111 protein-coding genes (2 of these 111 only partly in view) are annotated in these 111797 nt (G+C 71.2%); 52 read left to right on the top strand and 59 right to left on the bottom strand.

Annotation, left to right across the window (positions count from 1 at the left end):
* The 4 genes from Aph01nite_RS04925 to Aph01nite_RS04910 all read right to left on the bottom strand — a co-directional run.
* Nucleotides 1-1538, bottom strand: the 5' portion of a protein-coding gene (locus Aph01nite_RS04925; RefSeq protein ID WP_204039522.1) for an amidohydrolase. Its footprint begins 325 nt before the window's first position; only the first 1538 of its 1863 coding nucleotides appear in the window; its start codon is at nt 1536-1538; its stop codon lies off the left edge, out of view.
* Nucleotides 1535-1921: a YybH family protein gene (locus Aph01nite_RS04920; RefSeq protein WP_204039521.1), complete on the bottom strand. Its 387-nt coding sequence runs from the start codon at nt 1919-1921 to the stop codon at nt 1535-1537. Before Aph01nite_RS04920 ends, Aph01nite_RS04925 begins: the two co-directional genes overlap by 4 nt.
* A 54-nt stretch (nt 1922-1975) precedes the next feature.
* A complete protein-coding gene (locus Aph01nite_RS04915; protein ID WP_204039520.1) occupies nt 1976-2926 on the bottom strand; it encodes a helix-turn-helix domain-containing protein in 951 nt (316 codons plus the stop codon).
* Nucleotides 2927-3028: 102 nt separating this feature from the next.
* On the bottom strand, nt 3029-3253 hold the full coding sequence (locus Aph01nite_RS04910) for a hypothetical protein (RefSeq protein ID WP_204039519.1): 225 nt from the start codon (nt 3251-3253) through the stop codon (nt 3029-3031).
* An 8-nt stretch (nt 3254-3261) separates the two neighbouring features.
* Here Aph01nite_RS04910 and Aph01nite_RS04905 point away from each other — a divergent pair, with 8 nt between their 5' ends.
* The 4 genes from Aph01nite_RS04905 to Aph01nite_RS04890 all read left to right on the top strand — a co-directional run bounded on the left by Aph01nite_RS04905 (nt 3262) and on the right by Aph01nite_RS04890 (nt 5096).
* Nucleotides 3262-3456 carry an SDR family oxidoreductase gene (locus Aph01nite_RS04905; RefSeq protein ID WP_275418529.1) on the top strand — a complete coding sequence of 65 codons (195 nt, stop codon included), beginning with the start codon at nt 3262-3264 and terminating at the stop codon, nt 3454-3456.
* A gap of 267 nt (nt 3457-3723) precedes the next feature.
* Nucleotides 3724-4080 carry a metalloregulator ArsR/SmtB family transcription factor gene (locus tag Aph01nite_RS04900; RefSeq protein WP_204039518.1) on the top strand — a complete coding sequence of 119 codons (357 nt, stop codon included), beginning with the start codon at nt 3724-3726 and terminating at the stop codon, nt 4078-4080.
* The gene (locus tag Aph01nite_RS04895) at nt 4052-4528 is read left to right on the top strand and encodes an SRPBCC family protein (RefSeq protein WP_204039517.1); all 477 of its coding nucleotides are present in this window, start codon (nt 4052-4054) and stop codon (nt 4526-4528) included. Before Aph01nite_RS04900 ends, Aph01nite_RS04895 begins: the two co-directional genes overlap by 29 nt.
* Complete coding sequence (locus Aph01nite_RS04890) at nt 4515-5096, top strand: maleylpyruvate isomerase family mycothiol-dependent enzyme (protein ID WP_204039516.1); 582 nt, start codon at nt 4515-4517, stop codon at nt 5094-5096. The genes Aph01nite_RS04895 and Aph01nite_RS04890 overlap by 14 nt, the downstream gene beginning before the upstream one ends.
* 52 nt (nt 5097-5148) lie before the next feature.
* On the opposite strand, the gene Aph01nite_RS04885 is transcribed toward Aph01nite_RS04890, so the two are convergent.
* Nucleotides 5149-5580 (bottom strand): hypothetical protein, encoded by a 432-nt coding sequence (locus Aph01nite_RS04885; protein WP_204039515.1) that lies wholly within the window; start codon nt 5578-5580, stop codon nt 5149-5151.
* A gap of 112 nt (nt 5581-5692) precedes the next feature.
* On the opposite strand from Aph01nite_RS04885, the gene Aph01nite_RS04880 reads away from it, so the two are divergent.
* Nucleotides 5693-6130, top strand: coding sequence for a hypothetical protein (locus Aph01nite_RS04880; protein ID WP_204039514.1), 438 nt, complete (start codon nt 5693-5695; stop codon nt 6128-6130).
* A 42-nt stretch (nt 6131-6172) separates the two neighbouring features.
* Here Aph01nite_RS04880 and Aph01nite_RS04875 read toward each other — a convergent pair whose 3' ends face one another.
* Nucleotides 6173-7120, bottom strand: a complete 948-nt coding sequence (locus Aph01nite_RS04875) for an NAD(P)-dependent alcohol dehydrogenase (protein WP_204039542.1) — start codon at nt 7118-7120, stop codon at nt 6173-6175.
* 107 nt (nt 7121-7227) lie between these two features.
* Here Aph01nite_RS04875 and Aph01nite_RS04870 point away from each other — a divergent pair, with 107 nt between their 5' ends.
* Nucleotides 7228-7917: a TetR/AcrR family transcriptional regulator gene (locus tag Aph01nite_RS04870; RefSeq protein ID WP_204039513.1), complete on the top strand. Its 690-nt coding sequence runs from the start codon at nt 7228-7230 to the stop codon at nt 7915-7917.
* A gap of 56 nt (nt 7918-7973) precedes the next feature.
* Here the strand turns inward: Aph01nite_RS04870 and Aph01nite_RS04865 are convergent, their stop codons facing one another.
* Both Aph01nite_RS04865 and Aph01nite_RS04860 read right to left on the bottom strand, forming a co-directional pair.
* Nucleotides 7974-8654 carry a pyridoxine/pyridoxamine 5'-phosphate oxidase gene (locus Aph01nite_RS04865; protein ID WP_204039512.1) on the bottom strand — a complete coding sequence of 227 codons (681 nt, stop codon included), beginning with the start codon at nt 8652-8654 and terminating at the stop codon, nt 7974-7976.
* Between the two features lie 243 nt (nt 8655-8897).
* Entirely contained in the window at nt 8898-9743 is an 846-nt protein-coding gene (locus Aph01nite_RS04860) for a hypothetical protein (protein WP_204039511.1), read from the bottom strand.
* Nucleotides 9744-9978: 235 nt separating this feature from the next.
* On the opposite strand from Aph01nite_RS04860, the gene Aph01nite_RS04855 reads away from it, so the two are divergent.
* Nucleotides 9979-10278, top strand: coding sequence for a hypothetical protein (locus tag Aph01nite_RS04855; protein WP_204039510.1), 300 nt, complete (start codon nt 9979-9981; stop codon nt 10276-10278).
* Nucleotides 10279-10296: 18 nt separating this feature from the next.
* Here Aph01nite_RS04855 and Aph01nite_RS04850 read toward each other — a convergent pair whose 3' ends face one another.
* Both Aph01nite_RS04850 and Aph01nite_RS04845 read right to left on the bottom strand, forming a co-directional pair.
* The gene (locus Aph01nite_RS04850; RefSeq protein ID WP_204039509.1) at nt 10297-11019 is read right to left on the bottom strand and encodes a VOC family protein; all 723 of its coding nucleotides are present in this window, start codon (nt 11017-11019) and stop codon (nt 10297-10299) included.
* 155 nt (nt 11020-11174) lie between these two features.
* Nucleotides 11175-11822 (bottom strand): TetR/AcrR family transcriptional regulator C-terminal domain-containing protein, encoded by a 648-nt coding sequence (locus Aph01nite_RS04845; protein WP_204039508.1) that lies wholly within the window; start codon nt 11820-11822, stop codon nt 11175-11177.
* Between the two features lie 149 nt (nt 11823-11971).
* Between Aph01nite_RS04845 and Aph01nite_RS04840 the strand changes: the two genes are divergently transcribed.
* Entirely contained in the window at nt 11972-12346 is a 375-nt protein-coding gene (locus Aph01nite_RS04840) for a nitroreductase family deazaflavin-dependent oxidoreductase (protein WP_239161396.1), read from the top strand.
* A gap of 31 nt (nt 12347-12377) precedes the next feature.
* Here Aph01nite_RS04840 and Aph01nite_RS04835 read toward each other — a convergent pair whose 3' ends face one another.
* Nucleotides 12378-12800, bottom strand: a complete 423-nt coding sequence (locus tag Aph01nite_RS04835; protein ID WP_204039506.1) for a MarR family winged helix-turn-helix transcriptional regulator — start codon at nt 12798-12800, stop codon at nt 12378-12380.
* 71 nt (nt 12801-12871) lie between these two features.
* Between Aph01nite_RS04835 and Aph01nite_RS04830 the strand changes: the two genes are divergently transcribed.
* Nucleotides 12872-14839 (top strand): MMPL family transporter, encoded by a 1968-nt coding sequence (locus tag Aph01nite_RS04830; RefSeq protein WP_204039505.1) that lies wholly within the window; start codon nt 12872-12874, stop codon nt 14837-14839.
* A 13-nt stretch (nt 14840-14852) separates the two neighbouring features.
* Here the strand turns inward: Aph01nite_RS04830 and Aph01nite_RS04825 are convergent, their stop codons facing one another.
* Nucleotides 14853-15917: an NAD(P)-dependent alcohol dehydrogenase gene (locus Aph01nite_RS04825; protein ID WP_204039504.1), complete on the bottom strand. Its 1065-nt coding sequence runs from the start codon at nt 15915-15917 to the stop codon at nt 14853-14855.
* Nucleotides 15918-16067: 150 nt separating this feature from the next.
* On the opposite strand from Aph01nite_RS04825, the gene Aph01nite_RS04820 reads away from it, so the two are divergent.
* From Aph01nite_RS04820 to Aph01nite_RS04785, 8 genes are all read left to right on the top strand, one after another.
* Nucleotides 16068-16817, top strand: coding sequence for a class I SAM-dependent methyltransferase (locus tag Aph01nite_RS04820; protein WP_204039503.1), 750 nt, complete (start codon nt 16068-16070; stop codon nt 16815-16817).
* A 49-nt stretch (nt 16818-16866) separates the two neighbouring features.
* The gene (locus tag Aph01nite_RS04815) at nt 16867-17340 is read left to right on the top strand and encodes a MarR family winged helix-turn-helix transcriptional regulator (protein WP_204039502.1); all 474 of its coding nucleotides are present in this window, start codon (nt 16867-16869) and stop codon (nt 17338-17340) included.
* Nucleotides 17341-17463: 123 nt separating this feature from the next.
* Nucleotides 17464-18156 (top strand): nitroreductase, encoded by a 693-nt coding sequence (locus Aph01nite_RS04810; RefSeq protein WP_239161395.1) that lies wholly within the window; start codon nt 17464-17466, stop codon nt 18154-18156.
* Nucleotides 18157-18192: 36 nt separating this feature from the next.
* On the top strand, nt 18193-19041 hold the full coding sequence (locus Aph01nite_RS04805) for an aldo/keto reductase (RefSeq protein WP_204039501.1): 849 nt from the start codon (nt 18193-18195) through the stop codon (nt 19039-19041).
* Between the two features lie 65 nt (nt 19042-19106).
* Nucleotides 19107-20075 (top strand): patatin-like phospholipase family protein, encoded by a 969-nt coding sequence (locus tag Aph01nite_RS04800; protein WP_204039500.1) that lies wholly within the window; start codon nt 19107-19109, stop codon nt 20073-20075.
* On the top strand, nt 20072-21292 hold the full coding sequence (locus Aph01nite_RS04795; protein ID WP_204039499.1) for a macrolide family glycosyltransferase: 1221 nt from the start codon (nt 20072-20074) through the stop codon (nt 21290-21292). Before Aph01nite_RS04800 ends, Aph01nite_RS04795 begins: the two co-directional genes overlap by 4 nt.
* A 3-nt stretch (nt 21293-21295) precedes the next feature.
* On the top strand, nt 21296-21781 hold the full coding sequence (locus tag Aph01nite_RS04790; RefSeq protein WP_204039498.1) for a hypothetical protein: 486 nt from the start codon (nt 21296-21298) through the stop codon (nt 21779-21781).
* Nucleotides 21778-22677, top strand: coding sequence for a hypothetical protein (locus tag Aph01nite_RS04785; protein ID WP_204039497.1), 900 nt, complete (start codon nt 21778-21780; stop codon nt 22675-22677). The genes Aph01nite_RS04790 and Aph01nite_RS04785 overlap by 4 nt, the downstream gene beginning before the upstream one ends.
* Here Aph01nite_RS04785 and Aph01nite_RS42030 read toward each other — a convergent pair.
* Complete coding sequence (locus Aph01nite_RS42030) at nt 22664-25036, bottom strand: FtsX-like permease family protein (RefSeq protein ID WP_204039496.1); 2373 nt, start codon at nt 25034-25036, stop codon at nt 22664-22666. The genes Aph01nite_RS04785 and Aph01nite_RS42030 overlap by 14 nt on opposite strands.
* Nucleotides 25036-25776, bottom strand: coding sequence for an ABC transporter ATP-binding protein (locus Aph01nite_RS04775; RefSeq protein WP_204039495.1), 741 nt, complete (start codon nt 25774-25776; stop codon nt 25036-25038). The genes Aph01nite_RS42030 and Aph01nite_RS04775 overlap by 1 nt, the downstream gene beginning before the upstream one ends.
* 111 nt (nt 25777-25887) lie before the next feature.
* Here Aph01nite_RS04775 and Aph01nite_RS04770 point away from each other — a divergent pair, with 111 nt between their 5' ends.
* On the top strand, nt 25888-27096 hold the full coding sequence (locus Aph01nite_RS04770) for a sensor histidine kinase (protein WP_204039494.1): 1209 nt from the start codon (nt 25888-25890) through the stop codon (nt 27094-27096).
* The gene (locus tag Aph01nite_RS04765; RefSeq protein WP_204039493.1) at nt 27078-27728 is read left to right on the top strand and encodes a response regulator; all 651 of its coding nucleotides are present in this window, start codon (nt 27078-27080) and stop codon (nt 27726-27728) included. Before Aph01nite_RS04770 ends, Aph01nite_RS04765 begins: the two co-directional genes overlap by 19 nt.
* A 36-nt stretch (nt 27729-27764) precedes the next feature.
* Here Aph01nite_RS04765 and Aph01nite_RS04760 read toward each other — a convergent pair whose 3' ends face one another.
* The 12 genes from Aph01nite_RS04760 to Aph01nite_RS04705 all read right to left on the bottom strand — a co-directional run bounded on the left by Aph01nite_RS04760 (nt 27765) and on the right by Aph01nite_RS04705 (nt 42543).
* Entirely contained in the window at nt 27765-28709 is a 945-nt protein-coding gene (locus Aph01nite_RS04760) for an acyltransferase domain-containing protein (protein WP_204039492.1), read from the bottom strand.
* Between the two features lie 29 nt (nt 28710-28738).
* Entirely contained in the window at nt 28739-30373 is a 1635-nt protein-coding gene (locus Aph01nite_RS04755; protein ID WP_204039491.1) for a PucR family transcriptional regulator, read from the bottom strand.
* Nucleotides 30374-30411: 38 nt separating this feature from the next.
* Nucleotides 30412-31536: an o-succinylbenzoate synthase gene (menC, locus tag Aph01nite_RS04750; protein ID WP_204039490.1), complete on the bottom strand. Its 1125-nt coding sequence runs from the start codon at nt 31534-31536 to the stop codon at nt 30412-30414.
* A gap of 19 nt (nt 31537-31555) precedes the next feature.
* On the bottom strand, nt 31556-32341 hold the full coding sequence (locus tag Aph01nite_RS04745; protein WP_204039489.1) for a GNAT family N-acetyltransferase: 786 nt from the start codon (nt 32339-32341) through the stop codon (nt 31556-31558).
* Nucleotides 32338-33444 carry a M20 family metallopeptidase gene (locus tag Aph01nite_RS04740; protein ID WP_239161394.1) on the bottom strand — a complete coding sequence of 369 codons (1107 nt, stop codon included), beginning with the start codon at nt 33442-33444 and terminating at the stop codon, nt 32338-32340. Before Aph01nite_RS04740 ends, Aph01nite_RS04745 begins: the two co-directional genes overlap by 4 nt.
* Before the next feature lie 2 nt (nt 33445-33446).
* On the bottom strand, nt 33447-34835 hold the full coding sequence (locus tag Aph01nite_RS04735) for a serine hydrolase domain-containing protein (protein WP_239161393.1): 1389 nt from the start codon (nt 34833-34835) through the stop codon (nt 33447-33449).
* Entirely contained in the window at nt 34832-35596 is a 765-nt protein-coding gene (locus Aph01nite_RS04730) for an ABC transporter ATP-binding protein (protein ID WP_204039488.1), read from the bottom strand. Before Aph01nite_RS04730 ends, Aph01nite_RS04735 begins: the two co-directional genes overlap by 4 nt.
* Nucleotides 35593-37482 carry a dipeptide/oligopeptide/nickel ABC transporter permease/ATP-binding protein gene (locus Aph01nite_RS04725; protein WP_204039487.1) on the bottom strand — a complete coding sequence of 630 codons (1890 nt, stop codon included), beginning with the start codon at nt 37480-37482 and terminating at the stop codon, nt 35593-35595. Before Aph01nite_RS04725 ends, Aph01nite_RS04730 begins: the two co-directional genes overlap by 4 nt.
* Nucleotide 37483: 1 nt before the next feature.
* Nucleotides 37484-38479, bottom strand: coding sequence for an ABC transporter permease (locus Aph01nite_RS04720; protein ID WP_204039486.1), 996 nt, complete (start codon nt 38477-38479; stop codon nt 37484-37486).
* Nucleotides 38480-38481: 2 nt separating this feature from the next.
* A complete protein-coding gene (locus tag Aph01nite_RS04715) occupies nt 38482-40077 on the bottom strand; it encodes an ABC transporter substrate-binding protein (protein ID WP_204039485.1) in 1596 nt (531 codons plus the stop codon).
* 36 nt (nt 40078-40113) lie between these two features.
* A complete protein-coding gene (locus Aph01nite_RS04710) occupies nt 40114-41493 on the bottom strand; it encodes a serine hydrolase domain-containing protein (RefSeq protein WP_204039484.1) in 1380 nt (459 codons plus the stop codon).
* Nucleotides 41494-41580: 87 nt separating this feature from the next.
* Nucleotides 41581-42543, bottom strand: a complete 963-nt coding sequence (locus Aph01nite_RS04705) for a dipeptidase (RefSeq protein WP_204039483.1) — start codon at nt 42541-42543, stop codon at nt 41581-41583.
* 118 nt (nt 42544-42661) lie between these two features.
* On the opposite strand from Aph01nite_RS04705, the gene Aph01nite_RS04700 reads away from it, so the two are divergent.
* From Aph01nite_RS04700 to Aph01nite_RS04675, 6 genes are all read left to right on the top strand, one after another.
* Complete coding sequence (locus Aph01nite_RS04700; RefSeq protein ID WP_204039482.1) at nt 42662-43624, top strand: ABC transporter substrate-binding protein; 963 nt, start codon at nt 42662-42664, stop codon at nt 43622-43624.
* The gene (locus tag Aph01nite_RS04695) at nt 43611-44627 is read left to right on the top strand and encodes a FecCD family ABC transporter permease (RefSeq protein ID WP_204039481.1); all 1017 of its coding nucleotides are present in this window, start codon (nt 43611-43613) and stop codon (nt 44625-44627) included. The genes Aph01nite_RS04700 and Aph01nite_RS04695 overlap by 14 nt, the downstream gene beginning before the upstream one ends.
* Entirely contained in the window at nt 44624-45724 is a 1101-nt protein-coding gene (locus Aph01nite_RS04690; RefSeq protein ID WP_204039480.1) for a FecCD family ABC transporter permease, read from the top strand. Before Aph01nite_RS04695 ends, Aph01nite_RS04690 begins: the two co-directional genes overlap by 4 nt.
* On the top strand, nt 45717-46535 hold the full coding sequence (locus tag Aph01nite_RS04685) for an ABC transporter ATP-binding protein (RefSeq protein WP_204039479.1): 819 nt from the start codon (nt 45717-45719) through the stop codon (nt 46533-46535). The genes Aph01nite_RS04690 and Aph01nite_RS04685 overlap by 8 nt, the downstream gene beginning before the upstream one ends.
* Nucleotides 46536-46593: 58 nt before the next feature.
* Nucleotides 46594-47142 (top strand): YciI family protein, encoded by a 549-nt coding sequence (locus Aph01nite_RS04680; protein WP_204039478.1) that lies wholly within the window; start codon nt 46594-46596, stop codon nt 47140-47142.
* 108 nt (nt 47143-47250) lie between these two features.
* Nucleotides 47251-48474 (top strand): glycosyltransferase, encoded by a 1224-nt coding sequence (locus Aph01nite_RS04675; RefSeq protein WP_204039477.1) that lies wholly within the window; start codon nt 47251-47253, stop codon nt 48472-48474.
* A 69-nt stretch (nt 48475-48543) separates the two neighbouring features.
* On the opposite strand, the gene Aph01nite_RS04670 is transcribed toward Aph01nite_RS04675, so the two are convergent.
* Nucleotides 48544-49017, bottom strand: coding sequence for a MarR family winged helix-turn-helix transcriptional regulator (locus Aph01nite_RS04670; RefSeq protein WP_204039476.1), 474 nt, complete (start codon nt 49015-49017; stop codon nt 48544-48546).
* Nucleotides 49018-49074: 57 nt separating this feature from the next.
* Nucleotides 49075-49677: a class I SAM-dependent methyltransferase gene (locus tag Aph01nite_RS04665; protein WP_239161392.1), complete on the bottom strand. Its 603-nt coding sequence runs from the start codon at nt 49675-49677 to the stop codon at nt 49075-49077.
* 144 nt (nt 49678-49821) lie between these two features.
* On the opposite strand from Aph01nite_RS04665, the gene Aph01nite_RS04660 reads away from it, so the two are divergent.
* Both Aph01nite_RS04660 and Aph01nite_RS04655 read left to right on the top strand, forming a co-directional pair.
* Nucleotides 49822-50358, top strand: coding sequence for a TetR/AcrR family transcriptional regulator (locus Aph01nite_RS04660; protein WP_204039475.1), 537 nt, complete (start codon nt 49822-49824; stop codon nt 50356-50358).
* A gap of 40 nt (nt 50359-50398) precedes the next feature.
* Complete coding sequence (locus Aph01nite_RS04655; protein WP_204039474.1) at nt 50399-52549, top strand: MMPL family transporter; 2151 nt, start codon at nt 50399-50401, stop codon at nt 52547-52549.
* Nucleotides 52550-52553: 4 nt separating this feature from the next.
* Here the strand turns inward: Aph01nite_RS04655 and Aph01nite_RS04650 are convergent, their stop codons facing one another.
* From Aph01nite_RS04650 to Aph01nite_RS04600, 11 genes are all read right to left on the bottom strand, one after another.
* Complete coding sequence (locus tag Aph01nite_RS04650) at nt 52554-53528, bottom strand: aldo/keto reductase (RefSeq protein ID WP_204039473.1); 975 nt, start codon at nt 53526-53528, stop codon at nt 52554-52556.
* A gap of 90 nt (nt 53529-53618) precedes the next feature.
* Nucleotides 53619-54044, bottom strand: a complete 426-nt coding sequence (locus Aph01nite_RS04645) for a MerR family transcriptional regulator (protein ID WP_204039472.1) — start codon at nt 54042-54044, stop codon at nt 53619-53621.
* A 71-nt stretch (nt 54045-54115) separates the two neighbouring features.
* Nucleotides 54116-56257 carry an RNA polymerase recycling motor ATPase HelR gene (gene helR / locus Aph01nite_RS04640; RefSeq protein WP_204039471.1) on the bottom strand — a complete coding sequence of 714 codons (2142 nt, stop codon included), beginning with the start codon at nt 56255-56257 and terminating at the stop codon, nt 54116-54118.
* A gap of 300 nt (nt 56258-56557) precedes the next feature.
* Nucleotides 56558-57052 (bottom strand): gamma carbonic anhydrase family protein, encoded by a 495-nt coding sequence (locus Aph01nite_RS04635; protein WP_204039470.1) that lies wholly within the window; start codon nt 57050-57052, stop codon nt 56558-56560.
* Nucleotides 57053-58030, bottom strand: a complete 978-nt coding sequence (locus Aph01nite_RS04630; RefSeq protein ID WP_204039469.1) for a cyclase family protein — start codon at nt 58028-58030, stop codon at nt 57053-57055. It lies immediately after the preceding gene.
* Nucleotides 58017-58784 (bottom strand): IclR family transcriptional regulator, encoded by a 768-nt coding sequence (locus Aph01nite_RS04625; protein ID WP_204039468.1) that lies wholly within the window; start codon nt 58782-58784, stop codon nt 58017-58019. Before Aph01nite_RS04625 ends, Aph01nite_RS04630 begins: the two co-directional genes overlap by 14 nt.
* Before the next feature lie 27 nt (nt 58785-58811).
* The gene (locus Aph01nite_RS04620; protein WP_204039467.1) at nt 58812-59879 is read right to left on the bottom strand and encodes an extracellular solute-binding protein; all 1068 of its coding nucleotides are present in this window, start codon (nt 59877-59879) and stop codon (nt 58812-58814) included.
* A gap of 113 nt (nt 59880-59992) precedes the next feature.
* A complete protein-coding gene (locus Aph01nite_RS04615; RefSeq protein WP_204039466.1) occupies nt 59993-61162 on the bottom strand; it encodes an ABC transporter ATP-binding protein in 1170 nt (389 codons plus the stop codon).
* 11 nt (nt 61163-61173) lie between these two features.
* Nucleotides 61174-61992 (bottom strand): ABC transporter permease, encoded by an 819-nt coding sequence (locus Aph01nite_RS04610; protein ID WP_204039465.1) that lies wholly within the window; start codon nt 61990-61992, stop codon nt 61174-61176.
* Complete coding sequence (locus tag Aph01nite_RS04605; RefSeq protein WP_204039464.1) at nt 61989-62861, bottom strand: ABC transporter permease; 873 nt, start codon at nt 62859-62861, stop codon at nt 61989-61991. The genes Aph01nite_RS04610 and Aph01nite_RS04605 overlap by 4 nt, the downstream gene beginning before the upstream one ends.
* A gap of 15 nt (nt 62862-62876) precedes the next feature.
* The gene (locus Aph01nite_RS04600; RefSeq protein ID WP_204039463.1) at nt 62877-63635 is read right to left on the bottom strand and encodes an IclR family transcriptional regulator; all 759 of its coding nucleotides are present in this window, start codon (nt 63633-63635) and stop codon (nt 62877-62879) included.
* A gap of 218 nt (nt 63636-63853) precedes the next feature.
* On the opposite strand from Aph01nite_RS04600, the gene Aph01nite_RS04595 reads away from it, so the two are divergent.
* From Aph01nite_RS04595 to Aph01nite_RS04565, 7 genes are read left to right on the top strand one after another with little or no spacing between them, the layout of a single operon-like run.
* The gene (locus Aph01nite_RS04595) at nt 63854-64774 is read left to right on the top strand and encodes a DUF6282 family protein (RefSeq protein WP_204039462.1); all 921 of its coding nucleotides are present in this window, start codon (nt 63854-63856) and stop codon (nt 64772-64774) included.
* Entirely contained in the window at nt 64774-65709 is a 936-nt protein-coding gene (kce, locus tag Aph01nite_RS04590) for a 3,5-dioxohexanoate:acetyl-CoA acetone transferase (protein WP_204039461.1), read from the top strand. The genes Aph01nite_RS04595 and kce overlap by 1 nt, the downstream gene beginning before the upstream one ends.
* On the top strand, nt 65706-66617 hold the full coding sequence (locus Aph01nite_RS04585; protein WP_204039460.1) for a cupin domain-containing protein: 912 nt from the start codon (nt 65706-65708) through the stop codon (nt 66615-66617). Before kce ends, Aph01nite_RS04585 begins: the two co-directional genes overlap by 4 nt.
* The gene (locus Aph01nite_RS04580; RefSeq protein WP_275418507.1) at nt 66614-67390 is read left to right on the top strand and encodes an HpcH/HpaI aldolase family protein; all 777 of its coding nucleotides are present in this window, start codon (nt 66614-66616) and stop codon (nt 67388-67390) included. The genes Aph01nite_RS04585 and Aph01nite_RS04580 overlap by 4 nt, the downstream gene beginning before the upstream one ends.
* Nucleotides 67383-68150: an SDR family NAD(P)-dependent oxidoreductase gene (locus tag Aph01nite_RS04575; protein WP_204039458.1), complete on the top strand. Its 768-nt coding sequence runs from the start codon at nt 67383-67385 to the stop codon at nt 68148-68150. Before Aph01nite_RS04580 ends, Aph01nite_RS04575 begins: the two co-directional genes overlap by 8 nt.
* On the top strand, nt 68143-69345 hold the full coding sequence (locus tag Aph01nite_RS04570) for an iron-containing alcohol dehydrogenase (RefSeq protein WP_204039457.1): 1203 nt from the start codon (nt 68143-68145) through the stop codon (nt 69343-69345). Before Aph01nite_RS04575 ends, Aph01nite_RS04570 begins: the two co-directional genes overlap by 8 nt.
* Nucleotides 69342-70769: an NAD-dependent succinate-semialdehyde dehydrogenase gene (locus Aph01nite_RS04565; RefSeq protein ID WP_204039456.1), complete on the top strand. Its 1428-nt coding sequence runs from the start codon at nt 69342-69344 to the stop codon at nt 70767-70769. Before Aph01nite_RS04570 ends, Aph01nite_RS04565 begins: the two co-directional genes overlap by 4 nt.
* 94 nt (nt 70770-70863) lie before the next feature.
* Here Aph01nite_RS04565 and Aph01nite_RS04560 read toward each other — a convergent pair whose 3' ends face one another.
* Complete coding sequence (locus tag Aph01nite_RS04560) at nt 70864-71226, bottom strand: DUF6223 family protein (protein WP_204039455.1); 363 nt, start codon at nt 71224-71226, stop codon at nt 70864-70866.
* 194 nt (nt 71227-71420) lie between these two features.
* On the opposite strand from Aph01nite_RS04560, the gene Aph01nite_RS04555 reads away from it, so the two are divergent.
* On the top strand, nt 71421-72527 hold the full coding sequence (locus tag Aph01nite_RS04555; RefSeq protein ID WP_204039454.1) for a sensor histidine kinase: 1107 nt from the start codon (nt 71421-71423) through the stop codon (nt 72525-72527).
* On the top strand, nt 72524-73180 hold the full coding sequence (locus Aph01nite_RS04550; protein ID WP_204039453.1) for a response regulator: 657 nt from the start codon (nt 72524-72526) through the stop codon (nt 73178-73180). Before Aph01nite_RS04555 ends, Aph01nite_RS04550 begins: the two co-directional genes overlap by 4 nt.
* A gap of 6 nt (nt 73181-73186) precedes the next feature.
* Here Aph01nite_RS04550 and Aph01nite_RS04545 read toward each other — a convergent pair whose 3' ends face one another.
* Nucleotides 73187-73651, bottom strand: coding sequence for an SDR family NAD(P)-dependent oxidoreductase (locus tag Aph01nite_RS04545; protein WP_373872260.1), 465 nt, complete (start codon nt 73649-73651; stop codon nt 73187-73189).
* 70 nt (nt 73652-73721) lie between these two features.
* Between Aph01nite_RS04545 and Aph01nite_RS04540 the strand changes: the two genes are divergently transcribed.
* Together Aph01nite_RS04540 and Aph01nite_RS04535 are read left to right on the top strand one after the other, a co-directional pair.
* Complete coding sequence (locus tag Aph01nite_RS04540; protein ID WP_204039452.1) at nt 73722-74930, top strand: cysteine desulfurase-like protein; 1209 nt, start codon at nt 73722-73724, stop codon at nt 74928-74930.
* Between the two features lie 53 nt (nt 74931-74983).
* Nucleotides 74984-75628 carry an SHOCT domain-containing protein gene (locus Aph01nite_RS04535; RefSeq protein WP_204039451.1) on the top strand — a complete coding sequence of 215 codons (645 nt, stop codon included), beginning with the start codon at nt 74984-74986 and terminating at the stop codon, nt 75626-75628.
* A gap of 14 nt (nt 75629-75642) precedes the next feature.
* On the opposite strand, the gene Aph01nite_RS04530 is transcribed toward Aph01nite_RS04535, so the two are convergent.
* From Aph01nite_RS04530 to Aph01nite_RS04515, 4 genes are all read right to left on the bottom strand, one after another.
* Nucleotides 75643-75951 carry a YybH family protein gene (locus Aph01nite_RS04530; RefSeq protein ID WP_204039450.1) on the bottom strand — a complete coding sequence of 103 codons (309 nt, stop codon included), beginning with the start codon at nt 75949-75951 and terminating at the stop codon, nt 75643-75645.
* Nucleotides 75938-76633, bottom strand: a complete 696-nt coding sequence (locus Aph01nite_RS04525) for a YbfB/YjiJ family MFS transporter (protein WP_204039449.1) — start codon at nt 76631-76633, stop codon at nt 75938-75940. Before Aph01nite_RS04525 ends, Aph01nite_RS04530 begins: the two co-directional genes overlap by 14 nt.
* Before the next feature lie 4 nt (nt 76634-76637).
* Nucleotides 76638-77345, bottom strand: a complete 708-nt coding sequence (locus tag Aph01nite_RS04520) for an SDR family NAD(P)-dependent oxidoreductase (protein ID WP_204039448.1) — start codon at nt 77343-77345, stop codon at nt 76638-76640.
* Nucleotides 77346-77497: 152 nt separating this feature from the next.
* Entirely contained in the window at nt 77498-78208 is a 711-nt protein-coding gene (locus Aph01nite_RS04515; protein ID WP_204039447.1) for a sensor histidine kinase, read from the bottom strand.
* Nucleotides 78209-78359: 151 nt separating this feature from the next.
* On the opposite strand from Aph01nite_RS04515, the gene Aph01nite_RS42025 reads away from it, so the two are divergent.
* The 7 genes from Aph01nite_RS42025 to Aph01nite_RS04480 all read left to right on the top strand — a co-directional run bounded on the left by Aph01nite_RS42025 (nt 78360) and on the right by Aph01nite_RS04480 (nt 83686).
* Entirely contained in the window at nt 78360-79295 is a 936-nt protein-coding gene (locus tag Aph01nite_RS42025; protein WP_204039446.1) for a LysR family transcriptional regulator, read from the top strand.
* The gene (locus tag Aph01nite_RS04505) at nt 79292-79954 is read left to right on the top strand and encodes a class I SAM-dependent methyltransferase (protein ID WP_204039445.1); all 663 of its coding nucleotides are present in this window, start codon (nt 79292-79294) and stop codon (nt 79952-79954) included. The genes Aph01nite_RS42025 and Aph01nite_RS04505 overlap by 4 nt, the downstream gene beginning before the upstream one ends.
* A gap of 151 nt (nt 79955-80105) precedes the next feature.
* The gene (locus Aph01nite_RS04500) at nt 80106-80687 is read left to right on the top strand and encodes an NAD-dependent epimerase/dehydratase family protein (RefSeq protein ID WP_204039444.1); all 582 of its coding nucleotides are present in this window, start codon (nt 80106-80108) and stop codon (nt 80685-80687) included.
* 200 nt (nt 80688-80887) lie between these two features.
* Nucleotides 80888-81277: a MerR family transcriptional regulator gene (locus Aph01nite_RS04495; RefSeq protein ID WP_204039443.1), complete on the top strand. Its 390-nt coding sequence runs from the start codon at nt 80888-80890 to the stop codon at nt 81275-81277.
* A 119-nt stretch (nt 81278-81396) separates the two neighbouring features.
* Nucleotides 81397-82113, top strand: coding sequence for a cellulose binding domain-containing protein (locus tag Aph01nite_RS04490; RefSeq protein ID WP_204039442.1), 717 nt, complete (start codon nt 81397-81399; stop codon nt 82111-82113).
* A gap of 9 nt (nt 82114-82122) precedes the next feature.
* Nucleotides 82123-83145, top strand: a complete 1023-nt coding sequence (locus tag Aph01nite_RS04485; RefSeq protein WP_204039441.1) for an RICIN domain-containing protein — start codon at nt 82123-82125, stop codon at nt 83143-83145.
* Between the two features lie 106 nt (nt 83146-83251).
* A complete protein-coding gene (locus tag Aph01nite_RS04480) occupies nt 83252-83686 on the top strand; it encodes a VOC family protein (RefSeq protein WP_239161402.1) in 435 nt (144 codons plus the stop codon).
* 3 nt (nt 83687-83689) lie between these two features.
* On the opposite strand, the gene Aph01nite_RS04475 is transcribed toward Aph01nite_RS04480, so the two are convergent.
* Entirely contained in the window at nt 83690-84724 is a 1035-nt protein-coding gene (locus tag Aph01nite_RS04475; RefSeq protein WP_204039439.1) for a TrmB family transcriptional regulator, read from the bottom strand.
* A 71-nt stretch (nt 84725-84795) separates the two neighbouring features.
* Here Aph01nite_RS04475 and Aph01nite_RS04470 point away from each other — a divergent pair, with 71 nt between their 5' ends.
* The gene (locus Aph01nite_RS04470) at nt 84796-88104 is read left to right on the top strand and encodes a S8 family peptidase (protein WP_204039438.1); all 3309 of its coding nucleotides are present in this window, start codon (nt 84796-84798) and stop codon (nt 88102-88104) included.
* Between the two features lie 51 nt (nt 88105-88155).
* Here the strand turns inward: Aph01nite_RS04470 and Aph01nite_RS04465 are convergent, their stop codons facing one another.
* Nucleotides 88156-89334, bottom strand: a complete 1179-nt coding sequence (locus tag Aph01nite_RS04465; RefSeq protein ID WP_204039437.1) for an erythromycin esterase family protein — start codon at nt 89332-89334, stop codon at nt 88156-88158.
* Nucleotides 89335-89411: 77 nt separating this feature from the next.
* Between Aph01nite_RS04465 and Aph01nite_RS04460 the strand changes: the two genes are divergently transcribed.
* Nucleotides 89412-90086 (top strand): MerR family transcriptional regulator, encoded by a 675-nt coding sequence (locus Aph01nite_RS04460; protein ID WP_204039436.1) that lies wholly within the window; start codon nt 89412-89414, stop codon nt 90084-90086.
* Between the two features lie 6 nt (nt 90087-90092).
* Here the strand turns inward: Aph01nite_RS04460 and Aph01nite_RS04455 are convergent, their stop codons facing one another.
* The 5 genes from Aph01nite_RS04455 to Aph01nite_RS04435 form a co-directional block, all read right to left on the bottom strand.
* Nucleotides 90093-90809 carry an ABC transporter ATP-binding protein gene (locus tag Aph01nite_RS04455; RefSeq protein WP_204039435.1) on the bottom strand — a complete coding sequence of 239 codons (717 nt, stop codon included), beginning with the start codon at nt 90807-90809 and terminating at the stop codon, nt 90093-90095.
* Entirely contained in the window at nt 90802-92712 is a 1911-nt protein-coding gene (locus Aph01nite_RS04450) for a branched-chain amino acid ABC transporter ATP-binding protein/permease (RefSeq protein WP_204039434.1), read from the bottom strand. Before Aph01nite_RS04450 ends, Aph01nite_RS04455 begins: the two co-directional genes overlap by 8 nt.
* Nucleotides 92709-93578, bottom strand: coding sequence for a branched-chain amino acid ABC transporter permease (locus tag Aph01nite_RS04445; protein WP_204039433.1), 870 nt, complete (start codon nt 93576-93578; stop codon nt 92709-92711). The genes Aph01nite_RS04450 and Aph01nite_RS04445 overlap by 4 nt, the downstream gene beginning before the upstream one ends.
* 165 nt (nt 93579-93743) lie before the next feature.
* Nucleotides 93744-94997: an amino acid ABC transporter substrate-binding protein gene (locus tag Aph01nite_RS04440; protein ID WP_204039432.1), complete on the bottom strand. Its 1254-nt coding sequence runs from the start codon at nt 94995-94997 to the stop codon at nt 93744-93746.
* Between the two features lie 260 nt (nt 94998-95257).
* Nucleotides 95258-95683 carry a winged helix-turn-helix transcriptional regulator gene (locus tag Aph01nite_RS04435; RefSeq protein ID WP_204039431.1) on the bottom strand — a complete coding sequence of 142 codons (426 nt, stop codon included), beginning with the start codon at nt 95681-95683 and terminating at the stop codon, nt 95258-95260.
* A gap of 190 nt (nt 95684-95873) precedes the next feature.
* On the opposite strand from Aph01nite_RS04435, the gene Aph01nite_RS04430 reads away from it, so the two are divergent.
* Nucleotides 95874-96638 carry an SDR family NAD(P)-dependent oxidoreductase gene (locus Aph01nite_RS04430; protein WP_204039430.1) on the top strand — a complete coding sequence of 255 codons (765 nt, stop codon included), beginning with the start codon at nt 95874-95876 and terminating at the stop codon, nt 96636-96638.
* A 3-nt stretch (nt 96639-96641) separates the two neighbouring features.
* Here the strand turns inward: Aph01nite_RS04430 and Aph01nite_RS04425 are convergent, their stop codons facing one another.
* Nucleotides 96642-97079 (bottom strand): hypothetical protein, encoded by a 438-nt coding sequence (locus Aph01nite_RS04425; protein WP_204039429.1) that lies wholly within the window; start codon nt 97077-97079, stop codon nt 96642-96644.
* Between the two features lie 97 nt (nt 97080-97176).
* Between Aph01nite_RS04425 and Aph01nite_RS04420 the strand changes: the two genes are divergently transcribed.
* Nucleotides 97177-97554: a MerR family transcriptional regulator gene (locus tag Aph01nite_RS04420; protein WP_204039428.1), complete on the top strand. Its 378-nt coding sequence runs from the start codon at nt 97177-97179 to the stop codon at nt 97552-97554.
* A gap of 8 nt (nt 97555-97562) precedes the next feature.
* Here Aph01nite_RS04420 and pgfA (Aph01nite_RS04415) read toward each other — a convergent pair whose 3' ends face one another.
* The 3 genes from pgfA (Aph01nite_RS04415) to pgfA (Aph01nite_RS04405) all read right to left on the bottom strand — a co-directional run bounded on the left by pgfA (Aph01nite_RS04415) (nt 97563) and on the right by pgfA (Aph01nite_RS04405) (nt 100459).
* Nucleotides 97563-98519: a cell envelope lipid trafficking protein PgfA gene (pgfA, locus tag Aph01nite_RS04415; RefSeq protein WP_204039427.1), complete on the bottom strand. Its 957-nt coding sequence runs from the start codon at nt 98517-98519 to the stop codon at nt 97563-97565.
* Nucleotides 98520-98624: 105 nt separating this feature from the next.
* A complete protein-coding gene (locus Aph01nite_RS04410; RefSeq protein WP_204039426.1) occupies nt 98625-99338 on the bottom strand; it encodes a class I SAM-dependent methyltransferase in 714 nt (237 codons plus the stop codon).
* A gap of 5 nt (nt 99339-99343) precedes the next feature.
* The gene (gene pgfA, locus Aph01nite_RS04405; RefSeq protein WP_204039425.1) at nt 99344-100459 is read right to left on the bottom strand and encodes a cell envelope lipid trafficking protein PgfA; all 1116 of its coding nucleotides are present in this window, start codon (nt 100457-100459) and stop codon (nt 99344-99346) included.
* Between the two features lie 91 nt (nt 100460-100550).
* Between pgfA (Aph01nite_RS04405) and Aph01nite_RS04400 the strand changes: the two genes are divergently transcribed.
* Both Aph01nite_RS04400 and Aph01nite_RS04395 read left to right on the top strand, forming a co-directional pair.
* Nucleotides 100551-101756: an acyltransferase family protein gene (locus Aph01nite_RS04400; protein WP_204039424.1), complete on the top strand. Its 1206-nt coding sequence runs from the start codon at nt 100551-100553 to the stop codon at nt 101754-101756.
* Complete coding sequence (locus Aph01nite_RS04395) at nt 101753-104266, top strand: acyltransferase family protein (RefSeq protein ID WP_204039423.1); 2514 nt, start codon at nt 101753-101755, stop codon at nt 104264-104266. The genes Aph01nite_RS04400 and Aph01nite_RS04395 overlap by 4 nt, the downstream gene beginning before the upstream one ends.
* Here Aph01nite_RS04395 and Aph01nite_RS04390 read toward each other — a convergent pair.
* Together Aph01nite_RS04390 and Aph01nite_RS04385 are read right to left on the bottom strand one after the other, a co-directional pair.
* On the bottom strand, nt 104223-105977 hold the full coding sequence (locus Aph01nite_RS04390) for a hypothetical protein (RefSeq protein WP_204039422.1): 1755 nt from the start codon (nt 105975-105977) through the stop codon (nt 104223-104225). The two genes, Aph01nite_RS04395 and Aph01nite_RS04390, sit on opposite strands and share 44 nt — an antisense overlap.
* Complete coding sequence (locus tag Aph01nite_RS04385; protein ID WP_204039421.1) at nt 105974-110077, bottom strand: alpha-(1->3)-arabinofuranosyltransferase; 4104 nt, start codon at nt 110075-110077, stop codon at nt 105974-105976. Before Aph01nite_RS04385 ends, Aph01nite_RS04390 begins: the two co-directional genes overlap by 4 nt.
* Before the next feature lie 119 nt (nt 110078-110196).
* Between Aph01nite_RS04385 and Aph01nite_RS04380 the strand changes: the two genes are divergently transcribed.
* Nucleotides 110197-110934 (top strand): class I SAM-dependent methyltransferase, encoded by a 738-nt coding sequence (locus Aph01nite_RS04380; protein WP_239161390.1) that lies wholly within the window; start codon nt 110197-110199, stop codon nt 110932-110934.
* A 1-nt stretch (nt 110935) separates the two neighbouring features.
* On the opposite strand, the gene Aph01nite_RS04375 is transcribed toward Aph01nite_RS04380, so the two are convergent.
* On the bottom strand, nt 110936-111797 hold the 3' portion of the coding sequence (locus Aph01nite_RS04375; RefSeq protein WP_204039420.1) for a glycosyltransferase family 4 protein. 338 nt of this gene lie beyond the right edge of the window; the window shows 862 of its 1200 coding nt (coding positions 339-1200); the start codon falls outside the window, past its right edge; it ends in the stop codon at nt 110936-110938.

The raw sequence follows: 111797 nt of genomic DNA, 5'->3' as shown, positions 1-111797 counted from the left end.
AGCGGCGAGATCCGGTGCCCGGTGCCGATCAGGTCGGTGTAGATGGCCGTCACCAGGAAGTGGGACGGGTTCGCGACGACCATGGCCCCGAGGCGGCTCAGGGCGTGGATGTCCTCGGGTAACGCGCCGTCGCCGTGCTCGACGCGCATCCGGCGCGCCGCCCAGTCGACCTGGCCGCCGGTGCGTTCCAGGGCGCCGATGACGGTGCGGACCGTCTCGGTGCCGACCGCGTGCAGCAGGACCTGATCGTCGGCCACGACGCTCTCCCGGAGCATCTCGTCGACTTCGGCCGCGGGGAAGTTCTGGAAGCCGCTGACGTCACGTCCCGGGTAGGGGTGGCCGAAGTCGGCGGTCAGCTCCAGCGGTGTGCCGTCGATGATCCACTTCCGTCCTGACCGGGTGGCGCGCGGGCCGGCCGCGCGAGCGAGCGCGGCCCGGTCGGCGATGGACGGGATGCGGTCGCGGGAGTCGGGGTTGGCCGCGGGGAAGTCGATGACGCGGATGCGCAGGGGCACCGCCGCGGCGGCGACCATCTCCAGGTAGCGCTCGGGCGGCGTCCAGGACATGTTCTGCACCGTCGTGATCCCGTAACGCAGGCAGTCGTCGGAGAAGGCGCGGACGGCGGCCGCTCCCTCCTCGATCGTGGTCATCGCGGCGAGAGTGCGTTGCGGACGCCACTGCGCGTACTCGATCACGCGCCCGTTCAGCCGGCCGGAGTCGTCACGCTCCCAGAAACCGCCCAGCACGTCGGGTACGGACTCGTCGATGCCGAGCGCCGCCAGCGCGGCCGAATTGAAGACGTTCAGGTGGTTCGTCATCCCGAGCAGGGCGACGGGCCAGTCACCGGCGACCCGGTCGAGGTGGTCGCGGTCGAGTCGTGGTTCGGCGCTCAGGGTCAGGCCCAGCGTTCCGAGAAGCCAGGTGGGGGCGGTGGTCCCGGCCCGGGCTGCGGCGATGGCGTCGTCCAGGTCGTCGAGCGACGGATCGAGGGCCTGCGCCACCTGCGCGTCGGTGGACAGGCGTACGCCGACAGGGTCGGGGGTGTGGTGCAGGTGCGCGTCGTTCAGTCCCGGGACGACCAGCCGTCCGCCGACGTCGATCAGGTGCGCGTCCGGGAAGCGGTCACGGACCTCCGCCTCGGTTCCGACGCCGACGATCCTCTCGCCCCGGAAGGCCAGGGCCCCGGCCCAAGGGAGGGCCGGGTCGGCGGTGAACACCCGGGCGTTGGCGATGATCGTGACCCCGTCGCCGGGGGCCGGGACGTCTCGGGACGGGTTGGCGGAGCGGCGGAGATCATTGGCCACGGCGGCGGTGATCGCGGCCCGCGTCTCGTCCTCCGCCGATTCCGATCCGGACACCACGTCCAACACGACCGCATGCGTCGCCCGCGCGGAGCACGTCCACAGCAGCGGGTGGGTCAACGGGCGGGGATCGGTGGAGCCGCCGCGCGCCCGGTCGTACTCGGCCAGCATGGTGAGGAACTGTTCGGGATCGGCCGTACACGCGCAGGCGTCCGTCTGGTGGAGTGCGGCGCTCATGCGAGGAAGGACAGGAACGCCGGGTCGTCGACGACATAACGCCACGTGCCGTCGGGCTGCCGCCGGGCGACCTCGATGGTCGGCGCGACGAGGTCGGAGCCGTCGGGGTTGACCCCGCCCACGGTGGCGATGTTGGAGTAGACGGCGATGTCGCCGACCTCGTGGATCCGGGCGAGCTTCAGTTCGATCGTCGCGCCGGCCGCGCGCAGCGCCCGCAGCGCGGCGGCGATCTCGGTACGGCCACGGGCCTCCTGGCCCGGCGCCGGCGCGAAGAGCGCGTCGTCCTCGTAGAGTTCGGCCAGCGTGTCGGTGTCGCCGTCGCGGAACAGGCGCACGAAGTGCTCGCCCAACTCCTGGGCCGAGTGCGCGATCGGGATGGTCATCGGGGGTCCTCTCGGTCGGTTGAGGAGACCGTAAGCCGCCGCGTACGCGACCCTTCAGACGATGTCCGCACGCGGTTGCGACGATTCCGGAACTCGGGCCGCACGCCAGTCGCGGGGCGTCAGCCCGTACCGGCGCTTGAACGCGCGGGTGAAGGTCGCGACGTCGGAGAACCCGGAGGCGTAGGCGGTCCCGGCGATGCCGCGATCCGTAGTCGCGAGGGTCTTCAACGCGTGGCTCAGCCGGGCGTTCCGGATGTACGCCGCAGGAGAGGGCAGCCCGGCCTGCGCGAAGACGGCCGCGACATACCTGACCGATACGGCGAAACGCTCGGCCAGTGTCGCCGGGGTCAGGCCGGGGTCGGTCAGGCGGTCGTGGACGTGGGTGAGCATCGCCTGACGGAGCACGTGGGGCGGCGACGGCCGTGGGGAGAGGTCGAGGACGGCCCCGATCACCGTGTCGACGAGGTCCAGCACGAGGGATCCCATCGCCAGACGCTCCCCCCGGCCCATGTCGTCGGTCACCCAGAGCGTCTCGTTCAGGAACGCGGCGAGCATGTGCGCCGACGCGACGCGCTGGCTGATGGCGGCGGCGAGCACGGGTTCGAGCGTCCGGCCCTGATGGCGGAGCCGGTCGGCTGGGATTCGTACCGTGACACAGTCGGTGGCGGTCGCGCATTCCAGCGTGAACGGGCGGCGGGCGTCGTACAGGACCAGTTCGCCCGCGCGGGGGCTGGCGGCCCGGTCGCTCTGCGCCACGTGGAACGCGCCGCTTCGTTGCAGGGTGACGAAGAGGACCGGCTCCGCGTCGTCGCGGGCGAGGCGTTCGGTGCGGAGCATCCGGCTCGGCCGCGCCGCGATGTGTGCGGCGCTCACCCCCGACCCGAGCGGTACGGCGTCGACGGACGCCCGGAACCCCGCCGCGCTCGCCCGCACCTCGAAGGGGGCGAACGCGGTCCGCGCCATCCGCTCCCACTCCTCGGCGCTCTCCGCGATGATCACCGCCATTCCCGGAGGCTACTGCGCGTGCGTTTCGTCCCCGTTTCAGGCGAGATGCCGGTCAGGTGACGGGTGAGCCCGGGTTGAAGGCAGGACGACGATTACCAGAGGTCAGTCGCGTACCGACGCGAGAGAGAGCAGGGCGGTGTCCACAGCGGCGATGAGGCGGCGGGGGTCGGAGTCGGCTTTCACGATCACCTGGAGTCCTTCGAGGAGCATGGTGAGCATCGCCGCGGCGGCGGGGAGGTCGAGCGCGGAGGAGAGTTCGCCCTGCCGGGCCGCCGCTCGCAGGCCTTGCAGGAAGCCGTCCTCCACGAGGGACAGGACACCTCGCACGCTACGCGGTGCAGACCAGTTCGATCAACACCGACATGAACCCGGATTCGGGGCCGTTCGCCGACGTGCAGCGTTCGATGAACGCCCTGGGACGGTACGGCCGGCCCGAGGAGATGGCCGCCGCCATCGCGTTCCTCGCCGGGCCCGAGGCCAGCTTCGTGACCGGCGCCACGCTGGACGTCGACGGCGGCTTCAACGCCTGACACTCCTTCTCCGGTTCCACGGAGATGTGAGAGGACATTGCGCGGAGGAAGCCGGGAGCGTCGAAGATCTCGCCGGCGGAGGCGACACCGCGCCTCCCTGGCCAACCTGGCACTGGCCACCGCGGGCTGCCTGTCCGGCGAAGAGGCCCTGTCCCATCTCTCCTGACTCTGCGAAGGGCTCCTGAAAAGCGCTTTCAACCGAAGGGTTGACGGATGGGCCGCCCGCGGTCTACGGTTCTTTCAACCGATAAGTTGAAAGTTGAGGCGATGGCCACGGATGAACTGTCCCGAGTCTTCGCCGCTCTCGCGGATCCGACCAGGCGCGACATCGTGGCCCGGCTCTCCGAGGGCGACGCGACCGTGAGCCAGCTGGCGGAGCCGTACCAGATGACGCTGCAGGCGATCTACAAGCATCTGCGGGTGCTTGAGGAGGCCGGGCTCGTCAGCCGGCCGCCGGGGCCGCAGCCGCGGTCCGTCCGTCTGGAGGTCCAGGCCCTGGACCTGATGGACATCTGGATCGAGCGCCACCGGGACCGCGTCGAGCAGCGCAACCGCCGGCTCGACGCCGTCCTGTCCACGATGAAGGAGAACGAACATGACCAAAGAAACACGCATCGAAGCTGACCCGAAGCTTCCGATCATCCGGATGACCCGTGACTTCGCGGCGACACCCGAGCAGCTGTTCCGCGCCCACACCGACCCGGCGCTGTTCGCCCAGTGGGTGGGCCCCGACGCCACGGCCACCCGGATCGAGCACTGGGACGCCCGCACCGGCGGCAGCTGGCGCTACGTCTCCGCCCACGACGGCGCCGAGTACGGCTTCCGCGGCTGCTTCCACGAGATAGGCCCGGACCGAATCGTGCAGACCTTCACCTTCGAGGGCGATCCCGACGGAGTCGCCCTGGAGACCCTGTGGTTCGAAGACCTCGGCGACGGCCGTACGCGTCTGCGGACGCAGTCACTGGTCGACACCTTCGAAGGCCGGGACGCGTGGCTGCGCAGCGGCATGGAGATCGGCGTGAACGAGGGATACGCCAAGCTGGAAAGGATGTGCACCGATGGCACTCTCTGACCTCCCCGCCGAGCGGCACCGCCAGATCGCCGGCCTGTTCACGGACCGAGTCCGCGCCACCCGGTCCTGGGACGTGCCCTCCCCCGTCCCGGCCTGGACCGCCCGCGACGTCGTACGCCACCTGACCGAATGGCTCCCCGGCTTCCTCGCCTCCGGCGCCGACATCGACCTGCCCCGCGGACCGTCAGTGGACGAGGACCCGGTCGCCGCCTGGCAGATCCACTGCGACGCCGTCCAAGCCCTTCTGGACGATCCCGAGACAACACACCGCAAACTCGCCAACCCTCACACCGGCACCCTGCCCCTGGCGACCGCGATCGACCAGTTCTACACCGCCGACGTCTTCATGCACACCTGGGACCTCTCCCGGGCAACCGCCCAGAACGACCGACTGGACCCCGACTTCTGCGCCCACCTCCTCGCCGGAATGCAGCAGATAGAACCCCTCCTCCGCTCCTCCGGCCAGTACGGCCCCCGCGTCGAGGTCCCCGCCACCGCCGACACCCAGACCCAACTCCTGGGCTTCATCGGCCGAAACCCCTTCTGGTCCCCACCCACCCCCCGGTGACCACCGCCAACGCTCACCCACCAACCTGGGCCCCATTCCGGCGGCCACCCTCTCAGTCGATCTCGCGGTCCCGACGCCACAGGCCGAGTCGTTGCCACAATGTCCGTTCAGGCGGGCCTGTACGCGCGTCCGGGAGCGGGGGCGGTGGGGTCCACGAGTGACCGACCTGGTCGAGTTGCGCCGTGATCCAGGCACGTCCCTCCCGACCGGCGGTGTTCCAGGTCCAGCTCATCGGCCGCTCCGCCATCGCCCGTTCCCGGCTACCCAGTGGCCTGTTCCTGCGGGTGGGCGGTTGAGCGACCCCGGGCAGGTTGTGGCAGAGGTCAGCCAGGAACCAGATGCGCTCCAGATCGTCGCCCGGCGAGGCCTCCCCGTTCTCACGCCGGGCGGATCTGGAGAGGTAACGGATCTCCATCAGCGCCATCGACAGCAGCAAGGCGGCCGCCCTACGGTCGTCGATCTCAGCGACAGCGCCCCGGCTCATCTACGCGACAATAGACCGTCATCACGCACCTCATGCGCGACGGTCGGCCGGAGCGAAAGATGCTCAAGCGTCCCGTCTATCGAACCCCGACACAGTTTGAGATGGACATCGAGTGGCGTATTACCTCAGGTTCTTCTGCAGGGCGGGTGAGCAAGTTGGTCAGGCCGCGATGGAACGGCTGCTTGACGAGTTGCTCGACTCAGGAGATCCCTTGCTTGGGGAGTGGCACGGGCCGTTCGTTGACGAGGTGGCGGCCTCCGGGTTGGCCACGAAAGGGCCCGATGGTCAGGCTCGCGCCGATTGGCTGACGCTGGAAATGCACGCAGGTGTCGCCTTCATCGCCGAGTCGGTGATAGAGGTCGATCCGGATTGCGAGTACGGCATCTGGGGTTGTGACCTGCTCGCTACGATCACGCTCAGCGGGGACAACCCGGACGGGGTTCTGGTCAAGCGGATCTGGGCGGCGCTGGTCAAGCTCTGGTCGGCCGTCCCTTGCGATGATATTTCGGGCTTTGAGATTGCCAGTGATGCCCCTGAAGTCATCTCGTGAGCCCACGACCTGTCGGCGTGACGGCGGCTGCGGACGGGGCGGTCACACGAGTTGGATGACGTGTTTGCCGCGGACGCCGCCGGCCTCCAGTGCGCGGTGGGCGGCGGCGATGCCGGCGAGGGGGTGGACGGTGTCCACGACGGGGCGGATGTCGCCGTTCTCTGCGTATCGGGTTAGCTCGGCGAACAGTTCGTGGCCGGGGTTGCCGCTGAAGAAGCGCACGCGCTGGGAGCCGTGGACGGCTGAGCCGAGGATGTAGGAGAGGCTGGTGAGAAGGTTCTCGAGATCGAAGGCGATGGCGACCATGCGTCCGCCGGGGGCCAGGAGCCGCCGGTAAGCGGGGTGGTGCGTGCCGACGGTGTCCATGATGACGTCGAAGGCGCCCAGTCCGGACGGGTGGGTCGTGTGGTAGTCGAGGACTTCGTCCGCGCCCAGATCGCGTACGAAATCGAGGTTTTTCGGGCCCGCGAGCGCGGTGACGTGAGCGCCGAACAGCTTGCCGATCTGGACGGCGACGCTGCCGACGCCGCCGCTGGCGCCGCGCACCAGGAGGCGCTCGCCGGCCTTGAGATGGGCCTTGTCGCGCAGGGCGGTGATCGATGTCGTACCGCCCGCGAGTAGGGAGACGGCCTCCACCATCGTGAGGTCGGCCGGCGCGGGGGCTGTCTGCCGGGGGCGGACGGCCACGTACTCCGCCACGCTGCCGAACTTCCGGCCCAGGATTCCCCACACCCGCTCCCCCTCCCTCAGCCCGGCCACCGAGGGCCCGACCTCGGCGATCTCGCCGGTGAAGTCGATTCCGGTGCGCTGGGGGAAGCGGCGCCCGGTGACCAGCCGGAGTTTCCCGGCCCGGCCGGCCAGTTCGCCACCGTTGACGCTGGCCGCGTGGACGCGTACCAGAACCTCGTCGGGTTTGATCTGCGGCACAGGAACCTTGCCCTCGTAGAGCACATCCGGGGGTCCGTACCGGTCGTAGAGGGCTGCGCGCATCTGGTTCACAGGCTCGTCCTGTTCTTCTCGAGAGGGCGTTCTGTCCGCTCGTCCCAAGCTAACGTCGTAAACGGACGACATCGTCCACTTAGGCTAAAGTGAGAGATATGCCTGCTCAGCGCTCTCGGAACCCAGGCCAGATGCCCGCCTCCGCCAATGGGACCCCTCCGTCTGCCGCGGGCTCAGCCCTGCGCGCCGATGCCCGGCACAATCGCGACCGCATCCTCGAAGCCGCCCGCGAGGCGTTCACGACCCAGGGAATCGACGTGCCCCTCACGACGATCGCCCGCCGTGCCGGAGTCGGCGCCGCCACCCTCTACCGGCGGTTCCCCAACCGCGCCGCTCTCGTCACCGAAGCATTCGCCGAACAGCTCGCCGTCTGCGTCGCGGTCCTCGACGAGGCGCTGGAGGACCCCGACCCCTGGCACGGGTTCTGCTCCGTGATCGAGAAGCTGTGTACGATGCAGGCCACCGATCGAGGTTTCACCGACGCGTTCCTCTCACAGTTCCCCGACGCCTTCGACTACGACCGTGAACGCGTCCGCGCCGAGAACAGCCTCGCCCAGCTGGTACGGCGCGCCAAAGACGCCGGGCGGCTGCGCCCCGACTTCCACCCCAGCGACCTCGTCCTCCTGCTCCTGGCCAACAGCGGCATCGTCGGAGAGTCGAAGCAGGTCTCACTGGCCGCGTCCCGACGCCTGGTCGCCTACTTCCTCCAGTCCTTCCAGGCCGGCCACACCGAACCCCTCCCCCCGCCCGCCCCGCTGGGACTGCAGCACATCCACCAGCCGCAGTAACGGCGTCGCCTACCTGCACGCCGGGCTCGGCGTGGACTCCGGTGATCAGCCCCGGGCTAGGGCCAGAGCCGACGATGGATCCAGGAGGAATCGTCGCGTACGTACTGAAGGCGGATGTGACAGCGTTCGCGGTTGGCCTGCCAGAATTCCACCTCGTTGGCGCGGACGGCGTAGAGGGTCCAGTCTTGGGCGACGAGGTCAGGGGTGGCGGCGATCTTGTTCTGGGCTTCCTCGACTGCTGTGGCAAGCTCGCCGGGATCGGTCAGGATCTCGGACTGCCGGCCGGCCAGCGCCTCGGCGCGGGAACCCGGGGAGCGGGCCAGGAAATCGGCGGCGCTTCGTTCGGGGCCGGTCGGCTGTACCGGTCCCGACACGCGGATCTGGCGGCCCTGACGCGGCCAGTAGAAGTTCAATGCCGCATGGCCGTTGACGGCAAGCTCCCGGCCCTTGCGACTGGCGCGGTTGGCGGCGAAATACCAGCAGCCGTCCACATCGATGTCCTTGCAGATCAGCACCCGCGAAGACGGCCGCCCGGCGGCGTCGGCGGTGGAGAGGGTCATCGCGTGCGGCTCGGGCACACCAGCCTCGATCGCCGCTTTCAGCCAGTCCACGAACAGCGCGACCGGGGAAGCGGGCGCGCTATCGACGTCGAAGACGGGCAATTCGTCTGCGAACACCGGCAATCCGCGCAGCAGATCCCGGATCGAGCCGGTTTCGGATCCCCTACCTGCGACCATGTGTCACGCCCCCGCCTATCTCCATGATCGTTTCATCCACCGCTTCGGCACGCCCTGATCAGCGGCCGCCAACCGACGAAATTAACATCGATCCACATCTTGTTCGGCGCCGGGCATCCCCCGATTGCTGGACCTGGGTAATTGCTGGACCTGGGTAAAGGCCAGCCCCGGATCCCGGAGACAGTGCTTCGGGACCCGGGGCCGGGTGGTGCGGCTTGAGTGACGTGCGATTGTCGATGGCGCTCAGCCGACGACCTGGCGGGTTTCGCACTCGCTGGCGGCGGGGTCGGCCGAGTCGACGTAGAGGGCGTCGGTGCCGGCGCCGCAACTGAGGTCGGTGCTGTCGGCCTCGGGGGTCACGGTGTAGTTCGGGGGCGGGCCGGGGACGTACGCGTAGAGAATGTCGTCGCCGGGGCCGCCTCGCATCGCGTCGCGGCCCTTGCCGCCGAGGATCTGGTTGTTGTTCTCGTTGCCGCGCAGGGAGTCGGCGAAGTCGCTGCCGGTCAGCGTCTCCACGTCGCTGTGGATGTTGTCGGCGTCGCCGTTGGCGTCCCGGCCGTCGTCGGCGTCGTTGCCCGCCTGGGTGCCCAGGTCGACCAGCACCCGGCTGGTGGCGCGGGAGTAGTCGGCCGTGTCGTGGGCGCCGGGACCGCCGATGAAGGTGACGCGCGAGCTGCCGGGGTCACGGCCGCCCTGGTAGGTGTCGATGCCGTCGCCGCCGCGAACGGTGGTGGCGATGCCGAACGCCTGCGGACCGCCGACGGTGAACTTGTCGCTTCCGCCGCCGAGGTTGACCTCCAGCTCCCTGACCGGGCAGTGCACGTTCTTGTCGTTGATCTGGGTGCACCCGGTCCCGGCTGAGATCGAGAGCGCGGCGCTGGTCTCCAGCACGATGATGACAGTGCCGCCGTGCATGACTTCGATGGAGTTGGCGGCGTTGCCGGCGCCGTTGTAGACGACCTTGTTGCCCACCACCTGGACGGTTCCCCCCACAGTCGCGGCATGGCTGGGCCCGGCCAGAGCGCCGACCATGGCGGAGCAGGCCGTGGCCAGCAGCGACAGGCGGACCAGGTTCTTCTTCATACGCATGTCAATGTCCTTTATCTGTGATCTTTGGCGGAGGCCTCCCAACGGGTCACGCCGTCGAAAGGCCTCTCTCGGTTTCACCCGGGCAGTACCGCGCGGTGCGGACGCGGGTTCCGCAACCGGCCAAAGGACACACAACAGGCGCCGCCAGCGCCCAGATAACGATGATCTTCTACCCTGGAGTAGATCCGTGAGATAGCACTGGTGGGATCTGCAGTGCTTTCCGACAATGACGTCCGTGGAGATAGCCGTCTTCGTCGCCCCGGTGCTGATCTACGTGGTCGTGGCTCTCGTGTCCGCCCATCTCGTGCTTCGTCCCATACGGGCGTTGGAGCAGGATCTTCGGCTGTTCGAGCGCGCGGAACGTCTGGGCCGCGTCTCACGCGCGGAACGGCAGGCGCTGGAGCGGGTCAGGGCCGTCATTCAGGAGTCCAACGCGGAACTGATCCGCGCGGGCAGGCGGCAGGCGTGGTTCTTCTTCGCCCTCGGGCTGCTCGCGTCGGTCCCGGTCGGCATCATGGTCAATTACATCGACTGACCCTGCGAACGCGGCCCGCTATCGAGGGGTCAGAACGCAGAACTCGTTGCCGTCGGGATCGGCCAACGCCACCCGGCCTTCCCCGCACTGGCCGAAGTCGATTCGAGTCGCTCCGAGGGAGATGAGACGGTCGACCTCCGCCTGCTGATCACCGTCAGCATGGGGAGCGAGGTCGAAGTGCAGCCGGTTCTTCCCGGTCTTCAGGTTCAGCGGCGGACCACCCCAGGTGATCTTCGGACCGCCGTGCGGCGACCGGATCGCGGTCTCCTCGTTCTGATCCCAGACCAACGGCCAGCCCAGCGCTTCGCTCCAGAAGTACCCGACCTCCTGCGTACCGTCACACGAGACCGCCCCGATGAATCCGCATTCGGCGAGGAAGTTGTTGCCCGCCTCGATGACGCAGAACTCGTTGCCTTCGGGGTCCGCGAGCACGACGTGCTCCTCCTCCGGCAGCTGCCCGATGTCGATGTGCCGCCCACCGAGTTCGAGCGCCCTCGCCACCGTCTCCTGCTGTCCCTCAAGGGACGCGCTGGTCAGATCGAAGTGCATCGGGTTCGGCCCGGCCTTCTTCTCCTCCGTCGGGAGAAACCGGAGCCGGAACCCGGTGTCATCGTTCGGCAGGAGCACGACGCCGTCTTGGGGGTCGTCGGCCAGCTCCCAGCCCAGAACACCTGCCCAGAAACGAGCGATACCGAGTGGGTCGTTCGCATCGAAGCAGAGCGCGACGAGTTGAGGAGCCATCCCGAATCTCCAAATCTGCTGACTCACGAGCGCAGTCAGGACACGCCGTCCTGGCGCACGACGGAGCCACGCTAGCCCGCCCGCCAACGACGACGCCAACGAATTTAGGCCGCCGACCACGCAGGTCACGATCCCGCGAACATCCCGTGCCGGGATTACCTGCGACGGGCTTCGAGCGCGTCCAGAATCAGGTCCAGACCATAGCCGAACTCGCTCCTGTGGTCGTACCCCGGCCGCAGGGCATGGTCGACGATCATCTCCCTGAGGTACGGCAACTCGTCCGCCGGCAGGTGCTCGAGGATGTCACCGGCCACATCCTCGACATCGTCTCGTGTCGTCATCGGCAGGTTCGCCTCCTGGAGGACGAACCCGCCGACGTAGCTGTCGATGAGCGAGACCGCGTGCGCGGCCATCGCCAGCGTGAACCCCGCCTCCCGGAGGACACCGAGGACGGCGTCATGATGGCGCAGTGTCGCCGGCCCCGGGTTTCGGCGGGAGTCCATGAGGCCGAGAGCCCAACTGTGCTGCGACAGGACGGAACGCGCGGAGGAAGCGCGCGCCCGGATCGCATCCCGCCAGTCGTCGTACGCGACACCGGGTAGCTTGATCGCCGCGAACACCATGTCGACCACACCGTCCAGAATCGCGTCCTTGTTCGTCACATGGTGGTAGAGCGACATCGCCTCCACGCCCAACTCCTGCGCCACCCGCCGCATCGTGATCGCCTCCACGCCCCCACGGTCAGCGACCCGAATCGCGGCTTCCAGCACAAGACCCCTGCTGAGCGGTTGCGGTGGCGACACGACGACTCCGGACTTCGAGCGGGTTGACAACCTTACAAGCGTAAGCCAGCCTTACACACGTAAGTCGCCTTACAGATGTAAGCCAGCACGCCCCCCACCGAGGGCGAGAGAAGGGAGATCCCATGCCGATGCCGAGATGGTGGGGACACGTGAACAAGAGGCTGTTCAACCCTCGCGCGATCGCGAGCGGAACATGGCCGGTGCTGATCCACGTCGGTCGCACCTCTGGCACGACATACCGCACACCGCTCGACGCGCACCCCGTCGACGGCGGCTACCTGTTCGTCCTCGTGTACGGCTCACGCTCCGACTGGGTGCGGAACGTCCTGACAACCGGCAGCGCACGACTCCGCGTAGACGGAAGCGAGGTAGAACTCACGGCCCCACGCCTCGTCGGCGAAACCGAGGCCTTCCAAGCCCTTCCCGCCAAGGTCGCACGCCCACCGAAACTGCTCCGCATCACCGAATTCCTCCGCATGGACCAGGTCTCCGAGGACCACCGGCGACAGGATCCGCCCAACTGAGTGCAGGTGCTCCCACGCCGAGCCGGGCGCGCTATCTACCGGGGCGCATTCCGCCGAGCAACCGGATCAGTTCGGCGCGCAGGGTCGCCGCGTCGCCCACGCGGTCGGTGATGACGGCCTCCGCCGACCCCGACTCCAGCACGGCCCGGTACGCCTGAGCGCCCTCCTCGGTGCGGGTGACGATGACCCGGCGGCGGTCGGCGGGATCGCGTACGCGGGCGATGTGGCCGTGGCGTTCCAGTCGGTCGAGCACAGGGCGGATCGTCTGTTCCTCCACGTATGCCCTCGCGGCAAGCCCGCGCTGCGTGGACGGTCCGTCCTCCAGGGCGTGCAGGGCGAGGAATCCGGCGTGGGTCAGGCCGACGCCGGCCAGGACGGCGTTCCACTCCTGCTCGACCAGCCGGGCCGCGGTCAGCAGGAGCCGTCCGGTCGGCCAGTCGGTGAAATCGTCCACATCTCCGATGCAACCATGGCGGAGGACCGCACGAAGGCACACTAAGGGTACTTAGTAATCTGGAGGCGCGGATGCTCGGGCGAGTGGGCACGTGGATCACACTGGCGGTCTGGCTGGTCGTGTTAGCCGGGGCCGGCATGCTCAGCGGCAAGTTGAACGACGTCGAGAAGAACGATCCGACGTCGTTCCTGCCGGGTTCGGCCGAATCGACGCTGGTCCAGCTGGCGCAGCGCGACTTCGCCGACGGAGCGCAGGTTCCGGCGATCGTCGTCTTCGAGGGTCGTACGGTCGCGGATGTGGCGGCGTTGATCCCGCGGTTGGAGGCTGTCGCGGCGGGGCGGCCGTCGCCGCCGATCCCGTCGAAGGACGGGGCCGCGGTTCAGGTGGTCGTGCCGCTTGACGGGCGGGACTACGACGCGCTGACGCCTGCCGTCCAGCGGGTGAAGGAGATCGCCGGGGAGGGCGCGCACGTGACCGGGCCCGCCGGGCAGTCGGCGGACGCCATCGAGGTGTTCGGGTCGATCGATCTGACGCTTCTGATCGCCACGTCGGCGGTCGTGATCGTGGTGCTTCTGGTCACGTTCCGGGGGCCGTTGTTGTGGATCATCCCGTTCTGCTCGGCGGGGGCGGCGCTGGTGCTGGCGCAGGCGGGGACGTACCTGCTGGCGAAATATGCCGGGGTGACCGTCAGTGGGCAGAGTGCGGGGATCCTGCTCGTGCTGGTGTTCGGCATCGCCACCGACTACGCGTTGCTGCTGGTCGCCCGCTATCGCGAGGAGCTGGTCCGGCACCAGGACCGGCGGGCGGCCATGGCCGTGGCCCGCCGCAGGGCCGCGCCGCCGATCGTCGCCAGCGCGGCCACGGTGATCGCCGCGCTGCTGTGCCTGCTGGCCGCCGAGCAGAACTCCTCCCGGGGGCTCGGCCCGGTGTGCGCCGTCGGCGTGCTCTGCGCGCTGGCGGCGATGCTCACCCTGCTGCCCGCCCTGCTCGTCGTCCTGCCGCGCGGGGTCTTCTGGCCACGCGTCCCCGCGTACGGGAGGGAAAAGACGGAAACGGACACCGTCTGGGGGCGGATCGGCCGCTCCGTCGCCCGGCGCCCGCGCGCGACGTGGCTGGTGACCACGCTCGTCCTGGGCGGCCTGGCCTGCGGCCTGTTCGTCATCAAGATCGGGCCGCTGGCCGAGGCCGGCACCTACCGCGGCACCCCCGACTCCGTCATCGGCGCCCAGCTCCTCGAAAAGCACTTCGGCACCGCGCAGGACGGCTCCCTCGTCGTGATCGGCGATCCGCGAGCCGCCGCCGCGATCAGGGCGGACCGGGGCGTCGCCGCCTTGACGGACCCCGTCCCGCGGGGCGATCAGGCGCTGATGACCGGCGCCCTGCGCGACGCTCCCGACAGCCCGGCCGCGTACGACACGGTCAAGCGGTTGCGCGAGATCGACGGCATCCAGGTCGGCGGCACCACGGCCGTCGCGCTCGACTCCGAAGTGGCCTCGGCCCGCGACGCGAAGCTCATCATCCCGCTGATCCTGGTGGCGATCGGCCTCATCCTGGGCATCCTGCTGCGCGCCGTGACCGCGCCGCTGGTGCTGATCGCGACCGTCGTGCTCTCGTTCGCGGCCACGCTCGGCGTCAGCGGTCTGGTGTTCACCGAGATCTTCGGCTTCACCGCCGTCGAGACGGGGGTGCCGCTGCTGGCGTTCGTGTTCCTGGTGGCGGTCGGCGTCGACTACAACATCTTCCTGATCACCCGGACCCGCGAGGAGACACCGGCGCACGGCACCCGCGAGGCGGCCCTGCGCGCGCTCGCCGCGACCGGCGGCGTGATCACGTCGGCGGGCGTGGTGCTGGCGGCGACGTTCGCCGTCCTGGGCGTGCTCCCGCTGGTCGTGCTCACCGAGATCGGCTTCCTGGTCGCGTTCGGCGTCCTGCTCGACACGTTCGTCGTGCGGTCGGTGCTGCTGACCGCGCTCACGCTGGACCTCGGCGGGCGGATCTGGTGGCCCGGCGGGCTCGCCCGTTCCGACCGCCGGTCGTGACCAGGCGGTGAGGTCAGTCGAAGACGACGACCTGACGCCCGATCACCTCGCCCCGGCCCAGCGCGTCGAGCCTGTCGTTGATCTCGTCGAGCCTGAACGGTGTGACGGTGTGCTTGACCCCGCCTTGGCCGGCGAGGGCGAGGATCTCGGTGAGGTCGTTGTAGTTGCCCCAGAAGGATCCGGAGAAGATCCTCTCCCCGGAGACGAACGGGAAGATCGGGACTTCGAAGTGCTGGCCCATCAGGCCCACCGACACGAGTGCTCCTTCGGCGGCCAGGAGCGAGGCGTTGAGTTCGAGCGACTGCGGAGCACCGGAGCAGTCCAGGGCGGCGTCGATCTCGCCGCGGCCGGTCAGCTCCGCGAGTTCGGCCCGTACCTGGCCGGAGGTCTTGCCACGGGTGTTGATGGTGTGGTCGGCGCCGTTCTCCCTCGCCACCGCGAGTTTGTCGTCGCTGCGGGTGAAGGCGACCACGGTGGCTCCGTCGCCGAGCAGCCGGGCGTACTGGACGCCGTAGCTGCCGAGCCCGCCGATCCCGCTGACGACCACCGTGCGCCCCGGCCCCAGTCTTCCGGTGGCGCGGATCTTCTTCATCCCCCGGTACGGCGTCAGCCCGGCGTCCACCAGGGGCGCCAGATACTGAGGCTCCAGACCCATGTTCGGGTCGATGCGGATGAGATAGCGGCTGGGAGCCGTGACGTACTCGGCGAAGCCTCCGGGCGGCCCGAAGCCGATCCACCCCCCGCTTCCCGTGCACAGCTGCTCGTTGCCTTCGTGGCACTGCCGGCAGGTGCCGTCGCCCCAGGCGGGATGCACGACCACCAGATCCCCCTCCGACAGTCCGGCCGACGCGGGGACGTCCGCGCCCAGCCGGGCGACCCGGCCGGCCACCTCGTGGCCGGGGATGTAGGGAAACTGCAGTTCGACCGGGAAGTAGCCGTCGATGAGCTGGTAGTCGCTACGGCACATTCCCGTGGCCTGGACTTCGAGAAGAACCTCGTTCGGGCCCGGTTCGGGAACCGGTACCTCGTCGATCCGCAACGGCTGCTTGTAGCCGTGCATCCGCGCTGCGCGCATCATGACGCCTCCCTAATCCTGGGCGGATCGTAAGGACGTAAAGGTTCGCTTATAACTCAAAATAGTGGCAATCATTACAAAGCAGACGAAACGGTAGGCAATCTAGGCTTTGCTTTCCCCCGAGTCGTCGGGGTGGCCGGAAAGGCAGCGTCAATGTCCAGCGCGCAGTTGTACGACACCATCGGAGCCAACTACACCGCGACACGGCGTACGGAACCTCGTATCGCCGCCCAGATCTGGGCCGCGCTCGGCGACGCCCGGACCGTGCTGAACGTCGGGGCGGGGACCGGGTCCTACGAGCCCGCCGACCGTTACGTCCTCGCGGTGGAACCGTCGGCGCTCATGCGTTCGCAGCGCCGTCCGGACGCGGCGCCGTGCCTGGTCGGATCCGCGGAGAGCCTGCCTTTCGATGACCATTCCTTCGACGCCGCGATGGCGGTCGCCTCCATTCACCACTGGCAGGACCCGATCGCGGGACTGCGTGAGATGCGGCGGGTCGCCCGCCGCGTGGTGGTGTTCACGCACGACACCAGTGACGCCGGATGGCTGCATCGGTTCTGGCTCACCCGCGACTACCTGCCCGAGGTCGCGAACCTGCTTGCCGGCCGCCCTTCGGTGACCGAACTCGCTCGCGCGATCGGAGCCCGGCTGGAGCCGGTGCCCATCCCGTGGGACTGCGCCGACGGCTTCTTCGAGGCCCACTGGCGGCGGCCCGAGGCGTATCTGGATGAAGGAGTCCGCCGCGGGGTATCGGTCTGGGCCAAAGTCGGGCCGGACGCCGAGCAGCGCGCGGTGCACAGCCTCGGGGATGACCTCGCATCAGGTCGGTGGGCCGAACGCAACCGAGAGCTCGTCGATCTCGACACGGCCGAGCTCGGCCTCCGCCTGCTGATCACAAACTAATTTCAAATGATACCGTATCAGGTGAGAAGATCCGAGGTAATATGGCCTCATGACCGCTGACACCCCTGACGGAACCACCACCGATCGCCCCGGGGAGGCCACGCCCTTCGCTCTTGGCCTGCTGCTGCGCCAGGCGCACTGGCGGGCGGCCGCGGTGATGACGGAGGCGATCCGGCCGCTCGGCATTGAGTTGCGGCATTTCGCGGTGCTGATCGTGCTGGTCGAGCGCGGGCCCACGGTTCAGCGGGACCTGGCGGCGGCTACGGGGTCGGACAAGGCGGGAATCATGCGGGTCGTGGACGATCTCGAGCGGATGGGCCTGGCCGTACGCAAGATCGTCCCGGGAGACCGGCGGGTGCGCGAAGTGGAGATCACGCCCCAGGGCGCCGAACTTTTCGCGGCGGCCCAGGTGGCGGCGGAGCCGATGTCCGAGCGTCTGGTCGCCGAACTGAAGCCCGGCGAGGCCGAGCAGCTGATGGATCTGCTGACCCGATTCGCCTACCCCTCAGGCGGAGAGGCGTAAAAGGCCTGGTCCTGTACGTGTGACCTTCCTCACCATGCTGCGAAATAGTATTGGATGATACCGTCACGAGTGATACGGTCGTATATGTAACAACTTGAAGACGTCGCGCAGAGGGGGTTAGCGATGTTGGATGTGTACGAGGCGGTCACCAGCCGGCGGGCAGTGCGCGGATTCACCGACCAGCGTGTCCCGAGGGAGGCGCTGGAGCGCGTGCTGTCGGCGGCGGCCTGGGCGCCGTCCGGATCGAACCTCCAGCCGTGGCACGTCTACGTGCTGACCGGTGCTCCCCTGGCCGAGCTCAAGAAGCGCGCGGGCGAGCGCCTGGCCGCGGGCGACCCCTGGGACGAGCGGGAATACGAGATGTACCCGTCCGACCTGAAGTCCCCGTACCGCGAGCGGCGATCCGCCTTCGGTAAAGAGCGCTACGGCGCGCTCGGCATCCGGCGCGAGGACTGGGAGGCGCGCCAGCGGGCCGCGTCCGCGAACTGGGACTGCTACGGCGCTCCCGCGGCCCTGTTCTGCTACATCGACAAGGACCTGGGCCCGCCCCAGTGGGCCGACGTCGGCATGTACCTGCAGACGGTCATGCTGCTGCTCCGCGCCGAAGGGCTGCACAGCTGCCCGCAGATGGCGTGGGCGAAGTACCACCGGACCGTGGCGGAGATCCTGTCGCCCCCCGACGGGCTCATCCTCTACTGCGGCATGTCGATCGGCTACGAGGACGACACGGTGAGTTACGCCCGCACGTGCAGGGCGCCGCTCGACGAGACGGTCATGTTCGTCGGAGGTCAGGCACGGCGATCACATGCGGCCTGAAGGCCGCGCCGCACCCATCACCTCACGAGGAGAGACATGACCAGCCCGTTCCGCCTCGGCGGCGACCTCGCGATCGACCGGATCGGCTTCGGCGCCATGCGCCTGCCCCAGAACAATCCGGGCGAACCGGCCCGCGACGCCGAGTCCGGCCGCGCCGTCCTGCGCCGTGCCGTGGACCTCGGCGTCAACCACATCGACACCGCCGACTTCTACCGCAGCGAGGACCACTCGGTGCGGGCCAACACCCTGATCCGCGAAGCCCTGGCCCCGTATCCGTACGACCTGGTCATCGCCACCAAGGTCGGCCCGATCTTCGGTCCCGGCGGTCCCCGCCAGGCCACCCCCGCGGAACTGCGGCTCCAGGTCGAAGCGAACCTCCAGAGCCTGGGCCTGGACCGCCTCGACCTGGTCTACCTGCGCATCGGCAGGAACGAGCCCCCGCACGGCGAATCGCTCGCCGAACGCTTCGAGGCGCTCGCCGCGCTGCGCGAGGAGGGCCTGATCCGCCACCTGGGCATCAGCAACGTCGATCTCGGCCATCTGACCGAGGCTCGGACGATCGCTCCCGTCGTGGCCGTCCAGAACAACTTCCACATCACCAACCGTGACGAGACGGCCGTCCTGGACGCCTGCGCCCAGGACGGTATCGCCTTCGTCCCCTTCTTCCCCCTCGGCGGCGGCAGGGCCGACACCGACGACCCCGGCCTGGTCAAGGTCGCCGGACGGCACGGCGCCACGGTCTACCAGATCGCCCTCGCCTGGCTGCTGGCCCTGTCCCCGGTCACCCTGGCCATCCCGGGCACCGGCTCCGCGGCCCACCTGGAGGAGAACCTGGCCGCCCGGTGGATCAGCCTCACCGAGGAGGACCTAGCCGACCTCGCCTGATCGCGAAATCGGCCCCTTCCCTGCGCAGCGGCCCCCGGGCGCGCCGTGGTGAGAGAGGACGAACCATGAGGATTACCTATCGCCGGAGACCGGCCCCCTCGGCTCTCGACGGCGTCGGCGGGGCCCACTGCCCCATGACGGGCGGCGAGAGCCTGGTGGGCCTGCGCGCCCTCCCCCGTCCCGTGGCCGTGGTGGTGGGCGGCGGGGGCGTGCTCGGGGCCGCGCAGGTCGGCGTCGGGTACGCGCTTGAGCAGCGAGGATTCGTCCCCGACCTGATCATCGGAACCTCGGTGGGCGCCCTCAACGGAGCGATCGCGGCCGCCCATCCCGGCCAGGCCGCACCCTGGCTGGATCGGGTGTGGACCCACGCGCGCCGCCGCGAGGTGTTCCCGCTCGGCTACCTGTCCTCGCGGGCCAGCATCTGTGCCGATCGCGGCCTGCGCAGGCTGATCGCCCAGGCGGGGCTGCCGTCGCGGATCGAGCAGCTGGAGGTCCCCTTCACCGCGGTCGCCATGGACTTGTCCACCGGCGCCCAGGCGCTGCTCGACCACGGAGATCTCGAATCCGCGCTGCTGGCCAGCACGGCCATTCCGGGCGTCCTGCCCCCGGTGGACCGGGACGGCCGGACGCTCGTCGACGGCGGAGTGATCTCCTACGTCCCGGTGCGGGCGGCCCAGGAGGCGGGGGCGGCCAGCGTCGTGGTGCTGTCCATCGGACCGGCCGGTTGGCCGCTGCGCCCCACCGTGCCGCCACGCCGGGCGGGCGCGGTCGCCGCCAGGGCGGGGCTGCTGCTGTGGCACCACCAGATCGAGCGTGACCTGCTCGAGGTGTCCCGCCGGATTCCGACCGTCGTGCTGCCGACCGGCATCGAAACCTGGCCCGCGCCGTGGGATTTCCGGCATTCCCGGCGGCTGATCAATACCGCCTGCCTCGCCGCGGGCCGCTTCCTCGACGGGCTGCGCATCAGCGGGCCCGGTCTCTATGGGCTGGACGGTCCTCCGGCCACATCGCCCGTATCGGAGGTGGGTCGATGAGCACCATCGCGTTCCTCAACATCGCCATGCACGGGCACGTCAATCCGACGCTGCCGGTCGTGGCCGAGCTCGTTCGCCGTGGCCATTCCGTCACGTACCACACCTCGCCCATGTATTCGGAGCAGATCGCGGCCGCCGGTGCGACCGTGCGCCTCTACCCCGGGGGCGACCAGCCGCTCCCCGACCCGCCGACGCCGGTCACGATGCTGGACGGCCTCGCGCGCACCGCCGTCGGTCTCCTGCCCGCCGTGCTCTCGGATCTCCGTGACGTACGGCCCGACCTGATCGTCCACGGGGCGGCCTGCCCCTGGGGCGCGGTCGCCGCCCGCGAACTCGGGGTGCCGGCGGCGGCGTTGTTCACCACGTTCGCGTTCAACCGGTACGCGCCGAGCCCCACCCACGCCTCGTGGGATCTGCTGGCCGCGGCCGCGATCCGGCCCCGGAACGTCCAGCGCTACCTGCGGTCCCGGTGGGGGTTGCACCGCCGCTACGACACTCGTGGGCTGCCCCTGCTCGACCTGGCGAACGTGCGCCAGCCGCTCAACCTGATCTTCACCTCGCGCGCGTTCCAGCCCCACGCCGACGCCTTCGACCGGTCGTTCAGGTTCGTCGGCCCGAGCCTCGGCGCCCGTCCGCCCGTCCCGTTCCCCGCCGGCCGCCTGCGAGACCCCGTGCTGTACGCCTCGCTGGGCACGGTCTTCAACGCCGGCCCGGGGTTGCTGCGCACTTTCGCCGCCGCGCTCGCACCCCTCGGCGGCACGGTGATCGTTTCCACGGGGGCGACCGATCCGGTGGCGCTGGGCCCGCTGCCGGACAACGTGTTCGCTCACCGATTCGTCCCGCAGCCGGAGGTGCTGGCCCGTGCGGCGCTGTTCGTCACGCACGGCGGGATGAACAGCGTGAACGAGGCCATGTACGCCGGGGTCCCGATGCTGGTGGTCCCCCAGGGCGCGGACCAGCCGCTGGTCGCTCGGCGGGTTGCCGAACTCGGCGCCGGCCTGTCGATCCGTACGGAGGACGCCACCGTGGGGGCCGTGAACGCGCTTGCCCGGCGTCTGCTGCACGAGCCGTGCTTCCGGGCCGCGGCGGCCACCTTGCGGATCGCCCAGCGGGAGGCCGGCGGTTATCTGCGCGCCGCCGACGAACTCGAGAGCTACCTGCGCCGGGTCGGCCGGAGCGGGCGGCGGGCCATGGCGAATTCGCCACGGGAGCGGTGAGCGATGTCGTCCGTCGTCGGCGTGCTGCTGCTGTTCGCCGGGCTGTCCGAGGCCGCCGGGCGCATCCTGCCCCTGGTGGCGCGCCGGCCCACCGCGTCCCGATCCCACGCGATCATGCTCCTGCTGTCGGGTGCGGTGGTGGAGGGCGTGGTGTTCGCGCTGTGGCCGCTGACCGCGTGGACCCTCGCCGAGCTGGCGCTGCCGGGTCCGCAAGGAGTCGCGCTGGCCTGGACACCCGGCCGGGTGGCCCCGCTGCTTCTGGCCGCCGTCCTCGCGTTTCCGCTGCTCGGGCCACTGCTGCACCTGCTGCTCCTGATGGGGGTCGGGATCGGGCTCGTCGGCCCGCTGGCCGAGACGACGGGGTTGGGCTGGTGGGCCGCCGCAGGCTGTGTGGCCGTCGCCGGAGTCGGGCTCGGCACCGCCATCGAGATCGTCCGGCGGCTGGTCATGCAGATCAGCGGCACCAGGCCACCGGCGCTGATCGCATGATCGAGTTCCCGCTCTTCGCCCTGCTTCTCGGTCCGGTCCTGCTCGCTGAGGCGTTGCTGGCCCGGCACGAGGTGCTGGTCTACACGGTCGGCTGGCGGACGCCTACGACCGAGCTGCCCAAAGGCATGCCGTACGCGCGGGGTGCGGAGCCCGATCGTCCTCCGGCTGCCTATCTGGTCTATCTGGACGGCATCGGGAAACGTCGTTTCCGGGATACCCGGGACGGGGGGCAGCTGGTGAAGGCGCTGATCGCGGGGGCGCCGGAGTTGCGGGTGCTGGGTCAGGTGCAGCCGTACTCGCCGCTGGCGGATCCGCTCGGCAACCGGCCGGTGTGGAAGTGGATCCGCCGCCGTGTCGGGCTGCTGCTGTTCCTGCACAACGTGATGCAGATCTTCGTCGCCGCCGACCGGCGGTACCGTCCCCTGTACAACCGCGCGGTGGGCGCCCAGATCGCGAACCAGCTGCGCCTCGCCGGTTACGAGCCCGGCAGCGGCCTGCCGGTGGTGCTGCTCAGCTACAGCGGGGGCGCCCAGGTCGCCACGGGCGCGGTCGAGGAACTCCACTCCCAGCTGCGCGCCCCGGTTCTGCTGATCACCATCGGCGGGTTCCACAACGGCGCCAACGATCTCACCCACGCCCGTCACCTGCACCAGCTCACCAGCGCCACCGACTGGATCGAGCGGCTCTGCATCTGGATCTTCCCGCAGCGCTGGCGGCTGTTCCGCGGCAGTGGATGGAACCGGGCCGTACGCGCCGGAAAAGTCACCGTGCACCGGCTCGACCCGGCCACCCACATGGGCCGGCACAGCTACATCAGCCCGGAGGCGCGGCTGCCCGACGGCCGCACTTACCTCGACCACACCGCCGACACGGTGATCGCGCTCATCCGCGCCTGACCGCGGGCCGTGCGGCGAGTACGGCCGCGCAGGCGGCGAGGACGAGGCAGGCGCCGATCACTCCCAGGATGAGCGGCCACGGCACCACGAGGGGAACGTCCGCGGCCATGGCCGTGGCGAAGGCGCCTCGCATGCCCAGCAGCGCGGGCAAGGCCACCACGAGCCCCAGTCCGGTGCCGAGCAGCACCACCAGCACTGACTCGGCGGCCACGGTCCCGAGCACCTGCCGGCCCGTCGCGCCGGACAGGCGCAGCACCGCGAGGTCGCGTACGCGCCCGGCCGCCGACATCACCATCGTGTTCACGAGCGCGACGCCCGCGTACGCCGTGGACACCGCGACGAGGAGCACGGTGGCGATCCACACCAGCCGGTCCTCCTCGGCGTCGGCCTCCGCCGAGTAGGTGGGGACGTCCACCACGCGCGCCCCCGGGCCCGGCGGCGCGGGAACGCCCGCGACGTACGCCTCCGTGGCCAGGGCCGCGGCGTCGTGCCGCCTGAGCAGTTCCCGGGAGAGCAGCACGTCGGCGTCCGCCTCCCGGACCACGCCGCCCACCGTCAGCGACGCGGAGGTGCCGTCCTCGAACGACACCGGCAGGGCCGAACCCGGCCGCAGCCCGCGATCCTCGGCCAGCCACTCCGCCACGAGCACCTGATCGTCGCTCCGGAGCGCCTCCAGCGAGCCGGACACGACCTGGGCGTCGCCCGCCCGTTCCAGCAGTTCCGAAGTGGCGCCGATGGCGCTCAGTGGGTCGCCGTCCGGCTGGTACACAGCGCTGAACAGGGACGACTCCGCGCCTGCCGCCGACGCCGCCGCGTCCGTCAGTCCCGGCGTGCCGTCCGGCACGATCACCGTGTCGGCCCGGATCGTGGTGGCGCGCACCGCGGCGAACCCCGCGGCGGTCGTCTGCACCATGCCCGTGATCAGTACCGCGCAGCCCACCGTGATCAGCACCGGCGTGGCCGTGGCCGCGGTACGGCGGACCGCCGTCAGCGCGTTCTCCCGGACCAGCATCCCGGTCGCGCCCCGCCCCCGGGCGAGCGGCCACGACACCAGTCGCGCCACCGGCGGCACGACGGCGGGCGACAGCAGCGCCAGCCCCGCGATCACGCCCATCGCCGCGAGCAGGCCCGACATCACGAACGGATCCGAGCCGTCCGAGGCCGCCGCGTCGGCCGCCGCCGCCAGGCCCAGCGCGCAGCACGCCGCCCCGGCGATCCACCGCACGCGCGGCATCGGACGGTCGTCCACCTCGGCTTCCCGCAGCGCCTCCAGCGGGCGTACCCGCGCGGCCCGGCGAGACGCCGACCACACGCCCACCAGCGTGACGAGCACGCCCGTCGCGAACGAGCCCGCGAGCGGCAGCGGCGAGATCCGTACCGCGAAGCCCGGTGGCTCGAAGCCGGCCGCGATCAGCACGTCTCCCAGCACGGGACCGAGCAGCGCGCCGGCCGCCGCTCCCGCCGCCGTCGCGATGACGCCGACGATCAGCGCCTCGCCGTACACCATTCGCCGCACCTGGCGTGGTGTCGCGCCGACGGCGCGCAGCAGGCCGAACTCGCGACGCCGTTGCGCCACCCCGACCGCGAATGTCGTACCGACCACCAGGGTCGACACGAAGGCGGACAGCAGGGCCATGCCCGTGAGCACCTGGAGGCCGATCCAGCGGGTCCGCTCGTGCTCCCGCGTCTCCAGGACGCTGCGCCCGTCCCCGGTGTGCGCCCCGCCGGCCACCGCCCGCGCGGCCACCGCGACCGCGGCGATGTCCGCGCCCGGCTCGGTGACCAGGCCGATCGCGCGCACTCCCCCCGAGAGGCGGGCCGCTTCCGCGTCGCTCAGGTACACACCAGGCCCGTCAACCGTGCCGGACACCGTGTACGTCACCGGCCCGTGCACGGTCAGCACCGACACCCGCTCCCCCGGCACCAGCCCGAGCGACCGGTCCAACACCGCCTCCCCCGCCCGCGGCGCGACCCCCGCCGTCAGCGTGTACGGCGCCAACATCGCCACCGACCACGCGTACCCCCGGTCGCTCACAACCGGCCTGCCCCCGATGACCGGCTGCGCATAGAAGGTCCGATCCGGTACGACATGCGCCACCCCAGGGATCTCCCCCAGCCGTTCCGTCAGCGACGCGACCGCCTCCGGCGACCACGGACGATCCGGGGCGAAACTGCCTTCCCCTCGCTCGATCATCGGCACCGACACGAACACGGGCGTCCCCGCCAGCCGATCCGGCACCCGCGCCCCGGCCGAGGCCAGCGCCAGCACGCTCATCGACACCATCGCCATGCCGAGGAACAGCACGACGAACCCCCCGGCGAAGGAGGGCCATCGCTCCCGCAACGTCGCGAAGGTCATCACGCGGCTCCCTCCAGGACGGCCATGCGGCCGGCGACGGTCTCGGCGGTGACGGTGCCGGAGTACTCGTCGACCACGCGCCCGTCGGCGAGGAAGAGCACCCGGTCGGCGTAGGAGGCCGTCACCGGATCGTGCGTCACCATGATCATCGTCTGTCCGTGGTCGTCGACCAGGCCGCGCAGCATGCCGAGGATCTGGCGCGACGCCCTGATGTCCAGCTGGCCGGTCGGCTCGTCGGCGAACACCACGGCGGGCTTGGTGATCAGCGCCCGCGCGATGGCCACCCGCTGCTGCTCGCCGCCGGACAGGCCGCTGGGCCGATGCCCGGCGCGGTCCGCGAGGCCGACCTCCGCCAGCGCCGCCCGGACCAGGCCCGGCGGGGCCGCGCGGCCGGCCAGGCGCAGCGGCAGCGCCACGTTCTGCTCGGCGGTGAGCGCGGACACCAGGTTGAACGACTGGAAGACGAATCCCACCCGCTCGCGGCGCAGCAGGGTCAGGCCGTTCTCGCTCAGCGAGCCCAGGTCGGTGCCGTCGATGACGACCGTGCCGCCGGTCGGCCGGTCCAGGCCCGCCGCGCAGTGCAGCAGGGTGGACTTGCCGGAGCCCGAGGGCCCCATGATCGCGGTCAGGGTGCCCGCGTGGAAGCTCGCCGTCACGCTGTCGAGGGCCTTCACCGTGTGGGTGGCGGTGCCGTACAGGCGGCGGACTTCTCGCAGCCGGACGGTCTCCTTGTGATCCATGCCGTCCAGGAAAGCCGCCGGTGCCGGGGTGGCGCATTGGCGCTGGGGCGAGAGCGCGGGGTAGACCCAGCACTACCGCGCCCGTGTGGCCTGATCGGTTAACGTCGGGGGGTGCTCGCGCGTACCGCCTTGGCGGCGATAACCCGGCGGCCGGCGGCGTTCCTCCGCTCGTCGTGGCCCTGGCGTTCGCTGGCGTACCTGCTGTGCAGCGCCGTCCACGCGGTGGCCGCGTGCGTGACGATCTACGCGGCGTACGCGTACGGCGTCGGCCTTGCGACCGCGGGTGCGGTGCTCGCCGTGGCGGTGCTGACGCTGCCGGCGGCGGCGTTCGAGCGGTGGCGGCTGCGGCTGGTGGACCGCGCGCCCGCGGGCGACCCGCACGTGAAGCCGCCGCGGCCGGGTGTGCGGGCCTGGCTCGCCACCCGGCTGCGCGAGCAGGCGACCTGGCGGGAGCTGGGGTTCACGGTGGTCGCGGTGTCCGTGCTGTGGCTGATGGACCTGGGGATGGTCTCGTCGGCGCTCTGGCTGCCGCTGCTGCTGATGTCGGGGCCGTTCCAGCCGAGCATGACCCCGGTGGACGGCCTGCCGCTGTTCGCCGCCGGGCTGCTGCTGATCCCCCTCTTCGCGTACCTGGTGGCCGCGTGGGCGGGATGCCGGGCGTTGATCACGCGGGCCGTGCTCGCGCCGGGCGACGCGGAGATCATCCGCTCCCGCGCCCGGCTGGTCGACGCGTTCGAGGCCGAACGCCGGCGGATCGAGCGCGACCTGCACGACGGCGCCCAGCAGCGGCTGGTCTCCCTCAGCATGAAACTCGGCCTGGCCCGGCTCGACCTGCCGCCGGGGTCGCCCGCCGAGGCGCAGCTCGCCGAAGCCCACGAGGAGGCCAAACGCGCCCTGGCCGAACTGCGCGAGCTGATCCGGGGCGTACACCCCCAGGTGCTCACCGACCGGGGCCTCGGCGCGGCCGTCCACGACGTGGCGGGCCGCTCCCCCGTCCCCGTCGACGTGGACGTCTCGCTGCCCGGCCGGTTGCCGGCGCCGATCGAGGTGACCGCGTACTACGTCGTCTCGGAGGCGATGGCCAACATCGCCAAGCACAGCCGGGCCCGGCGCGGTTTCGTGTACGGCCGCCTCCACGACGGCGCGCTGGTGCTTGAGGTCGGCGACGACGGCGTGGGCGGCGCCGACCCGGCGGCCGGATCCGGGCTGTCCGGCCTCGCCGACCGCGTCGCCGTGACGGACGGCGTGCTGACCCTGTCCAGCCCGCCCGGCGGGCCGACGTCGCTCCGTGTGGAGATCCCGTGCCCCCGCTCCGAATAGCCCTCGCCGAGGACGGCGTACTCCTCCGCGAGGGCCTCGCCGGGCTCCTCGACCGCTTCGGCCACGAGGTCGTCGCCTCCGTCGGCGACGGCGAATCCCTGGTCGCCGCCGTCGCCGAACACACCCCCGACATCGTCGTCGCCGACGTGCGCATGCCACCCGCCTTCACCGACGAGGGCCTGCGCGCCGCGCTCACGCTGCGCGCCGCCCACCCCGGCCTCGCCGTCCTGGTCCTCAGCCAGTACGTCGAGCAGACCTACGCCGCCGAACTCCTCGACTCCGACGGCGGCGCGGGCATCGGCTACCTGCTGAAAGACCGGATCGGCGACGTACGCGAGTTCGTGGACGCGGTCGAGCGGGTCGCCGAAGGCCACACGGTCGTCGACCCCGAGGTGGTCCGGCAACTCCTCAGCCGCCGCCGCGGCCCCCTGTCCCGCCTGACCCCACGCGAACGCGAGGTCCTCGGCCTGGTCGCCGAGGGCCGCTCCAACGCCGCCATCGCCCGCCTCCTGGTGGTCACCGAGGCCGCCGTCGCCAAACACATCGCCAGCATCCTCACCAAACTCGACCTGCCCCCCGCCGGCGACGACCACCGCCGCGTCCTCGCCGTCCTCACCTTCCTCCGCGGCTGACCGTCGGCAGCCGACGCGCGGCGATCCCGACCGTGGCTAGATCGGGAAGTGGCCACGGCGCCAGTGCCAGTGGCGGCCGGCCTTCAGGTGGTCGATGATCGCGCGCTGGAGCACGGTGCCGCGCGGCAGCTGGTCGAGCGGCGTGGTCAGGCTGCGGAACACGAACCGCAGTACCTCGACATCGCAGTCCAGCCCTTCCGGCTCCTCGTACGGCTCCAGCTCGAACCTGCGCTGGAACCGGACGATGTTGGAGTCGTCGGGCAGGTACTCCCGCAGCTGCGGGTCGAGCAGCCACGAGCCGCAGGCGAACGCCGTGTAGTGCTCGTCGGGAAAGTGGCGCGGGAAGAACGCGCGGGCCTCGTCGAGCGACGCGGCGACCGCCTCCGGGGTCAACGGCCCCGAGTCGGGGATGTGCAGGTCGATGGCGGCGCCGCCGCGATGGAACTGCAGCCGGCCCAGCTCGTAGACGCTGCCGCGCGCGTGCAGCGTCAGCCAGCTCTGCATGACCGGCCAGCCCTCGCGCCGCATCCGCCGGTCGATCGCGAGGTTGCGGCCCAGGTCCGCGAGGCTCACCCACGTCACGGCCTCGGCGACGCCGTGGTCGCGGTGGTACGCCGTGACGACGTCGATCAGGGCCAGGTACGCGTACACGTAGAGGTGCCGCCAGGCGGGGCCCCGTTCGCGCGGCAGCTCCGGGCCGGGCGGCATCCAGACGTGGCCCCCGAGGTCGGCGCGGACCAGGGCGATCGAGCGGTCGAGCAGCCAGCGCAGCTCCGGGGTCCACAACGGAGAGTCCGGGTCGGGCCAGCCCTCCATGATCTCCGCGGCGTCCTCCGGCCGGACCGCGAGCCGGCCCAGGATCGCGGGCGCGTCTGCTTTGGCGGGCAGCGAAGCCGATGGCCGGTCGGCGGCGAGCCGGTGCACGCGGTCGATTTCCTCGACGGGTACCCCGAGCCGGGCGGCGGTATCGTCCAGATCCACACGAACGATCATAGATCTCGGATTCCGGTTCAGCGTGGGGCCAAAATGCGGAGTTGGAGCATCGCGGCGAAGCGCTGTTCCGGGTCGTCGAGGTCGATCTCGCCGACCTCGCTGACGCGTCTGAGCCGGTAGCGCAGGGTGTTGGCGTGGATGAAGAGGGCGTTGGCGGCCTTGGCGACGTCGCCGAGGGCGTCCAGCCAGGCTTCGAGGGATTCGACGAGGCCGGCGTTGTTGCGCTCGTCGTACTCGATCAGGCGGGCGATGGCGCCGCCCGGGCGTTCGTCGCGGGCTGCGGCGAGGTCGCGGAGTTCGAGGACGAGGGCGAGGGTCTGGACGTCGTCGAGGCGGGCCACCCGGAGGGTGGTGTGGCCTTCCCGCATGACCCGGAGCACGCGGTCGGCCTGGGCTTTGCCGTGCACGATGCCGCTGATCTCCGATCCGGCCGGGGCGACCGCGACGATCGCGTGCAGGTTGCCGCCGACGCGGTCGACGAAGTCGGAGGCCAGGCGGACGACGCGCTGTTCCGGGCTGCCCGTCGAGACGACCACGGGGAGCAGGCCGTACACCGTGCCGCCGACCGCGGCCACCGCCGAGGAGGGCACGGTCACCGAGAGGTGGACGGACAGCGCGTCCGCGAGTCGTTCGAGGTCGGCGGCCCTGCTCTGGTCGGCGCGGGCGTGGTCGTCGTCGGCCAGCAGGCCCGCGCTGACGAGGACGAGGCGGCGACCGGCCAGGCCGAGCCGTACGAGCGCGTCGCGGGCGCCGGCTCCGCCTTCGAGGACCGTGCCGATCAGGTCGGTGCGGAGTCTGCGCTGGACGTCGGCGCCGGCGCGGAGGCGCAGCAGGTGCAGGGCGACCAGTTTCGAGGCTTCGAGCATGGCGTCGATGCGTTCTCGGTCGACCTCGCCGTCCATGGCGGCCCAGATGGAGCCGAGGACCTCGTCACCGGCGCGTACGGCGATGGCGACGCGCTGGACGGTGATCCCGTCGTAGCCCAGGTCCTGCGCCTTGACGACGACCGGGCCCTGGTAGCGGTAGAGGTCGCGGAAGACGCCCAGTTCGGTGAGGCGGGTGGCGTACCGTTCGGGGACCTGGCGGCCGATGACCGTCTCGACGCGGGAGGGGTCCGCCTCGTCCTGGCGGCCGGAGAAGGCGAGCACGCGGGAGCTGCGGTCCTCGATGGTGATGGGGGCGTCGAGGAGCGCGGCCACGGCGTTGGCGACCGCGAAGAGGTCCCCGGACGGGAGTCCGCCGAGGGACTCGTGCCCGGTGACGCCGATGTCCCCTTCGGCGAGCATCGAGCGGATGAGGGCGGTGAGCTGGGCCCATGTCGCGCCTCGGCGCAGCCCGATGAGGGCCACGCCGCCGGCCTCGACGGCGTCCCGCACCTCGGGCGTCACGGCGACCGGAGCCCGGACGACGAGCGCCACCGTGTCGTGGTCGCCGAGGGAGCGGAGCAGCGGGGCCAGCGTGCCGCCGGCCGGGTCGACCCCGACCCCCAGGACGAGTGAGCGCGGCGCGAGCACGGGTTCGTCCAGCGGGTCGAAGATGACGAGTGCGCTGATCTCCTCCGGATGGTCGACGTCACCGGCGACCAGTTCGAGGAGGGTGGACCCGAGGTCATCCAGTACCCGGCCGAGGCTGGCGCGCGGTCGCTGGCTCACGCCCGGCAGTATAGGCGGGCGATCCGATCGGCCGACGGTCAGAAGTCGATCCATTCCGTCGCTGTCGTGAACCGGTCGAGCAGCTCGGGGATGGGGGTGACGCCCAGCCCCGGCCCGGTGGGGACCGCGATGTGACCGTCGTCCATGACGATCGGCTCGGTGACGTCCGTACGGTAGAACCGGCCGGAGGCCGAGACGTCGCCCGGGAGCGTGAAGCCGGGCAGGGCGGCCAGCGCGAGGTTGGCCGCGCGGCCGATGCCCGTCTCCAGCATGCCCCCGCACCAGACCGGCACCCTGGTAGCGACGGCCAGATCGTGGATCTTCCGGGCTTCCAGGTATCCGCCCACGCGACCGGGCTTGATGTTGATGATCTGGCAGGCACCGAGCGTGATCGCCGCGGCGGCGGTCTGCGCGGAGACGATGGACTCGTCGAGGCAGATCGGTGTCGCCATCTGCTTGGCCAGCTCGGCGTGCCCGAGGATGTCCTCCTCCTCCAGCGGCTGCTCGATCAGGAGCAGGTCGAACTCGTCGAGCTTGGCGAGGTGGCGGGCGTCGCGAAGCGTGTAGGCCGTGTTGGCGTCGACCTGGAGCAGCACGTCCCCGCCGAAACGTTCCCGCACGGCGGCCACCGGGACCACGTCCCAGCCCGGCTCGATCTTCAGTTTGATCCGCACGTACCCTTCGTCCAGGTATCCCCCGACGACCGACAGCAGTTCCGGGACGGAGTCGTGGATGCCGACCGACACCCCGCTGGGAACCCGGTCGGCGACCGCGCCGAGTTCGCGGGCGAAGGAGCGGCCGAGCGCGCGGAGTTCCGCGTCGAGGATGGCCATCTCCATCGCGGCCTTGGCCATGCGATGGCCCTTGAACGGGTGCAGCAGGCCGGCGACGGCGACCGCGCCGGAGCGCGCGATGGCGGCCCTCCCCTCGGGCGACGCCAGTTTCGGGAGGAGGTGGCGGCGCAGCACGTCCGCCTGGGACTCCACGTACTCGGCCGAGTAGAGCGGGTCGGCCAGCGCGACGCACTCGCCCCAGCCCTCGGCGTCGTCCGTCACGGCTTTGAGCAGGAGGATGTCGCGCTCGGTCTGCGTGCCGAACGAGGTACGGAACGGGGACACGAGCGGCATCGAGACACGGCGCAGTTCGATTCCGCGCAGTTTCATGACGTTCTCCGGATCTGTCTCAGGTCGACTCGACGAGGTAGCCGAGGTCGAAGTCGAAGTCGACGACGCGTCCGCCGGCGGCCATCAGCGGCTCCAGCTCGTCGCGCAGCCGCAGACGCCAGGCCACGGCGGCGGCCGCGTCGGCCACGCGCAGGGCCGCGATGTCGGCCGGAGCCGCGACCCTCCTGCTGGACGGGCCGCCGGCCGGGCGCTCGAACGGCGTCCCCGAGCAGGCGGCGACGACCCGCGGCGAGAGCAGGTCCCAGCGCACGAGCAGGCGGTCGGTGTCGTCGCCCCCGTTGATCGCGTCGTGCATCGCGCCGTAGAAGTTCGGGAGGTACTCCACCGGGAGCGCACCCAGCTTGACGATGTTGAAGTACGCGTTCCGGCTGACCAGCGGATCGAAGGTCCACTCGATCGTGCCGATGCCCCGGGCCAGGGCCCAGGCGCGCTGGTGGAGCTTGAGCGCCGTCCCGACGCTGCGGCCCACCAGGCCCGGCGCCACACCGGCGATGTGGCTGTGCAGGGTACGCGCCGCCGGTTCCTCGTGGAAGCCGATGCACACGCCGACGAGCCGGTCTCCGTCGTACGCCCCGGTGACGTAGTTGCCCGCCTTCGTGAGGGCGCGCAGGAACTCGACCGTCATCAGCGGGTTCTCCGGCCGGCCCCAGATCTCGATGAGCAGGTCGATCACGGCGTGGGCTTCGTGCAGGTCCCGGAGTTCCCTCGTCACCACGCCCGCCTTCGCCGCCCACCGTGCCGCGTCCTCCGCCGCCAGGTCGAGGGAAGAGGTCTCGATGCTCACGCCTCCTCCAGAAGTTCGGCGACCAGTTCGCGCAGGAGCACCGTGCGGTCGGGCACCCGGCCGGCCAGGACGTGCTCGTGGTCGGCGTGGGCTCCCGCGCCCACCGCGCCCAGGCCGTCGAGCGTCGGGGTGCCGACGCCCGCGGTGAAGTTGCCGTCCGAGGCGCCTCCGACGGCCGTCCCGGAGACCGGCGGCAGGCCGAGCCGAGCGGCGACGCCGGCGGCCCGCTCCAGGAGCGCGCGGCTCGCCGGTTCCTCCAGCGGCGGCCGGTTGACGCCGCCCCTGATCTCGATCACGGCGGCGGGGTCGACCGGTGTCAGCGCGCGCAGCGCCCGATCGACCCGCAGCTGCTCGTCGTGGCTCCAGGCGCGTACGTCGACCGCGAAGGAGCCCGACGCGGGTACCGTGTTCGTGGCCGTGCCCGCCGCGATCACGGTCGGCGTGACCGTGGTGCCGGTCGCCGGATCGCCCAGGGCACTCACCGCGAGGGCGAGCCGGGCCAGTTCGAGCGTGGCGTTGACGCCCTTCTCCGGCTCCAGCCCGGCGTGGGCCGCCCGTCCGGTGACGTGGACCTCGTACAGGGACACGCCCTTGCGGGCGGTCTTGAGCGCGCCGCCGTCGGCTGACGCCTCCAGGACGAGCGCCGCCCTGGAGCGGCGGGCCTCCTCCTCGATCAGCGCGCGCGAACTCGGCGACCCGATCTCCTCGTCCCCCGTCACCAGCAGGGTGACGCCGGTGCGGTCGGGCAGTCCGGCGACGGCGTGGATCGCCATGACCAGGCCGGCGAGCATGTCGAAACAGCCCGGTCCGCGGATCACGCCGCCGGTCAGCTCGTACGGACGGGTCGCCAGGGTGCCGAGCGGCCAGACCGTGTCGTGGTGGGCCAGGAGCAGCACCTGGCGGTCGCCGTCGCCGAAGCGCCACCGCAGGTGCGCGCACCCGTCGATAGTGATCCGCTCGGGTTCCGCGCCGAGCCGGAGCGCGCCGACGCGGGCGACGAGGTCGGCCGAGCGGGCGACCGCGGCCCGATCCCAGGACGGCGACTCGCACTCGACGAGGGCTCTCAGGTCGGTGAGGAACGCGTCGATGCTGAAAACGCGCACGGTCAGCCGAGCTTCTTCGGGGTCGCGCGAGCGCCGTAGTGCACGTACTCCTCGCCCGTGGGCAGCGAGTAGAACGTCACGGGCACCCACGACTCCATGCCTTCGGGGCGTACGGTGTACACGCCCGCCGAGACCGGGGTCATCTCGTAGATCTGGACGGGGATGTCCTCCAGCTCGGCCAGGGGGCCGGTCACCGTGACCCGCAGGGTCGGCTTGCCCTCGTCGTCGAAGACCTCCATGCGGACCGACTCCCGCTCGTACGTCCCGGCGTACGGCGCCACGTCCGTCGTCACCGGCTCGGCCGGCGGCTCGAACGGCTCGGGCGTCCGCACGCCGGTGAGCTCGGCGAAGATCTCGTCGTACAGGTCGAGGTAGAGGTCGTGGGTGTGGCCGCCGTTGGTGTTGAGCGCGACCGCGACCCCGGCCTCCGGCAGGACGCGCAGGAACGCCGCCTGCCCGATGGTGTTGCCGTCGTGGCCGTACGCGCGATGGCCGTGCCAGTCGCAGCGGAACCAGCCCAGCCCCCACGAGTCGCCCAGCAGGTGCTTCTCCGGGCAGTCGGTCTGGTACGCCGACATCGCCGCCGTGCTCTCCTCCGACAGCACGCGGGTCCCGTCGGCGGCGAGTCCCCCGGCCAGGTGCATCCGGGCGAAGGCGAGCACCTCGGTGACGGTCGAGGTGATCAGGCCGGCCGGGCCGACCGCGCGGGGCAGGCCCCACACCGGCGCGACCACCGGCTCCTCGCCGCCCTTGACGTGGCCCATCGCGTGGGCGAAGACCATCGCCTCCTCGGGCAGGGTCGTGGTGTGGGTCAGGCCGAGCGGGGCGAAGAGCTTCTCCTTGATCGCCTGGTCCCAGGTCCGGCCGGTGACGACCTCGATGATCCGGCCGAGCACGGAGTAGCCCGCGTTGCAGTACGACCAGGTGGCGCCGATCGGGTGGTTCTGCGCGGAGTCGGCCAGCAGCGCGACGTACTTCTCCAGCGCGTCGTCGCCCCGGCCGGTGTCGGTGAACAGGTCGCCGTCGATGCCGCTGGTGTGGGTGAGCAGGTGCCAGACGGTCACGGCCGCGGTGATCTCGGGGTCGCGCAGCCGGAACTCCGGGAGGATCTCCGCGACCGGCGTCTCCAGGGTGAACCGGCCCTCGTCGACGAGCTGCATGATGACGGTCGCGGTCCACACCTTGGAGATGGAGCCGATCTGCCAGACGGAGTCCGCGGTGGCCGGCTGGCCGGTGCCGGCGTGCAGCACGCCCGTCACGGCGGTGACGAGCTCGTCGTCCGCGCCGTCGGTCCCGACCCGGAGGATGCCCAGCTGGGCGCCCGGAATCCCGTGCTTGGCGGCGAGCTCGTCGAGACGGCTCTGCCAGTGGACCTGATCGATAGTGGTCACGTCTGCTCCTTCAAGGTCATGGTGTGGGCACTTCGCCCGGGTCCGGGGATGGCGTCGATGAGGGTGCGGGTGTACTCGTGGCGTGGCGCGCCGAGGACCTGGGCGGTGGGGCCGTACTCGACGATCTCGCCGGCGTACAGGACGGCCACGTGGTCGGCGACGTACCGGACGACCGCCAGGTTGTGGGAGATGAACAACATGGACAGGCCCAGGTCGCGCCGCATGTCGCGGACGAGGTTGAGCACGGCGCCCTGCACGGACACGTCGAGCGCGGAGGTGATCTCGTCGGCGAGGATCACCTCGGGCCGGGCCGCGAGCGCCCTGGCCAGCGCGACGCGCTGACGCTGGCCGCCGGAGAGCCGGCTGGGCAGGTCGCCGGCCCGGGACGCGTCCAGATGGACCAGCGCGAGCAGGCGCGCGATCTCCGCCTGCCGGGCCTTCTTGCCGAGGCGGTCCCGCATGGCCTCCGCGATGCTCTCCCCCACGGTCATGCGCGGGTCGAGCGAGGAGTACGGATCCTGGAAGACCATCTGCACCGGCCGCTCGCGGCCCCGGCCGGGCACCGGATGGCCGTTCAGCAGGATCTGGCCGCTGGTGACGGGGGCCAGGCCGACGGCGGCCCGCGCCATGGTCGACTTCCCGGAGCCCGACTCGCCGACCAGGCCCACGGTCTGGCCCTCGGCGACGTCGAGGCTGACGCCCTTCAGCACGGTGTGCGAGCCGTACCGTACGGAGACGTCGCGGAAGCTGAGCACGCTCATGCGGTGACCTCCACGGTGTCGGCGGGAAGCGGCTGCCCGGCCTTGTGGCACGCCACGCGGTCGCCCGCCGGGGAGGACAGGAGCGGCGGTTCGACCGCGCGGCAGCGGTCGTCGGCGAGCGGGCAGCGGGCCGCGAAGGCGCAGCCGTCCGGGATGTGCGCCGGATCGACCGGCAGGCCGGGGATGACGGCGAGCGGCCGGGTCAGGTCGGTCTCCATGTCCGGCACCGCCGCCACGAGCGCCCGCGTGTACGGGTGCCGGGCGAGCGTGCGCAGGTCCGCGGCCGGCAGCTCCTCGACGATGCGGCCGGCGTACATCACCAGGACGCGGTCGCACACGTCCGTCACGACCGAGACGTCGTGGCTGATGAGCAGGAGGGCGGCGCCGGTGTCGCGGCGCACCTCGGCGAGGAGTTCGAGGACCTGCCGCTGCACGGTGACGTCGAGGGCGGTGGTCGGCTCGTCGGCGATGATCAGCCGCGGGGTCCCCATGAGACCCATGCCGATCATCGCCCGCTGGCGCATCCCCCCGGAGAACTCGAAGGGGTACTGCCTCGCGCGCCGCTCGGGCTCGCGGATCTTCACCGCGCGGAGGCGGTCGACCGCGCGGGCGAAGGCCGCCCTGCGGCTCAGTCCCTGGTGGAAGCGGCTCACCTCGGCCAGCTGCGGCCCGACCCGGTGCGCCGGGTTGAAGGAGGTCATGGGGTCCTGGAAGACGACGGCCAGCGAGGTGCCGAGGCGTTTGCGCAGGGACTCGGGGTCGCCGCCGGCCATGAGGTCCTCTCCCGCGAAGACCAGGTGATCGGCCTCGACGCGGATCGGCTGCTCGATGAGCCGGGCCACGGCCAGCGCCGTCAGCGACTTGCCGGAGCCGGACTCGCCGACGACGCCGACGGCTTCGCCGTCCCGCACGGCGAACGTGACGCCCCGTACCGCCCGGATCGGGTTCTGGGCGCCGGGGATCGTCACCCGCAGGTCGCCCACCGAGAGGACCGCGCCAGGCTCGGGAGCCGCCACCGCGTGCTCGCGATCGGCGGTGGCCGGGGCTTCCCGGCGCACTCTGCCGGACGTCTCGCCGATGCCGAACGCGGCCGCGAAGGCCTCGCCCGTGAGGTTGAACGCGAGTCCCGCGAGGACGACGGCGATGCCCGGCCCGAGCGCCGCGAGGGGGTGGACGTAGATGCCGTTGAGGCCGTCCTGCATGAGCTTGCCCCAGTCGTAGTCCGGGGCCTGCACCCCCAGTCCCAGGAACGAGAGCCCGGCGAAGGTGAGGAGCACCCCGCCGGCGGCCATGGTCGCGTTGACGATGAGCGGTTCGGCGATGTTCGGCAGCACGTGCCGTACGAGCACACGGATCTTGCTGACGCCCGCGATGCGGGCGGCGGCGATGTAGTCCCGCTCGGAGACGGCCGCGACGAGGGTGTGACAGAGCCGGGCGAACGCGGGCGCGCCGGCCAGGCCCACGGCGAGTGCCGCCCCGCGCGCGCCGACGCCGAAGATGACGGCGAAGAAGAGTACGAGCAGCACGCCGGGGAAGGCCACCAGCACGTTGACGCCCGCCGTGATCAGGCGGCCCAGCCGCCGTCCGACCAGCATCGGCGCCGCGCCCAGGACGATGCCCAGCACCATGCTGATCGCCGTCGCCGCCAGGGCCAGCACGATGGAGAGCCTGGCGGCCACCAGCACCCGGGAGAACAGGTCCCGGCCGAGGTTGTCGGTGCCGATCCAGTGCTCGGCCGACGGGCCGTCGAGCAGATTGCCGGTTTCGACCACCGCGGCCCGGTCACCCCACAGGACCGGGCCGAACACGGCGACGAACAGTACGACGGCCAGGAGGCCGAATCCGGCGAAGCCGACAGGCCTGAGCAGAACGCGGGAGGCGCGCATCTCAGCTCTCTCCGATCGCCGAACGGGGGTCGAGCAGCGCGAGCGCCACGTCGACGACGGTGTTGATCAGCAGGACGCCGACGCCGTAGACCAGGACGGTCCCCTGGACCAGCGGATAGTCCTTCGAGACGATCGAGGACACGATCGACGAACCCAGGCCGGGCCAGGCGAAGACGTTCTCCACCAGAACCGTGCCGGCCACGAGCGAACTCAGCAGCAGGCCCCCGAGGGTGAGGGTCGCCGTGACGGCGTTGGGCAGGGCGTGCATGAGGTGGACCCGCAGCGGCGTGAGGCGTTTGGCCCGTGCCGTACGGATGTAGTCGGCTTCCATCACGGCGAGCATCTCCACGCGGACGATGCGGGACAGCACCGCGGCGGGGCCGATCGCCAGCGCGAGCACCGGCAGCACGTACGAGTCGAGGCCGTCGCGGCCCGCCACCGGGAACACGTTGGTCTGCACGGCCAGCAGGTAGACGAGCCCGACGCCGAACAGGAAGTCCGGGATCGCGCCCAGCACCACGTTCGTCCCCGTGAACGCCAGTTCCGTCCGCCGCCCCTTCCCGTGGCGGGTGATCACCGCCATCACCACGCCCACGGGCACCGCGACGATCATCGACAGGAGGAACGCGGCCAAGGCCAGCTCGGCGGTCGCGGGCAGGCGCTGGGCGATCGTCTCCCCCACGGGAAGCCGGCTCGTGATCGAGACGCCCAGGTCCCCGTGGAGGAGGCGGGTCAGGTAGTCGCCGTACTGCTGCCAGAGCGGGTCCAGCAGGCCGAGCTCCTCTTTGTGCGCCAGCACCAGCTCCGCCGGGGCGGTCGGGCCGAGCGCGGCCCGCACCGGATCCCCCGGGACCAGATGGATCATCAGGAACGAGGCGGTCACCAGGACCCAGAGCGACGCCAGCAGCCGGCCCGTGCGCCGGAGCGCGAAACGCAGCCACCGGTGCGACCACAGGCCGGCCACGGGCGGGACGGCTGCCGCTGTCGGACTCTTCATCGTCAGCCGAGCATCCGGATGCTGGTCGGGACGATGCTGCCGACGATGGACAGCTTCGCGCCATTGAGGAAGGTCGGGATCACGTTGTTGGCGAACGGCACCAGGTCGGCGGCCTGGTAGAGGGCCTGCTCCGCCGCGAACCAGTCCTGGCAGCCGGCGGCCCCGTTGGCGCTCATGGCCTTGGTGGCGAGGGCCTGGTAGTCGGCGTTCTCGATGGCGGCGAAGTTCGTGCCCTTCGGGGCCGCGGGGCCGGAGACGAACGGCATGATCTGGTCGGGCGTGCTGACGTTGACCGGCGCCCAGGCGATGTCCCAGTCACCGGTGCCGAAGAGCGCGCCGGTGAGCTGCGTGGAGTTCTGCTGGGTGGCCTCGACCTCGATGCCGGCCGCCTTCCAGGCCGCCACGGCCAGTTCGGCGGCGGCGCTTCCGCCGGTCCCGAGCGAGGTGTCGTAGATGAAGGAGGCGGAGAGCTTCTTGCCGTCCTTGGCGCGGACGCCGTCCGGGCCCTTCGTCCAGCCGGCGGCGTCGAGGGTGGCCCCGGCGGCGGTGGCGTCGAAGGCCGGCACATGGCCGGTCACGGCGTCGCCGTCGCATCCGGTCGGCTCAAGGGTGGCCAGCTGGGTCGCGCCGACGCCCTTGCCGGAGGTGAGCGCGACCTGCAGCTGCTTGAAGTCGACCGCCTGCGTCAACGCCATGCGCACCGCCGGGTCCCCGGTGCTGTGGCCGGACGCGTGGTTGTACCACTGCTGGCCGATCAGCGCCTGCGTGCCCACGGAGTCCAGTTTCGCCGCGGCGAGGCGGTCGGCGTCGGGACCGGTGATCTGGACGGCGTTGGCGGTGCCGGCGAGCAGTTCGTTGGCCGAGGTGGTCTCGTTGGCGACGATCTTGAAGATCACCTTGGCCGGCATGCCCGTCTCGGCCGAGGTGGCGCCGCCGGGACCCCACGTGTAGCCCTGGCGGAGCTGGTAGGTGTAGTGGTCGGAGGGGACCGCCTCGGTCAGCACGTACGGGCCGGTGCCGTTGGTGCCGGCCTTGAGGGTGGCGCGGTCCTTCATGCCGGCGTCGCACACCATCGGCAGGTTGGAGAACGAGTTCAGCGCGAACGGCGCCGGCGCGGCCAGCTTGACGGTGACCTTCGAGCCGGAGGCGGAGGCGGTCGCGCCGGCCGGGATGAAGACGCCCAGGAACGGGCTCTTGTTGTCCGGGTTCTCCACGTAGGCGATGTTGTCGACCACCGTCTGGGCCGTGAACGGGGTGCCGTCGGCGCAGGTGACGCCGCTCTTGATGTCGAACGTGAGAGTGGTGCCCTCGACGGTCCACGCGCCTGCCAGCTGCGGGAGGATCGTGCCGTCCTCGGCGACGTTCACCAGGTTGTCGTACGCGAACTGTGTCATGCCGAACAGGGCGCTCACCGCCGAGCCCTGCGGATCGAGGGCGCCCGGGTCCGCGGCCAGGTTGAGGGTGAAGGTCTTGCCGTTGACGTACGGGGCGTCGTCACCCGGCCCGGCGGACTGGGGCGCGTCGCTGCCGCAGGCAGCCAAACCGACCGAACCGGTCAGGGCGAGCGCCGCGAGGGCCCTCGTGCGGAAGGGAGTCATGCGATTCCTTTTGCTGGGGGGTGAGCGGAGGAGATCTCAGGCGCGGGCCACCACACGGCCGTAGTGGACGTACTTCGCGAGGCCCGCGTCGTCGCGTCCGATGAAGGCGTAGACGGGGTGGATGCCGTGGATCGGTTCGAGGGCGATCAGCGAGTCGCCCTCGAGGTGCACCAGCCGGCTGCGCATGGGCTTGCCGCCGATCTCGGCGATGACGTCCTTCGGCACCCGGTCGAGCCAGATCGCGCCGTCGTCGTCCTGGCTGACGGTGATGTCGTAGATCGTGTCCGTGTAGCGGCCCAGGTACGGCGCCGGGTCGATCGGCTCCGGCGCGGCCGGCGGCACCGGGCGGCCCGGCAGGGTGATGCCGGTGAGCCGGTCGAGCAGGTGGGCCAGGACGTCGTCGAAGATGCCGAAGAAGTCGCCGCCGTTGGTCAGCAGCGCGATGGCGACGCCGTGCTCGGGCGCGAACCGGAGGAAGGCGGCCTGGCCGATGGTCCCGCCGTCGTGGCCGATGACGGCGTGGCCGTCGTACTCCCCCAGTTCCCAGCCAAGGCCCCACGCCTCGGCCATGCCGCTGAGGCGGGGCACCTTGACCTGCGGCTGCCGCATGGCGGCCACGCTGCCGGGCGTCAGCACGACCGAGCCGTCCGGTGCCGTACCGCCCGCGAGGTGCATGGCGACGAAGCCGAGCAGGTCGCGGGCGGTCATGGCGAGCATGGATCCGGCGGGCGCGTTGGACCTGGCCAGCGCCCACGTCGGCGCGGGCGTCATCGCGCCGTCCGCGCCGGGCACGTGGCCGACGGCGGCCCGGTGCAGGATCGCCTCGTACGGGCTCGGCGAGACGTGGGTGAGCCCGAGCGGGCCGGCCAGGCGCTCGATCAGCACCTCGTCGAAGGGTTTGCCGCGCAGCACCTCGACCAGGCGGCCGAGCACCACGAACCCGGTGTTGTTGTAGGAGAAGACCTCGCCGGGTTCGAAGAGCTGCGGGATGTCGTGGATCGAGTCGAGGTACTTCTCGACGGCGTCCTCACCGCGGCCGGTGTCGGTGAAGATGTCGCCTTCGAAGCCCGCCACGTGGCACAGCAGCTGCCGCGTGGTGATCGCGGCCGCCGCGGCCTCGTCGCGTACGGTGAAGCCGGGCAGGTACGTGCGCAGCGGCGCGTCGAGATCGACCAGGCCGTCGTCGACCAGCTGCATCACCAGCGTGCTGGTCCACAGCTTGGTGATCGACCCGATCTGGAAGACCGCGTCGGCGGTCGCCTCGACGCCGGTGGCCCTGCTGAGGACACCGGCGGCGGCGGTGAGCACCTGGCCCCGCGTGAGGACGGCGACCGAGGCGCCCGGCACTCCGCGTTCGGCCACGATCCGGGCGAAGTGCTCGTCGAGCCAGCTCCGCACACTCTCTGGCGACATCATGCTGCCGAGAGTAGAGAGCGCATCTGCCGCAGTATTCAGCCGATCGGACAACCCCAGCCGGTTCCGGTTGTCCGATCGGACGAACGCCTACGTCCAGACCTGGCTGGCGACCCGCCGGAAGTTGCCGCCCAGGATGCCGCGTACGGCCTCCTCCGGGTAGCCGCGCCTGACCAGTTCGTGCTCGACCAGCAGCGTGGTCTCCGGCTCGACGAACTGGATCACACCCCAGCGGGTGTACTCCTCCGGGAACAGGTGCGGGTTGGCCTCCAGATCCGCCATCACGTCCTCGGCGTCGAAGGAGTAGTCGCTGCCGATGCCGACGTGCTCGGGCCCGACCAGTTCGACGGCGTAGTCGATGTGGGCGATGAAGGCGTCCAGGGTCGCGGTGTTGGGGCCCAGGAAGATGCCGACGCCGGGGATGCCGATGACGCCGCCGGTCGCGGCGCACTCCCGGGCCTGCTCGTCGGTGATGTTGCGGACGTGGTCCCACAGCCCGCGCATCGCCGAATGCGAGTAGATCATCGGCTGCTCGGAGACCTCCGAGAGATCCAGCCCGGTACGAGTGCTGCAGTGCGACCCGTCCACCAGCATGCCCACCTCGTTCATCCGCCTGACCAGGTCTCGGCCGTACGCGGTGAGGCCGGTGTCGGTCTTGTCGAGGCAGCCGCACCCGGCGGCGTTGCCGTTGTTGTAGCTCGGCAGCAGCGATTTCACGCCCAGGTCGTAGAAGGTCCGCACCATGTCGAGGTCCCCCGCGAGCGGGTTGGAGTCCTCCAGGTCGAACGCCACCACGATCCGGTCGCCGGGAAGGGCGGCGTCGATCTCGCCGATGGTGGTCGCGATCTCCAGGTCGGGGTGGGCCTCGATCGAGCGGGTGAAATGGTCGATGTAGGCGAGGGAGTCCTCGCGGGAGTGCGGCGCGTAGCCGACGTTGACGCACACGTAGGCGCCGCCGGGGCGGCGGTAGCGCAGGATGTCGCTGACGTCGGCGTCGAGGGTGAGGGGCAGGCAGGCGTGCTGCTCCCAGAAGGCGCGGCGGTCGGAAGTCATGGGGCACATCCTGGACCGAAAACCCGGGGGCGGTGTATCCGACAACAAGACCCTTTTGTACCCTATGCGACGTTTATTTAGGTAAGCCTTGCTTTAGTAGGGATGAGAAGGGTACGGCATGCAACATCCACCCCGGCAGGACTCACGCTCCTGGAGAACCCTGGTCGCGACCATCGCGACGCTGCTCCTGGGCGCCACCGTCCTCGCGGGCTGCGGCGGCGATTCGTCCGGCGCCGCGTCGGCCGGCCCCACGCACACGATCACCCACGTCCTCGGCACCACCGAGGTCGGTGCGAAGCCCCAGCGGGTGGTCGCCCTGGAGTACTCCTTCGTCCAGGCGCTGGACCTGCTCGGCGTCACCCCGGTGGGCATCGCCGACGACGAGTCGGCGGAGCGCATCCAGCAGCTCCTCGACAAGAAGATCGAATACACCTCCGTCGGCACCCGGCTGGAGCCCAACCTGGAGCTGGTGAGCAGCCTCAAGCCCGACCTGATCATCGCCGACTCCACCCGGCACGCCAAGATCTACAAGCAGCTCGGGTCCATCGCCCCGACCATCGTCCTCAACAGCTGGGAGGGCAGCTACCAGGAGATCAAGGACGCCGTCGTCACCATCGGCGAGGCGCTCGGCGACCGCGAGACCGGCGTGCAGGCCGTCAAGAAGCACGAACAGACCATGGCGGACCTGGCGGCGAAGATCCCCGCAGACGAGAAGCGCACCTTCATGCTGGCCGTCTCGACCCCCGACTCGATGACCCTGCACACGGCCGCCTCCTTCACCGGCTCGGTCTTCCAGACCCTCGGCCTCACCCCGGCCGTACAGGCCACCGACCCCACGGAGTCCGGGGCCGGTCTGGAGCGGGTCGCGGCGGTCAACCCCGGCGTGCTCCTCATCGCCACCGACGGCGCCGGCACCGCCTACGACCAGTGGAAGGACACCGCCACCTGGAAGGGCGTCGCCGCCGAGCGGGACAAGCAGGTCTACGTGGTCGACCGCAACCAGTTCTCCCGGTTCCGCGGCCTCGGCACCGCCGAGGTGATCGCCCAGACGATCCTGCGGAACGTCTATGGCGACGCCTGACCAGCACACGGTCAGCAGCGAGATCAGGAAGGCCCCGGCGCCGGTCCTCGCCATGGCGGGACTCCTCGCCGTGGCGGTGGTCGCCAGCGTGTGCGTCGGGGCCTCCGGCCTGTCGTTCAGCCGGGCCCTGCAGGGGCTGCTGGTCTGGGACGGGTCGGCCGACCACGCGCTGGTCCTCGACGTACGGCTCCCGCGGGCCGTACTGGCCGTCCTCGTCGGGGCCAATCTCGCCGTCGCCGGGCTGCTCGCGCAGACTCTCACCCGCAACCCGCTGGCCTCCCCGCAGACCTTCGGCATCAACGCCGGCGCCTCGGTGGCCATCGTCCTGACCGTCGCGATCCTGCCGGGCCTCGGCACGGGCGGAACCGTGCTGCCCGCCTTCGCGGGGGCGGCCGCGGTCGGGGCGATCATGTGGTTCCTGTCGCTCTCCGGCGCGGTGACCACCGTGGGGCTCGCCCTGGCCGGCATCACTCTGCAGCTCGTGCTCACCGCGCTCGTCCAGGCCCTGCTCATCATGAGCGCCAGCACCCAGGACCTGGTGTTCTGGCTCGCGGGCTCGGTGACGGGGGCGGACTGGTCGAAGGTCTCGGTGATCCTGCCGTTCACGATCGCCGGGTGCGCGGCGGCGCTGCTGTTCGGGCGGCACCTCGGCGTCCTCGAACTCGACGTGACGACCGGGCAGTCGCTCGGCCAGAACACCCGGCACGTCGCCGCCCTCGCCTCGCTGCTGGTCGTGCTCCTGGCCGGGTCGGCGGTCGCGGTCAGCGGCCCGATCGGCTTCGTCGGCCTGATCGTGCCGCACATCGTGCGCCGGCTGCCCGGCGGCGGGGACCTGCGGCGGCTGGCCGGGCTGTGCCTGGTCGGCGGGCCGCTGCTGCTGGTCTGCGCCGACCTGCTCGGCCGGGTCGTCGCCTTCCCGGCGGAGCTCCCGGTCGGCATCGTGACGGCGCTGATCGGGACGCCGACGTTTCTCCTACTCGCGGCGAGGCAGCGCCACCGATGACTCCCAGGACCCCCGGGAAGACCCCGGCCCGGCCACGGACCGCATCGGCCGTCAAGAGCGCCCTCGCCACCCTCGCCGCCCTCAGCCTGCACGCCGCCAACGCCCGGCCCGCCCGGCGCCGGACGGCCCTTGTCGCATACGCCGTCGCCTTGATCCTTTTGCTCGCCACCGCCCTGGCCGGCATCGCGTTCGGCGCAGTCTCCCTGTCCCCCGCCGACGTCGTCGACGGCCTGACGGGAGGCGCGAACACGTTCATCGTGCAGGAGTACCGGCTGCCCCGCGTCGCCGTCTCCATCCTGGCCGGGGCCGCGCTCGGGGTCGCCGGCGTGTTCCTCCAGGCCGCCCTGCGCAACCCGCTCGCCTCCCCGGACGTCGTCGGCTTCACCAAGGGCGGCGGCGTCGGCGCGATGGCCGCGGTGATGCTCAGCTCCCCCGCCGCCCAGGCGTGGGCCATCCCGGTGGGCGTGATCGCCGGCACCTCCGTCACCGCCGCGGGCCTGCTGCTCATCAGCCGCCGCCTCGGCGGCAGCCTGACCACCCTCGTCCTGGTCGGCGCCGCCCTCTCCGCGCTGGCGGGCGCGGCCATCGAATACCTCCTCGTACGCGAACCGCAGAGCGCCGACCAGGCCATGGTCTGGCTGGCCGGCAGCGTGTACGGCAGCGACCGCGCCGACGTGACCGCGCTGCTCGCCTGGCTGGCCGTCTGCCTGCCGCTGGTCGTCCTGGCCACCCGCTCGGTGGACGTGGCGGGCTTCGGCGACGACAGCGTGGTCAGCCTGGGCCGGCATCCCGTACGGGTGCGCGCCCTGCTCGTCACCGCGGCGGTGCTGCTCACCGCGGGGGCCGTGACGAGCGTGGGCGGCATCGGCTTCCTCGGGCTGCTGGCCCCGCACCTGGCCCGGTTCGCGGTCGGTTCACGCGGCCACCGCCTGGTGCCGATGGCCGCCCTCACGGGCGCGCTGATCCTCTGCCTCGCCGACTTCGCCGGCCGTGTCGTGGCCGTGCCGAACGAGATCCCGGCCGGCATCGTCGCCGTGGTCGTGGGCGGCCCCTACCTCCTGTACCTCCTCATCCGAGAGACCAGAAAGCATGCCTGACGCGCACCGGCTCGGCGCCCGCGACCTGACCACCGGCTACGGCGCCACCGTGGTCCTCGGCGACGTGACCGTCGACATCCCCGAGAGCAGGATCACCGCGCTCATCGGCGCCAACGGCTGCGGCAAGTCCACCCTGCTGCGCACCCTGGGCCGCGCCCTCGACCCGCTCGGCGGCACGGTCCTGCTCGACGGCAAGGACATCGCCGCCGAACCCCGCCGCTCCGTCGCCCGGCTGCTCGCCCTGCTGCCGCAGACCCCCACGGCCCCCGAGACCCTCACCGTACGGGAGCTGTGCGGCTTCGGCCGCCACCCGCACCGCGGCCTGTTCTCCCGCGACACCCCGCAGGACCACGCCGCCGTCGCGTACGCGCTGACCGCCGCCGGCCTCGACGACCTCGCCGAACACCCCCTGCACCGGCTCTCCGGCGGCCAGCGCCAGCGCGCCTGGATCGCGATGGCCCTCGCCCAGGAGACCCCGATCATGCTGCTGGACGAGCCGACCACCTACCTCGACATCGCCCACCAGCTCGACGTCCTCAACCTGCTGGCCGACCTCAACCGCACCGAGGGCCGCACCGTCGTCATGGTGCTGCACGACCTCAACCAGGCCGCCCAGTACGCCCACCACCTCATCGCCGTCGCCGACGGCGGCGTCCACGCCACCGGCACCCCCGCCGACCTCCTCACCCCCGACCTGATCCGAACCGTCTTCGGCGTCGAAGCCGTGGTGATCCCCCACCCCGTCACCGGCACCCCGCTGTGCCTCCCGATCTCCACCGACCGCACCGGCGGACCGCCCGGCCCAGCGTGAGCCGAGCAGGACCGACGACAACGCCCGCCTCGGCCAGTGGCCCAACGAGACTGTGGGCATGGAGTTCTTCTGCTACCACCGCGACCGGCCCGGCTCCCTGGCCCTCCGCCACGAACTGCTCGAAGAGCACTGGTCCTACATGGACCGGTACGCGACCGAGATGATCGCCCGGGGCCCGACCCTCGCCGACGACCGCGACACCCCCACCGGCAGCGTGCACATCGTCGACCTTCCGGATCCCGCCGCCGCCCGCGCGTTCGCCTTCGACGAGCCGACCTACCAGGCCGGTGTCTACCGGGACGTACTGCTGCGACGGTGGCGCAACACACTGGGGCGAACCATGTGGGACTTCCCGGGCGGCCGGGAAGGCGGCAACAGGTACCTGGTGCTCGGCCTCGGCATGGGGCAGGCCGCCGACCTCGCCGTACCGGCCGACCGGGACACGGTGATCGCGTACGGGCCACTGTCGTCCGACGACGGCGCGGCCTGGCTGGGCACGGCGGCACTGGTCCTGGCACCGGACGCGGACACGGCACGCGCCGTCCTGACCGCTGACAGGTATGCCGACATCGAGGTGCACAACTGGCAGTTCGGCGGGCGCTCGTAACCCGAGGCGCGCCTTCCACTCTCAACGTATAGCGAGCCGGGGGGCTTGCGGCAAGAGCCGGGGTGTGCCGCAGAATCGCCGGAACCGGTAAGGAATCGGGGGTGCGAGATGCGGGTGTTGTTGTCGACGTACGGGTCGCGGGGCGATGTCGAACCGGTGGCGGGGCTCGCCGTGCGACTGCGGGAGCTCGGCGCGGAGGTGCGGGTGTGCGCGCCGCCGGACGAGGAGTTCGCGGAGTTGCTGACCGGTGTCGGCGTGCCGCTGGTGCCGGTCGGCCCGCCGATGGGCTCGATGGTGCGGCCCTCGTCCGCTGCGGAGGCGTCCCGGCGCGTGTCCGAACTGGCCGCGCTGTACGACACCATCGCGGCGGCGGCCGAGGGATACGACGCGCTCCTGGCGACCGGGCTGGCGCATTTCGCCTCGCGGTCGGTGGCGGAGAAGCTGGACATCCCCTACGTGTACGCGACCTTCTGCTCGTTCCTGCTGCCGTCGCCGTACCATCCGCCGCCGCTGGTCCTGGCGGGAGAGTCGGTCCCGCCGGGGGTGACGGACAACCGGGTGCTGTGGGACCTGAACGCCCGGACCTTCAACGCGCTGCACGGCGAAGCGCTCAACACCCACCGGGCTTCGATCGGCCTGCCCCGGGTCGACGACGTGCGCGGTTTCATCTTCACCGACCGGCCATGGCTGGCGGCGGACCCGACCCTGGGCCCGTGGCGGCAGACCCCGGACCTCGACGTCGTCCACACCGGCGCGTGGATCCTGCCGGACGAACGGCCGCTCCCCGCCGGCTTGCTGGCGTTCCTGGACGCCGGCGAACCCCCGGTGTACGCCGGTTTCGGCAGCATGCGCGGCGTCTCGGAGGACACCGCCCGGGCGGCCATCGAGGCGATCCGCGCGCAGGGCCGCCGCGCGCTCGTCGGTCGCGGCTGGGCCGGCCTGGCCCTGATCGACGATCGGGACGACTGTTTCGCCGTCGGCGAGGTCAACCACCAGGCGCTGTTCGCCCGGGTGGCCGCCGTCGTCCATCACGGCGGCGCGGGAACGACGACGACGGCCGCCAGGGCCGGCGCTCCCCAGGTGGTTGTCCCCCAGGCGGGAGACCAGCTCTACTGGGCGGGCCGGGTGGCCGACCTGGGCATCGGCGCGGGCCACGACGGTCCCACTCCGACCACCGAGTCCCTGTCGGCCGCGCTCAGGACCGCCCTGGCCCCCGAGACCCGGGCCCGAGCGTCGGCCGTGGCCGCCGCGATCCGCACCGACGGCACGACGATGGCCGCGAAGCTACTGCTCGACGCGGCAAGCCGGAGAAAGGCTGCCCGCTGGAAGTAGAGATGGATACACGCGCATCAACGATCTCGAACCGGCCGAACACCTCGTCATCGGTGACGTGCGTCCTGCTCAGGTGTCGTCGGAGCGGATCGCGGCGGCCTGTTCCTGGATGACTTCGCGGAATCGCGTGAGCAGGGTGAGCAGGGCGCGGAGTTCGCTCTCGGTGGAGGATTCCTGGAGGGCCGCCGTCGCCGCGTAGAAGTGGTCGAACAGGTTGAACGCCTGGCTGGCGCCGGTGGGTGAGGCGTGCAGGAGGACGCGGCGACGGTCGGCCGGGTCGATCTCGCGGTGGGCGTACCCGCCGGACTCCAGGCGGGAGGCCATCGCGCTGATGGCGGCGGTGGTGACGCCCAGGGTGGCGGCGATCTGGCCGGGGCTCATGGGGCCGTACCGGACCAGGAGGTTCAGGCAGATGAGGTCGGTCTGGTTGATGCCCAGCCGGGTGGCGGCGGCGTTGCCGATCAGGTCGATGGCGGTGCCCAGGTCGAACAGCTCGTGGGTGAGCGAGAGCGCGAGGTCCTCGCCCTCGGATTGCTCGGCCACCACGATCCTCGCCTGTCAGTTACATGATCTTGGCAACTCTACCACCGGCGGCGTCCTTCACCCGGCCGTCCGGGTCATCAGGTACGCGGCGACCCCCGGAATCATCCGCCACCGCCCGGGCGTCTCGGTGCCCGCGATCCGCTCGATGGCGAACTCACCGCCGAAACGCCGCACCACCTCCCCGGGCGCCATCGGGCCGAGGCCGATCCGCCGTTCGAACCAGCGCGGCGGCCACTCGAAGGCCCAGAGCAGGAACCGCGTGCCGGCCCGCGTCAGCGGCAGGACGTTGGCGACGTATCTGGCCCGGTTGTCCTGCGACAGATCGTCGAGGGTGCCGTAGTCGACGAGTAGATCGAACTCCCCGTACCGGTTCCGCAGGCCGGTGAGGTCGTCCTCCACGAACCGCACGGCGACCCCGGCGGCTGCCGCGGCCCGCCTGGCCTTGGCCAGCGCCGCGGGCGCGAAGTCGACGCCCGTGACGTCGAAGCCGTGCCGCGCGAGGTAGATGGCGTTGGCGCCGGTCCCGCAGCCGAGATCGAGGGCCCGGCACGGCAGCAGCCGCCCGCCGGACACGAGTTCGACCAGTTCCTGCCGCGGCCCCATCTCCCACGGCATCCTGGCCAGCCGATAGCCCATGTTGTACCAGGTCCGAGCGTTCATGAACGCCATAGAATACTCAAATGAGTTGATTGTCAATCCGTTTAAGTACCTGTGCGCGACAATCGGGGAACGGTTCGTGTGATTTGGCTTACCTTCTGACCGATCGGACAGATCCTGTCCGATCGGTCAGCTAGGTTGGGCGTCATGACCTCGATGCGCGCGGAGATCCTGGAGTCGGCGGCCCGCCTGTTCGCCGCCCACGGCTTCCGCGGCACGTCCCTCCAGGACATCGCGTCCGACGTGGGCTGCTCCAAGGCGTCCCTGCTCTACCACTTCACCAACAAGGACGCGATCCTGAGCGAGCTGTTCGCGCCGGTCGGGCGGGACCTGGAAACCATCCAGGAGAAGCTCGCCCCCCTCGAAGGCGAGCAGGCCGCGCGGGAGGCCGTCGAAGGGCTGGTGGAGCTCGCGCTGCGGTTCCGCCGCCAGGTCAAGATCCTGATCGTGGACGTCGACGACCTGCTCGGCCACCCCGAACTGCCCGACGTCGACCACGCCACCGAGAGCCTGGTGGACGCCCTGGTCGGCCGCGCCCCGGGGCAGGAGTGCCGGGTCGCGGGCTGGATGGCCCTGGTCGGCATCTTCCTCAGCTGCGCCCGCGGCGTCGACGTCCCCGACGAGGTCATGCGTGTGGAACTGACCCGGGGCGCGCTGCGCACCCTCGGCCGCCCGACCGACTGATCACCTCACAGATCACCTCACAGGGAGAGACCCCCAACTCATGGCGACCCTGCTGTACCGGCTCGGCCGGTTCTCCTTCCGCAACCGGGGGCGAGTCGCCGCCGTCTGGTTGCTGCTGCTCGCGCTCATGGGCGTGGCCGCCGCCCTGTTCCACGGCCCGTCCAGCGACAAGTTCTCCATGCCGGGAACCGAGTCCCAGCGTGCCCTCGACTCGCTCGCACGGGAGTTCCCGCAGGCCAGCGGCGCCGTCGGCACCATCGTGATCGCCGCCCCCGAAGGCGGCAAGCTGGACCCGGCGGCCGTCGCCCCGGTGGTGCGGGAGGCCGCCGCCGTACCGGGCGTGCTGGCCGCGATCGACCCCTTCCAGGCCCGCGCCCTCTCCCCCGACGGCCGGTACGCGCTGGTCCAGGTCCAGTTCAAGGACAACGTCGACCACATCACCGACGCCCAGCGGGAGGCGTACCTGAAGGCGGGGGCCTCCGCCACCGGCATCCAGGTGGAGCACGGCGGCGAGGTGCTGCGGGCCGCGCCCGAGGTCGGCGGCTCCGAGGCGATCGGCGTGCTGATCGCCGCGATCGTCCTGATCGTCACCTTCGGGTCGCTGGTCGCGGCCGGTATGACGCTGCTCAACGCGCTGGTCGGCGTCGGGGTCGGCATGGCCGGCCTGTACGCCCTCAGCGGCGTCGCCGAACTCACCTCCGTGACCCCCGTGCTCGCGCTGATGCTGGGCCTGGCCGTCGGCATCGACTACTCGCTGTTCATCACCTCGCGCTACCGCCAGTTCCTGGCCGAAGGGCTGGAGCCGGAGGAGGCCGCCGGCCGGGCCACCGGCACCGCCGGATCCGCCGTCGTGTTCGCCGGCGCGACCGTGGTGATCGCGCTGGCCGGCCTGTTCGTCGCCGGCATCCCGTTCCTGACCGTCATGGGCCTGGCCGCCGCCGGGACCGTCGCCGTCGCGGTGCTCGTCGCGCTGACGCTGCTGCCGGCGATCCTCGCGTACGCCGGGCCGCGCGTCCTGCCCCGCAAGCAGCGCGACGGCCAGGTCATCGCCACGGAGGGCTTCGGCTACACGTGGGGACGGCTGGTCAGCCGCCTGCGGGTGCCGATCCTGCTGGTCGGCATCGCCGGCCTCGGCGTACTGGCGCTGCCCGCCCAGGATCTGCGGCTGGCGCTGCCCGACGCGGGCACGGCCGCGCCCGGCACCCCGGCGCGCGCCGCCTACGACCTCACCAGCGAGGGCTTCGGCGAGGGCTTCAACGCGCGGCTGATCGCCGTCGTCTCGGCCGAGGACGCCGCCGCCGTGACCGCCGCCGCCGGTCAGGCGGCCGCGCTGATCCAGCAGGTGCCGGGCGTGCTGGCGGTCGCGCCGCCGCAGCCCAACGCGACCGGCACGACCGCGCTGCTGGCGATCATCCCCAAGGAGGGCCCGACCGCCGCCTCCACCGAGGAGGCCGTGCACGCCATCCGGGGCAAGGTCGCCACGGTCGCGGGCGCGGAGATCTCCGTCACCGGCGCGACCGCCGTCGGCATCGACGTGTCGGACAAGTTGGGCGAGGCCATGCCCGTCTACCTGCTGCTCGTCGTCGGCCTCTCGGTCCTGCTGCTGATGCTGGTCTTCCGGTCGATCCTGGTGCCGGTGAAGGCGGCGCTCGGCTTCCTGCTGACCATCGGGTCGACGTTCGGCATCACCGTGGCGATCTTCCAGGAGGGGACCCTGGCCGGGCTGTTCGGCGTCGAGGTGCCGGGCCCGCTGGTCAGCTTCCTGCCGATCCTGCTCATCGGCATCCTGTTCGGCCTGGCCATGGACTACGAGGTGTTCCTGGTCTCGCGCATGCGCGAGGACTTCGTGCACGGCGACACCGCCCGGCAGGCCACGATCAACGGCATGGGCCACAACGCCCGCGTGGTCACCGCCGCCGCGCTCATCATGACCTCGGTGTTCGGCGGCTTCGTCTTCATGGACGACCCGATCATCAAGTCGATGGGCTTCGCGCTGGCGCTCGGCGTGCTGATCGACGCGTTCGTGGTGCGCATGACGCTGGTCCCGGCCGTGATGGCGATGCTCGGCAGGGCGGCCTGGTGGTTGCCGAAGGTCCTGGACCGGGTGCTGCCCGACCTCGACGTGGAGGGCGAGCGGCTCAGCCACCACCTGGCCGCGTCCGCGGAACGCGTGCCCGAGCGCATCGGCTGACCGGTCACAGGTTGTTCCTGGCAAGGCCCGCGGGTGTGTCGCGGGCGCCGCTCACGGCCCCGTCCGGTACGGCCTCGCGCAGCGCCCGCAACTCCGCCTCGGTGAGCTCGATCTCCACGGCCGCCGCGTTCTCCTCCAGGTACCGGCGGCGCTTGGTGCCGGGGATGGGCACCGCGCCCTGCGCGGCCACCCACGCCAGGGAGATCTGGGACGGGGTCGCGCCGCGGGTCTCCGCGATCTCGCGGACGCCGTCCACCAGCGGCGCGTTGGCCTCGATGTTCTCCGGCGTGAACCAGGGCAGCGTCCTGCGGGCGTCGTCCCGGTCCAGGTCGTCGAGGCTGCGGATGGCGCCGGTGAGGAGGCCGCGGCCGATGGGCGAGAAGGCGACCAGGCCGATCCCGAGCTCGTCGAGCGTCCGCTTGACCCCGTTGAACAGGTGATCCTGCGCGAAGAGCGACAGCTCCGACTGGACCGCCGTGATCGGGTGGACCGTGTGGGCGCGGCGGATGGTCTCGGGACCCGCCTCGGAGAGGCCGAGGTAGCGGACCTTGCCCGCCGCGACCTGCTCGGCCATGGCGCCGACGGTCTCCTCGATCGGCACGGCCGGATCCACCCGGTGCAGGTAGTAGAGGTCGATCGTGTCCACCCCTAGGTGGCGCAGCGACCGCTCCACGGCCCGGCGCACGTGGGCGGGGCTGCCGTCCATCACCGCGCCGTTGTCGAAGTCGAGCGCGAACTTCGTGGCGATGGTGATCTCGTCCCGCCGCCTGCCCAGCGCCCGGGCGATCAGCTTCTCGTTCTCGTACGGGCCGTAGGCCTCGGCGGTGTCGATGTGGGTGATGCCGAGGTCGACGGCCCGGTTGAGGGTGGCGACGGCCTCGGTCTCGTCGCGGGCTCCGTAGAAGGCGCTCATGCCCATGGCGCCGAAGCCCTGCGGGGACACCCGGAGCCCTTGGCCTCCGAGACTGATGTCCTTCATATCCAGAAATCTCTCTCTAAGTGCTTGATTGAATGCGCAAAGTAGTCATGCCGGGCGTCGGCAAGCCGGAGTGGTGACGTGCCGGGTGGTTTATCCCCGACGGTCGTCGGGCTCGCCGGCGACCGCCCGGTACGCGGCGATCTTCTTGTCGATGGCCTGGAGATGCCGCTGCGTGCGCAGGACCTCTTCGACCACCCGGTCCCGATGCCGGGTCAGCACCTCCAGGCGCTCGGCCTCCGTACCGGTACGCCGGCACAGGTCGGCCATGACGCGCATGTCGGCGATCGACATCCCCGTCTCCCGCAGCATGACCAGCCCGGCGATCCAGGCCAGATCGCCCTTGCCGTAGCGCCGGTGCCCGCCTCCGTCCCGCGGAGCCGGGTCCAGCAGCAGCCCTTCGCGCTCGTAGTAGCGAAGGGCTTCGACGCCGACTCCGGTCGCCCTGGCCGCCTCACTGATCGACAGGCCGGCGTCCGGGACCTCCACGCCGACGTCGGGAAGAAGTACCTTGCGCATGCCTACGACTGTGCCACCTGTAGCGCACTACAGGGCAAATGGATCAAACAGGACAAACCGGGCGACCGGTTTCAGGGGGTCGTGAGGATCACCAGCCGCTGGGTCGCCCGGGTCATCGCGACATAACGATCGACCGCCCCCTCGACCCCCTCCCCGTACGCCTCCGGGTCCACGAGCACGACCAGGTCGAACTCCAGACCCTTCGACAGCTCCGGGGTCAGCGACTGCACACGGGACGTCGCCGGGAACGCCGGATCGCCGATGACGCAGGCGACCCCGTCGGCGTGCCCGGCCAGCCACCCGTCCAGGATCGAGCCCAGCTCCGAGGCCGAGCCGTACGCGACGGGGACGCCGCCGGTCCGGATCGAGGTCGGCACGTTCGCGTCGGGGAGCACGGCGCGGATGACGGGCTCGGCCGCCGCCATGACCTCCTCCGGCGTCCGGTAGTTGATGCTGAGGGAGGCCAGGGTGATCCGGTCGAGGCCGATCCGCTCCAGCCGCTCCCGCCACGACTCGGTGAACCCGTGCCTGGCCTGGGCCCGGTCCCCGACGATGGTGAAGCTCCGGGACGGGCAGCGCAGCAGCAGCATCTGCCACTCCGCGTCGGTGAGCTCCTGGGCCTCGTCCACGACGATGTGCGCGAACGGGCCGGCCAGCAGGTCCGGGGCGACGCCGGGCAGGGCGGTCTCGTCGACCAGGGCGTCCCGCAGGTCCTGCCCGTGCAGCATCGTCACCAGGCCCTCACCGTCGTCGTCGGCCGCGAGCAGATCGTCGACCACCCGCGCCATGCGCTCCCGCTCGGCGGTCACGGCGGCCTCCTCCCGGCGCCTGCGGCGGGAGGCCTCCGGGTCTCCGAGCCGCTGCCGGGCCGCGTCCAGAAGCGGCAGATCCGACACCGTCCACGCCTGGGCGTCCTCGCGCTGCAACGCCCGAACCTCCTCGCGGCCGAGCCAGGGCGCGCACAACCGCAGGTAGGCGGGCACCGACCACAGATCGCCGACCAGGTCGGCCGCCTCGATCAGCGGCCACGCCCGGTTGAGGGCCGTCAGCAGCTCCCGGTCCCGCAGCAGCGCCCTGCGCAGCAGAGCCGGCGGCACGTCCTCGTCGTGCTTGTCCGCCAGGATCGTGAGCAGTTCCTCCAGGATCTGGTCCCGCGCCTCGTTGTGCGGGGTGCCGGGCTCCGGCGCCTCGAACGCCTGCGCCCAGTCCTCGGCGCTCAGCCAGACGTCCGCCCACGGGGTCGTCACCTTCATCCCCGTGGCCGGCGGGTTCTCGTAGAACCGGACCGCCTTCTCGATCCCCTTCACCAGATCCGCGGACGACTTCAGCCCGGCCACCCGCGGGTCCGCCTCGACCGTCGCCGCCGCTCCCTCGGCGACGAGGTCCCGCAGCGTGCACGTCCGCACCCCCTCCTCGCCGAGGCTCGGCAACACGTCCGCGACGTACGCCAGGTACGGCTGGTGCGGCCCGACGAACAGCACACCGCCCCGGCGGTGACCGAGCCGCGGGTCGGAGTAGAGCAGGTAGGCGGAGCGGTGCAGCGCCACGACGGTCTTCCCGGTGCCCGGCCCGCCGTCGACGACGAGAGCGCCGCGCGAACCCGCGCGGATGATCGCGTCCTGGTCGGCCTGGATGGTGCCGAGCACGTCCCGCATCCTGCCCGACCGGTTGCCGCCCAGGCTGGCGATGAACGCGGACTGGTCGTCCAGCGCGGCGTGACCGTCGAACCCGTCCGGGGTGAACACCTCGTCCCAGTAGTCGCTGATGCTGCCCCGGGTCCAGCGGTACCTGCGGCGGCTGGCCAGGCCCATCGGGTTGGCGTGGGTGGCGCCGAAGAACGGCTCGGCCGCCGGGGAACGCCAGTCGAGCAGCAGCCGGCGTCCCGCGCTGTCGGTGAGGCCGAGCCGTCCGACGTACACGGGCCCGGAGCCGTCCGCGCCGACCATGTGCCCGAGGCACAGGTCCAGGCCGAAACGGCGCAGGGCGCGCAGGCGGGCGGTCAGCCGGTGGATCTCCAGGTCCCGGTCCAGCGCCCTGCGGCCCGCGCCGCCGGGCGCCCTGCGCTCGGCGTCCAGGCGTTCGGACAGCTCGGCGATCGACTGCTCCAGGGTTTCCGCGATGGCCGCGAAATGCCGCTCATCAGCGGCGATCAGTTTCGGGTCGGCCTTGGCGGCGAGATTGCCGGGAAGGTCGAACGCGCTCACGGCAACCACACCTTGTTGAACTTGATGTTGAACTTGATGGCCATACGCCGACGACGACACACGCACGTCGAACCCCCCGTTTCCGCAGCTTCTGGCTTCGGCCGCTGATTCTGCGGCACGAGGGGGGTCTTGCCGCAAGCCCCGGGGTGCGCTATAGGTTAGAAGTGGAGAGGAGCGGGTTCGCCCCCTCTCCCTTCAGCTTCCTGGCGAATAGTCCGCGCTGGACGGACAATCGGCCCACCCACACCGTCCGACATTTCGCATTGCGCCCGCGGCGGATAGTCCGCGGATGGACGGACAAGCCGGACCTCACATCGTCCGATATCTCGCAGCGAGTCTGACATAGGCGGCGGCGTTTTCCCGGATGGATTCCCGTTCCTTCTCGGTGACCTCGCGGACGATTCGGGCGGGCACGCCCGCGACCAGGCATCCCGGCGGCACCTCGAACCCTTCGCGGACGACCGCGCCGGCGGCGACGATCGCCCCGGATCCGACGCGGGAGTCGTTCAGCAGGATGGCACCCATGCCGACGAGCACGTCGTCGCCCACGACCGCCCGGTGCACCGTGGCCCGGTGGCCGACGCTGACACCCGTGCCGATGCGGGTCTCCTCGTGCACGACCGCCAGGTCCTGGATGTTGCTGCGCGCCCCGAGAACGATCGCGCCGGTGTCGCCGCGGAGCACGGCGTTGAACCAGACGCTCGCCTCCTCCTCCACCCGCACCTCGCCGACCAGCACCGCGCCGGCGGCGACGTACGCCGTCCCGGCCACGGACGGGGACATGCCGTCCAAACGGACCTCCATCTATTTGATGGCCATGGCGTTGGGCGGGGAGCCGACCCCGCCCACGATGTTCAGCGGCTTGCACGTCAGGAAGAAGTCGTAACGGCCGTCGTCCGCGCAGTCGGCGGCGAGCTCACCGAGCCGCCACAGCTCGCCCATGGCCATGCCGAGCAGCGCGATCAACGGCCGGTGCAGCATGCCGCTGTGGTCCACCCCCCGCTCGGGCGGACGCTCCCCCGGCACCCGGAAGTCCGACTCGATCACGGGGTCGGCCTCGACGGCGGGCGTGTCGCTCGCGACCAGCGCGATCTCCCGGTCCCAGAGCCAGCGCAGGATCTCCTCCCGCTGCGCCAGCCCCGGCGACCTGTTGCGCCGGTTGAACTCCACCCGCTCCTCCCGCGACTTGGCCACGTAGTTCTCCGCCCACCCGGTACGCAGGAGCAGCATGTCCCCGCCCTTCCACCGCACCCCCTGGTACGCGACGACCGCCTCCAGCGTGGCCACGTCCAGCACCACGGTCGTCTCGCAGTCGTACGCGCGCCCTTCCGCCGCGAAGAAACGCGGCACGTCCAGCAGCACGCCCCGGCCCGCGATCCCGGACTCCGCCCAGTTGTGGATGCCCAGCCGCGCCGACTCCCCGGTGTTGTCGGCCGACGAGAGCCCGTTGTAGAAGCCGTGTACGGGGTGGCCGATGTGGCGGAGCGCGTCCAGCTGGGACGTCGACTGGAGGTAGAACGAGTCGAGCCAGTCGTCGCGGTGGAACTCGTTGTTGGCGAACACGTGGTGCTCGGTGGCGGGACGCGTACCGGTCGGGTAGGGGTCGAATGCGTTGACCGGGTAGTCGAGGGTGAAGCGGCGGCCGCCGCGGACGAGCCTCGCGGCGTTCGCGACCCGTTCCGGCGTCAGCAGGTTGATCGTTCCCAGCTCGTCGCCGCGGCCGAAGAACTCCCAGCTCGACCGGGGCGGATGGGCGGAGGCGAGCTCGTCATACGTCGGCATCGGGTGGCCCTTCTGTGGGGCCGCCGAGCTCCTCGCTCAGCGCGGCGGCGGTGGCCGAGAGCTGTTCGAGCGCGGGCGGCAGGTCGGTGAGGTCGGCGCCGAGGATGGCCACGGTCGCGCACAGCCCCTTCTCGTCGAAGACCGGCGCGGCGACCGCGCACGCCCCGCCCTCGTGCCGGACCAGGCTGAACCCCCGCCGCCGCGCGGAGGCCACCTCCGACTCCAGGCGGGCCCGCTCGGCGGGCGACAGCCCGGCCGCCATGAGCTCCAGCGTCGCCGCGTCGGCGTAGGCGAGGAGCACGTGGGTCTGGGCCGCGGTCGTGTCCAGCCGGGTGCCGGGGTGCACGGTCACCACGACCGCCCGGCTCCGGTCCTCCTCGACGAGGGCGACCACGGGACCCTGGAGGCCGCGGATGCTGAGCACCGCCGTCATCCGGGCTTCGGCGCTCAGCTTCCGCAGGTGGGGCCCGGCGATGTCGACGACCCGCCGGCGCCCCAGGGCGAGCGTCCCGAGCTCCACCATGAGCCCGCCGAGCGTGAACGTCCCCCGGCGGGCACCCCGTTCGAGGATGCCCGCGGCGACCATCGACGCGCAGTAGCGGTAGGCCGTGGTGCGGTTCAGACCGGTGCGCTCGGCGACGTCCGCCGCCGTGAGCTCCAGGACCCTGGGCTCGAAGAGCGCACAGATCTGTCCGACGCGGGCGACCGCCCTGATGTCGGCGTTCAAGGCTTCGTGCGGGTCAAAGTTCGCCATCCCAGGATCGTAGTTTGAACAGCGTGGTCAGCCGGCGAGCCAGTTGGTGAGCTTGGTGGTGACCTCGTTGAAGTTGGCGGCGTACCAGTCGACGTCCTGAAGGACGGTCTTGCCGGTGTTGGCCGGGCCGTAGACCTGGACCTTCGTCGCGTTCTCCGACAGGTTCGGCTTGGCGGCCAGGTTCACGGGCGCGGTGCCGAGCACCTCGGAGATGCCGGCGACCGCCTGCGGGGCGACCACGGTGGCCATGAACTGCTGGGCGGCCTTCACCTTCGGCGACCCCTTCGGGACGGCGAAGGCGTTGATGGAGGCGACCGTCGTGTCCCAGACGACCGTGATGGCGGTGCCGTCGTTCATCAGGGGCACCAGGCGGGAGTCGGCGAGGAAGAACATGTCGACCTGCTTGGCGCCGACGGCCTGCTGGAGCGCGCCGACGTTGGGGGCGAACGTGGTCACGTCGCGGATCGTGTCGAGCTTCTTCAGCGCCCGGTCGGCGTCGAGCGGGTAGAGGGCGTCCGGCGCGACGCCGTCGGCGAGCAGCGGGTACTCCAGGATGCCGTTCTGCAGGTTGGTGAGGATGCCCCGCTGGCCGGGGAACTTCTGCACGTCGAAGAAGTCCGCGACCGTCTTGGGCGCCTTTGCCGGGTCGGGGAACGCCTCCGTGCGGTACGCGAACGGCGAGGCGTTGATGAAGTTGCCGATGTAGCACTTGCCGATCGTGCCCTTGACCAGGTCCTTGGGGTCCACGCCCGAGAAGTCGAGCGGTTCGAAGAGCGTCCCGCAGTTCTGGGTGGCGGCGGCGGGCGCCACCGCGACCACGTCCCAGACCACGGAACCGCTCTCGACCTGGGCCTTCACCTGGGCGACGTCGGGCGGGGAGGTGTTGACGAACGTGATGTTGGGGTGCGCGGCGGTGTAGGGCTTCTGGTAGTTGTCGATCATGGCTTGCTGGCCGACGCCGCCGTACCCGACGAACGTCAGCGCGACGTTCCCGTCGGGGTCGGCGGGGGTGGTTTCGCCGCCGCAGGCGGCCAGCGTGGCGAGGAGGGCGAGCGTACTGAGAGTCGCGCCGACGCGAACGGTTCGGGAGACCATTCGTCACTTCCTTCGATCGTGATTGTTCAAAATATGGAGTTGTACTTCATCCCCCGAACACTCGTGAGGCCGTGCGAGGCCACGGACCGGCGGCGGACCGGCGGCGGACCGGGTCAGGCCGCGACGAGGCGTTGCCGGTCGACGCGCCACCAGGCGGTCACGGACTGGCCGGCGCCGAGGTCGCTCTCCAGGGCGTCCAGCCGGGCGCGCCCCGCCACCCCGCCCCGCCCGAGGGCGAGTACGGCCGTGCGGTAGGCGCCCATGTACTCGACGTCGCGGATGGTCGCGCTCACCGCGTTCGCCCCGGACGGCACCGCGCTCCGGTCGGCCGCGATGCGCACGTCCTCCGGCCGCACCACCAGCGCGGCCCGCGAACCGGCGACCACCCGGGCCGAGACCGTGGCCGGATCGACCGCCCACACCTCGTCCTCCCAGGCGGCGCCCGCGCCGTCCCCGTACGGCAGCTCGAAAACGGTGGAATCCCCCAGGAACCGGGCGGTGAAGAGCGTCTCGGGGGTCTGGTAGAGCGCCTCCGGCGTCCCGACCTGCTCGATGCGCCCGTCGTTGAAGAGCGCGATCCGGTCGGACAGGTTCATCGCCTCCTCCTGGTCGTGGGTGACGAACACGAACGTCGACCCCACCTCGCGGTGGATCCGGCGGATCTCCAGCTGCAACGTGGACCGCAGGTTGCGGTCCAGCGCCCCGAGCGGCTCGTCCAGGAGCAGCGCGCTGGGGTCGAAGACGATGGCGCGCGCCAGCGCCACCCGCTGCTGCTGCCCGCCCGACAGCTGGGCGGGATAGGTGCCGTCCCGTCCCGTCAGCTGCACCAGTTCGAGCACCTCGGAGACCCTGCGCGCGATCTCGGGCTTGGGCAGCCTCCGCTCCCGCAGGGGGTAGGCGACGTTCTGCGCGACCGTCAGGTGGGGGAAGAGCGCGTAGTTCTGGAAGAGCATGCCCAGGTTCCGCTTGTGCGGCGGCAGGCGGCTCACGTCGGCCCCGTTGAACGCGATCGACCCGGCCGTCAGCGTCTCGAAGCCCGCGATGAGGTTGAGCGTCGTGGTCTTGCCCGAACCGCTCGGCCCGAGCAGCGTCATGAACTCGCCCGGCTCGATCGTGAGCGACACCCCGGCCACGGCCGGGCTGGCCAGCCCGTAGTCCTTCGTGACGCCGGTGAGGCGGATCTGCGTCCCGGCTCGCCGGGGCACGGCCACAGGCCCAGGCGCGGTGGCGGACGCTGCGGGGGACGCTGTGGGGGACGCGGTGGGGAACTTGGTGGCGGACATGTGAGCTCCCATCAGGACTTTCTCCGGCGGCCCACGAACTGCAGGACCAGGCACACGGCCGTGACCGCGGTGACCACGAGGCTGGACGACGCGGCGATGGTGGGGTCGATCTCGACGGTGACGCTGTTGTACATCTGCACCGGCAGCGTCTGGAAACCCGGCGCCCGCAGGAACAGCGCGATCACCACCTCGTCGAACGAGGTCACGAAGGCGAAGATCGCTCCGGTGAGGATGCCCCGGCTGATCAGCGGCATCGTCACCCGCAGGAACGTACGGAACGGGGGCGCGCCCAGCGACGCGGAGGCGCGCAGCAGCCTCGGGTCGAACCCGCCCAGCGCGCTCGTCACCGACACCAGCACGAACGGCACGCCGATCGCGGCGTGCGCCAGCACGTAGCCGGTGACCGTCCCGACCAGGTGCCACTTGAGGAAGGAGATGTAGACCGCGACCGCGAGAACGATCGCCGGCGTCACGATCGACACCATCAGCAGCGTCCGCGCGAACCGCGCCATCCGCCCGGTCAGCCGGTGGAGGCCGAGGGCGGCGGCCGTCCCTGCCACGGTCGCCAGCAGCGCCGCCAGCAAGGCCACCAGCACCGAGTTGCGCAGCGAGGTGAGCCAGACCTGGTTGGTGAAGAAGTTCTCGTACAGCTTCAGCGAGAAACCCCGCGGCGGGAACTGGAACGTGGAGGCGGTGCTGAAGCTCATCGGGATGACGAACAGGGTGGGCAGGATGAAGTACAGGCCGACCACGGCGACGAAGATCTTCTGCCACCAGGGGACGGGGTCCACCCCGCGGTCGCGGCGCAGGGAGCGGCGCGGGGCTCTCATGTGCGGTCCTTCACCGGAGCGGCGGCGACCACGCCGATCGCCGAGATCGTTCCCCCGAAACGGTTCGCCCAGGCCACCAGCACGAGGGTGACCACGAGCACGAGCATGCCCAGGGCGCCGGCCCCGGCGAAGTCCAGCAGCTGCGTCGTCCGCTGGCCGAGCAGCTGGGCGACCAGCGACTCCTTCGGCGAGCCGAGCAGTGCCGGCGTGACGTAGAAGCCCAGGCTCAGCGTGAAGACGAGGATCAGCCCGGCCACGACGCCGCCGCGCGACAGCGGCCAGTAGATCTTCCAGAAGGCCACCAGCGGGTGCGAGCCCAGCCCGCGGGCGGCCAGGAGCAGGCGGCGGTCGATGCCGCTGAGCGCGCTGAACAGCGGCAGCACCATGAACGGCAGCAGCACCTGGCTCATCGCGACGGTCACGCCGGCCACCGACCCGTACAGCACGACGTCCAGGCCGAACAGCCGGAAGAACGAGTGCACGGGACCCTCACGCTGGAGGATGACGATCCAGGCGAAGTTGCGGGCCATGACCGAGGTCCAGAACGGGATCAGCACGATCACCAGCAGCACGCCGCGCATGCGCGGCCCCACCCTGGTCATCACGTACGCGTACGGGTACCCCAAGGCGAAGGCGATCACGGTCACGACGGCCGCCGTCACGGCCGTACGGGCGAGCACGCGTAACGTCACCCCGTCGGTGAACAGCCGCGCGTAGTGGTCCAGCGTCCAGTCGCCCTGCCCGACGCTGCGGAACAGGCTCTGCCCCAGCGGCAGCAGCAGGATCGCGGCGAGCAGCGCGAGCGCCGGCACCAGCAGCAGCCACCGCGGGCTGGGACCGCGCCACCGCGCGGGATCTGGCGTGTTCACATCTGTCCTCGCAGCTCATCTCGCGATCATGGAACTGAGCGTCTGGGCCGCCTGTTCGAGCGCCGCCACCCGCTCGGCCGAACGGTCCGGGCCGAGCATCGCGGTCGTGCCGAGCATGGCCATCGCCGCCTGCACCTCGTGCGTCGCGAAGACCGGCACCGCGGCCGACGCCAGCCCCTCCCGGCCGAGGTCGGCCCAGGCGAGCCGGTGCCGCCGCACCCCGGCCAGCGTGTCCCGCTCCCTGGCGGCCTCCGCCGGGGACAGCGCCGCGTGCGCGCGGGTCACCGCGGCCGGGTCGGAGGCGAACGCCAGCAGCACCCGCGTCTGGGCCGCCTTCAGTTCGAGCACCGTGCCGACGCGCACGGTCAGGATGATGGTGCCCTGGCCGGCCTCCTCGACCAGCGTCACCACCGCCCCCGTACGCCCCAGGAAGCTCAGCACCGTGGTCAGGCCCGTGCTGTCGGACAGCTGCCGCATGATCGCGGGCGCGAAGGTGAGGATCTGCTGGCGCACCGACACCAGCGACGACAGCTGGTCCAGCAGCGGCCCCGGCCCGAACGACGGGCTCAGGAAGCCGGCACGCTGCAACGACTGCAGGTACCGCCGGGCGGTGGTGCGGTTGAGGCCGAGCCGCTCGGCCACGAACGCCGCCGTGAGCACGGGCGTGTCCTGGTTCAGCAGCGCGAGCACGTTGGCGGCGCGATCGATGGACTGGATGGGGGCCAGGTCGGCGGCGACGGCGGCCGGGTGACGGCCGTTGGACTCGACGCTCATCTCCACCTCCTCACCGGGGGCTCACCGGGGGCTCACCGGGGCCCGCTGAGTGCTGTCAGTAGAGCAGTCGAATGTTCATATTGCAACCCATCGATTCGCAATGTGAACAGTGAGCCTCCTGTCACCGTGTTTCCCCGCAGAACAGCGGCTAGACACCTTCAATCTTCGTCCGTATGGTGAACGGCGAAACCGCATTCTGAACATAAGGAGGTTCTCGGATGTCGATCGCCGAGGAGGCCCGCACCCCCACCCCCGGACTGCTCAAGGTCCTGGACGGGACCGTAGACCTCCACTGCCACTCCGGCCCGAGCCCCTTCCCCCGCCGCTTCGACCACGTCGAAGCCTCATACGACGGCGCCCGCATCAACATGCGGGCCATCCTCTGCAAATCCCACCACCACAACACCGTCATGGACCTGCTCGCCATGCGCACCCCGCTGGCCGACGCCCCCACCCCCATGTACGGCGGCGTCGCCCTCAACTCCGAAGTCGGCGGCGTCAACCCCTCCGCCGTCGCCGTCGCCATCACCATGGGCGGCCGCTGCGTCTGGGGACCCACCGTCTCCGCCGCCCAGCACAGGCGCGCCCACAGCCACGACGACGGCTTCCCCAGCGCGACCGGCGACCTCCACGAAAAAGAAGTCTCGATCTTCGACGAGACCGGCGACATCTCCGCCGACACCCACCTCGTCACCCGCCTCGTCGCCGAAGCCGGAATCCTCCTCACCGGCGGCCACCTCGACGGCGAATCCATGAAGGCCTTCTTCAGGACCGCCCGCGACAACGGCGTACGGCGCATGCTCCTGCACCACCCCGACTTCATCGTCAACGCCTCCGAGACCGACATCGAGGAGATGCTCACCTACGGCGCGTTCGTCGAACACGAACTGTCCATGTACCACCCCAAGGTGCCCGCCCCCGCCTGGCCCATCGAACGCCTCGTGGACTGGATCGAGAAGATCGGCCCCGAACGGACCGTCATCAACTCCGACCTCGGCCAGCAGGGCAACCCGCTCCCCGTCGACGCCTACCTCCTGATCGTCCAGCAGCTCCTCGACCACGGCGTCCCCGAGGCCGACATCCGCCAGATGATCTGCCGCAACACCGCCTACCTGCTCGGCCTGGAAGAGACGAACTGATGCGCACGGCGGAGAAGGTCATCATCACCACGGCCGTCACCGGCTCCGTCAACATCCCCTCGCAGAGCCCCCACCTGCCCCTGACCCCCGGCGAAATCGTCGCCGACGCCCTCGCCGCCATCGAGGCCGGATCCGCCGTCGTCCACCTGCACGCCCGCCACCCGGACGGCCGGCCCGCCTTCGAACCCGAGATCTTCCAACAGATCATCCCCCGCATCACCGAACGCACCGACGCCGTCGTCAACATCACCACCGGCGGCTCCTCGGCCATGACCATGGACCAGCGGCTGGCCGCCGCCACCCGCTTCCAGCCCGAACTCGCCAGCATGAACATGGGCTCGATGAACTTCGTCTACTCCGGCATCGCCGACCGGATCACCGACTGGAAACACGCGTGGGAGAAACCGTACGTCCTCAACACCTACGCGCAGCCGTTCGTCAACACCTTCGACCGGATCGAGCACACCCTCACAACCCTCGGCGCCAACGGCACCCGCTTCGAATACGAGTGCTACGACATCGGCCACCTCTACACCCTCGCCCACTTCGCCGACAAAGGCCTGGCCCCACCCCCACTGCTCATCCAGGGCGTCTTCGGCATCCTCGGCGGCATCGGCGCCGACCACGAGAACCTCGACCACATGGTCCGCATCGCCGACAAACTCTTCGGCGACGACTACACCTTCTCCGCCTTCGCCGCCGGACGCGACCAGATGGCGTTCTGCACCCACAGCGCCCGGCTCGGCGGCCACGTACGCGTCGGACTGGAGGACAGCCTCTGGATCGGCAAAGGCCGGCTGGCCGAAAACAGCGCCCAGCAGGTCCGCAAGATCCGCGACGTCATCGAAGACCTCGGCAAACAGATCGCCACCCCGGCGGACGCCCGCGCCATGCTCGCGCTGCGGGGCAACACAGACGGGAGCACACCCGCATGACCATGTACGCGGCGGACGACATCCGCTCACGGCTGACCCCCGCCACCCCCACCCGGACCGTGGACGCCGCCACCCCCATCAGGCCCGCCCAATGGATCGAATTCCACGAACAGCCCCCGTACGAGGCCGGCGCGAACGGAAGCACGACCTGGATCGCCTGCGCGGCCAACCTGGTGATCGCCTACACCGACGCCAAAGCCGGCGACGTCTTCCCCCGCACCGGCCAGCCGGACGAGTACGCCCTGCTCATGTACTCCGACAGCGCCCCCGTCACCGTGACCGGCGGCAGCCGTACCGAGTCCGTCGCCGAAGAAGCCTTCGTGGTCATCCCGCCGGGCGACAGCGAGATCCGCGCCGACGGCGACGGCGTCCTCATCCGCGTCTTCTCCGTCAACACCCGCGACCTGTGGGAGAGCGCCGCCAACGCCGACGCGTACACCGAACCCGACCCGCGCGTGACACCCCTCGACCCGTGGCCCGACCCCGTCGGCGGCTTCACCCTGCGCGTCTACCGCCTCGCGGACACCCCCATCGCCGAAGGACGGTTCGGCCGGATCTTCCGCACCACCACCCTCATGGTCAACTTCCTCGCGGAGGAACCGCACCCCCGCGACGCGCACCGACTCTCACCCCACCACCACGACGACTTCGAGCAGATCTCACTCGCCGTCAAAGGACGCTTCATGCACCACATCCGCTACCCGTGGGGCCCCGACTCCACCCTGTGGCGGCCCGACGAACGCCGCGAGATCGCCACACCCTCCATCTGCGTCATCCCCCCGCCCACCGTGCACACCACCCAGGGCGTCGGCCCCCACCAGCAGCTGATCGACATCTTCTCCCCGCCGCGCGCGGACTTCTCCGCCTCCGGCTGGGTGCTCAACGCCGCCGACTACCCCTCCAGATGAGCCTCTTCCGCACAGCCCTGGCCAGCCCGCCCGCCTTCGGGACCTGGATCAAGATCCCAGCAATGGAGATCATGGAACTGGTCGCACTCGCCGGATTCGACTTCGCCGTGATCGACCTCGAACACGCGCCGATCAACCTCGAAACCGCCTACCGGCTCATCGGCACAGCCCTCCACACCGGCGTCTCCCCCATCGTCCGCGTCCCCGGACTCGACGCCGGACTCATCCAACGCATCCTCGACGCCGGAGCCGAAGGCATCATGGTCCCCCACGTCGACACCCCCGACCAGGCCCGAACAGCCGTATCCGCCGCCCGCTTCCCCCCACTCGGCACCCGCGGAGTCGGCTCCACCAGCCGCGCCGGCGCCTGGGGCGCCCTCCCCCGCGCCGACTACCTCCAGTACGGCCGGCACGAGGTCGCCCTCATCGCCCAGATCGAAAGCGCCACCGCCGTACGGAACACCGGCGCCATCGCGAAAACCGAAGGAATCGACGCCCTCCTCATCGGCGCCGCCGACCTGTCCGTCAGCGAAGGCACCACCGAAACCGACCCCGCCATCACCCAACTCATCACCCACGCCGTCCGCCAAGCCCAGGACGCGGGCACCCCCGTCGGCAACGCGGGCGCCGCCACCACCGACGCCATACGCGCGGCCATCGCCACCGGCTACACCTTCACCCTGCTCAGCAACGACGCCAGCCTGTTCGGCGCCGCCGCCAGAACAGCCGTCGAAACAGCCAGAACCGTGACACACCGGAGACCCCATGCCTGACCCCACCCACCCGCCACTCGCCGGCAAAGTCATCCTCGTCGTCGGAGCCAGCGCGGGCATCGGAGCCGACGCCGCACGCGTCTTCGCCGCCGACGGGGCCAGCCTCATGCTCGTCGCCCGCACCGAAGGCCCCCTCGCCGCCATCGCCAAGGAACTCGACAACGCCGGCCACCACGTCGCGTACACGACCGGAGACGTCTCACACCCGGACGACGTCACCCACTTCGTCAACGCCACCGTCGAAACCTTCGGACACCTCGACGGAGCCTTCAACAACGCGGCGATCACCCAGGCCGGCCGCCTGGACCAGGTCCCCGAAACCGACTTCGACCAGATCATGGCCGTGAACGTCAAAGGCACCTGGCTGTGCATCCGGGAAGAGGCACGCGTCATGCTGGAACAGGGCCACGGCTCCATCGTCAACATGAGCAGCATCGGCGGCGTCAGAGGCAGCTCGGGCATGGGCGCCTACCAGGCCAGCAAACACGCCGTCATCGGCCTCACCCGCACCGCCGCCCACGACTTCGGCCCCCACGGCATCCGGGTCAACGTACTCGCGCCCGGACCCACCGAGACACCCATGCTCGACCAGACCCGGCTGGCCATCCCCGGCGGCGTGGAAGCCAGAATCGCCGCCACCCCGCTCCGCAAACCCGGCACCGGAGCAGAAGTCGGCTCGGTGGCGTCGTTCCTGCTCAGCGACCGGGCCAGCCACCTCAGCGGAGTCGTGCTACCGGTGGACGGAGGATTCGTTGCCTGACGCCGTCGCCACCCTGCGGCTCCCACCGCGGATGCACTTCGGCTACGGAGCCCGCGCCCAACTGCCCGAGGCCATCCACATCCACGGCCGCCGGGTGCTCGCCGTCCTCGACCCCTTCCTCCTGCGCTCCCCGCTCTACGGCGAGACGACCGACGCGCTCACCGCCGCCGGACTGGAGCTGCGGGTCTACTCCGACATCACCCCGGAACTGCCCGTCGACACCCTCGACGCGGCCGGGGCGACCGCCAGAGAGTACGGCGCGGACGTCATCCTCGCCATCGGCGGAGGCAGCACGCTCGACGCGGCCAAACTCATCGCCCTGCTCGCCACGCACGACGGCCCGCTCAGCCGCTACTACGGCGAGAACCTCGTCCCCGGACCCGTCCTCCCCATCGTGGCCGTACCCACGACCGCGGGGACCGGGTCGGAAGTGACACCCGTCGCCGTCGTCACCGACCCGGCACGCGAACTCAAAGTGGGCATCTCCAGCCCGTTCCTCGTCCCGGCCGCCGCCATCGTCGACCCCGAGTACACGCTCGGATCACCGGCCACCGTCACCGCGTACGCGGGCATCGACGCGCTCGTGCACGCGATCGAGTCCTACACCGCCAGGCCACTCGACATCACCTGGCCCGGCACCCTGCCCGTCTTCACCGGGCGCAACGCGCTCATCGAATCCATCGCGCTCCAAGCCGCCCGGCATCTCGGGCCGTGGCTGCCGGTCGCCGTACGCCAACCGGACGACCGGCAGGCACGCGCGGAAGTCGCCATGGGGGCACTTCTGGGCGGGATGGCCTTCGGATCGACAGGAACCCACCTGTGCCACGCCCTGCAGTACCCGATCGGAGCCCTGACCAAGACACCCCACGGCCTCGGCACCGGGCTGATGCTCCCCTACGTGATGGACGTACTCCGGCAGGACAACGACGTAGCCGAACGACTGACCGCTCTGAGTACGGCCCTGGAAGGCATCCCAGTGGTCACCAGAGCAGCCGAGATCAACCGCGAAATCGGCATACCCGCGACACTCGCCGAAATCGGCGTCGGACGCGAGCAACTACCACAGATCGCCGACCTCGCGCTCGGATCGGCCCGGCTCCTCGCCATCTCCCCCGTCACACCCACCCGAGACCTCCTCCTCGACATCCTCCAACGAGCACACACCGGACAACTCACGGAAGAGAGAACCGCGTGAAACCGCACACCGACCTGTTCATCGACGGACAGTGGCGGCCCGGTTCCGACGACCAGCGCTTCGACGTCACCGACCCCGCCGACCTGTCCACCATCGCCCGCTTCGCCGCCGCCGGCGAACAGGACTGCATGGACGCCGTCGACGCGGCCGCCGCCGCCCAACCCGCATGGGCCGCCACCGCCCCCCGCGAACGCAGCGAACTCCTCCGCGCCGCGTACGAGATCCTCACCGACGAGACCGAGGACCTCGCCGAGCTCATGGTGCGCGAGAACGGCAAATCCTGGGCCGACGCCGTCGCCGAAGCCGGCTACGCCAAAGAGTTCTTCCGCTGGTTCGCCGAAGAAGCCGTACGCGTCCCCGGCGACTACCGACTCTCCCCCTCCGGCGACAAAAGGATCATCGTCGACCGGCAGCCCATCGGCGTATCACTCCTCATCACCCCCTGGAACTTCCCCGCCGCCATGGCCACCCGCAAACTCGGCCCCGCCCTGGCCGCCGGCTGCACCACCATCCTCAAACCCGCCCGCGAAACCCCCCTCACCGCCGCCTACGTCGTCGACGTCCTCCACCGCGCCGGACTCCCCCGCGGCGTCGTCAACCTCGTCACCCCCGTACCGACCGGGCCCCTGGTCAAACGCATGATCGACCGGCCGGAAGTCAGGAAACTGTCCTTCACCGGCTCCACCGAAGTCGGCCGCGAACTCCTCCACGCGTGCGCCGACAGCGTCGTCAGCACCTCAATGGAACTCGGCGGCAACGCCCCGCTGATCGTCCTCCCCGGCGCGAACCTGGACGCCGCCGTCGCGGGCGCCCTCCTCGCGAAGATGCGCAACGGCGGCTCCGCCTGCACCGCCGCCAACCGCTTCTACGTGCACAGCTCCGTCCACGACGAATTCGTCGCCCGCATGAACCTCGCCCTCGGCAACGTGTCCGCCGGGCCCGGCCTCGACCGCACGAACGACCTCGGCGCGCTCGTCTCCGTCCTGGAGCGCGACAAGGTCGCCGCCCTCGTCGAGAGCGCCGTAGCCGAAGGGGCCACGATCGTCCGCGGCGGGAAAGCCTCCCCCACCGGCGCGTTCTACGACGCGACCCTCCTCACCGGCGTGAGACACGGCTCCACCATCAACACCACCGAGATCTTCGGCCCCGTCACGGCGGTCGTGCGGTACGACGACGTGGACGAGGCCGTCCGCATGGCCAACGACACCGTCTACGGCCTCATGGCGTACGTCTTCGGCGAGGAACGCGAAGCCATCGGCGTCGCCCGGCGGCTCGAAGCCGGCATGGTCGCGGTGAACCGGGGCGTCGTCAGCGACCCGGCCGCCCCCTTCGGAGGGGTCAAGCAGAGCGGGCTGGGCCGGGAGGGCGGCTCTGAGGGCATCCTGGAGTTCCTGGAGGAGAAGTACATCGCCCTGACCGCGTAGCGCCGTTGGTCGTTGGTGCTGGTTGTTGTGGTTTTGGTTGCGCGGATTTTGCACCACGCGACGCCCTTGACAAAGTAAGGTTGGTACTCGGGTTTCACGCCGACCCGACGGAGGAGCGGGCCCGCCAGCCGAGGATCATGGCGACCAGCCCCACCACCAGGGCCAGGACTCCCCCGACGATTCCGCTGCCCGAGCCCGGTCCCCCATCGGCGACGGCCACGACCACTCCCCCGATCACCACGCCGGCCAGCCCTGCGAGCAGGGCCACGGCTCCTCCCCTTCCGCTTCTGCCGATACGACCGTTGGGCCGGGCCAGGGTCAGCCCTCCCACCGCCGCGCCGGCCAGGCCCAGCAGCCCGGCCACCATGGACCAGAGACGCCCGGCGGTCAGGGCGTACGCAGTGACGTCGGACGGCTGGGCTATGACGTGCGCTTCGAGCAGGTGACGGACGGACATGAGGTGCTCCTCTCCCCTACGACTGGATGTCGCCTGATGATGTCCGCCGGACCCGGCGCCGGTCGTCCTGCCCGCGCGGACACTTAGCGCTGCGGCGGATGCCGCAGGAACCGTGGAAGTACCGCGGATGCGGTAGCCGGCTGCTCGTCCGTACGCAGGATTCGTCCGCGCGGACGTCCGGTTATGGTGCACGCATGGGTCGGATCAGTGTCGGAGACTGGGCGATCGCCATCTGTGTGGCGGCGGTCCTCCTTGTCACCGGACTGTCCGCGGACAGCTCGTCCAGCGGCCTCGACTGGCTCGGTTACGCGCTGCTGACCGGCAGCGGACTGGCGCTGGCCGCCCGACGCCGTGCTCCGATTCCCGTGCTGGCCGTCACCGGGCTGTGCGCGGTGGGTTACCAGGCGGCCGGTTTCGACGTGCCCGCCGTCGCGTTCCTGTTCGGCGTGTACGCCGCCGTCCGCGCGGGACACCGCGTGGTCGCCGTGGCCGCGAGTGTGGCCATGCTGGCCGCTCTCCCGCTCGCGGCGCTGGTCTCCCTGCACGACATGGGCGAGGCGCTCGCGCAGGCCCGGGGCGCTCTCGAAATCGCCTGGCTGATCGCCGCCGGTGCCGCGGGCGAGGCGCTGCGGCAGGCCGAACGGCGGGCGGACGAGGCGGAACGCACCCGGGAGGAGACCGCGCGACGCCGCGCCGACGAAGAGCGGCTGCACATCGCGCGAGAACTGCACGACTCGCTCACCCACCAGATCTCGGTGATCAAGGTGCAGGCCGAGGCCGCCGTCCACGTGGCCAGCAAACGGGGCGAACCGGTGCCGGAGGCTCTGCTGGCGATCCGGGAGGCCGGTCGTGAGGCGGCCAGAGAGCTGCGGGCGACCCTGGAGGTGCTGCGCGACGACGGCAAGAACCCGCCGCACGGGCTCGACCACGTCCCCGAACTCGTGGAACGCGCCCGGACGACCGGCCTGGACGCGAAGCTGACGATCGAGGGCAACCGTGACGACGTACCCGCCGCGGTGGACCGGACCGCGTACCGGATCGTCCAGGAGTCGCTGACCAACATCGCCCGCCACGCCGCCGCCACGACCGCGTCGGTTCGGATCGACTACCGGCCCGACGCCCTGGTCATCCGAGTCGACGACGACGGCAAGGCAACGCCGGACACCGCGCCCGTCCCCGGTGTCGGGCTCCTCGGCATGCGGGAACGTGTCACCGCCCTCGGCGGCCGGTTGCGGGCGGCCCCGCGCGGCGGGGGCGGCTTCACCGTGCAGGCCGAACTCCCCGTAGACCGGACGTCATGATCCGGGTCCTGCTGGTCGACGACCAGCCGCTCATCCGCAGCGGATTCCGCGCGCTCCTCGACATCGAGGACGACATCGAGGTGGTGGCCGAAGCCGCCGACGGAGACGAGGGCCTGGCGCTGGCCAGGGAACATCTGCCCGACATCGCGCTCGTCGACATCCAGATGCCGGTAGCCGACGGCATCGAGACGACCCGGCGCATCGCCGCCGACCCCGCCCTGGCCGGGGTGCACGTCGTCATCCTGACCAACTACGGCCTCGACGAGTACGTCTTCGACGCGCTCCGCGCCGGCGCGGCCGGCTTCCTCGTCAAGGACATCCTCCCCGAAGACCTCCTCCATGCCGTACGGGTCGCCGCGCGCGGCGACGCCCTCCTCGCCCCCTCCATCACCCGCCGGCTGATCCACCGGTACGTCACCCAGCCGCTCACCACCGGCGCCGGACTGGACGGACTCACCAACCGCGAACGCGAGGCGGTCGCCCTGGTCGCGCGGGGCCTGTCCAACGACCAGATCGCCGAACGCATGGTGATCAGCCCGCTGACCGCCAAAACCCACGTCAACCGGGCCATGGCCAAACTCCACGCCCGCGACCGGGCTCAGCTGGTCGTCCTCGCGTACGAATCGGGCCTGGTGGTTCCCCGCACCGGGTGAGGGGGGTCAGCTGCGCAGGTAGGAGGCGCCGTTGAGGTCGATGATGGCGCCGCTCGCCCATTCGGCCGCCGGGGAGGCCAGGTACAGCACGGCGGCGGCGATCTCGTCGGCCTCGGCCACCCGCCCGAACGGGCTCTGGGCGCGGATCGCGTCGCCCCGCGGCGCCTTGAGGTGCTCGTTGGTCATGTCGGTCTCGACGAAGCCGGGCGCGACGGTGCCCACGGCGATGCCGTGCGGGGCCAGGGCGATGGCGAGCGACTGGCCCAGCGCGTTCATGCCGGCCTTGCTCGCGCCGTAGGCGGGACTGTCGGGTTCGCCGCGGAAGGCGCCGCGCGAGGAGACGTTGACGATCCTGCCGCCGTGGGGCATGTGCCGGACCGCGCACCAGGTCGCGTTGGCCGCGCCGAGCAGGTTGACGGCCAGCGTCCGGTGCCAGGCGGTCTGCCACTCCTCGTACGAGACCTCGGTGATCGGGTGGGCGAAGAAGACCCCGGCGGGGCCCCCTTACCTCCGATCGGGCGACCCACGAGACTGAGGTGCCATGAGCCTCGACATCGCGCGGATCCGCGCGCTCTACCCCGCCCTTTCTGATGGATTTGCCTGGTTGGACGCGGCCGCGGGCACCCAGGTGCCCCAGCCCGTCATCGACGCCATCGCCGCCGCCTACACCGAGGGCATCGGCAACACCCACGGCGCCTTCCCGGGCAGCGCACGCTCCGACGAGATCGTCTCGCAGGCGCGGCAGGCCGTCGCGGACCTCGTCGGCGGCGACCCGGGCGGCGTCGTGTTCGGCCCCAACATGACCACGTTGACCTACCGTTTCGCGTACGCGCTGGCCAAGGACTGGGGGCCCGACGACGAGATCGTGGTGTCCCGGCTGGACCACGACGCGAACGTACGCCCCTGGGTGCAGGCCGCCACCAGGGCGGGAGCCCGGATCAGATGGGCGGCCGTCGACGTGCCCAGCGGGGAACTGCCCGCCGAGCAGTACGACGAACTGGTGACCGACCGCACGAGGCTCGTCGCCGTCACCGCGGCCAGCAACATCCTGGGCACCATGCCCGACGTCCGGCGCATCACCGCGCGGGCCCACGCCGTCGGAGCGCTGGCCTACGTGGACGGCGTGCACGCGACCCCGCACACCCCGATCGACATGGCGGCCCTCGGCGCGGACTTCTACGCGACCAGCTCCTACAAGTGGTCGGGACCGCACACCGGCACCGTCATCGCCCGCCCTGACCTGCTCGAACGACTCTCCCCCGACAAGCTCGCCTCGTCCCCGGAGGAGGTGCCGGACCGGTTCGAAACGGGCACCCTGCCCTTCGCCGACCTGGCCGGGGTGACCGCCGCGGTCGACCATCTCGCCGGGCTGGACCCGGACGCGACGGGCACCCGGCGGGAGCGGCTGCTGGCCTCCATGACGGCGGTCGAAGCGCACGAGCAGGCCGAGTTCGCCCGTCTGCTCGACGGGCTGGCCTCCCTGCCCGGGGTCGGGCTGATCGGCTCGCCCCGCCGCCGTACGGCGACCGCGTTCTTCGACGTCGCCGGGCACAAGCCCCGCCAGGTGGCCGAGCACCTGGCCGCCCGCAAGGTCAACGTGTGGGACGGGCACTGCTACGCCTGGGAGCTGACGGGCGCGTTCGGGATCCGCGACAGCGGATCCGCCGTACGGGCCGGGTTGGTGCACTACAACGACCGGTCGGACGTGGACCGCCTGCTCAACGCCCTGGGAGATCTGACCGGCTCTTAGGCAGGGCGGAAACCCGGTACCGGTTTCGGGAGCCCGCTGGTTAGCCTTCGCGCATGCCCAGGAAAGAGCGTCTCTCGATCGCGCTCGGCGTGCTCGTGCAAGCGGTGTGGATCCTCCCGCTCGGCGTCTTCTTCGCCTACCTCTGGCTGGTCCCCGACAACCCGGACGGGACGTTCGACTGCGGGACCGACGAGGGCCCGCACGTCTGCCCGGACGGCGAGCCCGCCGACAGGGTCGCCGCGATCCTGTTCCTGACCCTCGGGCTCGTCGCGCTGGTCGCCGGATTGTGGCTGGTCGTGCGCCTGCTCCTGCGGGACCGCCGGGAACGGCGCCTGCGGGAGCACGGCGTCCGGGAGCAGGGTGTCGTGACCTCCGTCCAGGTCACCTCGACGTACCAGAACGGCCGGCCGGTGCACCGGCTCGTCATCCAGGTGCCCGCCGTGCCGGGCCTGGAGTTCCGCCACCACACCCTGACCCGGCTGCCCGAGGGCGCCACCGTGACGGTCGCCCGCGACCCGGGCTCGCGCGGCGACCCGATCGTCCTCGACGTGCAGGCGGTCGCGGAACGCCTGGGCCTCCCCCCGGCGATCGATCCGCTCGGCGAGTTCCTGGCCCGGCTGGAAGCCGCCCTCGCCTCCGGCGAGATCAGCCAGGAGGAGTACGCCCGGCTGAAAGCGGAGGTCATGGAGGAACCCTGACCGGCGGCCGGGGCTCAGGTGAGCCGCGACACCTGGTAGTGGGCGATCAGCCAGTCCTCGCCGGTCCGCCGCAGGATGACGCAGAGGTAGACGGTGACGCCCGGCCGGTCGGGGAAGGTGAACTCCACCCGCGAGTAGCCGAGGACGAGGTCGCCGGCCAGTCTCCTGGTTTCCAGGATCGTGTAGGCGGCGGTCAGGCCGATCGGCTGCGCCGCGTAGTACTCGGCGACGCCGCCGGGGCCGACGCCGTACGGGTGCAGGCCCTGGAAGATCGCGTCGTCCGTGAAGTACGACGCGACCCGGTCCGGCTCATGGGCGCCCACCCCAGCTTTCCACCGGTTCAGAACGGTCCGGAGAATATGGGTTTCTGTGCTGGTCATTGGTGTTTCTCTCGTTTGTGGTGGAAGCCACGGCGGCTGCCAGGACGACCAAGGCGGCACCGACGAGCAGCGCCGGAGCGTACCCGTGGGGCAGGAGCGGGGTCACGATGACCGGGCCGATGATCTGGCCGGCGCTGTAGCCGGTGGTGAGGATCGCCACCGAACGCGGGACGCGGAGGCCGGCACCGATGCCCAGGGTGAGGGTGGCGACGCCGAGGAACGTCGCGCCGAAGAGGGCGGCCGAGACCAGGGCGGCCCAGACCCCGCCGGTCAGGGCCGGCAGCGCGATGCCGACGGCCTGCACGGCGAGCGCGGCTCGCAGCAGAGCCGGCCGGGACCGGGTGCGGCTGAGCCGGGCCCACAGGGCGGTCGAAGGCAGAGCGGCGAGCCCCGCCAGGATCCAGGCGCCGCTGCCGGCCCAGCCGGGCGTGCTCTGACCGACCGCGGCGACCAGGAACGTGCCGGCGATGATGTATCCGGCGCCTTCGAGGGTGTAAGAGACCAGCAGCGCGACGAACATGCCGGCGGCGAGGGCCGCCGCGCCCTGTCCCACGATCCGCCAGGGCCGGTCACCCCGGACCCGCCCGCCCCGGTGCGCGTCGCGTGCCCGTACGGAGCTCACCATGGGCTCAGTGGCCCGCGGACTGGCCGCCGTCGACGTGCAGGATCTCGCCGGTGACGAACGGGGCCGTCTCCAGGTAGACGATCGCGCCGACGATGTCGGAGATCTCGCCCAGGCGGCCGACGGGGTGCAGGCCGGCGAGGAACTCGTGGGTCTCCGGGGCGTGCATCGGGGTGCGGATGATGCCGGGCGCGACGGCGTTGACCCGGATGCCGCGGGAGGCGTACTCGATGGCCAGGGACTTGGTGGCCGCGTTGAGGCCGCCCTTGGTCAGGGCCGCGAGCGCGGACGGCACGCTGGAGTTGGCGTGGTCGACCAGGGCTGTCGTGACAGAGACGATGTGCCCGCCGCCCTGGGTGAGCATGATCTCGGCGGCGCGCTGCGAGATCTCGAAGAATCCGTTCAGGTTGACCCCCGTCACCAGGTCGTAGTCCGCGACGGTGTACTCGGTGAACGGCTTGGCCACGAAGACGCCGGCGTTGTTGATCAACGTGTCGACGCGGCCGAACGCCTCCATCGCCTCGGCGATGACCCGCGCGCCGACGCCGGGGGCGGCGATGTCGCCCGCGATCGTCCGCACCATGGGGTCGTCGGAAGGGGCGATCGACCGGGCGGTCCCGACGACCGCGTAGCCGAGCTCGCGGTAAGCCGTCACCAGCCCCGCGCCGATGCCCTGGGAGGCGCCCGTGATCACGGCGACTTTCGGGTTACTCATGGATTATTTCTCTTTCCTTGCTGTTCGGGACGTACGGCGGCAAGCGAACGCTCGCCACTTACTTTCTGGTCATCGGCGCGGCGGTCAGGGCGCGGCCAGCGTGGCTTTGATGTGAGTTGCCGCAGGGTTTGCCCGCGTGGTCCTCGCGCGGCTTATGACCGGGGAGCGGCGGCGGGCAGGCGGAGCACGAAACGCGCTCCCGCGCCGGACGCCGTGTCCTCCACGTGCAGGGTGCCGTTGTGCGCGTGGGCGATGTCGCGGGCGACGGACAGGCCGAGGCCGGTGCCGCCGCGGCGGCGGCAGCGGGCGTCGTCGAGCCGGAAGAAGCGCTCGAAGATCCGTTCACGGTCCAGGGCGGGAATGCCGGGCCCGTCGTCGGTGACGATCAGTTCGGCCGTGGTTCCGTTCCTGACGACCTCGACCTGGATCGACCGCAGGGCGTACCGGCGGGCGTTGTCCAGCAGGTTGGCCACCAGCCGGTCCAGGAGCGTGGGCACCGCGTGCACCACGATCGGGGCCCCGGCGCTCAGCCGGATGTCCGGGCCCGGCCCCGGTTCGCCGTCGGTGTGCGCGCGGGCCACCGCGGCCAGGTCGACCGGGCGGTGCCGTACGCAGGTGCGTTCGGTGAGCTCGGTGAGCAGGAGCAGGTCGGCGGCGAGGGCTTCGAGACGGGCGACGTTGCGGAGCGCCGCGTCCAGGAGCAGCGGCAGGTCCGTCTCCCCCGGGTGCATCCGGGCCTCCTCCAGTTCGGCCCTGAGCCCGGCGAGGGGCGTACGCAGTTCGTGGGCCGCGGCGGCGGCGAACCGGCGTTCGGCCAGATCCCTCTCGGCGGACCGGTCCGGACGAGCAGGATCCACCGTCATGCGATCGGAGAGGCCCGATGACGTGCCGATCCCGTACGGAGAGTGGGTCGCGTTCTCATGGACCCATCGTGCGTCAGCGCGGCTCCGTCCCGCCACGACCGGTTACCTCCCTGCTGGTAGGCGCAGGCTCCCACAGGGCTACGCTGGGAGGGTGGAGCTGCGCCAGCTGCGTTATTTCGTGGCGGTGGCCGAGGAGCTGCACTTCGGTCGCGCCGCGGCTCGACTGCGCATCGCGGGCCCCTCGCTCTCCCAGCAGATCAAGGCGCTGGAACGCACGCTTGGCGTGCGTCTGTTCGATCGGGACCGCCGCTCGGTGGCGCTGACCCCCTCCGGGCGGGCCCTGCTCGACCCGGCCCGGGCGCTGCTGGCGCAGGCCGAGGAGCTGCGCAGGTCCGCGGCCGGCCTGTCCGCCGCGGAGCCGGTCCGGCTCGGCTACGTGCATTGGCTGCCGCCCGACCTGGACGCCCGCGTGTCCGGGGTCGCGCAGGTCCACGTCGACGAGTGGGTGATGCCGTCGCACAACCAGGCCGCCCGGGTCGCCGACGGCAGCCTCGACCTGGCCGTCTGCTGGGTGCAGGCCGGCGATCTGAAAAGCCGGGGCCTCGACGCCCGCCTGCTCGGCGCGCAGCAGCTCTGCACCGTCTCCACGGGCGCCGACACCTCCGCCGTACGGGCCGGGGAGACCGTCATCCTGGTCGACTCCGACACCGCCAGCTGGCACTCGTGGAACTGTTACGCCGAGTCGTACGCCCGCGACACCGGCGCCCGCGCCGTACGCATCGACGACGGCGGCATCACCGGCCGCGCCTTCTTCGACCACGTGCGCCGCCTCCGCCGCCCCGTGATCAACTCCCCCAAGGGCCTCACCACCCCGGTGCCCCCCGACCTCCGCCAGCGCCCGGTGTCCGACCGGGCCCCGTACTGGACCTGGGCTCTCGTCTCCCGCCACGACGAAACCTGCGAGGCCGTCCGCGCCACCGTCGAAGCCCTCACCCGCGACGTCGGCGACCTCGGCCTGAATTCCGCCACGGCCTGGCTGCCCTCCGGCGACCCCTTCAGACCATCCTGTAGCCAAGGAGTCGGATGAGCAGGACGGGCGACACCCTCCATCGCGCGTTTTTCGGTCTGATGTCCCGTGTTCCGCTGCCGGGCATGCTGGGCGGATACTTCGACTGGCGGCACCGCCGCCCCGACCCCTGGCGTTACACCACCGATCCGTACGAGCGGGAGCGGCACGTCGCGACCCTCGGCCGACTGCCGGAACGGGACTACCGGCGAATCCTCGACGTGGGGTGCAGCGAGGGGACGTTCACCGACCTGGTGGCCACCAGCTTTCCCCGTGCCGAGACGACCGGCGTGGACATCTCCGCCCACGCCATCCGCGCGGCCTCGGCCCGCAAGGCGTCCCCGGCCCGGTTCGCCCGGTTGGACATCCGCCGCCAGCTTCCCAGCGGCTCGTTCGATCTCGTGATCTGCACCGAGATGCTCTACTACCTGGGCGACTCGGCCCAGCTGCGGGAGGTGTCGAGCCGCATCCGCGGCCTGCTCACGCCGGGCGGCCTGCTCGCGGTCGCCCACCCGTGGCCGGAATCAGGCCGCCTGCACCGTCATTTCGCCGCCGACTCCCTGCTGACGTCCGAGAGCGAGCACGTGCTGATGGACGAGCGCCGCCCCTTCGCGATCGCCCTCTTCGAACGCCGGCCGCGCCCGGCCGGCGAGGGGCCGCGAGCACGTCCTCCGGCGTGACGGCCGCCTCTCGGGTGATCCGAGCGGCCGGCCGTATCATCTCGGTGGGTTGCGGATCACTCAAGATCCTGCTCAGCTCGCTGTCCTCGCAGCGTGTCGGCCGCACTGGCGAGCGAGTCCCGCCGCGTCGTACCTGAGACTTGGAGTGATCATGAGGGTATTCCTCGCCGGCGCGTCCGGCGTGATCGGACAGCGGCTGATTCCCCTGCTGGTCCGGGCGGGGCACGTCGTCGGGGGCATGACGCGCTCGCCCGGCAAGACGGAGTCGCTGGCCCGGCTCGGCGCCGAGCCGATCCTGTGTGACGTCTTCGACCGGGAAGCCGTGATCCGGGCAGTGTGCGACTTCCGGCCGGACGTCATCCTGAACGAGCTGACCGACCTGCCCGACGACGCGGCGGAGCTCGGTGAGTACACGGAGTCGAACGCCCGCATCCGGACCGAGGGCAACCGGAATCTGATCGACGCGGCCCGGCGGAGCGGATCGCCGAAGATCCTGGCCCAGACGGTCGCCTGGCAGCTGCCCACGGGGACCGGCGCGGCGGCCGTCGCCGAGCTGGAACGCTCCGTCCTCGCGGAGGGCGGCGTCGTGCTGAGCTACGGGCAGTTCTACGGGCCCGGCACCTTCTACGAGGACCGGATCCCGTCCGAGCCCCGCGTCCAGATCGACCGTGCCGCCGCACGCACGGTGGAGCTCCTGGACGAGCCGTCGGGCGTCGTCGTCATCACCGACTGACCTCGGGCCAGCGGATCCCGGTCAGCCCGGCCATCCGGTCCGCGGTCCACGCTTTCGTTCTGGAACCCGTCATCTCTTGATCTCACGTTCGCCGGCAGGACTTGGACGTGAAGAAGCTAAACGTTTCCATTAATGTGAAGGTCGAGCGGTCGGCGGCGAATGCGTGCCGGCCGCACGTCTGCCCAGTTGAGGAGGGTCATGTGAAGATCGGGGACCTGGCCGAGAAGACCGGTGTCGCGCCGCGCCTGCTCCGCTACTACGAAGAGGTCGGCATCCTGCACCCGTTCCGGAGCGCCAACGGATACCGCACCTACGGCGAACCCGCCATCGACCGTGTGCTGCAGATTCGCGAACTCCTCGAAGCCGGCCTGACGACGGAGATGATCCGCGAGGTCCTGCCCTGCCTCGAGGCCGCGAAGGAGGGCACGCCCAAGCAGTGCCCGGTGGCGAAGGATCTGGACGGACTGCGGCGTCAGCTCAGCAGCATCGAACGACGCATCGAGGTGCTCCAGCGCAACCGGCAGGCGATCAAGACCTATCTGCACGCCTGGGAGGACACTCTGGCCGACACGCCGGCGGAGGCCGGGTGAACCTTTCACGCGGGCCGCGCGGCCGTTCCAGGTCGTGTCCGCCCTGACGGCGACGCTCTGTCCCCGGGTGAGCACCGATGGCATGCTTCCGGCAGGCCACTTCCCGGGGAGCCCCCTCGATGAAGATCAGAAGGACGCTGGTCGCGACGATCCTGGGCGCGAGCGTGATGCTCACGGTGCCCGGCCCGGCCGACGCCGCCGCGACCACCGCCGCGTACGGCCTGACCACCAGCTGGGGGGAGGGCTTCCAGGCGCAGCTCGCGGTCACCCCCGGCGAAGCCGTGAGCGGCTGGACGATCGAGTTCGACCTCGCCGAAGGGCAGGAGGTCGCCGCCGCCTTCCACGCCGACTACACCCAGACCGGCCGGCACGTGGTGCTGTCGAACCGGCCGTTCAACGGCGCGGTCCCCGCGGGCGCCACGCTCGGCGTCGCCGTCCAGGTCGACGACCCGGGCCTGATCAACGTGCCCCCAGGCGTGATCGTCTTCAACGGCCAGCCGGTCACGTACACGCCCCAGCCGTACCTGCTGGCGAGCATGTCCCGGGGGCGGCTCCCCGAAGGCGGCACGATGTCCTTCAACGTCAGGCTCACCCAGCGGCCCGTCTCGGCCATCACCGTCGAGGTGGGCGGCGGCGACACCGATCCCGAGGTCGTCCTCACGCCGCGCACGCTCACCTTCACGAACCACCCGGTGCTCTGGAACACCCCCCAGACGATCACCCTCACCCGGCCGGACGGCGCCGACACCAGCCGGCCGGTGTTCATCCCGATCATCCAGCGCGGCGGCAAGCCCGCCTACGCCATGGAGGCGGTCATCGTCGACCCGTCCGACTAGGGAGTGCCCATGCGTCACAGGAGTCACCTGCGCCGATGGCGTCGGCTCGTCGCCAGGCTGTCCCTGCTGTCCCTGACCTGCGGCCTGGTGGTCGGGCTCGGGCCCGGCGCCCAGGCGGCCACCCAGGCCCTCCCGGCGAAGATCGTGATCAGCGCGTACCTGAGCGATCCGCTCTGCGTCAGGGCCGCGTCGGACGGCACGACGGTCACGGTCGAGCACTGCGGCCAGGTGCCGCCCGTGGTGCCGTCCACGATGCAGTTCCGGCCCGCTCCGGTCACGAACTCGGTGAAGCTCACCATAGGCGACAACCGGTGCCTGTCGGTGCCCGGCTCCTCGACGGCCGTCGGGACCCGCATCGCCCAGGAGAGCTGTGCCAACGCCGCCCGCATGTACTGGTACTTCGACCGGTGGGACGACGTCACGTACAAGCTCCGCAACGGTCACAGCGGCCTGTGCCTGTCGCTGAACGGCACGCGGACGTACGCGGTCCAGGAGCCCTGTTCCTACGCCGACGACTGGGCCGTCTCCCCGATCGGCGGCAGGACCACGTTCCGCGCCGGGCACTCCGGCAAGTGCCTCGACGTCGACGACTCCGGCGGCGACGACGTGTCCGGAGCGCCGGCGCAGCAGTGGACCTGCCTGGGCCCGGACCAGGACAACCAGCAGTTCACCCTGGAACTGGACTCCCTGCCCCGCCTGGACTACGACCTGCCCGCGCGGTACGGCCTGCGGGCGCGGCACAGCGGCCTGTGCCTCGACCACGCCCAGAACTTCCGGAACGGCGCCCGCGTCCGCCAGCGCCCCTGCGACTACTACACGGGCGGGTGGTACCTGAATCCGATCGACCTGAACGGGGCCAGCATGGTCTTCCAGGTGTGGGAGGACCACAGCCACGCGTACGACCGCACCTGCCTGGACGTGGACAACACCGGCGGCGGACTGCAGGACGGGACGAAGGCGCAGATCTGGCTCTGCCTGGGGTCCGGGCAGACCAACCAGCTCTGGCGGCTGGTCCAGTTCGTGACAACCTGACCCGGCTTGGGCAAAGAATGGCGCTTCTTTGTGCGCTTCGACGGCGGCCGGGACCAGCCCGGATGTCAAGATCGGTCTCAGGGGGAAAGGGGCCGAAACGGTGGACATGAGGCTTGAGGTGGTCGTGCTGCCGGTCACCGACGTGGACCGCGCCAAGGACTTCTACACGGCGCTGGGCTGGCGCGAGGACGCCGACTTCGGCTCCGGGGACTTCCGCGTGATCCAGGTGACGCCGCCCGGTTCGGGGTGTTCCGTCATCTTCGGCAAGGGCGTCACCGCGGCCGAACCGGGCTCGGCGCAGGGCCTGTACCTGGTGGTGAACGACATCGAGGCGGCCCGTGCCGAACTGGTGAGCCGGGGCGCGGCGGTCAGCGAGGTCTTCCACGACGCGGGCGGGATCTTCCACCACGCCGGCGACGAGGCGCGCGTCCCCGGCCCGGCTCCGGACCGTGCCAGCTACGGCTCGTTCGCGACCTTCGGCGACCCGGACGGCAACGCCTGGTTCCTCCAGGAGGTCACCACCCGCCTGCCGGGCCGCTGACCCTCACACCAGGCCCCGCCGGTTGGCCTGGACGCCCGCCTGGAAGCGGGTCTCGGCGTTCAGCTCGTCGAAGAGGTGGCGCAGCCGGCGGCGGAGGCTGCGCGGGCTGGTGCCGAACTGGCGGGCGATGGCGTCGTCCTTGAGCCCGGCCGCGAGCAGCGCCAGCAGCCGCCGATCGTCCAGGTCGAGGTCCGCCCACTCCGGTTCCTCGCCCCGTACGCCGGCCGGCTCGGGCGCCCGGTCGAGGGACGGGGCCCGCGGATACATCGGCACCGCCTCCCGCCACATGCGCTCGAACAGCTCGACCAGGGCCACCACCATGGTGGACCCCCGGATCAGCACGCTGCGGCTCAGCGGCGGATGCAGGTGCAGCGGCATGATCGCCACCCGCTGGTCGACCAGCACCATCTTGAACGGCAGCCCGGGCAGGACCCGCGCCTCCTCGCCCACCTTGAGCATGTTGTCCAGCTCGTCCAGCGCGCCCTCGTGCTGGAACGCCTCCGGCGCGTAGATGGTCCGGTAGCGCACCCCGTCGCGCAGCCGGTCGCTCTGCAGCGGGTTCCGGTAGTCCAGCACGTACGGCGGCCGGTCGAAGGTGAGCACCTCGTCCCTGGCCTCCTGCTGCACCCGGAGATACCAGCGGGCGAGTTCCTCGGGCCCCGCCAGGACCTCGAACTGGCCGACCTCATCGGGATCCTGGCCGACCGTGCGGAACGCGGCCTCCATCGCGTCGGCCGTCTCGGTGATCCGGTCCAGTTCGCTCTGCAGGCCGCGGACCAGGGAGCGGATCGCGGTCCCCGGGCTTGTCGCGGTCCAGCGGGGCGACCTGCCCCACAGGCGGTTGACCATGCCCTTGGCGCGGAGCCTGCTCAGCGAGGACTGGATGCGGCCCGAGCTCTCCCCGCTCCGCATCACGAGCTCCTGCACCGTGATGCCGGGCGAGGCCAGCACCGCGCGGTAGACACGCTCGTCGAACGCGCTGATGCCCAGGACTTCCAGCGCCGGGCCGTCATCAAGCATGCCCACGATCTTGGCCATTTAGGGCGGCTGCCGCAATAGGCCACATACGCACCCTTGTCCCCAAAGTTCACACGCAGTTAGAAATCGTCGTGCTACAGAGAACCGCCCTGGCCGGCGTTGTGGTATCGGCGCTGCTAGCGGCCGCCGCGCCCGCCCAAGCGAACCCCACCCCCACCCCCACGGCCTCGACCTCCCCCACCGGGCAGGCCGTACCGCCTCAGACGATCACCCTCCTCACCGGGGACAAGGTCAGCCTTCGCCGGCTCCCCAGCGGGCAGACCCAGTTCGACGTCAAGCCGGCCCCCGGCCGGGAGAAGATCACCTTCCTGCACCGCCGGTCCGAGGACGGGATCAGCGTCGTCCCCGTGGACGCGATGCCCCTCCTGGCCGAGGGCCGCCTCGACCCCCGGCTGTTCAACGTCACCCGGCTCGCCGAACTCGGCTACGACGACGCCGCCAGCCCCGCGCTGCCGCTGATCGTCACGTACCCGGCCGGTACGGCGACGCTGCGCGTCGCGGGCGGGCGCCCGCTGACCGCGATCAACGGTATGGCGCAGAGCGAACCGCGAACCGCCGCGGGCACGCTCTGGAAGTCCCTGACCGCGCAGGCCCGAGCCGCCGCCGCGCCCGAGAAGATCTGGCTGGACGGCAAGGCCAGGCTCTCCCTCGACGTCAGCGTCCCGCACATCGGCGCGCCCGCCGCCTGGGCGGCCGGCCACACCGGCAAGGACGTCCCCGTCGCGGTGCTCGACACCGGCTACGACGCCGACCACCCCGACCTGCGGGGCCTGGTCGTCAAGACCGCGAACTTCACCTCCGAGCCCGACGTCCGCGACCTGCACGGCCACGGCACCCACGTCGCCGCCACGATCGCCGGATCCGGCGCGGCCTCGGGCGGCACCCACAAGGGCGTCGCGCCGGGCGCGAAGCTGCTGATCGGCAAGGTGTGCGAGCAGAGCGGCAACTGCCCGGACTCGGCCGTCATCGAGGCCATGACCTGGGCGGCGGAGAACGGCGCCCGGGTCGCCAACCTCAGCCTCGGCAGCCCCGACGTGCCCGGCGACGACCCGATGGAACAGGCCGTCAACTCCCTCTCCGAGCGGTACGGCACGCTGTTCGTCGTCGCGTCAGGCAACGACGGCCCCCAGACGCTCGGCTCGCCCAGCAGCGCCGACCGCGCGCTCTCGGTCGGCGCGAGCTTCCGCAACGCCGACACGGTCGCCGACTTCAGCAGCACCGGCCCGCGCGCCGGCGACGCCGCTGTCAAGCCCGACCTGATCGCGCCCGGCGTGGACGTCGTCGCCGCCAGGGCCGCCGGGACGTCCGCCGGGTTCCCCGTGAACGACTCGTACACGGCGATGAGCGGCACGTCCATGGCCACCCCGCACGTCACGGGAGCCGCGGCGATCGTCGCCGGGCTGCACCCCGACTGGAAGGCGGACCAGATCAAGGCCGCGCTGATGGCCTCCACCGCGCCGGGCGACGAGCTGGGCGCCTACGTCCAGGGCTCCGGCCGCGTGGACGTCGCCCGCGCCGTCACCCAGCAGGTCACGGCCGAGCCGACGGCGCTGACCCTGGGCGAGATCGAGCCGCCCGCGACGCCCGGCAAGCGCACCCTCACCTACCGCAACGCCGGGGACGCCGCCGTCCGCCTGGACCTGCGCGTGACGGCCAGGGACGGCAAGGGCGAGACGGTCGCGCCGTTCAAGCTCAGCGCCACCACGGTGGAGGTGCCCGCGCACGGCACCGCCCAGGTCGAGGTGACCGCGGAGTCCGCCCCGATCGGCATGTACAGCGGCACGGTCATCGCCACCGGCGGGGACGTCTCCGTGCGCACCGGCGTCGGCATGCGGGTCGAGCCGGAGAAGCACGCGGTCAAGCTGCGCTTCACCGGCTCGGACGGCAAGCCCGCCCAGGCCGCGTTCGCCGGAGTGATCGACCGCGACGCCTACGAGCAGACCAACTACGACATCTTCAGCGGCGCCCTGGATCTCAGGCTGCTGAAGGGCCACCGCTACACGGTCGTCACCCTCATGCTCGACCACGACGGCACCCTGGTGATGGCCGCCGACCCCGAGTTCACGCTCAACGCCGACCGCGTCATCACCGCCGACGCGCGCGCGGCCAAGCCCGTGGACGTGCGTGCGGCGGAGCCGACGGCCCGGCTGGCCTTCGGCATGCTCGGCATGCTCCAGCTCATCGACGGCAGGCAGCCGCTCGGCGTGGACGTCGACCTGCCCTCGGACATCGCGCGCATCGACGACGTCAAGGCCATCCCGTCGAACCGCACGGCGAGCAAGCAGTTCGCCTACTACCGGTGGACCCAGTGGGCCAAGCCGAAGGGCGACGGCGGCTACGACGCCAGTCCGTACTTCTACCACCTGATGAAGGCCGAGCCGGGCATCCCCGCCGACCCCGGTTACCGCCCGCGCAACCGCGACCTGGCCGAGGTCGCCGCCACGTACGCCGCCCAGCAGGACGGCAAGCACGGCGAGCGTTTCGCCCTGCCCGCCCTGTACGGCAAGCACCTGGCGTGGATGCCGTACGGCTCGGTGGCCATGTTCCCGCTGCCCTTCCACCGGACCGAGTACTACACGCCCGGCGACACCGGCTGGTACCCGTCGTTCATCCAGTACAAGGCGCTCGACGCCTGGGACAACATCGACCAGTTCTTCTTCGGCGAGACCACCGTGCACCGCGCCGGCCAGAAGACCTCCGACCGCTGGAACAGCGGCGTCTTCTCGGCCGCGCTGGTCCCCGGGAACAACTCCTGGCGTGAGGAGAACACGCTGCAGTTCAACACCGCCCTCTTCGAGGACGCCGTGCCCGAGCGCTACTCCTACGGCGACTACCAGAACCCGCGGGCCACGCTCTACCGTGACGGCAAGGAGCTCTTCACGGCCGACTACTACCTGCCCGGCACCATCGAGGTGCCCGCGGAGAAGAGGGAGAGCGACTACCGGATCACCATGACCGCCGACCGGGCCCCGGCCATGACCAGGTTCTCCACCCGGGTCAGCGCCGAGTGGAAGTTCCGGTCCAAGACGCCCGAGGCGGGCAAGCGGCAGGTGCTGCCCCTGCTGGCCGTCAAGATCGACCCGGAGCTGGACGACCGCAACCGCGCCTCCGTCGGCCGGATGCGCATCCCGCTGCGGCTCCAGCGCCAGGACGGCGTCCCCGACCTGAGGGTGAGCACGCTCACCGTGGAGATCTCCTACGACGACGGCCGCACCTGGACGCACGCGCAGGTGCACCCCTCGGGCAAGAACGCCTGGTCCGCCGAGACCAAGCACCCGGCCGGTGCGCGGGGACGGTTCGCCTCGTTGCGCGTCAAGGTCGCCGACACCGGCGGTAACGCCTTCACCGAGACCGTGATCAGGGCGTACGAGATCAAGTGAACCCCGGAACCCCCGCCGCGCCCGAGAGGAGCGGCGGGGGTTCCGTCATGCTCAGATGTCCCTGACGAAGACGATCGCGTCGACCTGGCCGATGGTCTCCGGGTCGAGGGAGAAGTACGTGTGGTCGGCCGGGACGCGGAGCGTCAGCTCGCGGTCGAGGCCGGCGGCGAGGCGGCCGGGGTCGATGACGGCGCGGTCATGGGGCGAGGCCGACAGGAAGCCTTCGAGGGTGCCGGGGCGGGGGACGTCGGAGCCGCGGGAGCCGAACGTCATGGCGGCGAAGGCGTACCGGTCGCCGAGGTGGGTGCCGGCGATGGCGCCCGCGCTCCACCACCGGAGGGACTGGCCGGCGAACTGCCAGCGGCTCTCGTCGCGCTGCAGGTGGCGGTTGTGGGCGAAGACGAGGGTGGGGCCGCGCCGGGCCTCGCGGCGGACGATGGCGTCGAGGTTGCCCGCCATCATGACGTCGCGCAGGCACATGAGCGCACCGAGGCGGGCGGGCGTGGGGTCGGCCATGCCGGCGTGGTAGCGCAGCAGCTCCGCTGCCGTACGGGCGTGCAGGTCGGCGTGCCACCAGGCGTCGGCGGAGGTGGCGGCCGTCAGGTGGGGGGCGTGCCCGGCTAGGAGCGCGCGCAGGTCGTCGGCGATCAGGCGTAGTTCCCGGGCTTCGGGGCCGCGGCCGATGGACTGGCTGGGATCCATGAGGGCGGCCGGGCTGGTCCAGCGCTCGTCGGGGCCGAGCAGGTCGTCGAGGGTCTCGCGGCTCCAGGGCAGGTCGAGGTGGGCGGCGAGATAGTCGTGCGGCGCGGTCAGGGCCGGGCGGGGAGCGGCGGGGCCGGTGATCTCCAGAGGGCCGTCCGCGCCGTAGAAGCGGAGCCGCTCGTGCGGCGGGCGCTCCTCGTTGTGGGCGCGCATCCAGCGCAGGAGTTCGCGGTTGGCGTCGGACTCGCCGAGGCCGTGGCTGAAGCCCCGGCTCATCGCGTCGTCGAGGGTTCCGGCGCCGCCGGTGACGTACGCGTCCGCGTGCACGGCCGCGAGGCAGTCGCTCTCGATGGCGATCGAGCGGTAGCCCTCGTGTTCGGCGAGGTGGCGGAAGAGTTCGTTGCGCAGGTCGAGGAAGGCTTCGACGCCGTGGGTGGGCTCGCCGAGGCCGAGCAGGCGGATGCCCGGGGGCAGGAGCGCGGTGAGGGCGTCGCCGGTGAAGGGGACACTCTGGTTCGAGTCCGTCATTCCTTCAACTGTATCGTTGAACCTTCTGTGTAAACTTTGGCGTCGTTTGTCATGACTTATGGGGGCGTACCTTCAACATGCGGCCTGTCGATCTGGCGCGTGAGCACGGCCTGTCCACGCAGGCGGTGCGCAACTACGAGGAGGCGGGCATCCTGCCACCGGCCGAGCGTACGCCGCACGGCTACCGCGTCTACGCCCCACGCCACGCGGCGGCGTTGCGGACGTTCCTGACGTTGATCCCCGCCCACGGCCACGCCACCGCGGGAGCGATCATGCGGGCCGTGAACGGCGGCGCGGTGGAGGAGGCGCTGCGGCTGGTCGACGAGAGCCACACGCAGCTGGCCGGCGACCGGAGCACGCTGGAGGCCGTGACGCGGGCGCTGGGCGACCTGGCCCCGCCGCGTGAGCTGGAGCGCGGCGTGACGTTCATCGGGCCGCTGGCGCGCAGGCTCGGCATCCGGCCCGCCACGCTGCGCAAATGGGAGCAGGCCAAACTGATCGAGCCCCAGCGCGACCCGCAGACCGGCTACCGCGTCTACACCCCCGCCGACGTCCGCGACGTACTGCTCGCCCACCAGCTGCGGCGGGGCGGGCACGGGCTGGAGCAGATCGCGCGGGTGCTGGACCAGGTGCGGGCGGCGGGCGGGCCGGAGCCGCTGCAGGCGACGCTGCGGGAGTGGCGGGACCGGCTGACGGCGCGGGGCCGGGCGCTGCTCGCGGGCGCGGCAGCGCTCGACACCTACCTGGAATAGCTTTTCTCACAGGCCGAGGACGCTGCGGCGGACCTCCTCGCTGTCGCGGAGCGTGGCGGCCGGGCCGGAGAGCACCACCCGCCCCTCCCCCAGCAGGTACGCCCGGCCGGCGACGGCGAGCGCCCGCTGCACGTCCTGCTCCACCACGACCACGCTCACCCCGCGCTCGTTGATCCGCTCGATCGCGTCGTACACCTCGTCCACCCGGACGGGGGCCAGCCCGAGCGAGGGCTCGTCGAGCAGCAGCAGCCGGGGCTGGGCCATCAGGGCCCGGCCGATCGCCACCATCTGCTGCTCGCCGCCGCTGAGGCTGCCGGCCAGCTGCCCGGCGCGTTCGGACAGCCGGGGGAAGATCTCGTAGACGTCGGCCAGGGTCGCCCGGTGCTGCCGCCGGGCGCTCTTGCGGTACGCGCCCAGCACCAGGTTGTCCAGCACCGTCATCTTGGGGAAGATCCGCCGCCCCTCGGGCACCACCGCCACGCCGTGCTCGCAGATCCGGTGGCCGCGCAGCCGGGTGATGTCGGCGCCGCCCACGCCGATCCGGCCCCGGTGCGCCGGGTGGATCCCGGCGATGGCGTTGACCAGGGTGGACTTGCCGGCTCCGTTGGGGCCGACCACGCAGACCGTCTCTCCCTCGTGGACCTCGATCGCCACGTCCCACAGCGCCTGCGCGTCGCCGTAGCGCACGTCGAGATCCCTGACCTGCAGCAGCGGCTCAGACATGGGCTTGTCTCCCCAGGTAGACACGGATGACGTCGGGGTCGTTGAGCACGGTCCGCGGGTCGCCGTCGGCCAGGCAGCTGCCGCGGTCGAGCACGACCAGCCGGGTGGCCAGCTGGTTGAGGACCCGGAGCAGGTGTTCGACGATGACGATGGTGATGCCGCTCTCGTGGATCCGGCGGACCACCCGGACCGCGTTGTCGACCTCGGCCGGGTTGAGCCCGGCCAGCGCCTCGTCCAGCAGCAGCACCTTCGGGCTGGAGGCGATCGCGCGGGCCATCTCCAGCAGCTGCCGCTGATGCAGGTTGAGGCTCGCCGGGTACGCGTCCGCCAGGTGGTCCAGCGCGACCGTGGCGAGATGCCGTTCGGCGATGGGCCTGGCCTGCCTGAGCGGCAGCGGCTCCCGGCCGAACATGATGGCCATGGCCACGTTGTCGCGTACCGTCATCGAGTCGAACGGCCGGGGGATCTGGTAGGTGCGGGCCATTCCGACGTGGGCGATCTGGTGCGGGGCCAGCCGGGTGATGTCCCGCCCGTCGACACGGAGCTCCCCGCGGGTGGGGCGGAACGCGCCGGAGAGCAGGTTGACCAGGGTCGTCTTGCCCGATCCGTTCGGGCCGACCAGGCCCACCAGCTCGCCCTCGCGGATGTCCAGCGTGACGTCCTCCAGCGCGTGCACGCCGCCGAAGTAGCGGGCCACCTGGCGGCACTCGATGAGCACCTTGCCGGGTTCGACGGCGACGCGCTCCCCGGGCTCGGAGACCACGACCTCCGGTTCGTCCTCGACGGCGGGTTCGTCCGCTTCGGCCCGAGGGGCCGCGGTGGTCCGCCGCGAACCCAGGACGATCGCCAGCAGGCTGGCCGCGAGCATCCCGGCGACCAGCCAGTCGAGCGTCTCGCCCCAGACGTTGAGCACGCCGAGCACTCCGGTGACCACGACCAGAGTTCCCAGGGCGATCAGCGGGCGGGCCCGCAGCCGGGCGTACAGGCCGTCCGGGGAGAACGCGACCAGCACCGCGAGCACGGCGCCGAGGATGATCGAGTTCCAGGCGTCCAGGCCGTAGGTGGAGAGCCGGTCCTGGAGGGTGACGATGAGCACCGCGCCGATCACCGGGCCGAGCCAGTGGGTACGGCCGCCCAGCACCGCCATCACGATGACGAACAGCGGGATGGTCAGGTTGAAGACGCTCTCCACGGTGACGAAGCCGATCTGCAGCGCGAACACGCTGCCGGCCACCCCGCCGAGCACGCCGCTGATCAGCATCGCCAGCATCTTGTAGCGGAAGGTTGCCACGCCCAGCACCTCGGCCACGTCCTCCGCGTCACGGATGGCCGCGAGCGCGGAGCCGGTCCGGCCGTGCTGGATGCCGTACGCGACGGCGACCGCGACGGCCGCGACGGCCAGGGCGAGCAGGTACTGGAACTGCTGCGGCGAGCCGAAGGAGTCCGCCGCCTCCGGGATCGGGACGGTGTTGCCCTGCCCGCCGTCGATCGACGCGTTGATGCGGGCGAACGCGGCGAGGATGAACGGCACGGCCAGGGTCAGCAGGGCGAAGATCTCGCCGCGCAGCGAGCCCAGCCGGAACGCGACCGCGCCCACGCCGAGCGCCAGCAGTCCGCACAGGAGGGCGGCGAGCGGGACGGTCAGGAAGAAGTCGACGCCGTGCCGCCCGGTCAGCACGGCCGTCGTGTACGCGCCGACGCCGACGTACGCGGCCTGGCCGAAGCTGAAGTAGCCGCTGTAGCCGGACAGGATGTTCCAGCTGGTCGCCTGCGCGATCCAGAAGCAGATCGAGCCGAGCAGGATGAGATAGAAGGACGGCAGGCCGAGCTGGTCGCTGAACGCGCCGACCGCGGCCAGCACCAGGAACGCCGCCAGCAGCCCGGCGCCACCTCGGCGGATCATCGGGCTCCTCCCACCGCGAACAGGCCCTGCGGGCGTACCAGCAGCGCCAGGATGATCGCCGAGAACAGCACGAACGGCGCGGTCGCCGGCGACCACACCGCGGAGACCACGCCGGACAGCACGCCGACCAGGACCCCGGCCGCGAACGTGCCCACCACCTCGCCGATCCCGCCGAGGATGACCACCGCGAAGACGGTGCCGAACCACTCGAACGCGGTCTCGGGGGTCAGCGCGTTCGAGAGGGCGAAGACCATGCCGGCCAGGGCGGCCGTGGCCCCGACCACCCCGCCGAGCAGCACGCTGAGCCGCCGATGGTCGACCCCGAACGCTCCGGCCACCGCCCGGTCCTGCGCGATCGCCCGCATCGCCCGCCCCGCGAACGTACGGCGCAGCACCAGATGGGCCCCCAGCACCACCAGCGCGGCCAGCCCGAAGGCGACCAGCGTGGTGACCGGGAAGACCAGCCTGCCGACCGCCACCGACAGCGTGGCGTACGGGTTGACGTCGGCGGACATGCGCTGGAAGTCAGCGGTCCAGATGTTGCTCGTCACCTGGATGATGATGATCAGCAGCCCGAAGCTGACCAGCAGCGAGTTGAACTCGGTGAGCCGCAGCCGGTCGAACAGCCACTGGATCGCGGCGCCGGCGACGAACATGGCCGGCACGCTGATCACCAGCGTCAGGATCGGGTCGAGATGCCAGGAGGTGGCCACCTGGAAGGTCAGGTACGCGCCGATCAGGATCAGCCCGAAATGGGCCAGGTTGATGATGCGCAGTACGCCCCAGATCACCGAGAGGCCGGTGGCCATGAGGGCGTACAGGCCACCGATCAGCGCTCCGGTGAGAATGGCCTGGATTACGTTCATACGGGGGGTCGCCTCGGGTCGGATCGTCGCCGCGGGTGCGCGGCCTTTCGTGGAAAGCCGTGAATGCCGTGAATGCCGTGAATGCCGTGAATGCCGTGAATGCCGTGGCCGCCGGGTACGCGGTGGTGGGGACCGCGTACCCGGCGGCAGTCTGCGGGGTGGTGGTCAGGAGCTGCTGGGGCCCCGCAGCGGCGCGGCGGCCCGGTCGGCCGGCCACACCGTGACCCAGTCGCCGTCCTGGATCTGCTTGAGGGTCTGCGTGGTGGGCCAGAAGTTGTGCACCTTCGGGTCGAAGGTCAGGTGCCCGCTGAAGGTCGTGTCGGCGCCCTTCTGGTGGAGCGTGTCGCACATCTTCCGCTGGTCCGTCCCGCCGCTGGCCGTGACCGCGCCGGTGAGGATCTCCCAGGCGTTCCAGGAGGCCGCGGCCTGCGTCTCGAAGACCGTGTACGGCAGCTTCGCCGCCGTCGCGCGCTTGGTGAACTCGGCGGTGATCTCGGTGGCCTCGGGGCCGAGCTTGTCGAGCGTCGGCTTGTTCGGCTCGAACATCGAGACCGACAGCATGCCCTCGGACGCGTCGCCGAGCGCCAGCAGCGGCCCGGGGGCGGGGAACAGCCCGAACATCTGCTTCGGCCGGTAGTTGAGCTGGGCCATCGCCTGCAGGATGTTGGCCGCGTCCACGCCGAGCCCGTTGTTGATGACCAGGTCGGGGTCGGCGTCGCGGACCTGGGTGGCGATGGGCGCCCAGTCGGTGGTGGTCGGCGGGTAGTGCACGTCGGCCACGACCTCCAGGCCGCGCTCCTTGGCGATGCTCAGCACGCCGGCCTTGTCGTCGGCGAAGCCGTCGGAGACGAAGGCGGCCGATCCGCTCTGGCTGGTCAGCACCGCGATGCGCTTGGGCGGGGTGGGCAGCGAGGCCATCGCGTCGAACAGCTGGTTGGGGATGAAGCTGTTCGGGGTGGGGCTGATCGACCAGGCCGGGAACTGGCACTCGTAGGTCAGCTGCGGGGCGAGCACGGCGGTGTGCTGGGGCATCACGTACGAGTGCCGCTGGGCGACGGCCATCGCCGACAGGATGTTCGGCGTCGCGTACGGGCCGATGATGAGGTCGACCCGGTCCTGGCTGATCAGGCGCTCGTAGAGCTGGCTGACCTTGGCCTGGTCGGACTGGTCGTCGACGACCTTCCACTCGACCTTGCGGCCCAGCAGGCCGCCGTTCGCGTTGAGCCGGTCCACGAACGTCTCACCGGCGATCTTGTGGATCTGGCCGGTCGCGGCGAACGCGCCGGTCAGGGAGAGAGTGGAGCCGACCACGATGGGCTTGTCGCCGCTCTCGCCGGAGCCCGAGCCGCTGCCGCATCCCGCGGCCGCGACGCCGAGCGCCAGGACGGCGCCGATGACAGATAAGGAGCGCCTGCGCATCTCGATATGACCTTTCGTTGGGGGGTGCGGACCTCGGGACGGCTCGGGACGGCCCGGTCCAGGCGCCGGCGGTCGTCGGCAGGGCAGCCTCCGGAAGCCGAGGCCTCTTGCGGCGGACAATCGTCCGTTAGACGGACGTTGCGCAGATCACAATCTGCGCTCACGCATGAGTAATGTCAAGACTCAAGCCGGAAACAATTCCGCCAAGCGGACCACTGTCCGTCAAACGGTCAAAGCAGCCGCAGCTCCGGCTGGTACGACTACGCGGCCGGACCCCGGCGAAGATCGCTTGCCCCCAGGCCGCGGGCGTCGAAGGCGGTCCGCGCGTGCACGATTCCAGCGGCGTTGGCCTCCGCCCATCCGGCCAGGGCGCGGACGACCTCAAGGAGGCTGAACCCGCGCGGGGTCAGCGCGTAGTCGACCCGCGGGGGCTTGGTGTCGTGCACCGTCCTGGTCACCAGGCCGTCCCGTTCCAGCCCGCGCAGGGTCGCGCTGAGCATGCGCTGGGTGATGGGCTCGCTCATCCGGCGCAGCTCGTTGAAGCGCCGGGTGGTGTCGGCCAGCTGGCAGATGACGACCACCGACCACTTGTCGCCGACCCGTTCGAGCACGTCCCGGACCAGAGCGCGCCCCTCGTCGCACGCCTCGAATGCGGTGTCCTCGACGTCTGCGATGGGGTGCGCCATGCCCCGCAGTATACGAGGGATACCAGTCTCTACCTGCCGTAACGGTTCCCCCGGTGATACCTGAGCACGTTGAAGTGCTCTCTTCCGCGCCCGCCGCATCGGTGCGAAGTTTGGTTCTCGTAGCAGGTATCCAACAGGAACCATCTAGGAGTTGCCGTGGATGCGGCGCTCGTCTGATTAAGGAGTAGTCATGTCCGCACGTTTCGCAGAGAAGGTCATCCTGATCACCGGCGCCACCTCCGGCATGGGCCGGGCCGCCGCCGAGAGGGTCGCGGCCGAGGGCGCGAAGGTCGTCCTGGCCGCCCGGGGCAAGGAGGCCGGCGACGCGCTGGTGGCCCGGCTGCGCGCCGCCGGAGGCGAGGCCACGTTCGTTCCCGCCGATGTGACCGTGGAAGCCGAGGTGGCCGAACTGGTCCGGCAGGCGGTGAGCCGGTACGGCCGGCTCGACGGCGTGTTCAACAACGTCGGCGCCGCCACCGCGGTCGGCGCGGTGACCGGCGTGGACGGCGACGCCTGGAATGCCGAGCTGGCGCTCAACCTCAGCAGCGTCTTCTACGGCCTCAAGCACCAGATTCCCGCCCTCCGGGCGAGCGGCGGCGGCGCGATCGTGAACAACGCGTCCGTCGCCGCCGTCACCGGGCAGGCGACGATGGCCGCCTACAGCGCCGCCAAACACGGCGTGGTCGGGCTCACCCGCTCGGCCGCGCTCGAAACGGCCGCGGCCGGCGTACGGGTCAACGCCCTGATCACCGGCGGTGTGGACACCCCGCTGCTGCGGGCCAACATGGGGCCGACGCCGGAGGAGTCCCTGCGCGCGGCCGAGGCGATGCACCCGGTCGGGCGGATCGCCCAGCCGGAGGAGGTCGCCGCTTTGGCCGCGTTCCTGCTGAGCGACGAGGCCAAATTCATCACCGGAGCCGCACTGGCCATCGACGGCGGCATGACCGCCGCCTGACGGTCAGGACGGCTGGTGTACCACCTGGTGGATGGTTCCGCCGGGTTCGGTGCGGAAGTGGAGGCCCTTGGTGGCCAGGCGTGCTTCGAGTTCGGCGGGGGTTTGGGAGGCGGTGTCGGGGAGGAGGTAGTACTCCTCGAGGAGGGCTCGGGCCGCGTCGTTGTCGCTGACCGCGCAGTCCCAGATCACCTGGTCGCCCTCGGTGGTGACGTCGAAGGCGAAGAAGGCGCAGCAGGCCTTCTCGCGGGCGGCCAGGTCCCGGACCTGGTCCTCGACGCCGGGTTCGGCGCGCAGGCGGAAGCGGATGCCCTGGGGGGTCCTCTCCCGGCTGACGAGGTGGCGGCCGAAGAGGTGGCCGTACTCGTCCAGGCGCTCCTGGGGGGTGTCGGGGGCGGTGGTCATGTCGCAGACGATCGGGGTGGAGGCGGGCGGGATGTCCATGCCGGGACTCTCTCTCGTCGGGGCGGCGGCGTCTTGTGAGGCCGTCGTCCCGACCCTAGAGTCTGGACCATACTCCAGAGTCAAGAGGTGAAGTCGCGTGAAGATCGGGCAGGTCGCCGCGGAGGCGGGCGTCAGCGTGGACACGGTGCGCTTCTACGAGCGGCGCGGGGTTCTGCCCGCCGCCGAGCGCAGGCCGTCGGGGTACCGCGTCTTCGACGCCGCGGCGGTGGAGCGCATCCGCTTCGCCAAAGGTCTCCAGGAGCTGGGCTTCACCCTGGACGAGGTGGTGGACGCGCTGGCCGCGCACGACGCGGGCGGGGCGACCTGCGAGAGCGAACGCTGGCGGCTGGAAGCGGTGGTGGAGCGCATCGATGCCAAGCTCGCCGAGCTGGCCGAAGCCCGGCGGGCGGCCGTGGAGAGCCTGGAGGGCTGCCGAACCGGTCACTGCCGGTTCGGCCAGGCCCTGCTCCGATGAAACGCGTTCTACTCCGATTCCTCCGGTGCGGCCTCGTCGGGAACCTGTTCCACCTCGGGACGGCGTGCGCGGGTCAGCAGCACACCGAAGGCGAGCACCACCACGCCGAGGACGAGCGACGCCAGCGGGATGGTGGTCCTGATCAGCCGGACCTGGTCGGCGCTCGCCCGTACGGTGGCGACCTGCGCGTCCACGGTGGCCGGGGTGAACTTCGCGGTGGCGATGAAGGCCGGCATGCGCTCCACGCCGTCGGCCGTCTTCAGGACCTCGTGCCGCTGCTGCTGCTGGTTCACGGGGGCGCCGGTGGTGGGCTCCACCCAGTACGTCACGACACCGTCGTACACCCGGTCGACCTTGACGTTGCCGGTCTCCGGCATGCCGAACAGGGAGGCGGGCGCGTCCAGCGTGTCGACGACGGTCGGGGGGACCTTCTGCTCGAACTTGTAGACCGGGAGCCCGCCGATCGTGTCCTCGCCGACGAACACCGCGTCGTACGCCTTCTTGGTGCTGGAGTTGAAGACCTTGTACGTCTTCTTCTCCACCCCGAACGGGAACAGGTAGATCTGCCCCTCCAGGGTCACCGGCACCTTGTCGATGTTGGCGTTGCAGCAGTTCACGCCGACGCCGTTGTACTTGTTGAAGGCGCTGCGGAACTCGGAGAGGGAGATGCCCTGCTTGTTGTTGGTGATGTCGTCGACGGCGGTGAACTGGTCCCAGACGACGCGGTCGCCGGTCGCCTGCGAGACGTCGCCGCGCGTGGTGACGGTGATGTCCAGGTTCCCGGTGAGGACCTTCAGGTCGCCGACGCTGAAGTAGGTGGCGTTCTCGGCGGCCAGTTTGGTGATGCCGTACTGGTCGCCGGGCGCCTGGACCAGGCGGTCGGCGACGGGATAGCGGACCAGTGGCGCGAGGACGACGAGAAAGGCCCCGAGTGCGATGAGGGGGATTCCGAGCCTGCGGCGCATCGCTCCTCCATGACCGAACCATGAAACAGGTTCCTGTTTCGCGTCATGGTAGAGCCTGATGTGACCTGCGTCACTGGGGATACCGAAAAGTAACCGAAACATGTTCTAGGGCGATTTGCGGGCGTGCACGGTGAGGATGGCGGCCGCCGAGGGCCAGTGCCGGAGGAGCCGATCGACCGGTTTGAGGGGTTTTGGGACGTCGTGGTAGCCGGCACCGCGCACGGTCAGGTCCGCGAAGCCGTACGCGAGGAGGAACTGGCGGAGGGCGGGGAGCGTGAACAGGCGCAGGTGTCCGGCCACCGAGTTTCCCGGGCGGCCGAAGACGTGGGCCATGCTGACCTCGGAGAACACCGGTTGCATGCCGAGGAGCAGCATGCCGCGGTTGAACCAGGCCGCCAGGTTGGGCGTCGAGAGCAGCAGGTGCCCGCCGGGCCGGAGCACCCGGCGCAGCTCCACGATGGCCGCGTCCGGGTCGACCAGGTGCTCGATCACCTCCGAGAAGATGACCACGTCCACCCGGCCGGAGGCCACCGGCAGGCCGGGATGGGCCGCTCCCCCGCGCACCACCGTCAAGCCTTTCCCGCTGGCCGTCCGCAGCGGTGCCGCCGCCCAGTCCATGCCGACCACCCGGTGTCCGGGCGCGGCCTCGGCCGCCATCCGGGTGATCCCGCCGTCGCCGCAGCCCACGTCCAGAATCGTCAGCGGCTCCCGCGCCGCCCCCACGATCTCCCGGAGGAACGCCACGATCCGCGCGGTCCGGTCCTCGGCCGCCGACACCGGCGTCTCCGGATTCTCATAGAAGTCACGCAACTCAGCCATCTGACTCATCCGGTGTCGGTGGTGCGGGCCATATCGGAACCTTCGGAAATGCCGTGCGCGTCGTCTGGAGGCGCCCGCCGCTCGCCCTGGGCGAGGCTTCCGTCAACCGCCTCGTCGCTTCCGCCGCCGCCGTCCACACCGCCGCCGTCCGCGTCGTCGCCGTCCGCGTCGTCGCCGTCCGCGTCGTCATTCTCTACGCCGTCGCTCTCTACGCTGCGCGGGCGCTCTGGCCGGTAGAGCAGCAGGCCCGCCACGAGGGCGATCGCCGCCGTTCCTCCGCACATCCAGAGCGCGGGGCCCCGGGCGAAACCGAGGATGGCGACCGTCGGGCGCAGGTCGTTCGCGTGGGCGGCCGTCTCCTCGGGTGGGGTGTGGAAGTCGGCGGCGAGGGCGGTCAGGCGGGTGGCGCCGTCGGCGGTCCTGATGGTCTGGTTCTGGGTCTCGTGGACGCGGAGCGGCGTACCTGTAACGGGTTCCACCCAGTAGGTGCGGTCGACGGAGGCGTACAGGGAGGCGGGCACGTCGCGGTCGGGTGTGGCGGCGGGCAGGACGCCGCCGGGGACCGGGCCGACGCGGCGGTCGGGGATCGTCTGGCGATAGCGGTAAACGGTCAGACCCGAAAGGCGCTCCTCGCCCTCGTACCGCATGGGCTGGGTCTGCAACGTGACCGGATCGAAGAACGGATACGAGCGGCGGCCGGCGAAATACGGCCACTTGTAGGCCAGGCCCGACTGCTCGACGTCGCTCTCCCCCACGTACGCCCCGCAACACGTCACGACCAGCCCCGACGTCTTGTCGAACGCCACCCGGCGGTCGCTGTAGGAGAGCACGATCCCGGTGGACGTCTGCACGGTCGTCGTCCCGTCCCAGACGACGAGGTCGGCGGTGGCCGCGTTCACGTCGCCGCGGACGGTCGAGACGGACTCCACCGTGAGCCCGGTCAGCACCCTCCCGCTCGCCTGATCGAGCCCTTCCGCCCCTTCGGCGCGTAACCGGAACACCCCGTAATAGTCCTCCGGCGCGACCGTCAGCGCGCCCAGCACGAAGGTGGGCACGACCGCCGCGAGCACCCCGAGGAATCCCGCCACGGCGAGCAGGAGCAGACCCACCGACCGCCGCATCCGACTCTCCGTCCGCAGTAGAACAGATTCTAGGCAAGAGGTAGGGTAATGCGACTTGTCACCTTCCGCCGCACCCCTGGCCAGGCGCCCCATGCACGTCGACCAGCCCGCCGCGACCACCCCGGCCACCACCCGGCTGAACGCGGTCGACGGCCTCCGCGTGCTCGCGGCCCTGGCGGTCCTCGTCTTCCACGTCGCCGGCATCACCGGCCTCCAGTACGGCGAGGGACCCCTGGCCTGGCTGCTCTCCCGGGGCGAGGCCCGGGTGGCGGTCTTCTTCGCCATCTCCGGCCTGCTCCTCTACCGCCCCTGGGTCAAACACCTCCTGACCGCCGCGGAACCCCCCGGCACCCGCGTCTACCTGACCCGCCGCATCCTGCGCATCTTCCCGCTCTACTGGGTGGTCGCCGTCACCGCGCTGGCCGTCTTCAACCTCGACGCCGCGAAGACCGTCTGGGACTGGGCCGAAGTGCTCCTCCTCGTGTACGTCTTCGACCCCACCCCGTGGTGGCCGGTCGTCCAACTGGCCCCCATCGGCCTCCAGCAGATGTGGACGCTCTCCATCGACGTCAGCTTCTACCTGCTCCTGCCGCTGCTGGCCGCCGCCCTCGGCCGGGCCGCGCGCGCGGGCGGCGCGTCCGTCGACACCCGCGCGAAACGCCTGCTCATCCTGCTCGCCGTCTTGTCCACGACGTCCTTCGCCTACATGTACGCCGTGCACCACCCCGTCTACACCATGCGCATGGAATGGTGGCTCCCGCGCTTCTTCCCGTGGTTCGCCGTGGGCATGGCGGTCTGCGTGCTCACCGTCTGGGCCAGGGCCGACTCCCCCGGCGCGGAGCGGGTCCGCCGCTGGGGCGCCGAGATCGCCGCCAACGCGGGCACCTGCTTCGTGCTCGCCGCCATGGTGTTCGGCCTGGCCGCGACCCCGCTCGGCGGGCCGAAGACCCCGCAGTCACTCGCCCCCGACCTGCTCCCCGACGCGTTCCGGCTCGTCGCGTACGCGGTGATGGCGTTCCTCATCGTCGCGCCGGTGGCCCTGCAGCCACCCGAGCGGACCTGGGTGAACGTGCTGCTCGGCAACCGGGCGATGCGGTGGCTGGCCAACCTGTCGTACGGGGTGTTCGCCTGGCAGATCATCGTGATCTGGGCGTACTACGACATCAGCGGGCGGCCATTCCTCGATCAGCGGTTCCTTCCGGTGTTCTTCGTTGTGCTGGCGGTGAGTTCGGTGCTCGCGTGGGTGACGTACCAGCTGGTGGAGAGGCCGGCGCGGTGGTTCGGGAAGCGCGCGTGACGCGGCGGATCGACGCGATCGGCGGGCTGCGGGCGCTGGCCGCGCTCGGCATCCTGGTGTTCCACGCGGCGGCGATGAGCAACTTCACGATGACCGGTGGGGTGGCCGGCGCGCTGGCCGCGCGGCTGGACGTGGCCGTGTCCATCTTCTTCGCGCTGTCCGGCCTGCTGCTGTTCCGGCCGTGGGCGCGGGAGATCCTGCTGGCGGAGCCGGCGCCCTCCGTGCGGCGGTACCTGTGGCGGCGGGCGCTGCGCATCCTGCCCGCGTACTGGATCACCGTCGTGGTGGCGATGACCGTGCTCGCCGAGTCGACCGGGTACACGGCGCGCCAGTGGATCCAGATGCTGCTGCTGGTCCACGTCTACGACCCCGCCCCCGGCTGGCCGAACGGCGGGCTGGGCCCGACCGCGCTGGGCCAGATGTGGAGCCTGGCCGTCGAGGCCGCCTTCTACCTGGTGCTCCCCCTGCTCGCGTGGGCGGCCCGCCGCTTCATCCGCTCGGAAGGCATCGATTCCCGGGCGGTACGGCTACTCGCCGCGCTGGGCGGTCTCGGCGCCGTCTCGTTCGTGTTCGCGATCTTCATGCACGTGCCGGAGCGGGTGTTCTGGATCCAGTTCCTGTTACCGCACTACCTGGTCTTCTTCGCCGTGGGCATGGCGATCGCCACGCTGCTGGCCTGGGCGGAGGCGGATTCGCCCGGCGGGCTGCTGGCGCGGCGGGCGCGGGACACGGCGGCCTCGTCGGCGGGGACGCTGCTGGTGACGGCCGCGCTGGCGTACTGGCTGCTGATGACGCCGGTGGCGGGGCGGTTCGGGGATCCGTTCACGGGGTTGCGGGACGAGGAGATCCGGCTGCTGCTGCACACGCTCATCACGCTGCTGGTGGTGCTGCCGGTGGCGTGCCAGCCGTCCGGGGCGACCTGGGTCAACCGGGTGCTGGGCAGTGGGGTGATGCGGTTTCTCGGGCAGGTGTCGTACGGGATCTTCTTGTGGCAGTTCGTGGTGATGGAGGCGGTGTTCCGGGTCACCGGATTGCCGTACTTCGGGGGAAATTTCCTGACTGTGTTGGGGTTGTCGCTGCTGGGGACGGTTGCGCTGGCGGCGGTCACGTACTACCTGGTGGAGCGGCCGCTGCTCGGGCGTCCGGAACCACGGGAACCCGTGCCGGCGGTCGCGGCTCCGGAACCGGTCACGATAAAGCGGGAAATTTCGGTTGAGCCGCCGAAGCAGTCACGGCAGCGGGACAGCGCCCGTCAGAACAGCGCCCGTCAAAACGGCACCCGTCAGGACAGGACCGCTCAGAACAGCGCCCCTCAGAACGGCACGCAGGACAGTGGGCATCAGGACGCGCTGGACGGGATCCGGGCGCTGGCCGCGCTGGCGGTGCTCGTGTACCACGTCGGCGGCAAGACCGGCCTGACCGAAGGCTGGGGCGCCTGGGCGGTGTCGCGCGGCGACGTCGGGGTGGCGATCTTCTTCACGCTGTCCGGATTGTTGTTGTACCGCCCGTGGGCCCGCGCCGTCCTGGACGCCGGGAACGGCCCGGAGACCACCGCCTACCTGTGGCGGCGCGCGTTCCGCATCCTCCCCGCCTACTGGCTGGTGGCCGTCGTCGCGATGGTCTTCTTCAACTCCGGCCACAACGCCTCCCAGTGGGTCTGGGCGAAATGGCTGCTGCTGCTCCAGATCTACGACGTCGGCTCGTGGTGGGGCGGCGACGAGGGACGCGGCCTGGAGCAGATGTGGTCGCTCTCCGTCGAGGTGGCCTTCTACCTGGCCCTGCCGCTCATCGCCGCCGCGCTCGCCGTCCTCGCCGGCAGAAGCGCGGCCACCGCGACGCGCGCGCGGGCGCTGCTGGCCGGGATCGGCGCGCTCGGCGTGATCTCGATCGTCTGGACGGTGGTCGCGCACCAGCCCGGCATGCCGCCCGAGTTCAACATGCTGCTCCCCCGGTACTTCCTGTGGTTCGGGACCGGGATGGCCCTGGCCGTCGGCTCGGCCTGGGCGGCGGCGGACGACCGGGCGCGGGCCTTCTGCGCGGCGGTGGCAAGGCGTCCCCTGCTGTCCTGGGCCATCGCGGCGATCGCCTTCGCCGTCGGCAGCACCCCCCTGACCGGCCCCCTGCACCTGGGCGCGCTCCCCGCCACCGAAGGCACCACGAAGGCCGTCCTGTGGGGAGTGGCCGGGCTCTTCCTGGTCGCGCCCTCGGCGTTCACCACCGGCCGCCGGGGGTTGAGCACGCTCGTCTTCGGCAACGCCGTCGTCGGCTACCTGGGACGCATCTCGTACGGGATCTTCCTGTGGCAGTTCGTGGTCATCTACGGCTACTACGAGCTGACCGGCAACGAGGTGTACTTCGGCGGTGGCTTCGCGACGGTGCTGGCCGTGGCGGCGGCGGGCACGCTGGCCCTGGCGGCGCTCACGTACCACCTGGTCGAGCGGCCCTTCCACCAGCTCGGGCGGGCGGTCACGACGGGCGCGGCGCCGGTGACCCGATCCGTATCCCGCTGACGCACACCCCGGCCCCGGCGCTGATCCCGGAGATGCGCACCGCCGGGCCGCCGCCGACCGCCTGGAGGTAGCGCACGCCGCTGCCCCGGTCGAGGGTGATCGGCACGCGGGCGCCGCCGAGGGAGAAGGTGGCGAGGGCGGCGCGGGTGGCGGTGTAGGAGAAGGCCACCGTGTACTTCATGGTCGGCAGGTCGTGGGCGAGCGGGATGTCGATCCGGCCCGCGGCCAGCCGGTAGCAGGCGGGCGTGGAGGTGGGCGCGGCGGCGACCACGGGGGTGAGCGTCATCGGGCGGAGCCGTCCGGTCCGGTCGAAGACCATCGGGTCGGCGGCGGGGGCCGGGCGGCGCATCGCGTCCCGCAGGTCGGGACCGGCCAGCGGGGCGAGCACCCGGGAGGTCAGGCGGTAGTCCCCGAACCAGCTCGACATCAGCTGCCGGGGCACCGGCGTGTCGTAGATCTGCACGCTCGACGGCGTGCGCGCGAGTTCGGCGGCGGCGGTGTCCAGGTAGTCGCGGGCGGGTTGGGTACGGATGTTCCCGGCGTACGCGGACGTCGACCACACGGACAGGGCGACCACGCCGGCGAGCGCGGCCACGGCTCCCAGCCTGGGCAGGCGCGGCCAGGCGTCCGGCCCGAGTGTCGCCAGGCCGAGGCAGAGCGCCACGACGGGGGCGGTCCCCGCCAGGAGTTCGGTCTGGCCGCCGAGGATCTCCCCGACCGAGGCGACCGGTCCGAGCAGCGCGGGGAGCGCACTGGCGGCCAGGACGTACCCGAGCAGCGTCAGCCAGGCGGCGCCCGCGTTCGCGCGGGTCCGTACGGTGACCGCGACGACGGCGAGGATGACGATCCACGCGGCCACGACGAGCGCGGGAGCGGGCAGCGCGATCCCGTGGTCGGGCCTGCCGAAGTACCACCGGCCGGGCCCGCCGATGAGACCGGTCGCGAAGGTCTGGCCGACCAGCCGCCACAGGAACCTGACCCCGGTGGCCGGGTCCGGCGTGTTCCATCCGGACGCCGCCAGGCGTACGACGACGCTGACGGCCACCACGAATCCGTACACGGTCCACAGGACGGGCGCGCGCCGCCGGCCCAGCCAGACGCGGGACAGCGCGTACAGCAGGAGGGGCACCGCCGCGACGGACAGCGAGAACAGCGCGCCCGCGACCACCCAGGACACGGCGGCCACCGCGTGCAGCCGCCTGCCGGTCCGCTCCCAGAGCACGTGCGAGGTGATGGCCATGGCCACCGCGAGCTGCGGGACCAGCCCGGACAGCGACGCCGACCACCAGGTCAGCACGGGCAGCGTCAGCGGCGTCACCAGGAAGACGAGGAAAGGTCCCAGGATCGCCGGGCGCTTCCCGAAGACCACGACCAGCATGCGCAGCACTGCCAGCGACACCAGCGCCTGCACCACCAGCATGGTGACCGCGACGAGCGTCCAGTCGTAGGCGTCGGCGCGCGCGGGGAACCACCCCAGCAGCAGCCCGCCCGGCGTCAGCCGCCCGCCCAGCGGCGTGAACAGGTAACTCCATCCGAGGTCCTGCTCGTGCGCCCGGACGATCAGGACGAAGTCGTCCTCGCGGAAGAACGACCGCAGCACCCCGGGCGCCCGCCACGCCAGCTGCGCGACGATCAGCACGACGCCCGCGAGCACGGGCAGCCGGGAACCCGCCGGCGCGAGGACGGCGGGCCGGATCTCGGTCTGGGTCATGCGCTCGCTCCCGCCATGACGTGGACCTCCCCGGGTTCCGGGACGGGGGGTTCCTCCGGTTCCGGTAGCCCCGCCGCCAGCCGTCCCAGCACCGGCAGGCAGAGCAGCTGGGCCAGGACGTCCCGGAACACCCCTGCCACCGCGTCCTGGCCGAGCCCGGCGAGGTAGTGACCGAGCCCGGCCGACAGACCGGCCAGCCCGAGGAAGACCGCCACCAGGACGGGCGCGTCCGCGACCCTGGCCGCGCGCAGCGCCGGAGCCCGCCGCAGGCCCACCACCAGCGCGTACGTGCCGAGCACCAGCAGCAACCCGAACAGCCCGCCCGTCCAGACCCCGGCCGCGGCGGCCAGGACGCCCGCCGCGCGGGCGGGCACCCCGGCGGGGAGGGCCGCCGGGATCGCCGCCCCGGGACGCCGCCACCTGGCCAGCGCGACCAGCAGCATCACCAGCAGGAACCCGGTCGCCAGCGCGGCGTGGTAGGCCGTCTCGGGCGGGTACTCCAGCGTGACCCGATGGGCGGAGGCCCCCGCAGGGAGGATCCACGCCTGCCGCCACCCGTCGAGGCGGACGGCGGTCAGCTCGGTGCCGCCGAGCCGGGCCCGCCACGCGCCGTTGAAGTTCTCGTTGACGACCAGGTAGCCGGGCTGGTCGGTCCGCGGCCAGAACGTGCGCTCGCCGCCGGTCCACTTCTCGACGGTGACGGGAACGGGTGTGACGGACGGCGGGGCCCGGTCCAGCGGATCCTCGACGGCCATCGACAGGATGCGGTACGGGTCCCGCGCGGCCACCCGGATGCGGTTCTCCCCCGCCGCCAGCGTCCACTTCTGGCAGGTCGTGAAGGTCAGCGGCCGGCCGTTGACCAGGTCGGAGACCGTGCCGCCGACGATCCGGGTCGGCACGGGATACCCGTTGACCGACAGCGCCGGCCCGACCCCGCACATCGTCCGGACCGGGAACGACCCCAGCACGCCCGCCGGACTCACTCCCGGGATGCGGATGTCGGCGATGTGCACGGCCTGGCTGCGGCGCGGCAGGAACTGGAGCACCACCTTCCGGGTGGTGACCGGTTCGAAGCGGAAGACGCCGGTCGCCGGCACGTACCCGCCGCGCAGCGCCTTGTCGGCCCAGACGAGCAGCTGCATGGGCGCGTTCCCGGTGAGCGTCTCCGGGTACGTGATCTCGATCTGGTCGATCTTGCGTCGCCGGCCGAAGTCGATGGTGAGGGTGGGCTTGGCGTCGAACGCTCCCGCGTACCAGATGGTCTTGGGGTTGCCGTCGAAGGCGGACAGGCCGACCGAGGCCGGGTGGTCGACGAGGGCCGAGGAGGCGGAGACGTGCGGGTAGATGTCGGGGAACGTGGTCGCGGTCTCGATCGCGTGCGGGTCGGTGAGCACGGTCTGCCCGACGGCCTCCCGGGGCGCGGAGGCGGGCGAGGTGATCGTGCGGTCGAAACCGAACCCGTCCTCGCCGCGCAGCTGCAGCTGACCGGAGCAGGTCCAGATGAACGACCCCTGCATGCATCCGGGGGCCGCGCCGGTGCTTCCCCCCAGCGCGTACGTCGGGATCACCCGGTCGCCGGTCACTCCCGGCACCCGTACCGTACGACCGGCGGCCACGCCGGGAATGACCAGTTCGGTGATGCCCACCCGGCTGCCGAGGTCCGACTTCGGCCGCCAGGCCACCCGGGTCACGGTGAGCCGCACCCGGTCGGTCGCTCCCGGCGGAACGTGCACGAGCTGCGCGGCCCCGGTGTTCTTCACCGTCTGCCGGAGCTTCCCGGCCGAGGTCTCCACCTCGACCTCGGTCACGGCGGGCCCGACGAACTGGGTGAACGCCACCGCCAGCTGCGGAATGGACGTCTTCTTCAGCAGGTCCACCTGAAGCCACTCGCCGACCGCGCCCTCCCACCCGTCGGACCGCCACGACGTACGGGCGTCGCCGTCCACGGCCGAGAACGGCTGGTTGCCGGTGTCCCGGATGTCCGGCAGCGCGGTCACGTCGGAGGCCGAGGAGGAGGCGGTGACCGCCTTGACCCCGGACAGGCGGGCCGTGGAAGTGAAGGAGTCCCAGCCGGGATCGAGCAGGTCGTGCTCGGCGGCCGGCCGCCGGAACGCCTCGGCGGCGGTGAGCGTCGGGGAACTCGCGAACCGCAGCTCGCTGAAGGCCGTCTCGCGGCGGCGCAGCGTGTCGGTGACGATCGTCCGGCTCCCGGGCACCGACGCGGCACCGGGGTCGTCCCCGACCAGCACCGGCCGCCCGTCCGCGAGTAAGCCCAGGTCGGCCAGGGTGAGCAGCGCCTCGGGACCGCCGGTGACCCGGAGCGGCTCCCCGGTCAGGGTCGCGGCGAGCGGCGCCGGCCGGTCCACCCGGTAGACCTCCAGCGCCTGGTACGGCTGGTTGAACCAGGTGGTCGCGTTCGCGGTCTTCGGGTCGCCGACCACCGGGCCGAAGCCCTTGACCAGCGTGAGCCCGCTCTCCGCGACGGCCTCGTGCACCCGCGGCGGCCACGCCCCCCGGATGGAGAACTTGTCCAGGTCATTGCGGACCAGGACGTAGCCGACCCCCATCCGCCGCAGCACCTCGGCCAGACCCGCCGAGCCCTGCCCGGTGGCGAAACGCTGGTCGATCCCGTCCAGCAGCCGGGTCAGGCCCGCCGACCCCCACGGCACGATCATCCGGCTGGCCCAGCGCACCTTCAGCAGGGGTTGCAGGGGTTCGTCCATCGGGCGTCCCCACAGGTACTCCCCCCACCGCGCGCCCGGCTGCGCCAGCACCATCGAGTCGCCCGCGTTCTGGTTCAGCCAGGTCGCCGCCTCCCGCCAGTACCCGGGGATCTCCTGGTACGACCCGCGCGCGGCCAGCCCCACCGTCGCGACCGGCAGGAAGGTGACGCCCAGCAGCACGGACGAGGCCGCCGCGACCGGCGTCCTGAACCGGGGCACGGCCGAGACCGGCAGGTACGCCAGGCCCAGCGCCACCGGCAGCCGGACCAGGGCGTCGAACTTGTGGATGTTCCTGAACACCGCGAGCGTGCCGTCGAAGAGGTCGCGCAAATTCCCGGCCAGCGGGTTGGCGACCACGCTGACGTGGCCGGTGACCATGATCGCCGTACCGGCCAGGACGAGCAGGATGAGGAAGGTACGTTCCGGGAGGCCGCGCCGTACCAGGCCGACCAGGCCGAGGCCGGCGACGAGCGCGGTGAGCACCACCAGCCACGGGCGGACCGAGTGCTCGTAGGCGGCCGGCCACCAGGGCAGGCCGTCGATGGGCAGGTAGCCGATCCAGTTGGCGGCCCCGCGCAGCGTGTTGGTGAGCGAGGTCACGCCGGTGGTGGCGGCGGCGTTCTCGGTGTACGGCATGAACGAGAAGGCGTGGCGGCCCATGATGGCCAGCGGCACCAGCCACCAGAAGGAGGCGGCGGCCGTGCAGCCGAGCCACCACAGCAGCAGCCGGTTGCGGCGCGGCCCCCGGCGGCGGGTGACCAGATAGAGGAACGGGATGAGCAGGACGGCCAGTTCGGCGGTGGCGTTGACGCCGCCGCAGCAGACGAACGCGAGCGCGGAGAGCGCCGCGGCCCGGCGCGGGCTCGTTCCCTCCCGCGCTCCCCTGACCAGCGGGATCAGCATCCAGGGGACGAGCGCGCTGGGCAGGAACTCGGAGGAGTTGACGCCGATCAGGGCCTGCGCGTGGGGGGCGAGCGCGTACGCGAATCCGGCGATGAGGCGGGTGTTGGCGGTGCCGATGCCGAGCGCGTCGGCCAGGAGCACGATGCCGAGGAAGGCGGCGCAGAGGACCAGGGCCATCCAGAGGCGTTGCAGCACCCAGGGCGGCAGGCCCAGTTCGGTGCCGGCCACGTAGAACGGGCCCATCGGGAAGAGGTAACCGTAGGCCTGGTTCTGGATATATCCGAAATGGGTGCTGTCCCAGAGGGTGAGGGCCCGGGTCAGGAACCCCCACGCGTTGATCGGCATGTCCAGCTTGGTCTCCGAGATGATCCTCTCGGGGGCGACCGAGAAGGCGATCACGAAGAGCGCCAGGCAGGAGGCGAGCAGGCGGGACCGGCGGCGGAACCGGGAATCGGCCTGCTCCGGAACGATCAAGAATCTCCTCCGAGTCACGCGCGAGTAGCCCTGAGGCTAGAACTCGTTCCAGGCAAGAGCCAGGCCGTTCCCCGAATTGTGACGGAACACCTGAAACAGGTACCAGTAAGCTGCCCGCCGTGGACATCCCGCCTTTCCGCGCCGACCTCGCCCGATCGGTACGGCTGTTCGCCGCGTTCCGCAGGGAGCAGACCGACCCGGAGTTCTTCTACGGCCTGCTCGCGCGGGACACCGTCGCCCAGTTGAGCGCGTTCGTCCCGCTGGACGGGCAGCTCGTGGTGGACGTCGGGGGCGGCGCCGGATATTTCGCCGAGGCGTTGCGGGGCGCGGGGGCGCGGATCGTCTGCGTGGACGTGGACGCCGGGGAGATGACCGCGCGGGACGGCGTCATGCCGGAGGGAGCCGTCCTCGGCAGCGCGCTGCGGCTGCCGCTGCGGAGCGGGACGGTGGACGTCTGCTTCTCGTCCAACGTGCTGGAACACGTTCCCGATCCGTACCTGATGGCGGATGAGATGGTGCGGGTGACGCGGCCGGGCGGGCTGGTGTACCTGTCGTTCACCAACTGGCTGTCGCCGTGGGGCGGGCACGAGACCTCGCCGTGGCACTACCTGGGCGGGCACCGCGCCGCCCGCCGCTACCTGCGCCGTCATGGCCGTCCCCCCAAGAACGTGTACGGCGAGAGCATGTTCGGGGTGTCGATCGCGTCCGCGATCCGCTGGGCGCGGCGGCAGACGCTGGCGGACGTGGTCGCCGTGCTGCCCCGGTATCTGCCGGCCTGGGCGTGGTGGGTGACCAGGGTTCCGGTGGTCCGCGAGTTCGTGACGTGGAACCTGGTGCTCGTGCTCCGCCGCCGGTAGGTCAGGTGGTTTCGGGGGACATGCGGGGTTCGGGGACGATCGCGGGCGCGTAGCGTGTGGCCAGTTCCGATTCGACCAGGGCGGCCATGAGGGTGACCGTGCGCTCCCAGGTGAACTCGCCCGCCCAGGACCGGCAGGCGGCGGCGATCCCGGCCCGGGCCGGGGGGTCGGAGAGTTCTTTGAGCGCGCGGTCCACGACGTCGGCGAGGTGCTCTCCTTCTGAGGCGAGCCAGCCGGTCACGCCGTCCTTGACGGAGTCGCGTAGGCCCGCGACGCCGTACGCGACGGTGGGGACGCCGAGGGCGGCGGCCTCGATGACGGTGAGGCCCCAGCCCTCGAACTCGGAGGCGGTGACGTGGAGGGTCGCGGCGCCGAGCAGGCGGATCTTCGCGTCTTCCGGCAGGTAACCGTGCAAGGTGACTTTTCCGGATAAGTGGTTTTCTTCCACCATCTGGGCGAGCGGTTCGAACTCCGGTCCCCGGCCGATGACGTGCACCCGCAGCCCCGGCCAGCGGTCGGCGAGCAGGTCGGCCAGTTCGACCACGCGCGCCACCCGCTTGTGCCCGACCAGCCGCCCGAGGAAGACCAGCGCGGGTTCGCCCAGCGCCGGATCGGGCGGCACCCCTTCGGCGCAGGTCGCTCCCCCGTTCGGGATGACCTGGATCGGGGCCGTCCAGCCGAGCCGCTCCCGCAGGTCGAGCATCGACGACTCCGACACGGTGACCGTACGGCACCGCCGGTAGAGCCGCCGCGCCACCGGCCCTTCCACGAAGCACCCGATCCGCGCCAGCCACGGCGGGAAGAACGCCCAGAACTGCCGGTCGTGCACATGGTGGATGAGCGAGATCACCGGCGTACGGCGG

This window comes from Acrocarpospora phusangensis (assembly GCF_016862995.1).
Lineage (GTDB): Bacteria > Actinomycetota > Actinomycetes > Streptosporangiales > Streptosporangiaceae > Acrocarpospora > Acrocarpospora phusangensis.
The sequence above is the reverse complement of the archived record's forward strand: the minus strand, read 5'-3'. Positions and strand labels throughout refer to the sequence as shown.

Coding starts and splice junctions, on each gene's coding strand:
- Aph01nite_RS04685 (WP_204039479.1), top strand. CDS start 45,717: ATGCCTGACGCGCACCGGCTCGGCGCCCGCGACCTGACCACCGGCTAC.
- Aph01nite_RS04635 (WP_204039470.1), bottom strand. CDS start 57,052: ATGGAGGTCCGTTTGGACGGCATGTCCCCGTCCGTGGCCGGGACGGCG.
- Aph01nite_RS04555 (WP_204039454.1), top strand. CDS start 71,421: ATGGGTCGGATCAGTGTCGGAGACTGGGCGATCGCCATCTGTGTGGCG.
- Aph01nite_RS04400 (WP_204039424.1), top strand. CDS start 100,551: ATGCACGTCGACCAGCCCGCCGCGACCACCCCGGCCACCACCCGGCTG.
- Aph01nite_RS04705 (WP_204039483.1), bottom strand. CDS start 42,543: ATGACTTCCGACCGCCGCGCCTTCTGGGAGCAGCACGCCTGCCTGCCC.
- Aph01nite_RS04820 (WP_204039503.1), top strand. CDS start 16,068: ATGTCCAGCGCGCAGTTGTACGACACCATCGGAGCCAACTACACCGCG.
- Aph01nite_RS04715 (WP_204039485.1), bottom strand. CDS start 40,077: ATGACTCCCTTCCGCACGAGGGCCCTCGCGGCGCTCGCCCTGACCGGT.
- Aph01nite_RS04815 (WP_204039502.1), top strand. CDS start 16,867: ATGACCGCTGACACCCCTGACGGAACCACCACCGATCGCCCCGGGGAG.
- Aph01nite_RS04680 (WP_204039478.1), top strand. CDS start 46,594: ATGGAGTTCTTCTGCTACCACCGCGACCGGCCCGGCTCCCTGGCCCTC.
- Aph01nite_RS04520 (WP_204039448.1), bottom strand. CDS start 77,345: ATGAGTAACCCGAAAGTCGCCGTGATCACGGGCGCCTCCCAGGGCATC.
- Aph01nite_RS04730 (WP_204039488.1), bottom strand. CDS start 35,596: ATGAGCGTGCTCAGCTTCCGCGACGTCTCCGTACGGTACGGCTCGCAC.
- Aph01nite_RS04585 (WP_204039460.1), top strand. CDS start 65,706: ATGACCATGTACGCGGCGGACGACATCCGCTCACGGCTGACCCCCGCC.
- Aph01nite_RS04900 (WP_204039518.1), top strand. CDS start 3,724: ATGGCCACGGATGAACTGTCCCGAGTCTTCGCCGCTCTCGCGGATCCG.
- Aph01nite_RS04610 (WP_204039465.1), bottom strand. CDS start 61,992: ATGAGAGCCCCGCGCCGCTCCCTGCGCCGCGACCGCGGGGTGGACCCC.
- Aph01nite_RS04425 (WP_204039429.1), bottom strand. CDS start 97,079: ATGGACATCCCGCCCGCCTCCACCCCGATCGTCTGCGACATGACCACC.
- Aph01nite_RS04485 (WP_204039441.1), top strand. CDS start 82,123: ATGCGTCACAGGAGTCACCTGCGCCGATGGCGTCGGCTCGTCGCCAGG.
- Aph01nite_RS04725 (WP_204039487.1), bottom strand. CDS start 37,482: ATGCGCGCCTCCCGCGTTCTGCTCAGGCCTGTCGGCTTCGCCGGATTC.
- Aph01nite_RS04455 (WP_204039435.1), bottom strand. CDS start 90,809: ATGTCTGAGCCGCTGCTGCAGGTCAGGGATCTCGACGTGCGCTACGGC.
- Aph01nite_RS04500 (WP_204039444.1), top strand. CDS start 80,106: ATGAGGGTATTCCTCGCCGGCGCGTCCGGCGTGATCGGACAGCGGCTG.
- Aph01nite_RS04430 (WP_204039430.1), top strand. CDS start 95,874: ATGTCCGCACGTTTCGCAGAGAAGGTCATCCTGATCACCGGCGCCACC.
- Aph01nite_RS04410 (WP_204039426.1), bottom strand. CDS start 99,338: ATGGCTGAGTTGCGTGACTTCTATGAGAATCCGGAGACGCCGGTGTCG.
- Aph01nite_RS04435 (WP_204039431.1), bottom strand. CDS start 95,683: ATGGCGCACCCCATCGCAGACGTCGAGGACACCGCATTCGAGGCGTGC.
- Aph01nite_RS04865 (WP_204039512.1), bottom strand. CDS start 8,654: ATGGTCGCAGGTAGGGGATCCGAAACCGGCTCGATCCGGGATCTGCTG.
- Aph01nite_RS04805 (WP_204039501.1), top strand. CDS start 18,193: ATGACCAGCCCGTTCCGCCTCGGCGGCGACCTCGCGATCGACCGGATC.
- Aph01nite_RS04515 (WP_204039447.1), bottom strand. CDS start 78,208: ATGACGGTGGATCCTGCTCGTCCGGACCGGTCCGCCGAGAGGGATCTG.
- Aph01nite_RS04450 (WP_204039434.1), bottom strand. CDS start 92,712: ATGATCCGCCGAGGTGGCGCCGGGCTGCTGGCGGCGTTCCTGGTGCTG.
- Aph01nite_RS04830 (WP_204039505.1), top strand. CDS start 12,872: ATGCTCGGGCGAGTGGGCACGTGGATCACACTGGCGGTCTGGCTGGTC.
- Aph01nite_RS04675 (WP_204039477.1), top strand. CDS start 47,251: ATGCGGGTGTTGTTGTCGACGTACGGGTCGCGGGGCGATGTCGAACCG.
- pgfA (WP_204039425.1), bottom strand. CDS start 100,459: ATGCGGCGGTCGGTGGGTCTGCTCCTGCTCGCCGTGGCGGGATTCCTC.
- Aph01nite_RS04660 (WP_204039475.1), top strand. CDS start 49,822: ATGACCTCGATGCGCGCGGAGATCCTGGAGTCGGCGGCCCGCCTGTTC.
- Aph01nite_RS04580 (WP_275418507.1), top strand. CDS start 66,614: ATGAGCCTCTTCCGCACAGCCCTGGCCAGCCCGCCCGCCTTCGGGACC.
- Aph01nite_RS04885 (WP_204039515.1), bottom strand. CDS start 5,580: ATGAGCCGGGGCGCTGTCGCTGAGATCGACGACCGTAGGGCGGCCGCC.
- Aph01nite_RS04785 (WP_204039497.1), top strand. CDS start 21,778: ATGATCGAGTTCCCGCTCTTCGCCCTGCTTCTCGGTCCGGTCCTGCTC.
- Aph01nite_RS04920 (WP_204039521.1), bottom strand. CDS start 1,921: ATGACCATCCCGATCGCGCACTCGGCCCAGGAGTTGGGCGAGCACTTC.
- Aph01nite_RS04860 (WP_204039511.1), bottom strand. CDS start 9,743: ATGCGTATGAAGAAGAACCTGGTCCGCCTGTCGCTGCTGGCCACGGCC.
- Aph01nite_RS04440 (WP_204039432.1), bottom strand. CDS start 94,997: ATGCGCAGGCGCTCCTTATCTGTCATCGGCGCCGTCCTGGCGCTCGGC.
- Aph01nite_RS04710 (WP_204039484.1), bottom strand. CDS start 41,493: ATGATGTCGCCAGAGAGTGTGCGGAGCTGGCTCGACGAGCACTTCGCC.
- Aph01nite_RS04505 (WP_204039445.1), top strand. CDS start 79,292: ATGAGCAGGACGGGCGACACCCTCCATCGCGCGTTTTTCGGTCTGATG.
- Aph01nite_RS04790 (WP_204039498.1), top strand. CDS start 21,296: ATGTCGTCCGTCGTCGGCGTGCTGCTGCTGTTCGCCGGGCTGTCCGAG.
- Aph01nite_RS04915 (WP_204039520.1), bottom strand. CDS start 2,926: ATGGCGGTGATCATCGCGGAGAGCGCCGAGGAGTGGGAGCGGATGGCG.
- Aph01nite_RS04870 (WP_204039513.1), top strand. CDS start 7,228: ATGCCTGCTCAGCGCTCTCGGAACCCAGGCCAGATGCCCGCCTCCGCC.
- menC (WP_204039490.1), bottom strand. CDS start 31,536: ATGAAACTGCGCGGAATCGAACTGCGCCGTGTCTCGATGCCGCTCGTG.
- Aph01nite_RS04575 (WP_204039458.1), top strand. CDS start 67,383: ATGCCTGACCCCACCCACCCGCCACTCGCCGGCAAAGTCATCCTCGTC.
- Aph01nite_RS04460 (WP_204039436.1), top strand. CDS start 89,412: ATGCGGCCTGTCGATCTGGCGCGTGAGCACGGCCTGTCCACGCAGGCG.
- Aph01nite_RS04560 (WP_204039455.1), bottom strand. CDS start 71,226: ATGTCCGTCCGTCACCTGCTCGAAGCGCACGTCATAGCCCAGCCGTCC.
- Aph01nite_RS04895 (WP_204039517.1), top strand. CDS start 4,052: ATGACCAAAGAAACACGCATCGAAGCTGACCCGAAGCTTCCGATCATC.
- Aph01nite_RS04700 (WP_204039482.1), top strand. CDS start 42,662: ATGCAACATCCACCCCGGCAGGACTCACGCTCCTGGAGAACCCTGGTC.
- kce (WP_204039461.1), top strand. CDS start 64,774: ATGCGCACGGCGGAGAAGGTCATCATCACCACGGCCGTCACCGGCTCC.
- Aph01nite_RS04655 (WP_204039474.1), top strand. CDS start 50,399: ATGGCGACCCTGCTGTACCGGCTCGGCCGGTTCTCCTTCCGCAACCGG.
- Aph01nite_RS04615 (WP_204039466.1), bottom strand. CDS start 61,162: ATGTCCGCCACCAAGTTCCCCACCGCGTCCCCCACAGCGTCCCCCGCA.
- Aph01nite_RS04480 (WP_239161402.1), top strand. CDS start 83,252: ATGAGGCTTGAGGTGGTCGTGCTGCCGGTCACCGACGTGGACCGCGCC.
- Aph01nite_RS04800 (WP_204039500.1), top strand. CDS start 19,107: ATGAGGATTACCTATCGCCGGAGACCGGCCCCCTCGGCTCTCGACGGC.
- Aph01nite_RS04600 (WP_204039463.1), bottom strand. CDS start 63,635: ATGAGCGTCGAGTCCAACGGCCGTCACCCGGCCGCCGTCGCCGCCGAC.
- Aph01nite_RS04650 (WP_204039473.1), bottom strand. CDS start 53,528: ATGAAGGACATCAGTCTCGGAGGCCAAGGGCTCCGGGTGTCCCCGCAG.
- Aph01nite_RS04620 (WP_204039467.1), bottom strand. CDS start 59,879: ATGGTCTCCCGAACCGTTCGCGTCGGCGCGACTCTCAGTACGCTCGCC.
- Aph01nite_RS04810 (WP_239161395.1), top strand. CDS start 17,464: ATGTTGGATGTGTACGAGGCGGTCACCAGCCGGCGGGCAGTGCGCGGA.
- Aph01nite_RS04695 (WP_204039481.1), top strand. CDS start 43,611: ATGGCGACGCCTGACCAGCACACGGTCAGCAGCGAGATCAGGAAGGCC.
- Aph01nite_RS04665 (WP_239161392.1), bottom strand. CDS start 49,677: ATGAACGCTCGGACCTGGTACAACATGGGCTATCGGCTGGCCAGGATG.
- Aph01nite_RS04465 (WP_204039437.1), bottom strand. CDS start 89,334: ATGACGGACTCGAACCAGAGTGTCCCCTTCACCGGCGACGCCCTCACC.
- Aph01nite_RS42030 (WP_204039496.1), bottom strand. CDS start 25,036: ATGACCTTCGCGACGTTGCGGGAGCGATGGCCCTCCTTCGCCGGGGGG.
- Aph01nite_RS04490 (WP_204039442.1), top strand. CDS start 81,397: ATGAAGATCAGAAGGACGCTGGTCGCGACGATCCTGGGCGCGAGCGTG.
- Aph01nite_RS04690 (WP_204039480.1), top strand. CDS start 44,624: ATGACTCCCAGGACCCCCGGGAAGACCCCGGCCCGGCCACGGACCGCA.
- Aph01nite_RS04775 (WP_204039495.1), bottom strand. CDS start 25,776: ATGGATCACAAGGAGACCGTCCGGCTGCGAGAAGTCCGCCGCCTGTAC.
- Aph01nite_RS04390 (WP_204039422.1), bottom strand. CDS start 105,977: ATGACCCAGACCGAGATCCGGCCCGCCGTCCTCGCGCCGGCGGGTTCC.
- Aph01nite_RS04795 (WP_204039499.1), top strand. CDS start 20,072: ATGAGCACCATCGCGTTCCTCAACATCGCCATGCACGGGCACGTCAAT.
- Aph01nite_RS04890 (WP_204039516.1), top strand. CDS start 4,515: ATGGCACTCTCTGACCTCCCCGCCGAGCGGCACCGCCAGATCGCCGGC.
- pgfA (WP_204039427.1), bottom strand. CDS start 98,519: ATGCGCCGCAGGCTCGGAATCCCCCTCATCGCACTCGGGGCCTTTCTC.
- Aph01nite_RS04630 (WP_204039469.1), bottom strand. CDS start 58,030: ATGCCGACGTATGACGAGCTCGCCTCCGCCCATCCGCCCCGGTCGAGC.
- Aph01nite_RS04595 (WP_204039462.1), top strand. CDS start 63,854: ATGTCGATCGCCGAGGAGGCCCGCACCCCCACCCCCGGACTGCTCAAG.
- Aph01nite_RS04875 (WP_204039542.1), bottom strand. CDS start 7,120: ATGCGCGCAGCCCTCTACGACCGGTACGGACCCCCGGATGTGCTCTAC.
- Aph01nite_RS04475 (WP_204039439.1), bottom strand. CDS start 84,724: ATGGCCAAGATCGTGGGCATGCTTGATGACGGCCCGGCGCTGGAAGTC.
- Aph01nite_RS04850 (WP_204039509.1), bottom strand. CDS start 11,019: ATGGCTCCTCAACTCGTCGCGCTCTGCTTCGATGCGAACGACCCACTC.
- Aph01nite_RS04550 (WP_204039453.1), top strand. CDS start 72,524: ATGATCCGGGTCCTGCTGGTCGACGACCAGCCGCTCATCCGCAGCGGA.
- Aph01nite_RS04525 (WP_204039449.1), bottom strand. CDS start 76,633: ATGGTGAGCTCCGTACGGGCACGCGACGCGCACCGGGGCGGGCGGGTC.
- Aph01nite_RS04540 (WP_204039452.1), top strand. CDS start 73,722: ATGAGCCTCGACATCGCGCGGATCCGCGCGCTCTACCCCGCCCTTTCT.
- Aph01nite_RS04535 (WP_204039451.1), top strand. CDS start 74,984: ATGCCCAGGAAAGAGCGTCTCTCGATCGCGCTCGGCGTGCTCGTGCAA.
- Aph01nite_RS04625 (WP_204039468.1), bottom strand. CDS start 58,784: ATGGCGAACTTTGACCCGCACGAAGCCTTGAACGCCGACATCAGGGCG.
- Aph01nite_RS04445 (WP_204039433.1), bottom strand. CDS start 93,578: ATGAACGTAATCCAGGCCATTCTCACCGGAGCGCTGATCGGTGGCCTG.
- Aph01nite_RS04645 (WP_204039472.1), bottom strand. CDS start 54,044: ATGCGCAAGGTACTTCTTCCCGACGTCGGCGTGGAGGTCCCGGACGCC.
- Aph01nite_RS04825 (WP_204039504.1), bottom strand. CDS start 15,917: ATGATGCGCGCAGCGCGGATGCACGGCTACAAGCAGCCGTTGCGGATC.
- Aph01nite_RS04720 (WP_204039486.1), bottom strand. CDS start 38,479: ATGAAGAGTCCGACAGCGGCAGCCGTCCCGCCCGTGGCCGGCCTGTGG.